Raw genomic sequence first — 115,343 nt, 5'->3', positions numbered from 1 at the left:
ATCGCCATGAAACTCGCGCTGGGCCGTTCACATGTCCTGTCGAACTGGGACCCCGAAGACACGGCGGCCTGGGAGGCCGGCAACGACAAGATCGCCCGCCGCAACCTGATCTGGTCGGTGGCCGCGGAGCACATCGGCTTCTCGGTGTGGTCGCTGTGGTCGGTGATGGTGCTGTTCATGCCGGCATCGGTATACGGCTTTTCCGCCGGCGACAAATTCCTGCTCGGCGCCACCGCCACCCTGGTCGGGGCGTGCCTGCGTTTCCCGTACACGTTCGCCACCGCGAAGTTCGGCGGGCGCAACTGGACGGTGTTCTCCGCGCTGGTCCTGTTGATCCCGACCGTCGGCACGATGGTGCTGCTGGCCCACCCCGGTCTGCCGCTGTGGCCGTATCTGATGTGTGCCGCGCTGGCCGGCCTGGGCGGCGGGAACTTCGCATCGTCGATGACGAACATCAACGCGTTCTATCCGCAACGCCTGAAGGGCTGGGCGTTGGCAATCAACGCCGGTGGCGGCAACCTCGGCGTGCCGATGGTTCAGCTGGTCGGCCTGCTGGTGATCGCGGCCGCCGGAAACCGCCAGCCGTACTGGGTGTGCGCCATTTACCTTGTGCTGCTTGCGATTGCCGGCATCGGCGCCGCGCTGTACATGGACAATCTGCAGCACTACCGCATCGATACTTCCACCATGCGGGCGGTGCTGTCCGAGCCACACACCTGGGTGATCGCACTGCTCTACATCGGCACGTTCGGCTCGTTCATCGGTTTCTCGTTCGCGTTTGGCCAGGTACTGCAGATGAACTTCGCCGCCAGCGGCGAGAACGCCGCGCAGGCTTCCCTGCATGCCGCCCAAATCGCATTCCTGGGGCCGCTATTGGGATCGATCACGCGGGTGTACGGCGGCAAGCTCGCCGACCGGATCGGGGGCGGCAAGGTCACGCTGGCCGTCTTCTGCTCGATGATCCTGGCCGGCGGAATACTGATCGGTGCAAGCACTTTCGGTAGCCACGGCGCGGGCCGGACCTCGGATTCCACGATGGTCGGATTCGTGATCGGCTTCGTGGCGCTGTTCATTCTGTCCGGCATCGGCAATGGCTCGGTGTACAAGATGATCCCGTCGATCTTCGAGGCCCGTAGTCACTCGCTGCAGATGGGCGAGACCGAGCGCCGGCAGTGGTCCCGCTCGATGTCTGGAGCACTGATCGGGCTCGCCGGTGCGATCGGCGCGCTCGGCGGCGTCGGCGTCAATCTCGCACTGCGGCAGTCGTATCTGCACAGCGGAACCGCGACATCGGCGTTCTGGGCCTTCACGCTGTGCTATGTGGCGGCCTCGGCACTGACTTGGGCGGTGTACGTCCGTCGTCCGCTCGAGGTGATGGCGCCGGAGGCGGACGCGGGGGCATCGGGGGCTCGGCTGGCGACCGTGTAGGCGCGGTATGCGCGCCATACCGATTCGGTGGGGCCCCCGTCGCGCACGAAATGTTTTACACCTCACCCCTAGTTCCACGGGCGCGCCGGCACGATCGGGTATTGCGAATCTTCGCGTGTGATTGTTGCCGGCCCTCAGCGATTTACCAGATAACTGGGACTCAACTTACAGCCGATATCGGTCCGAATGAGTTGACTCAGTTCGGTTCCGAATGTGAGCATCGGAACCAAGGCAGGGCATGCCTCGTCAATTCGGGGCGCCCACACGGGCATTGATGCCAGACTCACCACAGCTCTTCCCAGTTATGGGTTGAACTGGTTGACGTCCAGACGATTTCGACCACTCATTCACGAAAGGTGCAGATCGCATGGGCCGCAACCACCACATCACCGACTGGAATCCGGAAGACGCCGAGGCCTGGGCGGCCGGCAACGACAAGGTCGCTCGCCGCAATCTGCTGTGCACGATGGCGGGTGACCATGTCGCCTTCTCGATCTGGACCCTGTGGTCGGTGCTGGTGCTGTTCATGCCGATGTCGGTCTACGGCTTCCACGCCAGCGACAAGTTGCTCCTCGGTGCCGTTGCCACGCTGGTCGGCGGGTGCGTGCGCATCCCCTACACGTTGGGCATCGCCAGGTTCGGCGGCCGCAACTGGACCGTGTTCTCCGCGTTCGTGCTGCTGATCCCGACCGCCGGCACCATCGTCCTGCTGGCCAATCCCGGGCTGCCGCTGTGGCCGTATGTGGTGTGCGCGGCGCTGACCGGTCTGGGCGGCGGCAACTACGCGGCATCGCTGGCCAACGTCAACGCGTTCTACCCGCAGCGGCTCAAAGGCACCGCGCTGGCGATCAACGCCGGCGTCGGCAATCTCGGTGTCGCGGTGATCCAACTGATCGGCCTGCTGGTGCTGGCCACCGCCGGCCACCAGGCGCCCTACTGGGTGTGCGCGGTCTACCTGGTGTTGCTGACCGCGGTCGGAATCGCCGCGGCGCTGTTCATGGACAACCTCGACCACGGCGTCGAGCCCGACCACATGCGCTCGATCCTGTTCGATCGCGACACCTGGGCGATCTCGCTGCTCTACATCTGCACGTTCGGCTCCTGGATCGGGTTTTCCTTCGCCTTCGGTCAGGTGCTGCAGGTCAACTTCGGGGCCAACGGCGAAAGCGCCGCGCACGCGTCGCTGCACGCGGCCCAAATCGCCTTCGTCGGGCCACTATTGGGCTCGCTGGCGCGGATCTTCGGCGGTCGGCTGGCCGACCGGCGCGGCGGGAGCCGCGTCACTTTAGGCGTATTGGTGGGCATGATCGCCGGCGCCGGCCTGCTGGTGGGCATCAGCACCGTCGAGGACCACAGCGGCGGCACGTCGTCGGACGCGGTGGTCGGCTACGTCATTGGGTTCATCGTGCTGTTCGTGCTGTCGGGAATGGGCAATGGCTCGGTGTTCAAACTGATTCCGTCGGTGTTCGAGGCCCGCAGTCGCTCGCTGGATGGCAGCGAGGCGCAGCGCCGGCAGTGGTCGCGGGCAAAGTCCGGATCGCTGATCGGCATCTGCTCCGCGGTCGGCGCGCTCGGCGGCGTCGGAATCAACTTGGCGCTGCGCGAGTCTTACCTGCGCAGCGGCACCGAGACGTCGGCGTATTGGGTGTTTCTGACTTCTTACATCGCGGCGGCGATCCTGACTTGGATGCGGTACGTGCGCCGCCCCATATCTGCGCAGGATACGCCGAATTCGGTGCTCACAGCGGAGCCGGCGCAGGTGTGACGATCACCGCAACGTGGGCAATGCGTCAGCAATCGTCAGGTAACGCCGCGGAAATGTCGCAGGCATACACAGGTCGTATGGATCAGCCCGACTCGCCACCGCTAACCGGTTACCGGATAGCGGTCACGTCGGCGCGCCGTTCCGAGGAGCTGTGCGCGTTGCTGAGCCGCCAGGGCGCCGAGGTCTCCAGCGCGGCCGCGATCAACATGATCGCGCTGCCCGAAGATGAAGAACTACAGAGCAATACCGAAGGCGTGATCGCCAATCCACCCGACATTCTGGTAGCCCACACCGGCATCGGGTTTCGCGGCTGGGTGGCCGCGGCCGAGGGCTGGGGACTGTCCAATCAGCTCATCGAGTCGTTGTCCAGGGCGCGAGTGCTGGCGCGCGGGCCGAAGGCGACGGGGGCGCTGCGCGCCGCCGGTCTGCACGAAGAATGGTCGCCGAAATCCGAATCCTCCCAAGAGCTCCTCAAGTACCTACTCGAGTCGGGGGTGGCCGGCGCGCGGATCGCGGTCCAACTGCACGGAGCCGCCGACGCCTGGGACCCGTTCCCCGAATTCATCGGGGGATTACGCGCCGCGGGTGCCGACGTGGTGCCCATCCGGGTGTATCGGTGGAAGTCCACCGCGATCGGCGGCAACTTCGATCAACTGGTCACCGGGATCGCGCGACGCCAGTTCGATGCGGTCAGCTTCACCTCGGCGCCCGCCGCGGCGGCGGTTCTCGAGCGCAGCCGCGACTTGAATATCGAGGATCAGGTGATCGAGGCGATGCGCACCGATGTGCACGCGATGTGTGTCGGCCCGGTGACGGCCCAGCCGTTGCACCGCAAGGGCATTCCGACGTCGGCGCCCGAGCGGATGCGGCTGGGAGCCTTGGCCCGTCACATCGCCGAGAAACTGCCGCTGCTCGGATCGTGCAATGTGAAGGCTGCCGGCCACGTCATCGAGATCCGCGGAAACTGCGTACTGGTCGACGGTCTGGTCCAGTCGCTGTCCGGATCCGGGATGGCGGTGCTGCGCGCGCTGGCGCAACGCCCGGGCGACGTCGTGGCCCGCAGCGAACTGCTGCGAGTCCTGCCCGGCAACAGCAACGACCCGCATGCGGTTGACACCGCCGTGCTGCGACTGCGAACAGCGTTGGGCGACAAAAACATTATCGCGACAGTCGTCAAGCGTGGTTACCGGCTCGCGATCGACGAACCGGTGGCGGCGCCATGAGCCTGATCCTTGCCGCACACGGCACCCGCCGACCGGGCGGTGTCGCGATGATCGGCGACCTGGCGGCACAGGTGAGCAGGCAGCTCGGCCGCACCGTGCGGCTCGCCTTCGTCGACGTCTTGGGCCCCACGCCCAGCGAGGTGCTTTCCGACGTCGGGGGCAGGCGGGCGGTCGTGGTGCCCGCGTTCTTGTCGCGCGGTTATCACGTCCGCGCCGATGTCCCCGCCCATGTCGCGGCCAGCGGGCATCCCAACGTCATCGTCACGCCGGCGCTGGGCCCGGACGGTGAGATCGCCCGGATCGTGGCCGACCAATTGATGAAATCTGGTTGGCAGCCCGGTGATTCGGTGATCCTCGGGGCGGCGGGAACATCGGATCCGATTGCCCGCGCAGATCTGCACACCACCGCGACGCTGTTGTCGGCGCTGACCGGGTCGCGAGTCACCCTGGGATTTGCGGCCATTGGCGATCCTCAGATCACCGAGGCCGTCGAGATGGCGCGGGCCGACGGTGCGCGCCGCGTCGCGATCGCGTCCTATCTACTCGCCGACGGACTGTTTCAGGAGAAACTCCGCAATTGCGGCGCCGATGTGGTCAGCCGGCCGCTGGGCACTCATCCGCGACTGGCCCGCCTGATCGCGAACCGATTCCGCAGGGCGGTGCCGGTGGCGACCCGGCATCGGGTGCGCAATTACCGGCTGGGCGCGCCGACGCGCGCGATGCTTGATCTTTGATCAACCGCAGGTGATCCTGGCACCATGCCCAGTCGCGAAGAGCCATCGCGTGGGCTCCTCGACCCGGTCGCGAAGATGCTGCGGTTGCCGTTCGGCACACCGGAATTCATCGACCGGATCATCACCGGAGGGGTCAACCAGGTCGGCCGCCGAACGCTTTACCTGCTGATCACGACGTGGGATGCCGCCGGCGGCGGCCCGTTCGCGGCCAGCGCGGTCGCGTCCACCGGGATGGCCAAGACCGCCGAGGTTGTGCAAAGCATGTTCATCGGACCGGTTTTCGGCCCACTGTTGAAAATGCTGGGCGCCGACAAGGCCGCGGTGCGCGCGTCGTTGTGCGCCTCGCAGCTGGTCGGCCTCGGCATCATGCGCTACGGGGTGCGCTCCGAGCCGCTGCACTCGATGCCGGTCGACGCGCTCGTCGACGCGATCGGCCCGACGATGCAGCGCTACCTGGTCGGCGACATCGGCTAACCGGCCAATCGCGCGATCTGGATCTCTCCGTCATCGGTGATGCGCACCTGGTACACCGGCACCGAAACCCGCGGGTCGTCCAGGCACAGACCGTCTTCCAGCGCGAAAGCCTGCTTGAGGATGGGTGATTGGACCGTCGCACGACCGCCACGGTCACCGACGATCCCGCGCGAAATCACGGCCGCGCCGGAGAACGGGTCGAGATTGCCGACCGCGTGCACCGACCCGTCGTCGAGGCGGAACAGCGCCGCCTGCGAACCATCGTCGAGCAGCACGCCGACCCCGCGACCCGGGATGAGGTGGTCGTAGCTGCACGCGGTGGTCCAGACCTGAATGTCGTTGAGAATTGTCACGCTGCCTCCTGAACTCACGAACGGACTCGCGGCATGCCAATGGACACAGGGATTTTGCGCCCGGCATGCTCGGTGAATTGGACTGTCGAATCGATTTCGTCGGGTGCGTTGACGAAGGAGACAAACCGCGAGAGCTTGTCCGGATCTTCGAGCACACCCTTCCACTCGCACTGGTAGTTCTGCACGTGCCGCTGCATCGCGGCCTCGAATTCCTCGGCCAGCCCGAGGGAGTCCTCGCACACAACCTCACGCACGTGATCGAGACCGCCGTCCAGGGATTCGACCCACGGCGCGGTGCGCTGCAGCCGGTCGGCGGTCCGGATGTAGTACATCAGGAACCGGTCGACGTAGCGGACCAGCGTCTCGGTGTCGAGATCGCTGGCCAGCAGCTGGGCGTGCTTGGGAGTCATGCCGCCGTTGCCGCCGACATAGAGGTTCCAGCCCTTTTCGGTGGCAATGACGCCGACGTCCTTGCCGCGCGCCTCGGCGCACTCCCGGGCGCAGCCCGAGACGCCCATCTTGATCTTGTGTGGGGCCCGCAGGCCGCGGTAGCGCAGCTCCAGGTCGATGGCCAGCTGCACCGAATCCTGCTGGCCGTAGCGGCACCAGTCGGTGCCAACGCAGCTCTTCACCGTGCGCAAGGCCTTGCCGTAGGCGTGGCCGGATTCCATGCCGCCGTCCACCAGCCGCTTCCAGATCTGTGGCAACTGGTCCACCCGGGCGCCGAACAGGTCGATCCGCTGACCGCCGGTGATCTTCGTGTAAAGCCCGAAGTCCTGGGCGATCTGACCGATCAGGATCAGGTGCTCGGGCCTGATGTCGCCGCCGGGCACCCGCGGCACCACGGAGTAGCTGCCGTTCTTCTGGATGTTGGCCAGGAAGTGGTCGTTGGAATCCTGCAGCGAGGCCTGCTCGCCTTCGAGGATGTGGTCCGAGCCGGTCGAGGCGAGGATGGACGCGACCACGGGTTTGCAGATGTCGCAACCCTTTCCGCGACCAAACTTCTCCAGCAGGCCGGAGAAGGTGCGGATCTCGGTGGCCGAGATGATCTCGAAGAGCTCCGCGCGCGACTGGCTGAAGTGCTCGCACAACGCCTTGGACTGCGCGACGCCCTCTGCTTCCAGCAGCTGCTTGAGCAGCGGCACACACGAACCACACGACGTGCCGGCCGTGGTGCACGACTTCAGCGACGGGACGTCACTGCAACCGTCGGCGATCGCGCACTTCAGATCGGCCTTGCTGACGTTGTTGCAGGAGCAGATCTGCGCCGAATCCGGAAGCGCGCCGATACCCAAAGCCGAAGCGCCGCCGGAGCCCTCCGGGGTGATCAGTGCGAGCGGGTCGCCCGGCAGCTCGCTGCCGACCATCGGCCGCAGCACACCATAGCTGGACGCGTCGCCCACCAGCACCCCGCCGAGCAGGGTCTTGGCATCGTCGGAGAGCACCAGCTTGGCGTAGGTGCGGTTCACCGCGTCGTTGATGGCGACCTCGAGGCAGTTCTGGGTAGCGCCCATCGCGTCGCCGAAGCTGGCGACGTCGACGCCCAGCAGCTTGAGCTTGGTGGACAGATCGGCTTCGGGGAACTCCGCGGCACCACCGAGCAGCCGGTCCACCACGACCTCCGCGGAGGTGTACCCCGGTCCGACCAGGCCGTAGCATCGCCCGTCGATCGCGGCGACCTCGCCGATCGCGTAGATGTCGGGATCGCTTGTCCGGCAAGACAAGTCGGTAAGCACTCCGCCGCGCTCGGCAAGCGTCAACCCGGCCGCCGCGGCCAGCTCGTCGCGCGGCCGCACGCCGGCCGCAAAGATCACCGGACCGGCCTCGATTACTTCGCCGTCGGTCAACCGCACCCGTGTCGCCACCGAACCGTCCGCACGCGGAACGGATTCGATCGATTCGGTGCCCGTGCCGACGTGCACCGAAATCCCGAGCTCGGTGATCATCCGGGCCAGCAGCCCGCCGCCGGCCTCGTCAATCTGCTGGGCCATCAGGCGCGGCATCATCTCAATGACGTGTGTTTGCAACCCGAACTGGCGCAAAGCATTGGCGGCTTCCAGTCCGAGCAGGCCGCCGCCGATCACCACACCGGCGGCATTGTGACCGCCGTCACGGGCGAGCTCGGCGGCGGCACGGATCGCGTCGAGGTCGTCCAGGGTGCGGTAGACGTGGCAGGCGGGCAGGTCGTGTCCGGGCACCGGGGGAACGAAGGCATAGGACCCGGTGGCCAGGACCAGGACGTCGTAGCCGTGCCGGTCGCCGTCCGCGGTCACCACTGACTTTGTCGCGCGGTCGATTTCGGTGACCCGCGCGTTCAGCAACAGCCGCACCCGCTCGTCACCGGGGTAGTCGTTGCCGGGCAGTGCCAGCAGCCTGCGGTCCCAGTTCTCGGTGTACGAGGTCAATCCGACGCGGTCGTAGGCGGCGTCGGCCTCTTCGGCCAAAACGGTGATGCGCCAAGACCCGTCGGTGTCACGGGCGCGCAGCGCCTCGACCAAACGGTGGCCCACCATGCCGTGCCCGACCACAACCAAGTGACGGGCAGCACACTGCGTGCGCGGGTCTGGGGCTGAGGTCATGCCATGAGATTAGGGGCCGGAAATTACGGAAAATTCGCCGAATGTATCGCTCGTATGACGTGGGTCTCACACCTCACAACTTCCTGTGTGATGTGTGTTCGCTCCAAGCGAACACACAGGTGGAACTTTAGCGGGGTCAACTCAAGTTTGTCTGTGTAGCCGGCCGGCAAGGCGCCGGTCACAGCAAACTCACAATCAAACTCAAGGAAGCAAAGAGGAGACGACATGAGTAATCTCGCAGTGTGGTCGCGACCGGCCTGGGACACCGACCGGTGGTTGCGCGACTTCTTCGGCCCCGCCGCGATCGCGGACTGGTACAAGCCCGCAACCAGCGGTTTCAACCCCGCGGCCGAGATCGTCAAGGACGGCGACGACGCGGTGGTGCGTCTGGAACTGCCCGGTGTCGATGTCGAGAAGGACGTCAACGTCGAGGTCGATAAGGGTCGCCTGGTAATCCACGGCGAACACCGCGACGAGCACGCGGAGGAGTCCGACGGCCGTACCTTGCGGGAAATCCGCTATGGATCGTTCCGTCGGTCGTTCCAGCTGCCCGCGCACGTCACCGGCGAGGCCATCAAGGCTTCCTACGACGCCGGTGTGTTAACCGTGCGGGTCACCGGCGCGTACGCCGGAACCCAGGCGCAGCGCATCGCGATCACGAAGTAGTTTCGCGGCGGATCCAACGTCGAGTTGTTGGGCAAAATCGCACGGAAAGCGCTCAACAACTCGACGTTCGGGTTTTACCGGGCGAACGCCGGCTCGGCCTCAATCCCGATGACTCGCAACAGGTTTACCACCTTGCGATCCAGGCTCTGGCCCACCTCGGCCACCTCGGTGATGCCAAGGCTGCCGAACGCGGGGCCGGGCTGGTCCATCGAAAACACCGCTTTGCCTTCGGCGTCGGCGTGGATCAGAAGCCGTAATGGCGCGTACAGCAGAGCCTTCGGGTCGTGACGGAACATCGTCTCGGCGATCGTGTGGTTGCCGAGCAGATACTCCACCGCCTTGGTGGTGTGGCCGGCCACGCTGAAGAACGGCAGCGCGTCGATCTTCGTGTAGACCATCAGCCCGTGCGGTGCGTTGGTCTCCGCGACGGCCAGGACTTCGTCCCAGCTGCCGCCGCGCTCGACGATCTCCTGCACCGCCGCCCGGTCAACCGGCGGAGCCGCCTTCTCGAAAGCCGCGATGAAATCGTCGAACTCCACGCCGGTAGCAATGTCGATGCGGTTCATGGTGTGCGCCACCACGTTGAATTCAGCGCTACTTGTCATGGTATTCCTCAGAATTCGCTAATGGTTCGGTGAACGAACTTACGAATTTCGAGTATACGGTTCGGTGAATGAACCAGCAAGGGGTAGCATGGACCACGTGGCCCTTCCCCGCGAATACCCCGACGAGAACTGCCCGATCGCTCGGTCCCTGGAGATCGTCGGCGAACGCTGGACATTGCTGATCGTGCGTGACGCCTTCTATGGCGTGCGGCGGTTCAGCGACTTTCACAACCACCTCGGCATACCCAAAGCTGTGCTGTCCGAACGGCTTACCTTCTTGGTCAGCGAAGGTGTGCTGACCAAGACCGCCGCGGAATACGAGCTGACCGCCAAGGGCAAGCAGCTGTGGCCGATGGTCTGGTCGATGATCGCCTGGGGCACCGAACACCTGCTGGACAGGCCCACCCGGACCTATCGACACGCGGAGTGCGGCGGCGCAATCGGGGCGGATCGCCGCTGCGCCGGCTGCGATCGGGTTCCCGACGTCGCCGAACTGATCGCGCATCCGCCGCGCCGGCCCCACGATCCGAACCGCGACGACCCGGTCAGCCGGGCACTGCGCCGGCCGCACCGAATGCTGGAACCGATCTAGCCGATCAGCCCCAGCGGTCCAGCAGGTCCCTGGCCCGGCCGGCCAGCGCGGATTGCAGGAACGGGCCGAAGCTGATCCGGGCGACACCCAGCGGGCCGAATGACGAGGGGTCGTCCCGGTCCGGCAGCGCGATCGCATTGATCGGCAGCGGTAGCTCAGTTGCCAAGCGCCGCAACGTCTCCGGATCGTGGCGACCCACCGGATAGAGCACATCGGCGCCGGCGTCGGCCGCCTCGGTCAGGCGTGCGATGGCCCGCTCGACGCGGTCCGAATCGTCCCCGTCGTTGCGTAGAAAGAGATCGGTACGGGCGTTGATCACGACGCGCACCCCGGCCGCATCGGCGGCCGACCGCAGCGCGCCCACCAATTCGGCGTGCTCGCGGGCGGACCGCAGTCGCTTGTTCTCGGCGTGCACGGTGTCCTCGATGTTGAGCCCGACGGCGCCGACGCTCAGCAGGCCGTCGACCAGGCGCTGGGCCGGCTGGCCGTACCCGGACTCGACGTCCACCGACACCGGAACGTCGACCGCCGCGGTGATCTGGGCGACCCGGGTGAGCACATCGTCGAACGACATGCCCTCGCCGTCGGGTTTGCCAATCGAGTCGGCCAGCGGATGACTGCCCACGGTCAAGGCGGCGAATCCCGCCGCGGTGGCAAGGCGTGCCGACCAGGCGTCCCATACGGTCGGGAGCACCACCGGGTTACCCGGCTGGTGCAATTCCAGCAGCGTGGCCGCGCGCTGCGCGGCGGTGGTCTGAGGGGGCATGGGTGTTTGCTCCGCAATCTCGGCGAGTCATCTGTCCGACGTCGGTCGTGCGCGGTGGATAGTATCGAAAGTCATACTGTGATCCTTGACACCCTCAGCCCTAGGAGATCTGTTGTCCACCACGACTGAACTCGCCGAACTGCACGATCTGATCGGCGGTTTGCGGCGGTGCGTGAGCTCCTTGAAGTCGCGCTACGGCGACAGCCCGGCGATGCGCCGCATCGTGATCGACGCCGACCGGATCATCAGCGATGTCGATTTACTCGACACCGATGTTTCGGAATTGGACTTGGCGCGAGCCACCGTCCAGCATTCCGGCGAGAAGATCACCATTCCCGACACCCAGTACGACACCGATTTCTGGCGCGATGTCGACGACGAGGGTGTCGGGGGTCACAATCGCTCCTGATATTCCAAGCCCCCGTTAAACCGGGGGGCATGGTCTTGTACCCTTCGACCAACAGCCCTGTTCGAAGAGGAACATTTGCATGAGCGCACCAACGGCGAACCGTCCTGCGTCCGGCATCTTTTCACCGACGCGCGCCCAAATTCCGCAGCGCACACTACGTACCGACCGGTGGTGGATGTCGCCGTTGCGCATCGACCTCGGCTTCGCCGCATTCGTCATCTACGCGACGTTTCGGGCGTTCCAGCAGGATTACTTCTATGTCCCGAAGTACCACTACCTGACGCCGTTCTACTCGCCGTGCGTCAGCACGGCGTGCGGGCAGTCCAGCGAGTTCTGGCCGCAGATCCTGCCGAACGTGTGGTGGTTGCCGTACGCGGCGCTGACGCTGCCATTCCTGCTGCTGTTCCGTCTGACCTGCTATTACTACCGCGGCGCCTACTACCGCACGGTGTGGCAGTCGCCCACTTCCTGCGCGGTGGCCGAGCCTCGCGTCCATTACAGCGGCGAAACCAAGTTCCCGCTGATCGTCCAGAACACCCACCGGTATTTCTTCTATATCGCCGGCATCATCTCGGTGATCAACACCTACGACGCGATCGTCGCCTTCCATTCGGACGAGGGACCCGGCGGATTCGGTTTCGGCTTGGGCAATCTGATCCTGCTGGGCAACGTAATCATGCTGTGGATCTACACGCTGTCCTGCCACTCGTGCCGGCACGTGACCGGCGGACGGCTCAAACACTTCTCCAAAAACCCTGTGCGGTACTGGATCTGGACGCAGGTGAGCGTCATCAACACCCGGCACAAGCTGTTCGCGTGGATCACCCTGGGCACGCTGATGGTTACCGACTTCTACATCGCACTGGTAGCCAGCGGCACCATTTCAGACCTGAGATTTGTTGGCCACTAAGCCCTTTCGCGGAAATTCAGAAAGTTGAGTGAGGTTCCATGACTGAGGTCGAACGGCACTCCTACGACGTGGTCGTGATCGGTGCCGGCGGCGCGGGTTTGCGCGCGGTGATCGAAGCGCGGGAACGCGGCCTCAAGGTCGCGGTGGTGACCAAGTCGCTGTTCGGCAAGGCCCACACGGTGATGGCCGAGGGCGGCTGCGCCGCGTCGATGGGTAATGCCAACCCGAAGGACAACTGGAAGACCCACTTCGGCGACACCATGCGCGGGGGCAAGTTCCTGAACAACTGGCGGATGGCCGAACTGCACGCCAAGGAGGCACCGGACCGGGTCTGGGAGCTGGAAAGCTACGGCGCGCTGTTCGACCGCCTCAAGGACGGCAAGATCAGCCAGCGCAACTTCGGCGGGCACACCTACCCGCGGCTGGCGCACGTCGGTGACCGCACCGGCCTGGAGCTGATCCGCACCATGCAGCAGAAGGTCGTCTCGCTGCAGCAGGAGGACTACGCCGAATTCGGCGACTACGAGGCGCGGATCAAGGTGTTCGCCGAGTGCGCGATCACCGAACTGCTCAAAGACGGCGACCGGATCGCCGGCGCGTTCGGCTACTGGCGGCAAAGCGGCAAGTTCGTCGTCTTCGACGCGCCCGCTGTGGTGCTGGCCACCGGCGGAATCGGCAAGTCCTTCAAGGTCACGTCGAACTCCTGGGAGTACACCGGCGATGGCCACGCGCTGGCGCTGCGGGCCGGCGCGACGCTGATCAACATGGAGTTCATCCAGTTCCACCCGACGGGCATGGTGTGGCCGCCGAGTGTGAAGGGGATCCTGGTCACCGAGGGTGTGCGCGGCGACGGCGGAGTCCTGAAAAACTCCGACAGCAAGCGCTTCATGTTCGACTACATCCCGCCGGTGTTCAAGGGCCAGTACGCCGAGACCGAGCAAGAAGCCGACCAATGGCTCAAGGACAACGACTCGGCCCGCCGCACCCCGGACCTGCTGCCCCGCGATGAGGTCGCCCGCGCGATCAACTCGGAGGTCAAGGCCGGTCGCGGCACCCCGCACGGCGGTGTCTACCTGGACATCGCCTCCCGGCTGACGCCCGACGAGATCAAGCGCCGCCTGCCGTCGATGTACCACCAGTTCATGGAGCTGGCCGGCGTCGACATCACCAAGGAGCCAATGGAAGTCGGACCCACCTGTCACTACGTGATGGGCGGTGTCGAGGTCGACCCCGACACCGGTGCGGCCACCGTCGCCGGCCTGTTCGCCGCGGGTGAATGCTCGGGCGGCATGCACGGCTCCAACCGTCTGGGCGGGAACTCGCTGAGCGACCTGTTGGTCTTCGGCCGGCGTGCCGGGTTGGGCGCCGCCGACTACGCGCGCGCCCTGTCGAGTCGCCCCACCGTCAGCGACGAAGCGATCGAGGCCGCGGCGAAGCGGGCGCTGAGCCCGTTCGAGGCGCCGACCAACGGTGCCGCCGCCGAGAACCCGTACACGCTGCAGCTCGAACTGCAGCAGTCGATGAACGACCTGGTCGGCATCATCCGCAAGTCGGAGGAGATCTCCGAGGCGCTGGAGCGGCTCGGCACGTTCCGGGAGCGGTTCAAGCACATCCACGTCGAGGGGCACCGCGAGTACAACCCCGGCTGGAACCTGGCCATCGATCTGCGCAACATGCTGCTGGTCAGCGAGTGCGTGGCCAAGGCCGCACTGATGCGCACCGAGAGCCGCGGCGGCCACACCCGCGACGACCACCCGGGCATGGACTCGTCCTGGCGCAAGGTGTTGCTGGTGTGCCGGGCGGCCGGGGGCGACGACGCGATTCCCGAGGTCACCGTCACCCGTGAAGACCAGGTGCCGATGCGGCCCGACCTCTTGGAGCTCTTCGAGATCTCCGAGCTGGAGAAGTACTTCACCGATGAAGAGCTGGCCGACCACCCAGGACGGAGAGGCTAATGAGCTACAACGCGACGATGCGGGTGTGGCGCGGCGACGATGTCGGCGGCGCCCTGCAGGACTTCACGGTCGAGGTCAACGAGGGCGAGGTGGTGCTCGACATCATCCATCGCCTGCAGCAGACCCAGACACCCGACCTCGCGGTGCGGTGGAACTGCAAGGCGGGCAAGTGCGGATCCTGCTCGGCCGAGATCAACGGTATGCCGAAGTTGATGTGCATGACCCGGATGTCCACGTTCGCCGAGGACGAGGTCGTGACGGTGACGCCGCTGCGGACCTTCCCGGTGATTCGCGATCTGGTCACCGACGTCTCGTTCAACTACGAAAAGGCCCGGGAGATCCCGTCTTTCGCGCCGCCCAAGGACCTGCAGCCCGGCGAGTACCGGATGGCGCAGGTCGACGTGCAGCGCTCGCAGGAGTTCCGCAAGTGCATCGAGTGCTTCCTGTGCAACAACGTCTGCCACGTGATCCGCGACCACGAGGACAACAAGAAGGCCTTCGCCGGCCCTCGCTTCCTGATGCGGGCCGCCGAACTCGAGATGCATCCGCTGGACACGCTGGACCGGCGCGACATGGCCCAGGAGGACTTCGGCCTGGGCTACTGCAACATCACCAAGTGCTGCACCGAGGTCTGCCCCGAGCACATCAAGATCACCGACAACGCGCTGATCCCGATGAAAGAGCGGGTCGCCGACCGTAAGTACGACCCGGTCGTCTGGCTGGGCAACAAGCTGTTCAGGCGCTGATTTTCCGCGAGACTGTAACTGCGACACCAGTTGTCGGGTGCACGTCGCCAGTTACAGTTTCGGCCAGTGCTGCTCCGGGTCAGTGCGGAGTTAGGCGACGAAATGCGCTGCGGTGGAAGACAATCGGTGCCACGTCGGCGTCCACCGTCACCTCATTGACCCGTAGCACGACGATCACGTGGTCCCCGGCCGGGATCACCTGCTCGATCGCGCTCTCCAGCCACAGGCCGGTGCCCTTGATGAAGACCGCGCCGGAGTCGTAGGACACCGTTTCCAGGCCGGCGAACCTGTCGCCGGTCTTGGCGGCCAGGGTCTTGGCCGCCTCGTCGTGCGCCTCGCCGAGCACGCTGATGCCCAGCATCGGCAAGTCCTTGAGCTTGGGCCAGGTAGTCGACGTGTTCTGCACGCAGAACGACACCAAGGGCGGCTCCAACGAGACGGGGACAAAGGTACTGGCCGCCAGCCCCACCCGAACGCCAGCAACCTCGGCGGCGATCGCCACCACGCCGGACGGAAAGTGGCCGAAAGCCTCACGCAGTGAGGTCGGAGTCAGCTTGTTCGATGCATTCACTGGACTTCATTCGCCCCTTGAGCCGACGACGGATTCGCGCATTCGACCCTACCCGGCGAGTATCCGTGTGCGACGGCCACATCCGGGTGCGCACGCAGCCTGCTCTTCCAGGCGTTGCGACCGTAAACAGCGAAGATCGGATCCGACGGATTCTCGGTCGGCGTCCAGGTCTTATCGGTGCGCGCCGCGAGTTCGGCGGGTAGCGACAGCACCGGTATCTGGGCGTCGAGGCGGGGATTGAAGAAGAACGGCACCGAAATCCGCTCGGCGACCCCGCCGTGCAGGTTCACCCGGTGTTCGGTGGCACGCAAATAGCCGCCGGTGGCGACCTCGAGCAGCTCGCCGATGTTGACGATGAACGCCCCGTCCAGCGGCGCGACGTCGATCCAGCCTTGCGAGTCGTCACAGCCGGCGTCGCCACCCCGGCGCACCTGCAGGCCGCGACTGCCCGGCTCGGCCAGCAGCAGCGTCAGCACCCCGGAGTCCCGGTGCGCACCCACGCCCTGTGGGCTGGCCGCGCGGGCGGGATAGCGGATGACCTTGATCAGGGTGGCCGGCGTCTCGGCGAAGGCGTCGTCGAACACGTCCGGCGGGCTGCCCAGCGACGCCGCCCAGTGCCGCAGCAGCGTGCGGGCCACCCGAGACAGGGCGGCATCCCACTCGGCGATGATCGCCGGCAACTCGGGCAGCCCCGCCGGCCACTGGTTGGGGCCCTGCAGCCAGAGGTAGTCGGGCTTGTCCGGCCCGCCCACCGGCGGACGTTCGGGTCCGATATCGATCTGCTCGCGCCAATCCACCTCGCCCAGCGTCAGCTCGCCACCCAGCCGGGTATAGCCGCGGAAATGCGGGCTGTGCACCATCGCCACCGCGTCCTTGTCGGCCTGCGGCAGCGCGAACAACGCGCGGGCCACCTCGAGCACCCGCACCACCAGCTCGCGCGGTACGCCGTGGCCGGTCAGATGGAAGAAACCCACCTCGTGGGCGGCCTCGCGAAGGCCTTCGCGCAACACGTCAATATCGGCTGTCAGGTCCACCACGGGCAGCGCCGTGACGCTCTTCACACCGGTCACGGTTCCATTATCGCCGCAGGTAGAGCGCCTGTCGAAAGCGCCAACCAGGCCTTCCCAACCGGTTGGTTAATTAGGCAATGAAATCTAGCTCACAATAACTTGCGTTCGCGTAACGGCCCGATATAGTTGGCGGTGTTACTGGTGGGTAACTTAGCCCGAGTACCCAACCACAACGTGGCATTCTCAACGAGGAGGAGAATAGTGAGCCACTACAAGAGCAACGTCCGTGACCAGGTATTCAACCTGTTCGAGGTGTTGGGCGTCGACCAGGCGTTAGGCCAGGGCGCATTCAGCGACCTTGACGCCGACACCGCCCACGAAATGCTTACCGAAATGAGCCGGCTGGCCGAGGGGCCGGTCGCCGAGTCGTTCGTCGACGGCGACCGCAATCCGCCGGTATTCGACCCGCAGACCCACTCGGTGACCCTGCCCGAGTCCTTCAAGAAGTCGGTCCGCGCGGTGCAAGAGGCCGGCTGGGACAAGGCCGGCATCGACGAGGTGTTGGGCGGCATGCCGATGCCCAAGGCGCTGGTGTGGGCACTGCACGAGCACATCCTCGGCGCCAACCCGGCGGTGTGGATGTACGCCGGCGGTGCCGGATTCGCCAACATCATCTACCACCTCGGCACCGAGGAGCAGAAGAAGTGGGCCGTGCTCTGCGCGGAGCGCGGGTGGGGCGCGACCATGGTGCTGACCGAGCCGGACGCCGGCTCCGATGTCGGCGCCGGCCGCACCAAGGCCGTCCAGCAGGACGACGGCTCCTGGCACATCGAGGGTGTCAAGCGGTTCATCACCTCCGCCGACTCCGACGACCTGTTCGAGAACATCGTGCACCTGGTGCTGGCCCGCCCCGAGGGCGCCGGCCCCGGCACCAAGGGCCTGTCGCTGTTCATCGTGCCGAAGTTCCTGTTCGACCACGAGACCGGCGAGCCGGGTGAGCGCAACGGCGTGTTCGTCACCAACGTCGAGCACAAGATGGGTCTGAAGGTCTCGGCGACGTGTGAGTTGTCGTTCGGTCAGCACGACGTGCCCGCCAAGGGCTGGCTGGTCGGCGAGGTGCACAACGGGATCGCCCAGATGTTCGAGGTCATCGAGATGGCCCGGATGATGGTCGGCACCAAGGCGATAGCCACGCTGTCGACCGGTTACCTGAACGCGCTGGAGTACGCCAAGTCCCGCGTGCAGGGCGCCGACATGACGCAGATGACCGACAAGACCGCACCGCGGGTGAGCATCACGCACCACCCGGACGTGCGCCGGTCGCTGATGACCCAGAAGGCCTACGCCGAGGGTCTGCGCGCGCTGTACCTGTTCACCGCGACCTATCAGGACGCGGCCGTCGCCGAGGCGCTACACGGTGTGGACGCCGACCTGGCGGTCAAGGTCAACGACCTGATGCTGCCGGTGGTCAAGGGGGTGGGCTCCGAGCAGGCCTACGCCAAGCTGACCGAGAGCCTGCAGACCTTCGGTGGGTCCGGATTCTTGCAGGACTACCCGATCGAGCAGTACATCCGCGACGCCAAGATCGACTCGCTGTACGAAGGCACCACGGCCATCCAGGCGCAGGACTTCTTCTTCCGCAAGATCGTCCGCGACAAGGGTGTGGCGCTGGCACACGTGTCGGAGCAGATCCAGAAGTTCGTCGACGCCGAGACCGGCAACGGCCGGTTGAAGAGCGAGCGCGAGCTGCTGGCCAAGGCCTCCGAAGACGTCCAGGCGATGGCGGCCACCATGACCGGCTACCTGATGGCCGCCCAGGAGGACGTCTCCAGCCTGTACAAGGTGGGCCTGGGTTCGGTGCGTTTCCTGATGAGCGTCGGCGACCTGGTCATCGGCTGGCTGCTGCAGCGCCAGGCGGCGGTGGCCGTGCAGGCACTCGATGCCGGCGCCAGCGGCGCTGAGCGGTCCTTCTACGAGGGCAAGATCGCGGTGGCGTCGTTCTTCGCCAAGAACTTCCTGCCGCTGTTGGCCGGCACTCGCGAGGTAATCGAGACGCTGGACAACGACATCATGGAACTCGACGAGGCCGCCTTCTAAGCGGCTCGGCTGTACCCGCAAAATCCCCCGCTTCCACGCTGAAGCGGGGGATTCTGGGTCTTGGCGCCGGCGTACGAAAAGGACCGCCGCTGGATCCCCTCAAACCAGCGGCGGCCCTTTCCGTACGCCCGCTTTTTCCTACCGGCGCTCGTCTCGGGGATGACCCGTGTTGCCGTCGGGGTCGGGGGGTCAGACCACAACACGGGACCATCCGGAGACGGATTACCCATCCCCCGCCGCTATTAACCGGCTGTGACGAACCTCATTGTCGACCGGCCGCGAGCGGGGTGTAGCAGCCGCAGCGCAGGTCAGGCCTCCAAGATCGCGGCTACGCCCTGCCCGCCGGCGGCGCAGATCGAGATCAGCGCGCGCACCGGACCCCCACCTTTGCGCTCCGCCTTCTTCTCGGCCAGCTGTTTGGCGGCCTGGGCGAGAATCCGTCCGCCGGTGGCCGCAAACGGGTGGCCGGCGGCCAGTGAGGACCCGTTGACGTTGAGTTTCGCCCGGTCGATCGACCCGAGAGCGGCGTGCAGGCCCAGCCGCTCCTTGCAGTACTCGTCGGACTCCCACGCCTGCAGATGCGCCAGCACCACCGACGCGAAGGCCTCGTGGATTTCGTAGAAGTCGAAGTCCTGCAGCGTCAGCCCGTTGCGGGCCAGTAGCCGGGGCACCGCATACGTCGGCGCCATCAGCAGCCCGTCCCGTCCGTTGACGTAGTCGACCGCGGCGGTCTCGGCGTCCACCAGGTAAGCCAGCGCCGGCAACGAATGCTCGGCGGCCCACTCGTCGGTGGCCAACAGGGCGACCGAGGCACCGTCGGTCAACGGCGTCGAGTTGCCCGCCGTCATCGTCGCGTCGCCGGCCTTCACCCCGAACACCGGGCGCAGCGTGGCGAGCTTCTCGGTGCTGGCTTCGGCCCGCAGATTGTCGTCGCGGTACAGCCCCAGGAAGGGTGTGACGAGGTCGTCGAAGAAACCCCGGTCGTAGGCCGCGGCCATGTTGCGGTGGCTGGCGACCGCCAGCTCGTCCTGGTCTACCCGCTTGATCCCCATCTGCTTGGCGGTGATGGCGGCATGCTCGCCCATCGACAGCCCGGTGCGCGGCTCGCTGTTGGCCGGGATTTCGACACCCAGGGTGGCGGGCAGCATGCCCACCAGTTTCAGCCGTTGCAGGTTGGATTTGGATCGGCGCAATTTCAGCAACTGGCGGCGCAGGTTGTCGCCCAGGCCGATCGGCGGGTCGGACGTGGTGTCCACCCCGCCGGCGGCGGCGACGTCGTAGCGCCCCGACGCGATGCCGTCGGCTGCGGCGATCGCCGCCTGCAGGCCGGTGCCGCAGGCCTGCTGAATATCGAATGCCGGTGTGTACGAAGATAATTCGGAGCCCAGTACACACTCGCGCATCAGGTTGAAGTCGCGACTGTGCTTGAGCACGGCGCCGCCGACGACCACCCCGAGTCGCTGCCCGCCCAGCCCGAACCGGTCCACCAGCCCACCCAGGGCCGCGGTGAACATGTCTTGGTTGGACGCCTCGGCGTAGGCACCGTCCGACCGCGCGAACGGGATGCGATTGCCGCCCAGCACGGCGACACGTCGCCGGGAGGTCACACTGGTCGCAGAACTTGCAGGGGCCACGTTCATCTCCAATTTTCAGTTTGGGGGATTGGCCGTTGGGGCCCATACTACCCACGGTTCTTACTCTGCAGTAAGTTCGTCCCCGATACGGTTGGCTTGTACGGCACTCATGAAACGGAAGGCAGCTCAGTGGCTCCCAATCGTTCGTCCGATCTCTTCTCCCAAGTTGTCAACAGCGGCCCCGGATCCTTTCTCGCAAAGCAACTTGGTGTTCCGCAACCCGAGAACCTGCGCCGCTACTCCGCCGGCGACCCACCGCTGTCCGGATCCTTGCTGATCGGGGGTGACGGCAGGATCGTCGAGCCGATGCGGGCGGCGCTGGACAACGACTACGACCTCGTCGGCAACAATCTGGGCGGCCGCTGGGCCGACCGATTCGGCGGCCTGGTTTTCGACGCCACCGGCATCACGGCGCCGAGCGGCCTGCGGGCGCTGCACGATTTCTTCACCCCGCTGCTGCGCAACCTGGGCCACTGCGCGCGCGTCGTCGTGGTCGGCACCACACCCGACGCCGCGGGCAGCACCGACGAGCGGATCGCGCAGCGCGCGCTGGAGGGCTTCACCCGCTCGCTGGGCAAGGAGCTGCGCCAGGGCTCGACGGTGGCGCTGGTCTACCTGTCGCCGGAGGCCAAACCGGCCGCCACCGGCTTGGAATCGACTCTGCGGTTTATCCTTTCGGCCAAATCGGCCTACGTCGACGGCCAGGTGTTCTACCTGGGAGCCGACGACTCCACCCCGCCTGCGGACTGGGACCGCCCGCTGGATGGCAAGGTCGCGATCGTGACCGGCGCCGCCCGCGGCATCGGCGCGACGATCGCCGAAGTGTTCGCCCGCGACGGTGCGCGCGTTATCGCGATCGACGTGGAGTCGGCCGCCGAGACGCTGGCCGAAACCGCGAGCCGGGTGGGCGGCACGGCGCTGTGGCTCGACGTCACCGCCGAGGACGCCGTCGACAAGATCACCGAGCACCTGCGCGACCATTACGCCGGACACGCCGACGTGCTGGTCAACAACGCCGGCATCACCCGCGACAAGCTGCTGGCCAACATGGACGATGCCCGCTGGGACGCTGTGCTGGCCGTCAATCTTCTTGCCCCGCAACGGCTTACCGAAGGACTGATCGGAAACGGCAGCATCGGCGAAGGTGGCCGGGTGATCGGTCTGTCGTCGATGGCCGGTATCGCCGGCAACCGCGGGCAGACCAACTACGCCACCACGAAGGCCGGGATGATCGGCCTCACCCAGGCGCTGGCGCCGAAGCTGTACGAGAAGGGCATCACGATCAACGCCGTGGCGCCGGGATTCATCGAAACCCAGATGACGGCCGCGATCCCGCTGGCCACCCGCGAGGTGGGCCGCCGGATGAACTCGCTGCTGCAGGGCGGGCAACCGGTCGACGTCGCCGAGACGATCGCCTATTTCGCCAGCCCGGCGTCAAACGCGGTGACCGGCAACGTCATTCGTGTCTGCGGCCAGGCCATGCTGGGCGCCTAGGTGCTGCACAGAAGGAGAACTCGATGAATCAACCAAGCGGTCTGCGCAATATGTTGCGGGCGGCGGCCGGGGCGCTGCCCGTGGTGTCGCGGACGGATCAGTTGCCCAGCCGCACGGTGACCGTCGAGGAACTGCCGATCGACCAGACGAACGTGGCCGAGTACGCCGCGATCACCGGCCTGCGCTACGGCAACACAGTGCCGCTCACCTACCCGTTCGCGCTGACCTTCCCGGCACTGATGTCGTTGGTGACCGGGTTCGATTTCCCTTTCGCCGCAATGGGTTCGGTGCACACCGAGAACCACATCACCCAATACCGCCCGATCGCGGTCACCGACACCGTCGGGGTGCGGGTGCACGCCGAGAACCTGCGCGAGCACCGCAAGGGCCTGCTGGTCGACCTGGTGACCGATGTCAGCGTCGGCAACGACGTCGCGTGGCACCAGGTGACGACCTTCCTGCATCAGCAGCGCACCAGTTTGTCCGACGAACCCAAAGCACCGCCGCAGAAGCAGCCCAAGCTGCCACCGCCGCCCGCGGTGCTGCGCATCACCCCCGGCCAGATCCGCCGCTATGCCGTCATCGGCGGCGATCACAACCCGATCCATACCAACCCGGTCGCCGCCAAGCTGTTCGGCTTCCCGACCGTGATTGCTCATGGAATGTTCAGTGCCGCAGCGGTATTGGCTAACATCGAAGCCCGGATCCCCGAGGCGGCGCGATACTCGGTGCGGTTCGGCAAGCCGGTGCTCCTGCCCGCGGCCGCGGGCCTGTACATCGACGAAAGCGACCAGGGCGGCTGGGAGCTTACGCTGCGCAATATCGCCAAGGGCTATCCGCATCTGACCGGCAGCGTCGAGCCGCTGTAACTCAGCCGGCGCGTTCGTCGTGCTTCTGCACACGCACGCTCGACAACTTTCTCAGCCCGTGCGCACCGGTGGCGGTGAGCAGGAAAACCCCGAACAACCACAGCGGCGGCCGGGCGAGCTCCCAGACGAAGATCGCGGCCCAGATCGGCGAACCCTGGGTGACCGCGAGCACCCCGGCGGCGCCGGTCAGTGAGACCGCCGGCACGTGCAGGTGAATCCCGGCGATCCAATTGATCGTCAGCACCAGTACGGCTCCGGCCGCCGCCCCGGTGGCCAGCGACGGCGTGAGCATGCCGCCGGCACCACCGGCGCGCAGGAACAGGGCGGTCAGCAGCGGCTTCAGCAGCAGGATCGCGGTGGCCGCGGTCAGCGTCAGCCCGCTGGCCAGGCTGACCGTCAGGATGCTGCGGCCGTTGCCGGGCAGCTCGGGCCACCAATGCGAGCAGATGCCCATCACCAGCCCGGCGCCGGCGAGCGCGGGAATCAGCACCCAACTGCGGATCTGACGGGCGGGGCGCGCCGCCGCCATCAGCCGGTTGAACGCCAGGCCCGCCGCCAGCGCGACCGGGGCCATCACCAGACCGTGCGCGGTCAGCAGGTAGGTGGATTCCCCGATCGGCCACTGCAGGTTGGGCTGATCGCGGGTGATGGCCGAGCCGATCGCGACGGCCAGGCTGGAGGTGAGCAACGCCGCGCCCAGCGCCCGGGGATGCCAGGTGTTGAGCATGATCCGCGCAGAGAACAGCGCGCCGGCCAGCGGCACGGCGTACACCGCGCCCAGCCCGGCCCCGGCCGCGCAGGCCAGCAGGATCTCGCGGTCGCGAGTCGACAGCCGCCGTAGCCAGCCGGTCGCGAAATCGCTGAGCGCCGCGGCGAATTGGCGTGGAGCGCCCTCCCGCCCCAGGGATGCCCCCGAGCCGACCAGCAGCACCTGCAGCATGGCGTCGATGCTCCAGGACAGCCGCGGTATCCGTTCGTGGCGGGCGATGGTTCCGGCCAGCGGCGGCACCTCGGCACGTCGCCGCAGCATCCACCAGCCCAGCGCGGCCAGCGCCGCGCCGACCATCGGCCCCAACACCCGGCGCACCGGGCTGCTGCCGGTGACCCCGGCCAGCAGCGGGCCGAAACTGTAGTTGTAGGTCAGGTGCTGAATGAAACGCAGCACGAACGTCGTCGACAACCCGGCGACCCCGGCCAGCAGCCCCACAATGACGACGGCACAGAAGAAGTCGACATTGCGGCCCGATGTGGAGGCGGGCACGCGGCGCACTGCACGAATCTAGCCCGCGCTGCGCGTGGAAGCGCTGGCGTCCTGATCCACCGGCACGCCCCGCAGGCCGTGCCAGAACAGGTCGATCATCAGCTCGGCGGCCTCGTCGACGTCGATGTCGCCGGTGGACAGCCGGTTGGCCATCGCCTCGCCGGCACCCACCAGCGCGACCGCCATCATCTGATGCTCGGCGTCGGTCCGCGGCGTCCGGCTGTTTTCCCGCACCAGGCCGGCCACCAGCTCGATGATCTGCTCGCGACCCTCGCGCACGGTGTGGGCGAACGCCTGCGAGCTGATGGCCTGGGTGTACATCACGATCCAGGACGCCCGGTTGGCGTCGATGTAGCGCAGAAACGACCCGATGGTGTTGCGCAGCAAGTCCCTAGGGCTCTGGGTGAAATCGATGTCGGCGCGCACCGCGTCGATGAACCGGGTCATCTCACGGTTCAGGCAGGCGCCGAACAGGTCCTCTTTGGAGCCGTAGTACAGGTACAGCATCGGCTTGGAGATCTCCGCGGCGGCGGCGATGGTGTCCATCGACGTCTCGTGGTAGCCGTTGACCGAGAACATCTGCACGGCGGCGTCGAGCATCTGCTGTTCCCGGACAGCGCGCGGCAGCCGCTTGGTACCACCTGCCATCGCTGCGCCCTTTCAGGCCCGTCGGGCCCTGTCAATCTGACTCCAGGGTAACGATCGAGCGGCCGATCAGTGTCCACACGCCCGGGCGGGTCCCTTCATCGCCGCCACCCGCAGCAGCGATTGGTCCACCGCCGGCAATGCCAATTCGCCTGCGGATACCGCCTTTTCGAGGCGGTCGAGCACCGCCGGGACCTCGTCGGTGGTGACCCACAGCGCGACGTCGACGCCCGCCTGCAAACTCTTGAGCGCCGCCTCGGCAACACCGAATCGATCCGAGATCGCGGCCATGCTGGACAGGTCGTCGCTGAACACCGGGCCGTTGAATGGCGGGGCCCCGTAGCCGATGCCGTCGCGCAGCAACTGCACCGCGGGCCGGCTCAGGCTGGCCGGGTCGTCGCCGGTCAGATCGGGAACCTGCAGGTGGCCCACCATGACGGCGACCGGTGTGGACTTGATCAGCGTCCGGTACGGCACCAGGTCGCTGCTCTGCAGGTCGCCCAGCGGCGGCGTGACGACCCCGCCCTTGTGCGAATCACCGGAACCGTGCCCGTGGCCGGGGAAATGTTTGAGCACCGGCAGCACTCCGGCGTCGCGCAAACCCTGCGCGTAGGCCCCGGCGTAGGCGGTGACGGTCGCGGGATCGTTGCTGAACGAGCGGTTGCCGATCACGGCGTCGTCCGGTTCGTCGGAGACGTCGACCACCGGCGCGAAGTCGACGGTGATGCCCAGGTCGTGCATCTTCTTGCCGCGCTGGGCCGCCAGCTCGTGGACCTGGTCGGGAGTTTGGCTCTGGGCCAGCTCGCGGGCCGACGGGGCGGTGCCGATCAGCGATTTCAGCCGGGACACCCGGCCGCCTTCTTCGTCGACACTGACCGCCAGCGGCAGCGGCCCCGCGGCACCCGCTATCTCGGCCAGCGGTCCGCCGAAGATGCCCAGGTCCGTCCAGCTGCCGATGAAGATCCCGCCGACGTGGTAGCCGTTGACCACGGCGCGGGCGTCGTCGGCGTTCTTCACGCCCACCATCAGCAGCTGGGCCAGCTTGTCGCGGGTCGACAGCTTGGTGGTGGGGTCGCCGCAGACCGATGGCGCCGGAGGTGCGGCGACCACCTTGCTCGTCGTGGTCGGGGGCCGGGCGGCGTCGTGGCCACATGCGACCAGCAACACCGAGGCGGCCAACACGGCCAGAATGCGCGGAAAAGGCATCGGGACATGGTGTCACGACGGGTATGCGCGGCGGTGCGGGCCCACCGGGCGTATTCCGCGCGCGCCGGGCGCGGACCGGGGATAAGTTAGCCGCAAGCCCATCGGGATCGGCAAGGCAGGGGCAGCGATGACTGCCTTCACACTGCAGCCGCTGCGGGCATCGCCGCGGGTCTGGCAATCGGCGCCGCCGCGACCGCCGGCGTCACACTCGCCGCCGAAGACCACGCCGCGGTGCCCGCCCGAGCGCCGTCCAACCCGTCCCCGCATTACCTGGCGCAGTACGGCGACCGGTGCCTCGGCGGGTACTGCCTGCCGTGCGACAGCCCGGACGACTGCTTGAACCAGATCCCGCCGGTGCCGGGACTGCCGCCGGAACTGCAGCCCTGACGCGCCTCACGGTCAGCGGACCGTGACGGCCGTTCTGCTAGGTTGACTTTTGGGTAGTCCCCCGTGACGACCGCGAAACCCGAGGAGACCGATGAACCGCATCATTGCGCCCGCCGCCGCGAGCGTGGTGGTCGGTCTGTTGCTGGGCGCGGCCGCGATCTTCGGAGTCACCCTGATGGTGCAACAGGACACGAAGCCGCCACTACCCGGGGGCGATCCGCAGTCGTCAGTGCTCAACCGGGTCGAATACGGCAACCGTAGCTAGCGGCGATCGCAAGCGCGGCCCTGGCGATCGCGAGCGCGGCGTAGCCGGGCGCAGCGGGTCGTCACTACAGGAAGAAGCCGCGCGCAGCGGGTCACCGCCATCGGGCTCGGCAGCGGCCAAGACTGCCGCTGTGGCGGAGTACGCCGAGGGCCTTTCCGTCACTCCACTGTCGCGACGCTGGCTTGTGCTGGTTGGCGCGATCTCACTGGCGCTGACGTTCGCGCAGTCCCCCGGGCAGGTGTCCCCCGACACCAAGCTGGACCTGACCGCCAACCCGCTGCGCTTCCTGGCCCGCGCGACCAACCTGTGGAACAGCGAGCTGCCGTTCGGCCAGACGCAGAATCAGGCCTATGGGTACCTGTTTCCGCACGGCACCTTCTTCGCGATCGGCCACCTGCTCGGGGTGCCCGGCTGGATGACCCAGCGGCTGTGGTGGGCGTTGCTGCTGACGGTCGGCTTCTGGGGCTTGCTGCGCGTCGCCGAGACGCTGGGGATCGGCAGCCCGACGTCACGGCTGATCGGTGCGGCGGCGTTCGCGTTGAGTCCGCGGGTGCTGACCACGCTCGGATCCATCTCGTCGGAAACCTTGCCGATCATGCTGGCGCCGTGGGTGTTGCTGCCGACGATCCTGGCGTTACGCGGGACGTCGGGGCGGTCGGTGCGGGCGCTGGCCGGCCAGGCCGGGCTGGCGGTCGCCCTGATGGGCGCGGTCAACGCCATCGCCACGCTGGCCGGTTGCCTGCCGGCGGTGATCTGGTGGGCCTGTCATCGGCCGAACCGGTTGTGGTGGCGCTACACCGCGTGGTGGTCGCTGAGCCTGGCGCTGGCGATGGCGTGGTGGGTCGTGGCGCTGCTGCTGCTGCGCAGTGTCAGTCCGCCGTTTCTGGACTTCATCGAATCCTCGGGGGTGACGACGCAGTGGTCGTCGCTGGTCGAGATGCTGCGCGGCACCGACAGCTGGACCCCGTTCGTGGCGCCCACCGCGACCGCGGGCGCGCCGCTGGTGACCGGTTCGGCGGCCGTCCTGGCCACCTGCCTGGTCGCCGCGGCCGGGCTGGCCGGGCTGGCCGGCCCGGCGATGCCGGCCCGCGGACGGCTGGTGACGATGCTGCTGGTCGGGGTGGTGTTGATGGCCGTCGGCTACAGCGGGGGGCTCGGCTCGCCGCTGGCACACCAGGTGCAGCTGTTCCTGGACGCGGCGGGCGCACCGCTGCGCAACGTGCACAAGCTGGAGTCGGTCATCCGGATTCCGATCGTGCTGGGCGTCGCGGCGCTGCTGGGCCGGGTGCCGCTGCCGGGCAGCGCGCCGAGGGCAAGGTGGCTGGGTGCGTTCGCCCACCCCGAGCGCGACAAGCGGGTCGCCGCGGCGGTGGTGGTGCTGACCGCGCTGATGGTCAGCACCTCGCTGGCGTGGACCGCGCGGCTCACTCCGCCGGGCACGTTCCGCGCGATCCCCCGCTACTGGCACGACGCCGCCGACTGGCTGACCGCGCATAACACCGGCACGCCGAGCCCCGGACGGGTGCTGGTGGTCCCCGGGGCACCGTTCGCCACGCAGATGTGGGGCACCACCCACGACGAACCGCTGCAGGTGCTCGGCAGTAGCCCGTGGGGCGTGCGCGACTCCATCCCGTTGACCCCGCCGCAGACCATTCGGGCGCTGGATTCCGTGCAGCGCTTGCTCGCCGCGGGCCTGCCCTCGGCCGGGCTGGCCGATACCCTTGCCCGCCAAGGCATTTCGTACGTGGTGGTGCGAAACGACCTGGATCCCGACTCGTCGCGTTCGGCGCGCCCGATCCTGGTGCACCGCGCCATCGAGGGATCGCCGCGCTTGGAGAAGGCGGCGCAGTTCGGCGAGCCGGTGGGGCCCGGTACGCTGCCCGGGTTCGTCGCCGACAGTGGGCTGCGCCCGCGCTACCCGGCCGTCGAGATTTACCGAGTGATGGCTCCCGGCAATCCCGGTGCGCCCTACTTCGCCGACCTGGACGGGTTGGCCCGCGTCGACGGTGGGCCCGAGGTGCTGCTGCGTCTCGACGAGCGGCGCCGGTTGCTGGGCCAGCCGCCGCCGGGCCCGGTGCTGCTGACCGCCGACGCTCGACGTGCCGGGCTGCCGGTGCCCGTCGTGACCATGACGGACACCCCGACCGCGCGGGAGACCGACTACGGCCGCGTCGACGAGCACTCGTCGGCGATCCGAGCCGACGGCGACACCCGGCACACCTTCAACCGGGTCCCCGACTACCCGGTCCCCGGCGCCGACCCGGTGTACGGCGGCTGGAACGGCGGGCGGATCACCGTGTCGAGTTCGTCGTCGGATTCGACCGCGATGCCCGATGTCGCCCCGGCGACATCGGCCGCCGCGGCGATCGACGGTGATCCGGCGACGGCGTGGGTGACCAACGCGCTGCAAGCCGCCGTCGGGCAGTGGCTGCAGGTCACGTTCGACCACCCGGTGACCAACGCGGCGATCACCCTGACACCCAGCGCGACGGCCGTCGGCTCCCAGGTCCGCCGCATCGTGATCGATACCGCCACCGGAAGCACCACGCTGCGCTTCGACCAGCCGGGCAAGGCGCTCACCGCGGCGCTGCCCTACGGCGAAACCCCGTGGGTGCGCATCACCGCCGCCGGCACCGACGACGGATCCAGCGGCGTGCAGTTCGGCATCACCGACCTGTCGATCACCCAGTACGACGCCTCCGGTTTCGCGCACCCGGTCGACCTGCGACACACCGTGCGGGTGCCCGGGCCGCCGCCGGGCTCGGCGATCGCGGGCTGGGATTTGGGCTCGGAACTGCTCGGCCGGCCCGGCTGCGCCGCGGCAGCCGACAGCGTGCGCTGCGCGCCGTCGATGGCGTTGGCCCCGGAGGAGCCGGTCAATTTCAGCCGCACCCTGACCGTTCCGGCGCCGGTGTCGGTCGTCCCCCGGCTGTGGGTGCGGCCCCGGCAGGGCCCCAACCTGGCCGACTTGATCGCCGAGCCGAATACCACTCGGGCCCAAGGTGATTCGGACAACGTCGACATCCTCGGCTCGGCATATGCGGCCACCGACGGCGACCCCGCCACCGCCTGGACCGCGCCGCAGCGGGTGGTGCAACACAGGAGCGCGCCGACGCTGACGCTGGTGCTGCCGCGACCCACCGAGGTCGCCGGGCTGCGGCTGCTGCCCAGCCGCACAACCTTGCCCGTGCAGCCGACGGTGGTGGCGGTCAACCTCGGCGACGGCCCGCAGGTCCGCAGATTCACGCCGAGCGGCGAGGGGGCCGCGCAGCGGCTTGCGCTGCGGCCCCGGGTGACCGACACCATCACCGTCAGCCTGCTGGACTGGCAGGATGTCATCGACCGCAACGCGCTTGGCTTCGACCAGCTCAAGCCGCCGGGGCTGGCCGAGGTCGCGGCGCTGGGCACCGACGGCAACCCGATCGCCGCGGCCGACGCGGCGCGCAACCGGCCGCGCGAGATCGTCGTCGACTGCGACCACGGCCCGGTCATCGCGGTCGCCGGCCGGTTCGTGCACACCTCGATCCGGACCACGGCGGGCGCGCTGCTGAGCGGCGCGCCGGTACCGGTGAGCGCCTGCGATCGCAATCCGATCGCGTTACCGACCGGGCAACAGGAATTGTTGATCAGCCCCGGCGCCCAGTTCGTCGTGGACGGTGCGCAGCTATCGACCCCGAGCGCCACCGAATTGCCAAGCACCACAGTGCTTTCGACCGCACCCGCCGCGACGGGGGCGTGGGGACCCGACCGTCGCGAAGTCCGCGCCACGGCGTCGTCCACGTCCCGGGTGCTGGTCATTCCGGAAAGCATCAACCCCGGCTGGGTGGCACGCACCAGCACCGGGGCCCGACTGACGCCGGTGGCCGTCAACGGATGGCAGCAGGGCTGGGTGGTGCCCGCCGGAGATCCCGGCACGATCACGCTGAGCTTCGGGTCCAATTCGCTGTACCGCGCCGGCCTGGCCGCGGGCTTGGCGTTGCTGCCGCTGTTGGCCATGCTGGCGTTGTGGCGGCGGCGCGGGCGGTCCGACGCCCCACCCGCGCAGGCATGGTCGCCCGGGCCCTGGGCGGTGGTGCCGCTGCTGGCGGCCGGGGCCGCGATCGCCGGCGTGGCCGGGGTCGTGGTGATCGGCGGTGCCCTCGGCCTGCGCTACGCGCTGCGTGATCGCGAGCGGTTGCGCGACCGGATCACCGTCGCCGCCGGTGCGGGCGGCCTGATTCTGGCCGGGGCGGCGCTGTCGCGGCATCCCTGGCGATCGGTCGACGGGTACGCCGGCCATTCCGCGACTGTGCAACTGCTGGCGTTGATTTCGCTGGCCGCGGTCGCCGCCTCGGTGATCGCCCTGCCGGATCGCGGGCGCGCGGCACACGACGAATAGCGTTTCGGGCGTTGGCGTGCCGTTCATTGGCTGGTTCACTGGATACGTCCAAGGAGTTGTGCCGATGGGATGGTTTGCTGCCCCCGACTACTGGTTGGGCAGGTTCGTGCTGGAGCGCGGCGTGGCGGCCATCTACCTGATCGCGTTCGTCGCCGCCGCGCTACAGTTCCGCGCACTCATCGGCGAGCACGGAATGCTGCCGGTGCCGCGGTTCTTGGCGCGGCAGTCGTTTTGGCGAACACCGAGCATTTTTGCGCTGCACTACTCGGACCGACTCTTCGCGGCGGTGGCCTGGCTCGGCACCGCACTGGCGGCGGCCCTCCTCGTCGGCGCGGCCGACCTGCTACCGCTGTGGGCCGCGATGTCGGTCTGGCTGATGTTGTGGGTGCTCTACCTCTCGATCGTCAACGTCGGGCAGGCGTGGTATTCGTTCGGCTGGGAATCGCTGTTGCTGGAAAGCGGATTCCTGATGATCTTCCTGGGCAATGATCGCGTCGCCCCGCCGGTGCTGACAGTGTGGATGGCGCGGCTGCTGCTGTTCCGGGTCGAGTTCGGCGCCGGGCTGATCAAGATGCGCGGTGATCCGTGCTGGCGCGACCTGACCTGCCTGTACTACCACCACGAGACCCAGCCGATGCCCGGGCCGGCGAGCTGGTTCTTCCATCACCTGCCCAAGCCGCTGCATCGAATTGAGGTGGCGGGCAACCACTTCGCGCAGCTGGTGGTCCCGTTCGGGTTGTTCGCCCCCCAGCCCGTGGCCAGCGTGGCCGCGGCGATCGTGGTGGTCACGCAGCTGTGGCTGGTGGCCTCGGGGAACTTCGCCTGGCTCAATTGGCTGACGATTGTCTTGGCGTTCAGCGCCATCGACGATTCTGCGGCCGGGCTGCTGGTGCCGGTTCCGGGCCATCGGCCGCTGCCGGAGTCACCACTGTGGTTCGTCGTCCTGGTGGTGGCGTTCGCCGGCGGGGTGCTCGTCCTGACCTACTGGCCGGTGCGCAACATGCTGTCGCCGAGTCAGCGAATGAACATGTCGTTCAACCCATTTCATTTGGTGAACACATACGGCGCTTTCGGCAGCATCGGCCGTATCCGCCGGGAGGTGGTGATCGAAGGCACCGACGAGCCGCGGCTCACCGCGCAGACCGTGTGGAAGGAATACGAGTTCAAGGGCAAGCCCGGCACGGTCAGACGGTTGCCCCGCCAATGGGCGCCCTACCATCTGCGGCTGGACTGGCTGATGTGGTTCGCGGCGATCTCGCCCGGCTATGCCCAGCCCTGGCTTAAACCGCTCCTGCACCGGCTGCTGGCCGGCGACCGGCCCACGCTGCGGCTGTTGCGGCACAACCCTTTTCCCGACTCACCGCCGCGCTATGTGCGCGCTCAGCTCTATCGGTACCGGTTCACCACACCGGCGGAATTGCGGCGCGACCGGGTGTGGTGGCATCGCGTGCTGGTCGGCCAATACCTTCCGCCGACCACGCTCAAGGCGCCGACACCCCCGCCCGCCAGCCCTTAGCCCAGCCTGCCGATGTCCGTAATGAGCTGGGAAACCACCGTGATCGTGGCGATTTGACGCCCGTTGTCGTCGTCGAGGTCGGCGCCCAGCACGGCATTCGTCTTCGTCAGCTTCAGCACCCGGCCGGTCGCCACATACGATTTCGCCGTTCCGGCGCGCAGGATGGTCACCGTCATGCTCAGTGTCGGGCAAGGACAACCCGTCACCAGCGAACCGCAGTGGGTGGCCGTCTGGTCCAGCATCTCGGCCATGGATCCACCGCTGAGTTGAGCGAAATTGAAAGCGCCGGGACCGGGTTCGTATGACATACGCAGCCATCGCTCGGCGCAACTGCCCTCGAGGAACCTTGCGTTCAGCAGCGCCAAGTTGGGGGTCAGATGCTTGTTGGCGTGTGCAACCCATTCCGCATCCGACAGGCCGGTCCCGGGTTCTCCGAAAAGCCCCAGATATCCAGTGACATCCACGCCTGTCAGGGTAGGACGAATCGGCCTTCGGCTGCGGCTCGTGCGTTTGTCGTATCAACCCGTGCGCGTTGTGTCCGTGCATTTGGCCATGTTCCCGAGCTAGCGTCACCATCGAATCAATGCACTCGATTCAGGGGGTCGTTCGAATGACGCGCACAAAAACCGGTTCGCTGGCGGCGGGCGGATTCAACTGGGATAGCTTGCCGCTGCGGCTGTTCGCCGGAGGCAATGCGAAGTTCTGGAATCCCGCCGACATCGACTTCTCCCGCGACCGCGCGGATTGGGAACAGCTGACCGATGAGGAGCGCCTCCTCGCGATCCAACTGTGCGCTCAGTTCGTCGCCGGCGAGGAAGCGGTCACCGAAGACATTCAGCCGTTCATGGCGGCCATGCGGGCCGAAGGTCGCCTGGGTGACGAGATGTACCTGACGCAGTTCGCTTTCGAAGAGGCCAAACACACCCAGGCGTTCCGGATGTGGCTCGACGCCGTGGGCGAGACCGGCGACCTGCACCGCTACCTCGAACCCCTGTCGGCGTACCGGCAGATCTTCTACGAGGAGCTGCCAAACTGTCTGGGCGCGTTGACAACCGACCCTTCCCCGGCCGCGCAGATCCGGGCATCGGTCACCTACAACCACATGGTCGAGGGCATGATGGCGCTGACCGGCTACCACTCCTGGCACAAGATCTGCACCAGCCGCGACATCCTTCCGGGCATGCAAGAGCTGGTCCGGCGCATCGGCGACGACGAGCGACGTCACATGGCCTGGGGGACCTTCACCTGCCGACGCCATGTCGCCTCCGACGACGCCAACTGGGCCGTATTCGAGTCCCGGATGAGCGAGCTGATCCCGCTGGCGCTGCAAGCCACCGAGCAGTCCTATGCGATTTTCAGCGACCCCATCCCGTTCGGCCTGGACATGGAGGAGTCCCGACAGTACGCCTCCGACAAGGGAATGCGACGCTTCGGCACCATTTCCAGCGCCCGCGGGCGCCCGGTCGGCGAGATCGACCTCGACTACTCGCCGCTGCAGCTCGAGGACTCCTTCGCCGCCGAGGACGAAAAGGCCCTGGCGGCGTCCGCCTAGCCGCCTTACTTTTGATAGGACAGGGCTCCCGTGCCGGCGAGTTGTCCGCCCTCGACGATCAGGTACTCCTGACGAATGGGCTTGGCGGCGAACCAGCTTTCCAGGATTTCCCGCGTGCCGGCCGCGTAACGGGCCTGGGCGGACAGGGTGGTTCCCGAAACATGGGGGGTCATAGCGCTATTCGGCATGGTCCGCCACGGGTGGTCCGCCGGTGGCGGCTGCGGGTACCAGACGTCGCCGGCGTAGCCCGCGAGCTGGCCGCTACGCAACGCGGCCGCGATCGCCTCGGGCACGGTCTCTTCGCCGCGCGCCGTGTTGACGATGTAGGAGCCCCGGCGCATCGTGCCCAGCAAACGCTCGTTGAACATCCGGCGGGTCGCTTCGTACAGCGGCGAGTGGATGGACACGATGTCGACCGAGCGCACCAGCGACTCGACTCCTGCGTGGAAAGTGACGTTGAGCTCCTTCTCGACCTCCGGCGACAGCCGGCGGGTGTCGGTGTAGTGCAGGTTGACGTCGAACGGAGCCAGGCGGCGCAACACGGCCCGCCCGATCCGGCCCGCCGCGATCAGCCCGACGTCCATGCCCTCCAGGTCGTAGGCGCGCTCCGCGCAATCGGCGATGTTCCATCCGCCTTCGGTGGCCCACCGGTGCGAGGGGACGAAATTGCGCACCAGGGTCAGGATCTGCATCACCGTGTGCTCGGCGACGCTGATGCTGTTGCTGTAGGTCACCTCGGCGACGGTGATGCCGTGCTCCTTGGCCGCTTCGAGGTCGACGTGGTCCGAGCCGATGCCCGCGGTCAGCGCCAGCCGGAGGTTAGGCGCCTTGGCGATCCGCTCCTTGGTCAGGTATGCGGGCCAAAATGGTTGGGAAATAACGATATCGGCGTCGGGGAGCTCACGCTCGAACTCCGAATCCGGACCGTCCTTGTCCGACGTCACCACCAACTCGTGGCCTGCGTCTTCGAAAAACTTGCGCAACCCGAGCGCACCCGAAACACAGCCGAGTAGGTCGCCGGGAGTGAAGTCGATGTGCGACGGCGTCGGTACGGTGCTGCCGTCGGGGTAGCGCTGAATCGCCGGGATGCTGTCCCGAGCGTATTTCGGCGGGTATCCGTCGACCGGATCCGGGTAGAGCACCATCACACACTTGGCCATCGGTTTCTCCTCTTACGGGTAGCTGCACCCCAGCTTTCGCCGATGGCGTCGAAGGTGTCCAAGACGCGCTTCCGACTGGCCGATAGGCCGCGCCGATCAGCGCTGGTCAAGTCCGCCCGGCGCCCGGCCGAACACCTCACCGATACCGGTGTCGCGCGCGACCTGGATCAGCGCACGCGTCACTACCGAGCCGGGTTCTGCCGCGTTCGTGACGAGCACCATCGGGGCGGTAACCGACGGATCGTGCAGCCGCAGCACCGAAGCTCCGGCCGGTACACCCAGGGCGCGAATCCAAGTATGCGGCACGATACTCGCCCAGCGGCCAGTGCCGACATGCGCGAAGAGCGTTGCGACCGAATCAGTTTCGAGTTGCGGACTCACCGCAAGACCTTGAGTTGCCAGTGCGTCGTCGATGACGCGGCGGCCGCGCATCCCTTGGGTCAGCAGGCACAGCGGTAATGCCAGGGCGTCCGCCCAACTGATGGTGTCGGTTTTCCCGGGAAGCAAGTCGCTGCCCACGATCAGCACCTGGTGCTCCTGGTACAGCGGGGTGACCAGGAGTTCGTCGGTATCGTGGCGGTCCGGGTATAGAACCCCCGCATCCAGCTCGAACCGGCGGATTCGTTCGACGATCCCGGCCGAGCGCAGGTTGGTCTCCACCTGCACCCGCACCAACGGGTGTGCGGCACAAAACGGATCCGTCAGCAGCGCAACGGTGGTCACGGCGTTGGGGACCACCCCCAACCGCAACTCGCCGACGAGCCCGGTCTGCAATGCCGTGACTTCGAGCCTGAGAGCGTCGCAATCAGCCAGTACGCGCCGTGCCCAATGCACGAGACGCTCGCCTTCAGGTGTCAGGCCTTCGAACTTCTGGCCGCGCTGCACCAACGGCACCTTCAGCTCGCGTTCGAGCTTGCGGATGGCTTCCGACAGCGCCGGCTGGGACACGTGGCAGGCGCTCGCGGCACGGGCGAAATGACGCTCCCGGGCAAGCGCTACGAAGTACTCGAGCTGACGAAACAGCATCGCACCTACAGGGTTTCGTCCAGCTCGCCGAGCCGGTCGGTCAGCCGCAGGTTCTCCGAGTAGTCGACCGGGCAGCAGATCAGCGAAACCCCGTCGTCGGCGAGCGCGGCCCGCAGCGTCGGCAACAGCTCGTCGGCGTGAGAGATCCGATACCCTTTGGCGCCAAAGCTTTCGGCGTATTTGACGACGTCAGGATTGTCGAACTTCACGTAGTAGTGGGCCCCGAGCTCGAGATCCATCTTCCACTCGATCAGGCCGTAACCGTTGTCCTCCCAGATCAGCACCACCAGGGGAATCTTTTCCCGCACGGCGGTCTCGATTTCCTGCGAGTTCATCATGAAGGCGCCGTCGCCCACCACTGCGAGCACCTTCGCCTCGGGTCGCGCCAGCTTGACGCCGAGGGCTCCGGGCAGTGCAAAACCCATGGTGGACAAGCCATTCGAGATCAGACACGTGTTGTGCTCGAACGTCGGATACAGCCGGGCCATCCACATCTTGGTGGCCCCGGTGTCGACCAGCACCACGTCGCCGCGGCCCAGCGCCGCCCTGGTATCGGCAACGACCCGCTGCGGCGCCAGCGGGTACCGCGAATCCTGTTGTCCCCGAGCGAATTCCTCGGCCAACAACCCAGACCCGGGAACGTCGGCATCGTCGAATCGGTGACCGGACAGCGCGTCGGCGAGCTGGCCCAGCGAATCGCTGATGTCGCCGATGATGCCGACGTCAACCGAATAGTGGGCGTCGACCTCGGCCGGGAAACGATGGATGTGAATGATGTGCTTGTCGGCCTGCGGGTTGATCCGCACCGGGTCGAATTCCTGCAACTCGTAGCCGACCGCGATCACGACATCGGCATGGTCGAAGCCGAAGTTGACGTAGTCGTGCCGCATGAACCCCAGCGTTCCGATGCTGTTGGGGTGATCGTCGGGCATGACGCCCTTGCCGTGAAACGTGTTGGCCACCCGAATCCCGAGTTCCTCGGCGAAACGCACCAGGGCGGCCGTCGCGTCGCCGCGGGCGGCCCCGTGTCCGGCCAACACCACCGGACACCTGGCGTTGCGCAGCATGTCGACCGCGCGGGCAACCTGGCGGGCGGCCGGCGCATCGGCCCGGACCACGTTGCGCGGCAACGGCGTCAGCTCGTAGTCGGCTTCGTCTTCGTCGATGTGCTCGGGCACGGCCAGGTAGACCGCGGCCGGGCGTTCGGTCTCGGCGGTCTTGAACGCCTTGCGCACCATCTCCGGGATGGCGTGCGGGGTGGGCACCGAGGCCGACCACCGGGTGATCGGCGCGTACATCGACACCAGGTCGACGTACTGGTGGGACTCCTTGTATTCGCGGTCCTGCCCGACCTGCGCCGAGATCGCGACCACCGGGGTGCTGTTGGTGGTGGCGTCGGCGACGCCGAGCTGCATATTGATCGCGCCCGGGCCCAGGGTCGCCGAGACCACCCCCGCGCGGCCGGTGACCCGGCCGTACATCTCGGCCATGAAGGCGGCGGCTTGTTCGTGCCGGGTCAGCACGTAGCGGATGTCGGAGGCCGCCAGCGCTTGGATGAACCGGATGTTCTCCTCCCCCGGTATCCCGAATACGACGGAAACTCCCTCGTTTTCCAGGCACTTGACGATCAGCTGAGCCGCTGTGCTCATCCGCCACCTCCCTCCTGGGAACGATAGTGGCAGGCTAGGAGTTGGACGTTCTACTTACCTTGGGAAAAGACTGCGAAGGGAAGGATGTCAGCGTGTCAATCGCGACGATCAACCCGGCCACTGGCGAAACCGTAAAGAGCTTCACCCCGGCGACAGACGACGAAGTCGACGCCGCGATCGCGAGGGCGCACGCGCGTTTCCTCGACTACCGGCACAGCACCACGTTCGCCCAGCGCGCGCAGTGGGCCAACGCCACCGCCGACCTGCTCGAGGCCGAAGCCGACGACGTCGCGGCGATGATGACCCAGGAGATGGGCAAGACCCTGAAGTCGGCCAAGGCCGAAGCGCTCAAGTGCGCCAAGGGTTTTCGCTACTACGCCGAGAACGCGGAACGACTGCTGGCCGACGAGCCGGCCGAGGCCGCCAAGGTCGGCGCGAAGAAGGCCTACACCCGATGGCAGCCGCTCGGGGTGGTCCTGGCGGTGATGCCATGGAACTTCCCGCTGTGGCAGGCCGTGCGGTTCGCCGCGCCGGCGTTGATGGCCGGCAACGTCGGTTTGCTCAAGCACGCCTCGAACGTGCCGCAGTCGGCGCTGTATCTGTCCGACGTGATCGCCCGCGGCGGGTTCCCCGCGGATTGCTTCCAGACGCTGCTGGTCTCGTCGAGTGCCGTCGAGCGCATCCTGCGCGACCCGCGTGTCGCGGCGGCCACCCTCACCGGTAGTGAGCCGGCCGGTCAATCGGTTGCCGCGATCTGCGGCGACGAGATCAAGCCCACCGTGCTCGAGCTCGGCGGCAGCGACCCGTTCATCGTGATGCCGTCGGTGGACCTCGACGAGGCCGTCAAGACCGCCGTCACCGGCCGGGTGCAGAACAACGGGCAGTCCTGCATCGCCGCCAAGCGGTTCATCGTCCACACCGACATCTACGACGCCTTCGTTGACAAGTTCGTCGAGCGCATGGGCGCGCTCAAGGTCGGCGACCCGACCGACCCCGACACCGACGTGGGCCCGCTGGCCACCGAATCGGGCCGCGACGAGATCGCCAAGCAGGTCGACGACGCCGTCGCCGCCGGTGCCAAGGTCCGTCTCGGCGGCAAGACTCCCGACGGCCCGGGGTGGTTCTACCCGCCGACGGTGGTCACCGACATCACCAAGGACATGGCGCTCTACACCGAAGAGGTGTTCGGCCCGGTCGCCTCGATGTACCGCGTTTCGGGCATCGACGAAGCCATCGAGATCGCCAACGCCACCACGTTCGGGCTGGGCTCCAACGCCTGGACCAATGACGAGGCCGAGCAGCAGCGCTTCATCGACGACATCGAGGCCGGCCAGGTCTTCATCAACGGCATGACGGTGTCCTACCCGGAGCTGGGGTTCGGCGGCATCAAGCGGTCCGGCTACGGCCGCGAGTTGGCGGGCCTGGGCATCCGGGCGTTCTGCAACGCCAAGACCGTGTGGGTCGGCTAGAGGCTACCGTGCCGAGCGTGGGGCCTACGGAAGTATTCGGGGCAATTCCCGTGCGTAAGACCCACACTCGGCGATCCGGGCGCCGCTAAACGCTGGCCAGGGCCCGCTCGTCCTCCTCGGCGAAGGTGTCCTCGAGTTGCAGCGGTGAGTAGTCGAGGTCGATCTCGCCGAGCGGGCGCCCGCGGGCACTCGAGATGGTGCCGAAGCGCCGCATGCCCTTGTCGGAGGCGTATTGCATGAACTCGTCCACCGACAGGCCGAAGGGCATCGGGTCGTACAGCGCGAAGCCCTCTTCGATCAGGCGCAGCCCCAACGGCATCAGCTCGCTCATCCGCGTCTCGAAGACACCCCAGTTGGCGTCGTCGGCGGCGACATGGCGCCGGCAGGTGAAGGTGCCCCACGCCATGTGGCGTCGCTCGTCGTCGCCGATGCGCCGGACCAGCTCCTGCATCCCGGGCAGGATGCCGCGGTCCACGCAGATCTTGTGCCAGCCGAAGTATCCGGTGAGCGCCAGCATGCCTTCGACCATGTGGTTGTAGGTGACCGACGCCCGAACCTGGGCGGCCGGTGACGGGTCGGTCGAAAGCGCGTCGAGGCAGGCCGGCAGCTCTTCGTAGAAGATTGTCCGGTAGGTCGGGACGTCATCGAGGAAGCTGTGCAGGTCCTCGGTGATGCCGACGGCGTCGAGCCACATCCGGAACACCTGGACATGCTTGGCCTCCTCGAAGGCGAACTGCGTCAGATACATCTCGTCGCCGAGCCGGCCCTCGGCGCGCATCGCGGCCATGAACGGCTGGATGTCCTGGGTCACCGATTCCTCGCCGGCGATGAACTCGGCGCACAGCCGGGTCGCGTAGCTGCGCTCGTCGTCGGTCAGGCGTTCCCAGTCCGCCCTGTCGCCGGAGAAGTCGATGTCGGCCGGATTCCAGAACTTTGCATTGCCTCCCGCAAATAGCTTGAGCGGCAAGCTATCCCAGTTGAGACCGCCCTGTGCCATTGAAGCACTTCGGGTGCGTTTCATGTGACCTCCTCAGATCGCATCGGGGCTGGGGTAACGGAGGCATCGGGCGTCGCGAACGCGGCGATCAGCACCGCGATCAGCCGGCGCACGGCCAGCGCCGGCTGATCGGGGCTGGGCTCGTCGAGCCCGAGGATGGGGTCCAGGCCGCGCATGTAGGGGGCCAGCGCCAGGTGCGGAAAGATCAGCAGCAGCAGCGACAGCAGTGCGTCGGTGTCGGCGTCGGCGCGCAGATCGCCGCGGGTCTGGGCGCCGTGCACCAGCGGCCGCAGCACCTCCAGGTAGTGACGGTGGATGACGCTGCGCACGCTGATGCGGGCGTCGGTGTCGACCTCGAGGGTCGCCGCGGCGTGCAGCGAGCGTTCCCGCGGATGCTCGGCGAAGTAGGCGACCCAGCCGTCGAGCAGGTCGGTGAGAAAGTCGAAGAACGGCCGGTCCGGGTCGAGTTCGCGGATCAGGTCTTCCATGTAGGCGCGCACCCGCTGGCTGCCGATGTCGGCGATGAACGCGAACAGGTCGCGCTTGTCCGCGAAGTACTGAAACAGGCTGCCCTTGGCGACGCCGGCGCGGCGCGCGATGACGTTCAGGCTGCCCGCGGAGAATCCGTGTGCCCCAAACTCGGCCTCGGCGGCCTCGATGATGGCCGTGCGACGAGCCGGGTCGACGCGCGCCCAGGTGACCGTCGGCATCTCGCCTCCTTGCGTCGATGACCACTGGTCATTCTACTGTGAGCCACGCCACAGTCAAGGGGTACGGATGTTCTTGCGCCTGCCGAGCGTGAAGCTAACTTCACGCTCGATGGCGAGGCGACTTCCCGAAGCTACGGCCGCATTTGGTAGGCGCCGTTGATCGGCAGGACGTGTTCCTTCCAGACCTGGTCGTAGCGCGCCTCGTCGAACACCGGCCGGCGGATCATCCGCTTCGCGAAGCCGGCCTGCGCATCGGTCGTGGCGCGTTTGTCCCCCAATTCGACGGCATAGCTGTTGAAGTCGCGCACCAGCACGGCGAAGATCTCGTCGATCAGCGCGTCGTCCACCCCGGACAACGGTGCTTCCTCCAGGATCAGCTGCGCGTAGGGCACCGTGGCGAACAGCTGGCCCACCCCGAAGGCGAAGTCGATGTCCTTCTGCTGCACCGTATCTGGGGTTGCACTGGCCAGCATTTCGGCCAGCACGTCGATCTGCTCACGCAGCAGGGCGACGTTGGGCAGGTGCGCGAAGCTGTCGAACGGCGCCCGCCAGTCGTGGAAGCGCACCCTGCCCAATCCCCCAATCGGGCCCTGGTTGAACAGGAACGAGTCGTCGACGGCCTCGTCGCGGCGTTCGATCAGCGGCAGCTCGCTGTCCGGCGCGAACAGATAGTTAGGCATGAACTTGGCCAGCAAGCCGATGTTGATGTGGACCGTGCCCTCCAGCCTGGGCAGCAGCCCGATCTCGCGGACCATGGCCTCGAAGATGGTGTCCTTCTCCACACCCTTGGCGGCGATCACATCCCACAGCGCGGTGATCACCCGCTCACCCTCGCTGGTGATCACCGCCTTGGTCAGCGGGCTGTAGAGCAGGTAGCGACGGTCCTCGGCCGAGGCGCTGCGCATGTAATCGCAGGCGCGGGTGGCGACCAGCTTCATGGCGACCAGCCGCGCGTAGGCATCGGTGAGCAGGCGCCGCACGTGGCTGAAGTCGGTGACGACGGTGCCATACAGGTAGCGGTTGGCCGCGTGGGTGACCGCCTCGTACATGGCGTGGGTACACATGCCGACCGCGCCCCAGCCGAGGTTGTACTTGCAGACGTTGACGGTGTTGAGCGCGGCGTGGAAGGCCTCGGGCCCGCGGTGCAGCAGATCGGCCTCGGTGACGGGGTAGTCGCGCAGCGCGTAGTTGGCGACGTAGTTCTGCGAGTTGACGACGTTCTTGATCAGCTCGTAGCGGTCGTGCTGGGAGTCGGCGACGAAGAACACGTACTCGTCTGTGTCGGCGATCTTGCCGAACGTCGAGACCATTCGCGCGACGTTGGCATTGCCGATGTAGTACTTCTCGCCGCTGGCCGTCCAGCCGCCCTCGCTCGGCGTCAGGATCATGTCGGTCTGGTAGACGTCGGCGCCATGGCTCTGCTCGGATAATCCGAAGCCGAACACCTCACCGGCTTCCAGCTGGGCGGCGGCCTTGCGCTTGGCGTCGTCGTTGTCGCTCATCCAGATCGGGCCCAGGCCAAGGGCGGTGACCTGGAAGGGATACCAGTAGTTGAGCCCGTAGAAGCCGACGATCTCGGCGAATTCGCTGATCCGGTAGGTGTCCCAGCGACAGTCGTCGGCGCCGTACCGCGACGGCGTCAGCAGCGAGGCGAAGATGCGCTCCCGCCCGACGTGCTCCAGGAAGTCCGAGTACCAGACCCGCGCGTGATCGTCGGCCTTCAACCGGGCCTTGCCGCGGGACTCGAAGAAGTCGACGGTGGCGGCCATGATCTCTCCCGAGCGAGCGTCGGGGTAGCGGCGTTGCAGATGATTGGGATTGAGCAACATGCGCCAGACGGTACGCCGATGTGTGGGGTCGCGGTATCAGCCGACGGTCGGCCGGGAAATTCGCATTGTCGTGGCGATTGCCTCTGTTGGATCACCACCGGCCGGGCCTAGCATCAGCGACGTGTCCGAACTAAATACCGCACGCGGATCCATCGATACGGCTGATCTCGGCGTGACGCTCATGCACGAGCACGTCTTCATCATGACCACCGAGATCGCCCAGAACTATCCGGAAGCCTGGGGCGACGAGGACAAACGGGTGGCCGACGCGATCGACCGCCTCGACGAGCTCAAGGCCCGCGGCGTGGACACCATTGTCGACCTCACCGTGATCGGGCTGGGCCGCTACATCCCGCGAATCGCGCGAGTCGCGGCGGCCACCGAACTGAATATCGTTGTGGCGACCGGGTTTTACACCTATAACGATCTGCCGCTGCGATTCCACTATGAGGGCCCGGGCGGCATGCTCGGCGGGCCGGAGATCATGGTCGACATGTTCGTCCGCGACATCGAGGAAGGCATCGCCGACACCGGCGTCAAGGCCGGAATCCTCAAGTGCGCCACCGACGAACCCGGCATCACCCCCGGCGTCGAGCGGGTGCTGCGGGCCGTCGCCCAGACGCACAAGCGCACCGGCGTACCGATCTCCACGCACACCCACGCCGGGCTGCGGCGCGGGCTCGAGCAGCAGAAGATCTTCGAAGAAGAGGGCGTCGACCTGAGTCGGGTGATCATCGGGCATTCGGGCGACAGCACCGACGTCGGCTACCTCGAGGAACTGATCGCGCCCGGCTCGTACATCGGGATGGACCGGTTCGGCATCGACGCGATCTCGTCGTTCGAGGACCGAGTGAACATCGTCGCGCAGATGTGCGAGCGCGGGCACGCCGACAAGATGGTGCTCTCGCACGACGCCAACTGCTACTTCGACGCGCTGCCCGAGGAACTCACGGCGCAGATGATGCCGAACTGGCACTACCTGCACATCCACAACGACGTGATCCCCGCCCTGAAAGAGCGCGGGGTCACCGACGAGCAACTGCACACGATGCTGGTGGACAACCCGCGGCGCATCTTCGAGACGACGGGCGCTTACTAAATGACCCAGAGTGAGCCCATCCCGCCGATCGGTACCCAGATTTCGGCGCTGGCCGAACGGGCACCCGACCAGCCGGCGGCCACCTGCGACGGTGAAACCCTTACCCGCGCCGAACTCGACTCCTCGACGAACCGGCTGGCCCGCGCCTATGCCGAACGCGGGGTCGGCGTCGGCGACTACGTGACGATCTTGCTGCCCAACTCCGTGGAATTCGTGCAGGCCGCGGTGGCGTGCTGGAAGTTGGGCGCGGTGCCGCAACCGCTGTCGCCGCGGCTGCCGGCCGCGGAGCTGAAGGGCCTGCTGGACCTGCGGCCGCGGGCGTTGTTGGTCGGCGGCGAGGATCCCCTGGGCCAAATACCCAGTGTGCCAAAGGGTTTCACGCCCGATCCGACATTGTCGGACGCGCCGCTGCCCGAGGCGGTGTCGCCGAGTTGGAAGGCGATGGGATCCGGCGGCAGCACCGGGCGGCCCAAGCTGATCGAAGCCGGTGGCGACAGCCGGGTTTCGACGCTGACCGGCTATGCGATGGGCGCACAAGACGGCGACGTCACCTTTGTCCCAGTGCCGCTGAGCCACAACACCGGGATCACGATGGCGGCGCTCGCGCTGATCATGGGCCACCACTTGGTGTTGATGAACCGGTTCGACCCGGATCGATTCCTGCGGATCATCACCGACCAGCGCGTCACTTTCATGGTCGCGGTGCCGACGATCATGCAGCGGGTGCTGCCGGTCTACCACGCCAACCCGCAGGCTTACGACCTGTCGTCGATCCGGCGGTTCTGGCACGTGGCGGCGGTGTGCCCGCCGACCGTCAAGCAGGCCTGGATCGATCTGCTGGGACCCGAGAAAGTCTGGGAACTCTACGGCGGCACCGAATTACAAGCGCTCACGTTCATTTCCGGCGACCAGTGGCTGGCCCATCGCGGCTCGGTCGGCATCGTGGTCAGCGGTGAGATGAAAGTGCTCGACGACGACGGCAATCCCTGTCCGCCAGGCGTCATCGGCGAAATCTACATGCGCCCGGCACCGGGCAGCGCACCGACGTACCGCTACCTCGGCTCAACCGCGAAAACCCGCGACGGCTGGGACTCGCTGGGCGATCTCGGCTACTTCGACGCCGACGGCTTCCTGTATCTGTCCGACCGGCGGGTCGACATGTTCACCGTGGGCGGGCGCAACGTCTATCCCGCCGAGATCGAGAGCGCGCTGTCAGCGCACCCGGAAGTGTTGTCCTGCTTGGTCGTTGGCGTCCCCGACCCGAACGCCGGTGATCTGGGCCAGGTGCCCTACGCGCTGGTGCAGACGACCGACGACTCGACGCTGGACGCCATGGGGGTGCGGGAGTTCCTGCGCGCCAACATCGCCGGGTACAAGGTGCCGCCCACCCCCGACTTCATCGAATTCGTCGACACTCCCCTGCGCGACGACGCCGGTAAGGCCCGCCGCTCGGCGGTCCGGGCCGAGATCATGGCGCGGCTACCGGCCGCCGAGGCGAGCTGACCCTGGGGCATTAAGAATCCTTCAAGGCCCCGCCACCACGATCAGGGTTATGCAGATCGAGCCATTGAGTACGGAGCTGATCGAACGGTATCTGCGGTCGCGCCAGTTGCGATTCTTCCGCAGCGACGACGGCGAGGAATTCATGCTGGTGCTGTCCAACTATCAGCGGGGCAAGCTGCTGGTGAACCTGCGGATCAACGGCTTGCGGCGCGACATTTTGGAGATCTCGGTCAGCCCGGCCGGCTACTACCTCGCCAGCGATCGCCCGCGCCTGATGGAACTGGTGAACGACTGGAATCGCGACACGCATTGGCCCAAGGCGTTTGTCCGCGAGACCGCCCAGCCGAGCCACGTCAGCGTGGCCGGCGAGAGCGCATACCTGCTGAGCGACGGCATCCACCTGGACGGGCTGGGGAATTTCATCAAGTCCACCGTCGAGTACGGGGCCGACCTGATCGAGAAGATCGAGCAGGCCATCAGCCTGCCGTCCGCGGATGCGTTGGAAGAGTGGATGGATCGCACCGGCTAAGGCGCGATCGCGTCCGCCTCGGCATCTGCCGCCTGAGCGTCCGGCATCTCGCGTTTCTCCCAGCGGCGCAACGCTTCCCGGCACGGCGACTCGACCAGGGCGTAGCTCACCGCCGCGATCGCGAACCCGAAGATCAGCGTCAGCACCAACACCGTTGGCATGTCGCCGGTGAACGGAAACGTCCCCACCACCGGGAACACCATGGCCAGCGCGGCCAGGTGCCAGATGAACAGGCCGTAGGACCAGCGGCCCAGGGTCACCATGCCGGTGCTGCCCAACAGTCGGTGCGGGGTGTCGATCCGGTCCAGCACCAACGGCGCGACCAAGGCGAACGCGACCACCGAACCCATCGAGGTCTTCAGCGCGAACTGCGCCGCGGTCCCGGGAGTCAGACCCTCCGGACCCGCCAGCGGGGAAGCCGCCACCAGGAACGCGACCAGCGCGACGACGGCCATCAGCACCCGCCGGCGCGCCAACCGGTGGGGCAGCCCGATCGGGCTGTGCACCCACTCGGCCAGCAGCATGCCCGCGGCGAACCAGGAGATAAACGCCGGCGGCCAGTTCAGCGGATTGCCGGAACCCGGCTCTCCGCTGAATTGGGGCAGCCACGCCCAGGCCCAGCTGAGCACCCCGAGCCCGACGATCGTCGGTACCCGGGCGCCCACCGGAATGCGGCGGGCCAGCAGCGCGAGAATCGGCAACGCCAGATAAAAACTGACCTCGACCGACAGGCTCCACATCTGGGTCAGGCCGCCGGTCAGGGTGAGCGGTACATAGATCTGGGTCAGGGTCAGGTTTGCCAGCCACACCGTCGGGCTGGCGTGATCGGCGTCGGGCAGCAGCGTGAGGATGACGACGACGGCCACCAGATAGGCCGGCATGATCCGGACCACCCGCGATCGCAGGTAGTGGCCGGTGAGCGGACGCGGTGCCAGTTCCCTGGCCGCCGCCGCATGGCCACGCCACAACAGGAATCCCGACAACGCGAAGAACACCGCGACAGCAAGGTCGAAGCGGCCGAACAACCGGCCGTCGACCCCGCTGGAGTGGCCGGTCTGGAAGGCCACGTGCGTGATGACCACACCGATAGCCGCGCAGGCACGCATACCCTCGACGGCGGGGAGGAAGCTGCGGACTCCGCCCACCTGCTGGCTGTCGGTCACGATCCCAGTCTGCCTGCGCTGTGTTGCCTGGCGGATTGGGTACTGCTGTTAGGGTCAAACGGATTTGCCTAGAGCGTCAGGGAGGGCACGGCCACGTGAACCGAGCGGTCATGTTGCGGTTCGCCGCATGCGGAATCATCGGACTCGGGGCTGCCCTGCTGATCGCCGCGCTGTTGCTGTCGACCTACACGACCAGCCGGATCACCAAGATCCCGCTCAACATCGACGCGACGCTGGTCAGCGACGGCACCGGAACCGCACTGGACTCGGCGTCGCTGTCGAGTGACCACGTCGTCGTCAACCAGAACGTGCCCCTGGTTTCCCAGCAGCAGATCAGCGTCGAGTCGCCGGCCAACGCGGACGTGGTCACGCTGCAGGTCGGCACCTCGCTGCGGCGCACCGACAAACAGAAGGACACCGGGCTGCTGCTGGCGATCATCGACACCGTCACGCTCAACCGCAAGACGGCGATGGCCGTCTCCGACGACACCCACACCGGCGGCGCCGTGCAGAAGCCGCGCACCTTCAACGACGAGAACCCGCCCACCTCGATCCCGCTGCGCCACGACGGCCTGTCCTACCGCTTCCCGTTCCACACCGAGAAGAAGACCTATCCGTACTTCGACCCGGTCGCGCAGAAGACCTACGACGTCAACTACGACACCCAAGAGGACGTCAACGGCCTGACCACCTACAAGTTCACCCAGAACATCGGTTACAGCGCCGACGGCAAGCTGGTGGCGCCGGTGAAATACCCGTCGCTGTACGCCGGCGACGAAGACGGCAAGGTCACGACAACCGCGGCGATGTGGGGCCTGAAGGACGTCGACCCGGCCGAGCAGATCACGATGACCCGCTACTACGCGGCGCAGCGGACCTTCTGGGTGGACCCCGTCTCGGGCACCATCGTCAAGCAGACCGAGCACGCCAACCACTTCTTCGCCCGTGACCCGCTGAAGCCCGAGCTGACACTGGCCGACTACAAGGTCACCTCCAACGAAGACACCGTCGAATCCCAGGTGAACGCGGCCCGCGACGAGCGCGACCGGCTCGCCCTCTGGTCGCGGGTGCTGCCGATCACGTTCACCGCGATCGGCCTGATCGCGCTGGTCGGCGGCGGGTTGTTCGCGTCGTTCAGCCTGCGGACCGAAAGCGCGCTGACCGACCCCGGGCTGGACCGCGGCGACGAGGAGTTCTTCGGCCGCAGCGGGCTCGGGGAACGCGTGCCCGGCGCCGAGGCCGAGACCGAGAAGTTGCCCGCGCAGCACTCCGAATCGCATGACGACCCCGATCCCCCGCCCGGTTCGGACCCGCCGCACGGCGCCGCGTCCGAACCGAATCCGCCCGGCCCGCCCGACCGGGACTAGCCCGCGGTCACGCCGACGGTGATCGCGCCATGGCGCCGGGCGGTGCGGTGGTCTCTTCCCGGATATGCGCTGCTCCTGGCGCTGCTGGTGGTCGCGCCGTTGCTGCGGCCGGGGTACCTGCTGCTGCGCGACGCCGTCTCCACGCCGCGCTCGTATCTGTCGGATACCGCCCTGGGTTTGACCGCACCACCGCGGGCCACGCCGCAGGATTTCGCGGTCGCGCTGGCCTCGCATCTGGTCGACGGCGGCGTCGTGGTCAAGGTGCTGCTGGTGCTCGGGTTGTGGCTGGCGGGCTGGGGTGCGGCGCGACTGGTCGCGGCCGCGCTGCCGTGCGCCGGGACGCCGGGCCAGTTTGTCGCGGTCACGCTGGCGATCTGGAATCCCTATGTCGCCGAACGACTCCTGCAGGGCCACTGGAGCCTGCTGGTCGGCTACGGCTGCCTGCCTTGGGTGGCGTCGACGACGCTGCGGCTGCGCGCGGGTGAGGCCGGGTATTTCGCGCTGGCGTTCTGGATCGCGGTGGCCGGGCTGACGCCGACCGGGCTGATGCTTGCCGCGACCGTGGCGCTGGTGTGCGTACTGTCCCCGGGTGCGGGCCGGCCGCGCTGGCTGTGCGCCGCGGCGGCGTTGGGCGTCGCGCTGGTCGCGGCGCTGCCATGGCTGGTGGCCGCGGCGACGGGCTCGTCGTTGTCCACGCCGCGGGCGGCGAGCACGGTCGGTGTGCTCGCCTTCGCGCCGCGCGCCGAGCCCGGCCTGGGGACGCTGGGCAGTTTGGCCAGCCTCGGCGGTATCTGGAACAGCGAGGCCGTACCCAGTTCGCGGACAACGCTTTTCGCGGTCGTGGCCGCGGTCGCGCTGCTGACCGTGGTAGCGGCCGGGTTACCCACGGTGCTCCGCCGCCCGGCGGCGGTGCCGCTGCTGGTGCTCGCGACCGCGTCGGTGGTGGTTCCGACCGCGTTGGCTACCGGTCCCGGCCTGCACCTGCTGGCCGCCGTGGTCGACGCCGCACCCGGCCTGGGAGTGCTGCGGGACGGGCAGAAATGGGTAGCGCTGGCGGTGCCGGGTTACGCACTCGCGGGCGCCGGCGCGGTGGTGACGCTGCGCCGGTGGCTGCCCCCGCCGGCCGACTTTGCCACGGCGCTGATCGGCTGTCTCGCGCTGATCGCGGTGTTGCCCGACCTGGCCTGGGGTGTGGGCGGCAAAGTCGCACCGGTGCACTACCCGCCGGGGTGGGCTGCCGTCGCGGCGGCGATCAACCGGATGCCCGCCCCTGTTGCGGTGCTGCCCGAGGGCTCGATGCGACGCTTCGCGTGGTCGGGCCCGGCGCCGGTGCTGGATCCGCTGCCCCGCTGGCTGCGCGCCGACGTGCTGAGCAGCGGCGACCTCGCGATTTCCGGGCGGGTGGTTCCCGGGGAGGGAGATCGCGCCCGGGCGGTGCAGGAGTTGCTGCTGTCCGGGCCTGCTCCGTCGGCGCTGGCCCCGGCCGGCGTCGGGTGGCTGGTCGTCGAATCGGACAGCGCCGGTGACATGGGCTCGGCCGCTCGCACCCTGGACGCGCTCACGCCCGTGTTCTCCGACCAGGAGTTGACGTTGTACCGGATCGGCGGCGACGCCCCCGGGGTCTCGTCGGGCCGGCGGCAAGTCACGCTGATCGCGCACCTGGCGTGGCTGGGGTTTTTGATCCTGGGCGGCGGCGGGGCGCTGGCCTCCGCTTGGCGGCGCGAGTCGCCGCTTGGCGGCGCGGGTCGCCGCTTGGCGCGTCGCGACACTTAACCCTTGGCGACGACACGCCGACAGACGTCGCAAAGGATTAAGTCTCGCGGAGCGGCGGAGCCAACGGAGGCAACGGGGCCAGCGGAGCGGCGGCGGTCGAGCGGCGGCGGCGGCGGGTTAGACGACGCCGCTGACGAACTCACCGGCTTGCACGGTTTCCAGCACGGCGCGCATCGCGTCGGCGCTCTGCGTCCACGAGAACTCGCCGCTGCGTGCCTGCGCCTTGGCGCCGAGCTGATCGCGCAGCACCGGATCGCACAGCAGCTCCTCGAGACGATCCACCAGCTCGGGGCGGCTGTCCACCAATATCCCGGTCACGCCGTCGACGATCGAGTCGGACAGGCCGCCCGAGGAGCGGTAGCCGATGGTTGGCACCCGATGCTGGGCGGCCTCGACGACCGCCAGGCCCCAGCCCTCCTTGCGCGACGGCAGCACATGCACCCAAGCGCCTTGCAGCACATGGTGTTTGGTCACGTCGTCGACGTGGCCGTGGAAGGTGACCGCATCGCTGATGCCGAGGTTGCGGACATGGTCGACGAGGCGGCGGCGCCACCAGCCGTCGCCGACGATGTCCAGATGCAGTTCCGGCAGCCGGGCCCGCAGCTCGGCGACCGTTTCCAGGGCGTCCTCGATCTGCTTGTGCGGCACCAGCCGGGAGAGCACCACCACCCGCGGCACCGCCGAACGCGGGCCTTCCAACGACTGCGCCGGCGCCTCGTCCAGGCCGTTGCGCACCACCGCGATTCGCTCGTGGTCCGCGCCCAGGGCAACCAGGTCGCGCGCCGACGGCAGCGACACCGTCAGGTACTGATTGCGGCGGTGCAGCCGCGGCGACAGCCACGACTCGACAAACCAGCCCAGCCGGCCGAACACCGGGCCGGCCACCGGCCACTGCTCGCGGTGGCAGTGATGTACCAGCACCACCACCCGGCGGCCGTAGAGCAGCCGGGCGCAGAACGGCAAGCCGTTCTGCGAATCGACGACCACGTCGGGGTGGACTCGCCGCAGCGGTCCGAGGCCCACCCGGGCCGCGGCCATCGCCAGCAGCGCCCACACATAGACCGAGTAGCGCCCGCCCGAGCGGCTGATCCGAACCCCGTCGACGATCTCGCGGCGCGGTGCGCCCGGATAGCCGGCGGTGCGCAGGGTGACCGTGACACCCGATGCGGCCAGCTGCGCGCCGATGCGCTGCAAGTAGGTTTCGCTGCCACCGCCCTGCGGGTGGCCGGTGTCGCGCCAGCACAGCAGCAGGACGGATCGCAGGTCAGACATCAGTCGCCAGCCTAGCCGTTGCCCGACGTAGGGTCTTTGCGGTGGCGGTGACTGACCTCTTTGCGCGACGGGCCACGCTGGCGCGCTCGGTGCGGCTGCTGTCCGAATTTCGCTACGAGCAGCCGGACCCGGCGCGGTTCTACGGCGCACTCGCCACCGATACCGCCGCGATGGTCGCCGACCTCTGGCTGGCCGCCCGCGGCGAACCGCCGGCCGGCCGCACGCTCCTCGATGTCGGCGGCGGGCCGGGATATTTCGCGCAGGCGTTTGCCGATGCCGGTGTGCACTACCTGGGCGTCGAGCCCGATCCGAGCGAAATGCACGCCGCCGGACCCGGCGTGGCCCGGGCTACGCACGTCCGGGCGTCGGGCATGGCGCTGCCGTTCGCCGACGACTCGGTGGACATCTGCCTGTCGTCCAACGTCGCCGAACACGTGCCCCGGCCGTGGCAGCTCGGCGCCGAGATGCTGCGGGTGACCAAGCCGGGCGGGCTGGCCGTGCTGTCCTACACCGTCTGGCTGGGCCCCTTCGGCGGGCACGAGATGGGTCTGAGCCACTATCTGGGCGGCGAGCGCGCGGCTGCCCGTTACGCGCACAAACACGGCCACCGCGCGAAGAACGACTACGGGTCGTCGTTATTCGCGGTGTCGGCGGCAGACGGGCTGAGCTGGGCCGAGAACACCGGGGCGCTGCTGGCCGCATTCCCGCGCTACCACCCGCGATGGGCCTGGTGGCTGACGTCGGTCCCGGTGCTGCGCGAGTTCGGAGTGAGCAATCTGGTTCTGGTGCTCTCGCCCCAAGAATGAAACATGTTCTCGTTTTGCTTCGGCTTCGGTAGGGTGGCGGAATGGGCGACATCAAGACCGAATACGACAAGCTTTTCATCGGCGGCAAGTGGACGGAGCCGTCGACCTCTGAGGTGATCGAGGTGCACTGCCCGGCCACCGGCGAGTACTTCGGCAAGGCACCACTGGCGGCGGCGGCCGACGTCGACGCCGCGGTCGCCGCGGCGCGCGCCGCCTTCGACAACGGCCCCTGGCCCTCGACGCCGCCGAAGGAACGCGCGGCCGTCATCGCCAACGTGGTCAAGCTGATGGAGGAGCGCAAGGAGCTGCTGAGCGCACTGCTGGCCGGGGAGACCGGCCAGCCGCCGACCACCATCGAGACGATGCACTGGATGGGCTCGATGGGCGCGATGAACTTCTTCGCCGGCCCGGCCGTCGACCAGGTCAAGTGGCGCGAGATCCGTAACGGCTCGTACGGGCAGACCATCGTGCACCGCGAACCGATCGGCGTCGTCGGCGCGATCGTCGCCTGGAACGTGCCGCTGTTCCTGGCCGTCAACAAGCTGGGCCCGGCACTGCTGGCCGGCTGCACCGTGGTGCTCAAGCCGGCCGCCGAAACCCCGCTCACCACAAACGCTTTGGCGGAGATCTTCGCCGAGGCCGGCCTGCCCGAGGGTGTGCTGTCGGTGGTGCCCGGCGGTATCGAGACCGGTCAGGCCCTGACGTCGAATCCCGACGTCGACCTGTTCACTTTCACCGGCAGCTCCGCCGTCGGCAAGGAGATCGGCCGGCGCGCCGCCGAGATGCTCAAGCCGTGCACGCTGGAGCTCGGCGGTAAATCCGCGGCCATCCTGCTCGAGGACGTCGACCTGGCCTCGGCGATCCCGATGCTGGTCTTCTCCGGGATCATGAACACCGGGCAGGCCTGCGTCGGCCAGACCCGCATCCTGGCGCCGCGCTCGCGCTACGACGAAATCGTGGAAGCGGTAAGCCAATTCGTGCAGGCGCTGCCGGTCGGACCGCCATCGGACCCGGCCGCCCAGATCGGATCGCTGATCTCGGAGAAGCAGCGCGCCCGCGTCGAGGGCTACATCGCCAAGGGTATCGAGGAGGGCGCCCGGCTGGTGTGCGGCGGTGGCCGTCCCGAGGGCTTGGACAACGGCTTCTTCGTCCAGCCCACGGTGTTCGCCGACGTCGACAACAAGATGACGATCGCCCAGGAGGAGATCTTCGGGCCGGTGCTGGCGATCATTCCTTATGACACCGAAGAGGACGCGGTCAAGATCGCCAACGACTCGGCCTATGGCCTGGCCGGCAGCGTGTGGACGTCCGACGTCCCCAAGGGCATCGCGATCTCGGAGAAGATCCGCACCGGGACCTACGCGATCAACTGGTACGCCTTCGACCCGTGCTGCCCGTTCGGCGGCTACAAGAATTCCGGCATCGGCCGCGAGAACGGGCCCGAAGGTGTCGAGCACTTCACGCAGCAGAAGAGCGTGCTGATGCCGATGGGCTACACCGTCGAGGGCTGACGGTGCGCCTGCCAGCGTGAAGTTAGTTTCACGTTCGGCGCTCAGCGGCCCTGGAAGCGGGCGTCGCGCCGCTCGAGGAACGACTGCACGCCCTCGGCGGCGTCCTCGCTGGCGAAGAGTTCGGTGACAACGGGCCGCAGCCGCTCGACGGCGGTGGCTTCCCCCTGAGTGCGCGCCAAATGCGCCGACGCCAGCGTCGCCCGCACCCCTAATGGCGCGGCCCGGTCGGCGATCGTGTGCGCGATCTCGCGAGCACGGTCCAGCGCCTGGGCCGCATCGTCGGCGACCTCCTGGACCAACCCGATCCGGTGCGCCTCGGCGGCGTCGAACTCGTCGCCGGTGAGCAGCCAGCGCATGGCGTTACCCCAGCTGGCCTCTCGCGGCAGCCGGATCGTCGCGCCGCCGAACGGGTAGATCCCGCGCCGCACCTCGAGCTGAGTGAAGCGGGCGTCGGCGGCGGCGATGCGGATATCGGCGGCCAGCAGCAGCTCGATGCCCAGCGTGATGCACCAGCCGTGCGCGACGGCGATCAGCGGAGTGGTCCAGCTGCCCTCCAGCCGGAAGGGGTCGCGGCCGTCGTCGGGGAAGGGATTCGCCCCGGCGGCGATGCCCGGGCCGACGTCGGCGAGGTCCAGGCCGGCGGTCAGGTGGTCGCCGTGCGCGAACAGCACCCCGGCCCGCACCGAGGGATCGGACTCCAGCAGCGCGTAGGCGCGGGACAGGTCGGCGAGCATGGTGCGGTCGAACGAGTTGCGTTTGTGCGGTCGATTCAGGCCGATCAGCAAAACGTGGCCATCGCGCTCGAGGGTCACGGTGTCGAGCGCGGGAAGGATATGACCGTCGGAGCTGTTGGACGTGTGTGCCATCGCACAAGTGAATATCAGGACCCAAAATTATGCAATACAGCATAATCCTTACGGTCTGCTCAGCTTTTACTCACCCCGAGTAAATGACCTACGTCACATATTTACCGTGGTCTGCGAGTTTAGTTGCACTAACAATTTGCTTAGTAGACCAAAGTCTTATATGATTCTCAGCATAATCGTGCGCCGCCGGCCCCGGCGCACGAGAGCACCACTAGGCCGGGAGAAAAACCATGTGGATCATCGAACTCAACGTCGCCGGCTATCAATTCACCCGCGAGGTGCCCGACCTGAAACGCCGGTCTTTCCGGTTCAGCCCGCGTAACATGCACTGGCCGGTATCGCGGCATTCGCACGCTGCATGACGTCAGCCCCAGGAGGTACGAGAGTGCCGACCACGAGCGATGTCCAGCCGGAGCCCGCGTCGACGAAGCGCGGCGGCACCCGTACCAAGATGCTTGTCAGCGCCGCCGAGGTGATGCGTGAACGCGGGGCCGCCGGCGTCACCATCGACGCCGTGCTGGCGCGCAGCGGCGCCCCGCGCGGCTCGGTCTACTACCACTTCCCCGAAGGCCGCAATCAGATCCTGAGCGAGGCACTGCGGTATTCGGGGGATTCCATCACCGCCACCATCGACGCCGCCGCCGACCATGGCGCCCGCACCCTGCTGCGCGAGTTCATCGAACTCTGGGAGCGCCTGCTGACCGCCGGCGACTTCCTCGCCGGCTGCCCGGTGGTCGCGGCCGCGATCAGCTCGGACGAAAGCGATCAGGACCTGACCAGCGAAGCCGGCATGATCCTGGGCCGGTGGTGTACGGCATTGACCCGGGCGTTCGCGAAGGACGGCTTCGACGACGACGATGCCGCCTCGCTGGCGGTGATGTCGATTTCGGCGCTGGAGGGCGCGATCGTGCTGGCACGCTCGACGCGCTCGGTCCGCCCGCTCAGCCAGGTCGGCGAGCAGCTCGAATTCCTAATCAAGGCAAGGGAATTCGTTACCCGGAACGGAATTCCCGGCAAACAGGACGGCTAGTCGCTGGCCGGAAGCGGCTTGACCTCTTTGAGCGCGAGCGCGGTCTGGCCGATGCTCAGGCTCCCCGCGCCCGGCTTGGTCACCAGCACCTCGGCGCCGGACTCGTCGACGTAGCGCTTGCCCATCACGGTGCCCTCGGAGAAGGCCGGGTCGAGTTCGCCGGAGCGCTCGCCGCCGATCGGCACCATCGGCACACCGCCGCAGCGCAGGTCGTCGAGGCTGTCGGAGCTCCTGACGACGATCACCTGGGTGTCACACACCTGGCTGGTGAGACGGGTTCCGTTCTTGATCATGATTTTTCGTCCTCTACTTACTCCTCGGCCGGTGCGGCCGGTAATCCTGCTAGGTCTTCGATGATTTCGCGCCGCAGCACCTTGCCCGTGGGGGTGGTCGGCAGTTCGTCGCGAAACACTACGCGGTCGGGGGTACGCGAACCGCGCAACGCCTTGCGGACGTGTTCCCGCAATTCCTCGGGATCGGGGTCGGCGCCGGGCCGCGGCACCACCACCGCAACGATGGCCTGGCCCCACTGGGGGTCTTCGACGCCGACCACGGCGACGTCGCGCACGTGCGGATGCTCGACCAGCACCTCCTCCAGCTCGGCGGGCGCGATGTTCTCCCCGCCGCGGATGATGGTGTCGTCGCTGCGTCCGCCGATGAACAGATAGCCCTCGTCATCGAGCATCGCGATGTCTTTGGTGGGAAACCAACCGTTTTCGTCGAGCACCGAGCCGATCCCGGTGTAGCGGCCGGAGACCTGCTCGCCGCGCACGAACAGCTCGCCGGTCTCACCGGCCGCCAGCACCTTGCCCTCGTCGTCGCGGATCTCGATCTCGATGCCGGGCACCGGACGCCCCACCGAACCCAGCCGCTTGACCCAGGCCACGTCGGACGTGGAAAAAGCTGCTAGCGCCGCACGGTGGTCGTCGGGTGTCAGCACCGCGATCGTCGAGCTCGTCTCGGTGAGCCCATAGGCGTTGACGAAGCCCACATTCGGCAGCAACTCGAGCGCCCGGCGGACCAACGGCAGGCCGACCTTGGAGCCGCCGTAGGCCAGGTTGCGCAGCGACGTCAGATCGTGACCGCCCGCCTCGAGCACGGTGACCACGCGGTCCAGCATGGTGGGCACCAGCGTCGCGGTCGTCACGTGCTCGGCGCCGATCAGCCGCACCCATTCGTTCGCGTCGAAGTTGGGCAGGTAAACCATCTTGCGGCCGGCGTACAGGTTCGACAGCGCCGCACCGACCCCGGCGATGTGATACGGCGGCACGCAGATCAGCGCCGCGTCAAGTTCTGCCGCCGAATCGAATTCGACGGTTCCGGTCACGTAGCTGGTCAGGTTGTTGTGCGAGAGCTCGACGGCCTTGGGCTGCGACGTGGTGCCGGAGGTGAACAGCACGATCGCGACCGACTCCGGGTCGGGAAATTCCGTCGCGGGCTCGGCGTCGCGGGCGGCGGTCAGGAAGTCGCCGGAATCCATCACCCTCTTGGACGAATCGCCGAGCATCTCCGCATAGCGGCTGTCGACGATGACCAGGGGTTCCGGCAGCCGCCCGATCAGCGTCTGGATCCCCTCGGCGGACAGCCGGTAGTTGAGCGGGGTGAAGGGCACACCGGCGCGGGCCGCCGCGAAGATCAGCACCGGCAGCATCGCGCCGCCGACGCCGACGTAGGCGACGTGCGCCGCCCCCGATTCGGCGATGACTCCCGCGCCGCCGTCGGCCAGATCGCTGAGCTCCTGCGTCGTCAGCCGGGTGTCCCCCGAAACGACGGCGGTGCGATCGGGGTTGCTCGACGCAGCCATCTCGAGAAGCAACGAAATGCTCATACTCGATCCCTAAGAATCCCAACCCTTTTGCGTCCCGACACGGACTCTACGAACATAGTGTATCGAATCTCAGGTGCCGGTCCACTGGGGAGCGCGCTTCTCGGCGAACGCGATGGCGCCCTCCTTGGCGTCGTTGGACGAGAACACCGGCGCCAGCAGTTTGTTCTGCTCGGCGAACATCTCCTCGGGGCTCCAGCCGCGGGATTCGACGATGATCCGCTTGGTGGCGGCCACCGCCAGCGGGCCGTTGGCGGCGATCCGTTCGGCCAGATCGATCGCGGCGTCCAGCGCCTTGCCGGGCTCGGCCAGCACGTTCACCATGCCCAGCGCGGCCGCGCGCTCCGCGGAGAGGTTCTCGCCGGTCAACGCCAGCTCCATCGCGATCGCCGGCGGGATACGCTGCGGCAGCCGCAGCAGCCCGCCACCACCGGCGACCAGGCCGCGCTTGACCTCCGGGATGCCGAAGGCCGAATCCTTTGACGCCACGATCAGGTCGGTGGCCAGCGCCAGCTCGGTGCCGCCGGCCAGCGCGTAGCCCTCGACGGCCGCGATCAGCGGCTTGACCGGCGGACGCTCGGTGAATCCCATGCCGCGGCCCTCGACGATCGGCAGCTCGCCCCGGGCGAACGCCTTGAGGTCCATGCCCGCGCAGAACGAGCCGCCGGCTCCCGTGAGGATGCCCACCGACAGGCCGGGCTCGGCGTCGAGCCGGTCCACGGCCGCGGCCAGGCCGTTGGCCACCGCGGAGTTGACGGCGTTTTTGGCCTTGGGCCGGTTAATCGTGATGATCAGGATCCGGCCGCGTTGTTCGACCAGGACCTCGGGCTCGTTGGCTTCGTCGGTGCTCACGGTAGCTGCCCATCTCCTTTAGAATCGGTGGCAAACCAGCGGCTGCTACCGACTGATGGTAGCCGCCGACGGAAATGGCATTGGCACCAGGAGAGAGTCTCGTTACCAGATCTGCGGGTTGTTGCCGGCCGCGGACCGGTCAGGCCGGCGCCATCGCGGCCTGGACTTGTGTCAGCTCTTCGGAAAGCCCTGCAGCCCTTCGTAATTCGATGAAGTCGGCGACCATGGCCTCGGTCACCTCGTGCGGGTCCTTGACGGTCGCGCCGTCGGACAACACCGAGATGTTGAGCTGGTCGACGTAGCTCCACACGGTGATGTTGAGGCCGCTGCCCGCCGTCAACGGCCCCACCGAGTAGATCTCGGTGACCCGCGCGCCGCCGACCCGGCCGTGCTCGCGCGGTCCGGGCACGTTCGAGATCGGCAGGTTGAGCACCTTGTTCTGGCCGTCGCGGCTGGAGGCCCAGCGGAAGAACGACTCGGTGGCCAACGGCGGCAGGTAGTTCGACCACCGGCTGATCAATTCGGGGCCGACGAGGTGGTGCGCCTCCTTGGCGGATGCGGCATTGTCGTGGCAGGCCTGCAGCCGCTCCAGCGGATCGTCGAGATCGGCCGGCAGCGCGACCATCAACCCGGTGAAGTAGTTGCCCGAAATCCGTTCGGGCGAAAAGTCGAAACTCGCGGGGACCGACGCCAGCAGCGGTTCGGCGGTGCCGTCGTAACGCAGCAGCAAGGTGCGCAACGCCCCGGTGGACATCGCCAGCACCACGTCGTTGATGGTCCCGCCGCACTTCTTGCCGGTTTCTTTGATGTCGGCGAGCGCCAGCGTGGCCGAAGCGAAACGGCGTTCCGGGGTGATCCGGTGGTTGAGGAAGGTCGGCGGCGGGGTGAACGGCATGGTCAGTTCGGGTGAGAGCTTGCGCGAGCTGCGCCGAACGCGATTGATGCCCTGTGCGGTGTAACGGACCGTCCCCGGCAGCTTCGCGGCCTGGCGCAGGTGATCGGTGAACGCCGAGCGCACCAATTGCGCCTTGGATGGCGCGGGGTCGGTGATCTGCGGGCCGCTTTCCGGCGTGGGCAGCAGGTCCATCCCCCGGGCCATCAGGTTGGCCGACGCGACGCCGTCGGCGAGCGCGTGGTGGATCTTGCCGACCACCGCGACCCGATTGTTGGCCAGCCCCTCGATGAAGTACATCTCCCACAGCGGACGGTCGCGGTCCAGCGGATTGCTGGCAATGCGTCCGATCGCGTCGTCGAGCTCGCGGCGACCGCCCGGCTCGGGCAACCGTATCGGGCGGATGTGGTAGTCGAGGTCGACCTCACAGTGCTCTCGCCACATCGGATGGTGGAACTTCCACGGGATGTCGACGAGCTGGTAGGTGAAGGGCTCGAGCTTGTTCAGCCGCGCGCCGATGACCCGGCGAAACGAGTGGACGTCGAAGTCTCGGCGATCCGGGTCGATCTCGACGACGGCGACCTTGATCGTGTGCATGTGCACGTTCGGGGTCTCGCAATACAGTAGTACCGAGTCCCAGCCACTCAGCCGTTTCATCGCTGCCCCTTCCCCTTAGCAGGGACCTTACTCAGCGACCGAGCTAGATGACCTCTTTTGACCTGATCTGCACTTTGCTGCGGTAGATCTGGTTGAGGAACAGCGAAGTCGCGTGGGCCGCCACCCCGGCGCGCTCGCCGTCGATCATGTCGAAGCCGTGTCCGGCCCCGGGCAACTCGAGGTATCCGACCATCGAATGCGAGACCGCCCGCAGTCGCTCGACGAAGCTGCGCGCCTGCGCTACGGGGATGACGCTGTCCTTGCTGCCGTGAATCACCAAGAACGGCGGGGCATTCCGGTGCACACGCGCGATCGGGGAGGCGTCGCGGTAGACCTCGGGGTGACGGGCAATGGACTTCTTGACCACCACCCGCTCCAGGAATTCGACGAACCGGTCACGCTCGGGGGTGGAGCGGTCCTCCCAGTCGTAGCGACCGTAGATGCCGACGACCGCGTCCACCGAGCTGTCCGCCCCTTCCGGCAGCCTGCGCTCGAAGTCGGGGTCGTCGGGGGTGAGTCCGGCCAGCGCGGACAGGTGCCCGCCGGCCGAACATCCCGCCACCGCAACGAAATCGCGGTCACCGCCGAACTTGTCGACGTTGGCGCGCGCCCACGCGATCGCGGTCTTGACGTCGGTGATGTGACGGGGCCAGCGGTGATACGGCGCGACGCGGTAGTCGATCGCCAGGCACACCCAGCCCTGCTCGGCCAGTCGCGACAGCAGGGCGGTGCCCTGCATCATGGCGCGCCCGTGTACCCAGGCGCCGCCCGGGACGAAGATCAGTACCGGGGCGGGCTGGGCCGGCAGCCCCTTGCGCCGCCACACATCCAGCACCTGCGCCGGGTGGTCGCCGTAGTGCACCGCCCGGCGGTACAGATAGCGACGCTGCCGCAACGCCTCCCAGATCGGCGGCGTCTTGTCCGGCGCCGGCCATTCGGCGTCGAGGTCCGCGGCGGAGACGACTCCGCGCAGCGCCGCGACGGATACCTCGTGCGTGCTTTCCCGGTCCCGGCGGCGCACGTCGTTGATGCCCGGTGTCAGCCAGTCCTTCTTCAGGGCGGCGAACGCCTCCGGCGCATGTCGCGCGCCCCAGACGCCCATCGCGGTCACACCGCCCAGCGGTTCCAGGTGCTTACCGACCACCGGCAGCGAAGCGCCGGCAACGCTTAGCGCCAGCGCATAGTCGGCGGGACGGGCCCGCAGCAACCACTTGAGGCACGGTGTCATGCCCGGGACCCTCGCCGTCATGTACGGGACTGTACCCCCACCTCGTCGGCGGAAACTGACGTTTGTGTAGAAGTCCTGAACGTGGCGCTTTGAATGTTTGCTGAGTTGCCGGATTTGCCGTTCTAGACAGGGGTTGGCCCTTCGCTGCGCGGGCCACGCCGACGCGCCGCGACCAGCCGGATCAGGTAGCAGATGGCGCTCAGCCCGAACATCGCCGCGGTGAGCAGTAGCCACCTGCCCAGGAAGGGCTGCTGGGTCTGGCCGGTTGCCGCTTGATACGTGGGCCCGCCCTGCTCGATGATGCCGGGCAGAAAGATCAGCAACGTCAGCCCGGCCCCCAGCGCCGGCACTCGAATGTAGTTGTGGGCGGACACTTTTGGACGAGCACCGGCGGGGTGTCGGCGCCCCGGCAGCGCCCGGTCGGCCAGCGCGTAGAGCGGGTAGAGCAACAGGTCGTGACCGACCACGGCGGCGGCGAACCAGACGGCGATCGACTGCCACCAGCTGTCGGGATTCCACAGCGTCGCCGGCTTGAAGGTGGCCAGGATGTAGCCCATCAGCGCGAAACCGGACAGCATGGTCAGCAGATGCAGCGGATGCGATCCGTAGATCGCAGCGAAACGTGTTGAAAGTCTTGACATCTCAACCGCCCTCGAACTCGATGGCGGCCACCCATTTGGTGTTGTGCACACCCGGCAGCGCGGGCACGATGATCCGGGCCGGATAGCCGTGGTCCAGGGACAGGTCGGTGCCGTTGACCCGCAGCGCCAGCAGCGCCTCGGGATCGCGAATCTGGTTGGCTTGCAACGTTGCCCGCCCGAAGGCGCCGCCGCGCTGCAGGGAGGTCACCCGGGCCGAGCGCGGCGCGGGTACGCCCGCGATGCGGGCCAGCTCGGCCAGCCGGACCCCGCTCCAGGTCTGCACGGTCGACCATCCTTCGACGCAGGCGATCGGCAGGCGCGCGGTGGTCTGCGGCATGCCGGTCAGCGTGGCGCGGTCCAGTGTGACCTCCGCGGGACCACCGCGCAGGGCCAATAGCCAAGTCTCGCAGACACTTTCGCGGCTGATGCCAGCGGCGGCCGCGGTCTTGTTGACCGGGAAGTCACCGCGACCGCGGCCGCGTGGTACCAGTAGGGCCGCCCCGCGGGCGGCCCCGCCGACGGTCTGGCCGACGGTGAGCGCCGCGATCAGCACCACGCCGCTGCCGACCAGCGCCAAGGCGCCGCGCCTGCTGATCGTCGGTTCCGCCGGATCGACGGCCACCAGCCCGTCGGGATCGGGCGGTTGGGAACGGGTGTCGGCGCGGCCGGTGCGCAGCACGTCGCGTGGCGGCAGGGACCGCAACCCGGTGACCATGCGCGGCAGCTTGACCGCGATGTGCATCAGAAATCCGGTGATGAAGACCCACGCGCCGAAGTAGTGCGCGTCGTAGAAGCTGAACCCGAAGATGTAGTCGTACTGGATGTTCAGCACGCCGGTGACGATCTCGAACAGGATCCCGCCGACGAGCATCACCAACGACGCCCGCTCCAGCAGCTGGGCGACCGACCGGGCCGGCGGCCAGACGAACAGCCGCGGGATCACCGACCACAGCTTGGCCAGCACCACCGGGATGATCACCAGCCCAAGGCCGACGTGGATGCCCTGCGTCAGCCGGTACAGCCAGGACGGGCGGGTGGGCCAGACGAACAACGGCAGCCGCAGCCAGCCGACGTCCGCCGGGATGGCCTGCCCGAACTGCGGCGCGTAAGCGATGTAGGACAGCAGCCCGGTCAGCGTGATGACCGGCAGTGTCACCAGCAGCACCAGCCCGAACACCGATGTCAGCCACGGGCCGCGCAGCGGGCTCCGAAATCGGGCCAGCAAGCCGCTCACGGCGCGGCCAGGCTCGCAATCACCCGCCCGCCGATCAGCCGAACACCGGTCAGCGTCAGTCCGACTTGCGCCGCGAGCGTGGCGGCGCTGTCTACCCCGACCGACGCCCAGCGGAACCATGGCCCCACATCGCAGGCCGACTCCAGTCGCACCCAGCGCGCGCGCACCCCGATCGCGTCGGCCTCGAACTCGGCCACGCAGCGGCCGCCGCGGCGCAGCAGCTCGGCGGCGCGCGCCAGAATCCGTCCCGGGTCACCGCCCAGACCGACATTGCCGTCGACCAGCAGCACCGTTTGCCACCGCCCCATGCCGGGCAGCGGCTCGAACACGTCGCCCAGCAGGGCGGGTGCGCCGCCGCGACCGGCCAGCCGGATCGCGGTCGCGGACCGGTCGATGCCGAGTGCGGGTATCCCCCGCTCGAAAAGGCGTGCGACCAACCGCCCCGGCCCGCAACCGAGCTCGATCGTCGGCCCGCTGCACATCTCGGTGACGGCTTCGTCGAAGTCCTCGTCGAGGGCATCGACCAATCCGCCGTTCGAGGAGCACCGGGCGCCCAGCCACCGATGCGCGGGCAGCACTCGGATTTCGCCATCCTCATGGCGAATCCAACATCGCTCGCCGCCAAGTGCCCGCTCATAGAGATGTCCCAGCATGTCACGTCCCCCGCGTCGCGGCCGACCGAGCGGGCGGCCTCCCGACCGATACCCCGATCTCGCGCGGGTTAACCACTCCGATCAACGCTGTTCACTCGGCGGGGCGAAATGCGGCACGGGGGTGATTCGGAGCCGGGGCGCGTCCGGATGGCTCCCGGTCAGGTGGGAAATTCCGCGATGTCAGGCGGCGCCGTCGAACAAGAACCGTTCCAGCAACTCGTTGACGCGGCCCGGATCTTCCAGCGCCGCAAGGTGGGCGACGCCGTCGAGAACCTTGAAGGAGGAACCGGGGATGGAGTCGGCCATGGCCCGCGTTTCGGCCACCGGAAAGGTGGCGTCCTCGACGCCGGCGACCACCAGCACCGGGGCGGTGATGCGCCGCAGCAGAGCGTGCTGATCGGGCCGGGCCGGCACCACGCTGCGCACCGCCCAGCTGCTCGAGTTCAGTTCGGCGGCTTCGACCGTCGCACGCACCGCCTCCACCACGCCCGGACGGTTGCGCAGTGTCGTCGGACCGACGAAGCCCCGGATCACCGACCGGGTCAGCGGCGGCCGCACGCCGCCGAGCATCCTCGACAACCGGAGCATGGCCGCGTATTTGACCTGCTGCGCGAAGCCGGCTTTCGACGCCGTGCAATTCATCAACACGGCGCGGTCCAGGCGGTCCGGATGCAAAGCGGCGAAAGTCGCTCCGATCATCCCACCCCAGGAATTGCCGACGAAGTGCGCCTTGTCGATGCCGAGCCCGTCCATCAGGTCGACGACGCAGCGCGCGCATTCGGTAAAGCTGAACATCGCGCTCAGTGGCTCGCTGCCACCATGGCCCGGGGGATCGATGAGCACCAGGCGGTTGCGGGCCCCGAAACGGGCCGCTTGCCCGGCCCACAGATCGCCGGTCATCAGCAGGCTGGGCCACATCAGCACCGCGGGCCCGGTGCCCGGGCTGACCTGAACGCGAATCTTGCCAAGGACGGTGTCGACAAACCGCGGAACCAATGTCGTCACTGCGCCTCCATATTCGTCGCCAAGCCTACGCATCGGCACGGCATCCGCCGGGCGGTACCGGCCCGTGACAACACCCGACGCCAGGCGGGCGCCCGGTTTCGCGTCGGTAATACTGAGCCGGTGCCGAACAGCGACGTTCACCCAGATCTCCGCCGGATCGCGCGCATCGCGCCGCGACAACTCGTCAGCCCCCGCAGCCTGTCCACCATTCGGGTGTTGACCAAGCTGCGGGAGCGCCGCAGTCCCGGCGCTTCCCGTCATGCCGAAGTGATCACCCTCGGTTCGGGGGCCGGTATCCGGCTGTTCCGCCCGCCGGGTGTCACGAGGCCCGCACCGGCGCTGCTGTGGATCCACGGCGGCGGATACGTGATCGGCAGCCCGCAACAAGACGACCGGGTCTGCCACGGGTTCGCCACCAGGCTGGGCATCACCGTCGCGGCGGTGAAATACCGGCTGGCGCCCGAACATCCGTATCCGGCACCGCTCGAGGACTGCTACGCGGCGCTGACCTGGCTGGCCGGGCTGCCGGCGGTGGACCGGACGCAGGTGGCGATCGGCGGCGCCAGTGCCGGCGGCGGTCTCGCGGCGGCGCTGGCGTTGCTGGCCCGCGACCGCGGGGAGGTCACGCCGCTGTTCCAGCTGCTGGCCTACCCGATGCTCGACGATCGCAGTTCCCTGACGGCCGAGAAGCCGACCTATCGCCTGTGGAACACCCACAGCAACCGGTTCGGCTGGACGGCATATCTGGGCGATGCGGATCCACGGGTCGCCGTGCCGGCCCGCCGCGACGACCTCAGCGGGTTGGCCCCGGCCTGGATCGGCGTGGGGACCCACGACCTGTTCCACGATGAAGATCTGGCCTACGCCGAACGGTTGCGGGCCGCCGGCGTGCCGTGCGAGGTGGAGATCATCCCCGGCGCCTTTCACGGCTTCGACCTGGTGGCGCCGAAAGTGCAAGTGTCGCAGCGGTTTTTCGACAGTCAGTGCGAGACTCTGCGGGCCGCACTGCCCGGGGCGCGCTAGTCCGCGGGATAGGCGAGCTGGCCGTTGATAATTGTCGCGGCCACCAGTCCGGCATCCAGCTCGGCCAGCACCGTCGCGGGCGGTGCGGCCAGCATGCACAGGTCCCCCGGCTGTCCGACGTCGACGGTCCGGGGCCGTCCCGGCTGATCGGCATGGCCCAGAAACATCGTCAAAGCTTCTGTCGCCGCGACACATTCGTCGGCGCCCAGCACCACCCCGCTGGGTGTGGTGCGGTGCACCGCGGCCCGCATCGCCGCCCACGGGTCACCGCGCCCGAATGGCATATCGGTCGACAGCGCCACGCGCACCTTGGCTTTTCGCAGCGACGCGACCCGCCACAGCGCGGCGTGCTCGGCAGCGGGAATGTCGGACAGGTACTGATCGCCGCGCTCGGCGACGAAGTTCGGCTGGGTCACCACGGTGAGCCCGAGCTCGGCCAGGTCGGCAAGGTCGTCATCGCCGACGACCGCGGCGTGTTCGATGCGATCCTGCGGATGGCCGCCGGCGGCGCGCAGGGCCGCGATGGCGACCACCAATTGCGCTGCGGTCACACAGTGCACGGCAACCGGCTGCCCGTCGGCGTGGTGATCGGCGATCCATCCGGTCAACGCGTCCAGGTCGAGGCGGTCGTCGTGCAGGATCATCTTTCCCGGGGCCAGGAAAGAAAGCCGCGGCCGGAACTCGCCGTGCCGATGCGCCACCAACAGCGACACCATGTCGTCCGCGTCGAGATCCGGTGTGGCGTCGGTGACTCCGCTGACGCCGAGCGCGGTGAGGCGACGGCTGAGTTCGGGGAGGTCGGTGTGGTGACGCTGCAGCGCCTCGGACCATCGGTCGCTGGCACGCAGCCGCCCGTCGGGATGCCCGGCCATCCCGAGCAGATGCAGCGCCGCGGAATTGAGGATCCACAGGGCGCCGCTGCGGTGCTGGACGCGCACCGGAGTGCCAGGGAGGATGGCGTCGAGCGCGGCGCGATCCAGCTCACCGGCGACGGATTCGTGGTAGCCGATCGCCCGGATCCATCCGTCGGCGTTCGGCGTCGCGTTCGAAAGGTATTCTGCCAGTTGCTCTTTGGTGTGCACGCGCGGCGGTCCGAGCGTCAGCGAATCCATCGCCGAGGCGGCCGAACGCAGGTGCACATGGTGGTCGTGCAGGCCGGGTAGCACAGTCGCGTCGTGCGCATCCAGCACGGTCTCCCCGGGTTGGGACTGCAGGCCGACGCCGATCTCCTCGATCTGCGCACCCACCCGGATGTCGGCCACCGTGCCGTCCAGTAGGGTCGCCCGCTGAATCAGCATGACAGCGGCCGTCTTTCGGCGACCAACCGGCGTACGGCGTCGCTGTCGGCGCCCAGGTCGGCGGCGCGTCGGGGCGCGGGTGGCGGCTGGGGTGGTGGCGCCGGGCATTCGGAGGCCGATGCCGCGGCGGGCACGGCCGCGTAACCAGCGGCAGTCCCCGCCATCGACACCCGGATGAACTCGCCGCCGCCGCGGGCCAGCGATTCGGCCACGGCCAGTGCCGCTTCCAGGCCGGTGAGCGGATCGGCGATGGCGTCCCCGCAGAACACCGGCCCCGTACCGACCAGCCCACCGGCCACCGCGGCGTCGTCCCCGAACGCGGGCCGGCCGTCGTCGTGGTCATACCCGCTGATACGCAACCAGATTCGGCCCGGGCGCGGGGCAATGTGTTCCGGGCCCAGCCGGCGCCGGGCCAGCGCCGCAGGCCGAGAGCCCTCGATCACGATGTCGGCGACCGCGAGCAGCTCGCGCAGCTCGTCGACCTGGCTTTCGAAATCCAGGCAGTAGGACAGCTTTTCACCGTTCATCCAGTCGAAGAATGCACGATTGCCCGCCCGGGTGCCGTCCGGGCGCCGGGGGCTTTCCACTTTGACGACGGTGGCCCCGGCCCGGGCCAGCACGTGCCCGCACAGCGGGCCGGCCCACATCGACGACAGGTCGGCCACCAGCAGGCCGGTGACGCCGCGGGTAGCAACCCCGGTACCCATTCGCTCGATCCGCGGCGGCGCTTGGGCCACTTCGCCCAGGGCGGCCGCCGGAATGTCCAGCAGGCTCGCCCGCTCGGTGATTGCGGAGACGAGACGTGTTGCGGCCCAATGCTGCAGCATCGGCCAGGGCTCGGCGGGCGCCTCGTCGAGCTCCAGCAGCGCGGGGATGGCAGCGATATCGTCGGGGCGTGACAGCGTGAACGCGCACCAGCCGTCGCGGGCCTGGAACAGCCGGGTGCCCCCGCCGGCCGAAATCCTGCCGCCACGAGTCAATCCGAGCAATCCGGCCCGCCCGGCCAGCAGCGTGGCCGCGTCGACGGCGATACCGAAATGACCGCCCACCGCCGCGGCGACCCGATCGGCGCGGGCCAGCACCCCGGCGCGGGAGAAGTCGGGCGGCCCGTCGGGCGGGCCGGTCAGGCAGGCCAGCCCGCTGCTGCCCCACCGGGACGCCGCGTCGCTCACCTGGACCATTGTCCTCCGGGTTAGAAGTGCAGCGCGCGCAGTCGCCAGTCCAGCACGGCCCGATCGGGCTCGTCGGCCCCGTCACCGACCGCGTAGACCAGCGACCGAAGCCCCAGCACGCCCCCGTGATCGCTGGGCTCGGCCGACTCCACGTGCAGCTCGCTGTAGAGCGTGTCGCCCTCATACACCGGCCCGGTGTGATCACACGACTCCCAGCCCAGCACCGTCGCAAGGTTCGGCAACAGCCGGTTGGCCTGCGCGAACGCCAGCCCGATGGTGTGTCCGCCATACACCAGCCGGCGTCCACCGGACCGCGAATCATGATGCGCGGCAGCGATGTTCAGGGTCAGCCGGGCCAGCTCGGGCGCATTGCTGACGACGTCGCCGGTGCTGCGCAATACCGCACCCGCCAGGGTGGTGTCGAAATGTGGTCCGGGCACTCGCTTTCGGAAGGCCTCGCCGTTCCACTGGGACGCCGGCGGCACGGCGGGCGGCGCCGCATCGGCTCCGATCGTGGAGAGATCGTCGGCGGGCGCGCCATCGGGATCGAAGTCCGGGCTGGCGGGCAGCATCGCGCAGCGATAGAAATCGAGCACCAATTGGTCGGCCTGGTCGATCGTGGTCATCCGCAGCGCGGCCATTCCGGTCGGCGGGCGGCCGGGCTTGACCGAGTTGGCGCGCAGCCCAACGACTTCGGTGCGGGTGTAGAGCGAATCGCCGATGACCGGGAATCGATGGAACGTCAACCCGCGATAAAACAGGTTGGCTTTGACCCGCTGGGTCACCAGCGTGCTCTGCCCGATCGCGACATCGCAGACCAACCCCGGATGCGCCAGCGGCCCCGGCCCGCCGATCACCGCGGCACACAGGTCGGCGTCCAGCGCCAGGCGTAACCGGTCCCCGACGATCGCCTGATGGGCCGCGGCCATACCCGCCGAGAGCGTCGCCACCGGTGCCCAGTCGAAGACCTGGCCCCTCGATAGATCGTCGAAGTACGGCCCGCCGTCGCGGATCCCCACATACCTGTTTCCCGTCACAACGCCACATGCTGGCAGGCTGTCGAATCGGGGGTCAACTCGTGGCGGTCGAAGCGGGTCGCCACCATCAGCCCAGGAGGGTGATCAGAGGTGGACGACGAAGAAGACATACTGGTCGCCACGGTCCGAGCGTTCATCGACCGTGAGGTCAAACCGACGGTCCGCGAGGTCGAGCACGCCAACGCCTACCCCGAGGCGTGGATCGAGCAGATGAAGCGGATCGGCATCTACGGCCTGGCGATTCCGGAGGAATACGGCGGGTCGCCGGTCTCGATGCCGGGATATGTTCGGGTCACCCAGGAGCTGGCCCGCGGCTGGATGAGCCTGGCCGGCGCGATGGGCGGGCACACGGTGGTCGCCAAGCTGCTGACGCTGTCCGGCACCGAGGAGCAGAAGCGGACCTACCTGCCACCGATGGCGACCGGCCAAGTGCGGGCCACAATGGCGCTGACCGAGCCCGGCGGCGGCTCCGACCTGCAGAACATGTCAACCACCGCGCTGCCCGACGGTTCGGGTGGCTTGCGGATCAACGGCGCCAAGACCTGGATCAGCAACGCGCGCCATTCCGGGCTGATCGCGCTGCTGTGCAAGACCGACCCGAATGCCGAACCGCGCCATCAGGGCATCTCGATCGTGCTCGTCGAACAGGGCCCGGGTCTGACGATCTCCAGAGATCTGCCAAAGCTGGGTTACAAGGGCGTCGAATCCTGCGAGTTGTCCTTCGACGACTTCGCCGTCCCCGTGTCGGCCGTGCTGGGAGACCGTATGGGCGAAGGCTTTTCGCAAATGATGAAGGGCCTGGAAACCGGCCGCATCCAGGTGGCCGCCCGCGCGCTGGGCGTGGCGACCGCAGCGCTCGAGGATGCGTTGGCCTATGCCCGGCAGCGCGAGAGTTTCGGTAAGCCGATCTGGCAACATCAGGCCGTCGGCAACTATCTGGCGGACATGGCCACCAAGCTCACCGCCGCCCGCCAGCTCACCCTCTACGCCGCGCAGCGTTACGACGGCGGCGAACGCTGCGACATGGAAGCCGGGATGGCCAAACTGTTCGCCTCCGAGATCGCAATGGAGATCGCACTCAACGCGGTACGCATCCACGGCGGCTACGGCTATTCCACCGAGTACGACGTCGAGCGCTACTTTCGTGACGCGCCCCTGATGATTGTCGGCGAGGGCACGAATGAGATCCAGCGCAATGTGATTGCCGGGCAGCTGGTGGCCCGGGGCGGGATCTGAGCGCGGCTGAATTCGGCGCTTGACCTCCATTGGTGCGCTATATTTGCCTGACTTGCGACCAGCAAAGCGGCTGGACGGGAGGAACCCGAAGGAAGGCAGCTGCCATGAGTTATCCGCCAGGGCCGTACGAAGGTTCCCCCGAGTGGCAGGGCCAGCCGCCGCAACCGGAGTGGCAGGGCCAGCCGCCGCAACCGGAGTGGCAGGGCCAGCCGCCGCAGCCAAGCTGGCAGCAGCCGCAGCAGCCGCAGCCGCCGGGCTGGCCGGGCCAGCAGCCGGGTGCCTGGCCGGGACAGCCGGAACCGGACAACTACCTGGTATGGGCGATCCTGTGCACAGTGCTGTGCTGCCTCCCGTTCGGGATCATCTCGCTTGTCTACTCCAACAAGGTCTCCGGATTGTGGGCCCAGGGCCGCGCCGCCGAGGCACAGGACGCGTCGAACAACGCCAAGAAGTGGGCGATCATCGGCGCCATCGCGGGCGGTGTCACGTATGCGATCATCGCGATCCTGTACATCGTCATCGCCGTGGTCGCCGTGTCGAGCATCCCGTCGACGACAAGCACCACCTTCGGTGGCTACTGAGTAATCGGTTGCGCGCCAACGTAAGTCGCGTCCACTAGGCCCCAGCTCAGCGCGGTATCGACGCCGACCGTCCGGCCGGACAGCACCAGGTAGGCCGTACGCCAACGGCCGATACGGCGCGTGATGCTGACGGTGCCGCCGGCCCCCGGGATCAATCCCAGACCAAGCTCCGGCAGCCCGAAGAGCGAATCCTGTTGCGCCTCAACCCATCCACAGAAGGCGGCCATCTCCAAGCCACTGCCCAGCACCCGGCCATGTACCTGGGCGCGGCAACACCGGCCGAGTCTGGCGGTCAGCGCATCCAGCGCCAGGGCCGGGCTGTGACGGGTGCGGGCCAGATGCGCGCTCGCGGGATCGGCGAAGGTGCCGAATTCGGCGAGATCTCCGCCGCTGCAAAACGACGGGCCGTTGCCGCTCAACACGATCTCGGTCACCGACGGGTCCAGCTGCGCGACCGTCAGCGCCTCCAGCAGTGCGGCGCGCGCGTCGGTGGAAAACGCGTTGTGGCGTTGCGGGCGGTTGAACCTGATCCGCAGGGTGTCACCGTCGCGCTCGGCGAGCACCGGGTCGGGGATCTCGGGCATCCGGGCCGGCCCGCGTTCGGCGAGCCAGCGCGCGAACTCCGGGCCCGCCTGCAAGGTGGAGTAGGCCAGCGACTCGGTCACCACACCGGCCAGCGCCGGGCCGGCCGGAGCGACCGAGCGCAGCACGTCGTCGCAGACGCTGCTGGCCCGGGGCCAGTGCTCACATCGCTTACGCAGCTCGGCCAGCGTTTCGGGGACCGAATCGACGGTGATGACCCGACGGTCGGCGCACGGCTCCTCGGTCAGCGTGAAAGTCGCTGCGTCCAGCCAGTACTGGTGCTCTTTGAGCTCGGCGGCCGAGCCGACACCGACAATCACGCCGGGCGGCGACGGCAGGCCCGCCTCCGGCGGGCTCGACAGATCGGCCACCCGGAACATCGGTCAGACCGAGTACTTCTCGATCAGCCCGTTCTTGTAGAGCTTGCCGGTGTCGGTGCGCGGCAGCTGCGCCTCGAACGCGATCGATCGCGGGCATTTGAAGTGCGCCAAGCGGTCTCGCAGCCAGGACAGCAGCTCGTCGGCGAACTGATCGGTGGCGTCGGCCTGCTCGACGGTCTGTACGGCCGCCACGACCCGCTGGCCCATCTCGTCGTCGGGCACCCCGAACACCGCGGCATCCAGCACCTTCGGGTGGGTGACCAGTAGATTCTCGGCCTCTTGCGGGTAGATGTTCACCCCGCCGGAGATGATCATGTGGTGGCGCCGGTCGGTCAGGTACAGGTAGCCCTCGTCATCGAGGTAGCCGATGTCCCCGACGGTGGTCCACCCGTGCTTGTCGCGGGATGACGCGGTTTTCGCTGGGTCGTTGAGGTACTCGAACGCATACCCGCCTTCGAAGTAGATCTCGCCGGCCTCGCCGGGCGGCAACTCGTCGCCGTTCTCGTCGAGAATGTGCACGGCGCCGATCAAGGGCTTGCCGACCGAACCCGGATGCGCCAGCCAGTCCTCGGCGCCGATCAGCGTCGAGCCGTGTGCTTCCGAGGAGGCGTAGTACTCGTCGATGATCGGCCCCCACCAGTCGATCATCTGCTTCTTGATCTGTACCGGGCACGGCGCCGCGGCATGCATCACCCGCTTGAGACTGGACAGGTCATACGAATCGCGGACATCCTGCGGCAGTTTCAACATCCGGACGAACATGGCCGGCACGAACTGGCTATGCGTCACGCGGTGGCGCTGGATGGCATCCAGCGTCCCTTCGGGATCGAAGCGCTCCATGACGACCGTGGTCAGGCCCGCGCCCTGCACCGTCATCGACCACACCGACGGCGCGGTGTGATACAGCGGGGCCGGACTCAGATACACCGTGTCGGTGTCCATCCAGAATCCAACCAGTTCCGACATCATGCCCGGAGCGTCTTCCGGTGGGACGTGCGGTAATTCGCGTTTGATGCCCTTGGGCCGGCCGGTGGTGCCCGAGGAGTACTGCAGCAGGTCGCCCTCGATCTCGTCGGCGATCGGGGTATCCGGTTGATTGGCAACGCATTCCGGGTAGCGATCCCAGCCCGGCAGATCGCCGTCGGCGATCAGCAGCAGCTCGGGCAGGCCGTTCGGCAAATGCTCGGCCAGGCCGGCGAGGGTGTCGCGCAGCGCCGCCGAGCCGACGATCGCCTTGGCGCTGCTGTTGTCGATGATGTAGGCCGCCTCGGCCGCGGTCAGGTGGGTGTTGATCGGCACGTAGTACAAGCCGCTGCGCCGAGCCGCCCACATGACGGCGTGCATGTGCTGGTTGTTTCTCCATCAGGATCGCGACGCTGTCGCCCTCGCGCAGCCCCGCCTGACGGAATCGGTGCGCCAGCCGGTTGGCCCGCGCCTCCAGGTCATCGAAGGTGACGACCGTTCCGGATGGGTACAGGATGATCGCCGGTTTGTCGGCGCCGACGTAGGGGCGGATCTGCATGCGACGACTGTACCGCCGCCGAATTTTGACGGGTGTCAAGCGGCCCGTCGCGGTCGTTCAGGGCAGGAATTGCTGCACGGCCGAGCAGAACGCGGCCGGTGATTCCAGATGCGGGACATGGCCGGTGCCGGGCACCCCGACGAATCGGGCCGCGGGCATCCGGGCCGCGAAACCCCGGGCCAGTGCGGCGATATTCCCTTTGGCGGCTTGCTCGTCGGGCGCGGTGTACTTCGCGCCCGCATAGGTGCGGTCGGACAAACCGCAGACGAATAGCGTGCGGGCGGGCAACGACGCGACGAACTCCACCGCCGGTTGGTTGAGCAGCATGTCGGTGGCCGCCGCCGAGCTTTGCACCCAGCGCTCGAACTCGGGCGAGGCCGCGACGGCCGTGCGCACCGCGACGAACGGCTCGATCAGCCGGGGTTCCTTGGTCACGAAGTAGTGCGCCATGTACTGGCGGATCTGATCGGCGGTCGAAGACCGTTCGTCGGCAGCCCAGTCCTGATGCCCCACCTGCCGGGTCAGCCCGTGCCGATAGTCCTCGAGCCCCATCGGGTTCTCCAGCACCAGCGCGGCCACCCGCTCGGGTGACAGCCGGGCCATGTGCATGGCCACCAGGCCGCCGGTCGAATGCCCCACGACGGCAACAGAATTCACCGTGAGGGCATCGAGTAGCGAGCGCAGATGTGCCACCAGCGCTTCCGCGGTCAACGTCGAGGGCTTGGTGGATTTACCCCAGCCGACCAGGTCGGGAACGATGACCCGGTAACCGCGGTGACGCAGCGTCGCGATGACGTCCTTCCAGTACGCGCCGAAGAAGTTCTTGCCGTGCACCAGCAAGGCGGTGCCCCGCGGCTGGCCGCTCTCGGGCGCGATATCCATGTACGCCAGCCGGGCGCGGCGTTCCCACTCCGGGGCGACCCGATCGATCCACGGTGCCTGCGCGACGTGCGTGACGTCGAGATAGCGGACGGGATAGGGGTAGGGGTACCCCTCCAGGCCGATTCCGAGGCCGTCACCGGTGGGCCACGGCACCGGCGACTCGGCCTCCGGCGACCCGGTGTGGCAGCCGGAAGCAAGCAGTCCCACCGCGGCCACACCCAGCGCGCGACGCCGATCAACGATCACGACTCGATGATCTGCAGCGGCGCCGCCAGCGTGCAAATTGCGCTGGTAGGCGAGCGTCAGCCGTGCGGCGCCTCGGAGATCTTGCTGTCCGGCTTGCCCACGGTCTGGCAGTAGGTCTGCGCGGACAGCCGCGTCGCGGAAATCTCCAGATTGGTCGGGTCTTGGCCGCTCTTGTCCTTCAGCATTTTGCTGATCTCGTCGTTCTGCTTCTTCTCGTCCTGGGTGGTGAAGTCCTTGCACTTGGTGTCGCCGCCAGTGTTGATCACTTGCGACGCCGAGCATCCGCTGAACAGAATTCCCGCTGCCGCAACCACAATCGTGAGCGCGGAGGTTGTCGTTGACTTCATCATCAGCCTTCCAGGTTTCCGGTGTTAGCTGTTAATAGACCGAAGCATGGCGTTCCAAACAACTGCTTGTCGCCTTTTGCCGACAAAAAATCGGGCCGGCGCGACTTGCGCGCCAGCCCGATTCGAAGTTCCCGCCCGCCTCAGTCGGACTCGGCCAGCCGCTGCTTGAGCGACTCGAACTCGTCCTTGACGCCGGTGGGCAGCTTGTCGCCGACGAACTCAAACCACTCCTCGATCAGGGGCAGCTCCTCGCGCCACTCGGCCGCGTTGACCGCCAGCGCCTTGGCCACGTCCCCACCCTGGATGTCGAGACCGTCGAGGTCCAGGTCGTCGGCCGTCGGCACGATGCCGATCGGGGTGTCCTGGCCGCCGGCCTGGTGCTCGATGCGGTCGACGATCCACTTGAGCACCCGGCTGTTCTCGCCGAAGCCCGGCCACAGGAAGCCACCGTCGGAGTCGCGGCGGAACCAGTTGACGAAGAAAACCTTGGGCAGCTTGGACTCGTCGGAGTTCTTCCCCAGGTCGATCCAGTGCTGGAAGTAGTCACCGACGTGGTAGCCCAGGAACGGCAGCATGGCCATCGGGTCGCGGCGCACGGTGCCGACCTTGCCCTCGGCGGCGGCGGTCTGCTCGCTGCCCATGGTGGCGCCCATGAAGACGCCGTGCTGCCAGTCGCGGGCCTGGGTCACCAGCGGCACCGTCGTCTTGCGGCGCGCGCCGAACAGGATGCCGGAAATCGGCACCCCCTGCGGGTCGTCCCACTCGGGCGCCAGGATCGGGCACTGCGACATCGGGGTGCAGTAGCGGGAGTTCGGGTGCGCGGCCTTCTCGTCGGACTCGGGTGTCCAGTCGCGGCCCTTCCAGTCGATCAGGTGCTGCGGGTCGCCCTCGAGGCCTTCCCACCACACGTCGCCGTCGTCGGTCAGCGCGACGTTGGTGAAGACGGTGTTGCCGGCCTCCATCGTGCGCATCGCGTTCGGGTTGGACTTCCAGTTGGTGCCCGGCGCGACGCCGAAGAAGCCGAACTCGGGGTTGACCGCGTAGAGCCGGCCGTCCTTGCCGAAGCGCATCCAGGCGATGTCGTCACCGAGGGTCTCGGCACGCCAGCCCGGGATGGTCGGCTGCAGCATCGCGAGGTTGGTCTTGCCGCACGCCGACGGGAACGCCGCGGCGAAGTAGTAGGCCTTGTTCTCCGGGGAGATCAACTTGAGGATCAGCATGTGCTCGGCGAGCCAGCCCTCGTCGTGCGCCATCGCCGAGGCGATGCGCAGCGAGTAGCACTTCTTGCCCAGCAGCGCGTTGCCGCCGTAGCCCGAGCCGTAGCTCATGATCTCGCGGGTCTCCGGGAAGTGGGTGATGTATTTGGTGTCGCTGCACGGCCAGGGCACGTCTTTGGCGCCCGACTCCAGCGGGGCGCCCACCGAGTGCAGCGCCTTGACGAAGAATCCGTCGTCGCCGATCTTTTCCAGCGCCGCCTTGCCCATCCGGGTCATCACCTTCATCGAGATGACGACGTACTCGGAGTCGGTGATCTCCACGCCCAGCTTCGGGTCCTCGGCACCGAGCGGTCCCATGCAGAACGGCACCACCCACATGGTCCGACCGCGCATGCAGCCGCGGTACAGGTCGTTCAGGGTGGACCGCATCTCGCTCGGGTCCATCCAATTGTTGGTCGGGCCGGCGTCGGCCTCGCGCTCGGAGCAGATGAAGGTCCGGGATTCCACGCGCGCCACGTCGGACGGGTCGGACAGCGCCAGGTAGGAGTTGGGGCGCTTGTCCTCGTTCAGCTTCGTCAGGGTGCCGGCCTCGACCAGCTGCTCGGCCAGCCGGTTGAACTCCTCGTCGGATCCGTCAGCGAACACAACCCGGTCGGGCTGGGTCAGCTCGGCGACCTCCTCTACCCACGCCAACAGCCCACGATGATTGGTGGGTGCGTTGTCCAGACCGGGAATGGTCGCTGAGGTCATCGAACTCTCCTGAATTCATCTCCGTACGCGTGGGCGCAAATTGGTGGTCGCGTATGCGGTCGCCCACACAGATATTGACATGGTGGCGTTAGCTACAGGTTATCGTGATCCCCTTGCTGGGGAAGGCCCGGGCGGGTATAAGCCTTCTCACAACAACGATTCAGAAGCGCTCAAACGGTCACGAATTGTCCTCATCCGCGCTCCTCGGGCCCGATTTAGTGCTTTCTGGCCCGCCGGTGTCGTCGGGGTGGCCATCGGGTTGGGGGATACCCGGTTCGCCGAGTTCTGCACGTACCGCTTCCAGCGCCGCCCGAACCGTGGGCATTTCCCGGTCCCGGGCGGCCGCGGCGCGGGCCGCGGCGATGGCGTGTTCGCGCAGTTCGGTGTCGATCTCACTGACCTGCTCCGACACCTGCGTGTTCGCGGCCTCGTCCTGTGCAACCAGCCCGGTGCTCAGCGCCGACTCGGCGGCCAGCACGCGGGTCGCCACCAGCTCCTCGACGACCGAGCGCAGCGACGACGTCAGGTCGCCGGTCCAGCGGTCCAGCAACGACCGGTCATGCAGCAGGGCGCGCAGTTTGACCACCAGCACGGTGACCGCCAGACCGACCGCCACGCACAGCACGGCGCCGGCGATCTGCAGCGCCGGATTCAGCCGCTGGGCCACGCCGGCCAGCAACCGGGACAGCGTCAGCGCGACGCCGACCCCGAACCCGATGCCCAACAGCAGCATCAGCCAGGTCTCCTGCCGCCGGGATTTCAGCGGCGGGGGCGCGACGTCGACGGTGGGCAGCTGCTCGACGGGCGGTAACTCCAGCGGCACCTCCAGCTCGCGTGCGACGTCGTCGAGCTGGGTGGTGGTGCCCACGTCGACCTCGCTGACCACCTCGGCGGCGCGGCCCCGCGCGTGTGCCTCGAATCCGGCCATCTCCCGCCGGGGCAGCCGCGCGACGTCGGACTGCAGCTCGCTGCGCACCGACGAGCACCGGTTGAGCGCGAAGTGCGACAGCTGCACCCGTGCCTGCTGGGTCTGGCTGCGCATCCGGATGGTGCGCTCGGATTTCGCTTGCCGGCGCTCACGCAGGGCGGTGATGCGCTCCTCACGCAGCGCGTCGACCCGGGCCCGCCGCCCGGCGCCGTCCGCGTCGCGGTCGAACCGCTGCGCGACCGTTTGCAGCCGGGATTCCCAGGCCCGCAACCGGTTTCGTCGCGCGATGTCCGGGGCGGCGAGTTGCGCCGAGACGGTTTCGACCAGGTCGTCCAGCTGCGGCTCACCCAGCTCGGGCGCGGCGGCCACACCTATCCACGGCACCCGGGCGTAGCGCGGCGCATGGGCGGCCAGTGCGTCGCGGTTGGCGCCGCGCACGTCGCGCCAGGCCCGGTGCACGTCGATCTTGGACACCACCGCGACCACCACGTCGGTGTGCTCGCAGGCCGCATCAAGCAGCGCGCAGTCCGATGCGGTGAGTTCGGCGGCCGCGGAGACGACGAACACCACCGCCGTCGGCGCCTCGCCGGGCTGCAGATCGGTCGACTCGACGAACTTGTGCTCGGGCAGCCGCTCGCCGAGTGCGGTGGCCACCCCGGTCACACCCGCCATCCACGGGCCGGTCACCAACACCACCTCGCGGCGGGTGATGGCCGGCGGATCCAGCCGCGGCCCGATCGCCGCCACCAGTTCGTCGACCTCGGCCGCGCCGGACGCGTTTTCGCTCATGCCGACTCCCGCGACCACAGCCGCAGCGATCCCCGGGCGATGTCCGCACCGCAGGCCCGGTGCAATTCGCTCGCCGATTCGCGCCCGTAACGCTGCCACCGCGCCGCCCGGGCCAGGTGCCCGGCCGGGTCGCCCCCGCCGCCGGCGTCCAACCCCGCCGCCTCGGCTACCTCGATCGCGGCGGCCATCCGCGCGACCACGGTGTCGTCGCGGGACAGGAATTCGCTGATCCGTTCCCCGATCAAGCGGCCGACGGCCAGGGCCTCCAGCTCCACGGTGGCCTCGAGCACCCGCCGGTAGCGCGCCTCGGCGCCCAGCGCCGACAACCGGGCGATCACCGCGTCGATGCCGCTGACCCGGCGCAGCAGGGCACGGACCTGTGGTTCCGTGCCGCCCCGGCGGACCGCGGCGATGCCCAGCGCGGTGCCGAACAGGTCCAGGCTGTCCAGGAGCCGCAGCCGCGCCCGCGTCGGCACGGGGTTGTCGGCCGCGACGAAGTCCTCGAACGAGCCGTCCAGGCAACCGGGGTGGTCGGCCAGCGTCCGCAGCGCCGCCCACGACGCGGCGTCGAATCCCTCGAACGCGGCGACGGCCAGCAAAGCGCTCATCGGTTCGACCGGGACGCCGGCGACCTCGGCCAGCCGCGCGCACCGGGTGCGCGCGGCCTGTAGCGGCCCGTTCCCGGTGCGACCCGACAGCGAGCCGACCAGGTCGGCCTTGTTGAGCACCGCCAGCACCGGGCACCCGGCGGCCGCGATCGCGTCGGCGTCCTCGGGTTTGACCACTTCGGCGATGACCTGGACGACGACATCGGCGTCGCTGCCGGCCGGCATGACCGCGATTCCGGCCGGGGTTTCCGCGTATGCCAGGGCGCGGGCCACGGTGCCGCGACCGGCCCCGGCCCGTCCGCGCACCGCCACCCGCAGCGGCGCGGCAGCCTGCTCGGCGATCGCGCTCACCCGCGCGTCGTCACATTCGGCAGCAAACCGCTCCAGCTCGTCGACGAAAACTTGGCTCCCCCGCACCTTCATTTCTTGCCTGCTCGATCCGATCGGCCGGCACCCCACCGCCGGCGTTGCTCCCGTCGCATGCGGGGTCGTCGCCGACGCCGGGCCTGTTTGCCTTGCCGACGATCCAGCCCCACCGCATAGTGGCACTTGCGTCTTCGAGTTGCGAGCCACCGTCTATCTGTTACCAGTTGAAGGCAACTGTTGGGTATCAATCTGGACCAGGGGCGGCTACATCGGGGATTCATAAGCCACCATGGACAAATGCATGCGCAACCCGGGGTCGGGACGTGTCCCGACGCACCGGTGGAGGTGGGAGCCGGCCTGGATACCGAAGAAGGCGTGACGCCCGGGTCGGAGCCGGACGGTTCGGGCGCCCCCGAACGGGGCTATCTGCCCGCCACCGGCTTCCGTTCCCGGCGTTCCACCCTGTCCGGCGGCCAGCGCGAGACCTGGGAGCGGCTGTGGCCGACGGTGGGCCGCTCCGACATCCCGCACCGTTTCGAACCGCTGGACACGTCGGCCTGGTTCGGCCGGCGGGCACCGCTGGTGCTCGAGATCGGCTGCGGCAGCGGCACGTCGACGCTGGCGATGGCCCGCGAAGAACCCGAAATCGACGTGATCGCGGTGGAGGTCTACAAGCGCGGCCTGGCGCAGCTGCTGTGCGCGATCGAGCGCGAGCGGGTCGACAACATCCGGCTGATCCGCGGCAACGGGATCGACGTGCTGCGGTATCTGATCGCACCGGCTTCGCTGACCGGGCTTCGTCTCTACTTCCCCGACCCGTGGCCGAAGGCCCGCCACCACAAGCGCCGCTTCCTGCAGCCGGCCACGGTTGGCCTGATCGCTGACCGGCTACTCCCCGGTGGTGTCCTGCACGCCGCAACGGACCACCCCGGCTACGCCGAGCAGATGGCCGAAGTAGGCGACGCCGAACCGCGGCTCTGTCGCGTCGATCCCGGCAGCGACCTGCCGATCTCGACCGTGCGCCCGACGACCAAATACGAGCTGAAGGCCCACGCAGTGGGCAGCTCCGTATCCGAGTTCATCTGGAAAAGACGATGAGTATGAGCCTCGCTGAAGAAACGGCCGCGCCCGCCGGAGAAACCTCGCCGGCGGCGCCGTCGGGGGACCTGGACAGCTTCGATGCGGCGCCGCGGCGCGTGCTGCTGGTGTGGGACGCCCCCAACCTCGACATGGGCCTCGGCTCGATCCTGGGCCGTCGACCCACCGCTTTGGAACGCCCGCGGTTCGATGCGCTGGGCCGGTGGCTGCTGACCCGCACCGCGGAGGTCAGCGCGGCCCGTCCGGGCGTCGTCGTCGAACCCGAGGCCACGGTGTTCACCAACATCGCCCCGGGCAGCGCCGACGTCGTTCGACCCTGGGTGGATGCTTTGCGTAACGTGGGGTTTGCGGTCTTCGCCAAGCCGAAAATAGATGAAGACAGTGATGTCGACCGGGACATGCTGGCCCACATCGAACTGCGGCGGCAAGAAGGGCTCGCGGCGCTGGTCGTGGCGTCCGCCGACGGTCAGGCGTTCCGTCAGCCGCTCGAGGAGATCGCACGCACCGGGGTCGGTGACACGACCCCCGTCCAAGTGATCGGATTTCGCGAACATGCGAGTTGGGCACTAGCGTCGGATACCTTGGACTTCGTTGATCTGGAAGACATCGAAGGTGTTTTCCGGGAACCGCTGCCGCGAATCGGCCTAGATTCGCTGCCCGACCGGGGAGCGTGGCTGCAGCCGTTCCGGCCGCTGTCCGCGCTCTTGACCACGCGTGTGTGACACTGGAAAACCGATGCGCGGGTCGCTGTTAGTGATCCAGTAAGGAGCTTACGTGTTCGCCTGGTGGGGTCGAACCGTGTACCGCTACCGGTACATCGTGATCGGGGTCATGGTGGCTCTGTGCCTTGGCGGCGGTGTCTTCGGGATGAGCCTGGGCAAGCACGTCACGCAGAGCGGTTTCTACGACGACGGCAGCCAGTCCGTGACGGCCTCGATTCTGGGCGACAAGACCTATGGCCGGGACCGCACCGCACAGGTCGTGGCGACCTTCACCGCTCCGGACGGCAAGACCGTCGACGACCCGGCGTGGCATCAGCAGACCGTCGACGAGCTGAACAAGTTCGTCAAGGACCATCCCGACCAGGTGCTCGGCTGGGCCGGTTGGCTGGCGTTGACTCCCGGCGCCGAGCCCCCGAATGCCCAGGTCAAGGGGATGGCAACCGACGACCGCAAGCACACCTTCGTCACGATCCCGCTCAAGGGCGACGACGACGACACCATTCTCAACAACTACAAGGCCGTCGAGCCGGCCCTGCAGAAGCTGGGCGGCGGCAAGGTCGAACTCGCCGGCCTGGAGCCCGTCGCCAACGCCCTGACCGGCACCATTGCCAGCGACCAGAAACTCCTGGAATACCTGGGGCTCCCGCTGGTGACGGTGGTGCTGTTCTTAGTGTTTGGCGGCGCGGTAGCCGCCGGGCTGCCGGTCATCGTGGGCGGGCTCAGCATTGCCGGATCACTGGGCATCCTGCGGTTCGCCGCCATCTTCGGCCCGGTGCACTTCTTCGCCCAACCGGTGGTCTCGCTGATCGGCTTCGGTATTGCGATCGACTACGGCCTGTTCGTGGTGAGCCGGTTCCGCGAAGAGATCGCCGAGGGCTACGACACCGAGGCCGCCGTGCGACGCACGGTGATGACGGCCGGTCGTACGGTGGTGTTCTCGGCGTTGCTGATCATCGCTTCGAGCGCCAGCCTGCTCGTGCTGCCACAGGGCTTCGTGCATTCGCTGACTTACGCCATCTTTGCGGCGGTGGGGCTTGCCGCGCTGCTGTCGATCACGTTGCTACCGGCCTGCCTGGGCATTCTCGGGGCCAACGTCGACGCGCTCGGCGTGCGGACCGCGTTCCGGGTGCCCTTCCTGCGTAACTGGAAGTATTCGCGGGCCTCGCTTAACTGGCTCGCCGACCGGCTGCAGAAGACCAAGACCCGCGAAGAGGTCGAGGCCGGTTTCTGGGGCAAGCTGGTCAACTGGGTGATGAAGCGGCCGCTGGCCTTCGCCATCCCGATCGCCGTCGGCATGATCCTGCTGGTCATCCCCCTGGGCAACCTGTCGCTCGGCGGCATGAGCGAGAAGTACCTGCCGCCGGACAACCCCGTTCGCATGGCCCAGGAGCACTTCGACAAGCAGTTCCCCGGGTACCGGACCGAGCAGCTGACCGTGGTGATCAAGAGCAACAACCACAGCAAGGTCACCGACCAGCAGGTCGCCGACATCCGCAACAGGATCTCGGGGATCACCGGATTTACCGACAAGACGTGGGAGGAGCGTCCCTGCCCCGTCATCGCGGGCAACCCCTGCGTCAACGGGCCGAACGGGACCACCGTGCCCAAGGACGACTCGGTACGGGTGATCCAGAACGGCCTGGTCAACAAGAACGACGCCGAGAAGAAGATCAACGAGCTGCGGGCTATCAGCCCACCGAAGGGGCTGACCCTGCTGGTCGGCGGCACGCCGGCGCTGGAACAGGACAGCATCCACAGCCTGTTCGCCAAGGCGCCGCTGATGCTGGTGCTGCTGCTGTCCGCCACCCTACTGCTGATGTTCCTGGCGTTCGGATCGGTGGTGTTGCCGATCAAGGCCGCGCTGATGAGCGCGCTGACGCTCGGCTCCACGCTGGGCATCCTGACCTGGATCTTCGTCGACGGGCACTTCTCGACGTGGCTGAACTTCACGCCGACGCCGCTGATGGTGGTGCTGATCGCGCTGGTCGTCGCGGTGGGCTTCGGTCTGGCCACCGACTACGAAGTGTTCCTGGTCTCCCGCATGGTCGAGGCCCGCGAACGCGGCATGTCGACCGCGGAGGCGATCCGGATCGGTACCGCGACCACCGGGCGGTTGATCACCGCCGCCGCGCTGGTGCTCGCCGTGGTCGCCGGCTCGTTCATGTTCTCCGATTTGGTGATGATGAAGTACCTGGCGTTCGGCTTGGCGGCGGCGCTGCTGCTGGACGCGACCGTGGTCCGGATGTTCCTGGTGCCCTCGGTGATGAAGCTGCTCGGCGACGACTGCTGGTGGGCCCCGCGCTGGGCCCGGCGGCTGCAGAACAAGATCGGCCTGGGCGAGATCGACCTGCCCGACGAGCGCAAGCGCAGCTCCGTCAACGGTCGGGCCGTCCGGCCGCCGGTCGCGGCCAGCCTGGTGGCCGCGACACCGCGGGCGCCGCACGACCCCACGCACCCCGGTTCGCCGCCCGAGCCGTCGCGACCGCAGCCTGCTGAGCCGCGACCTGCCGCGGAGCTGCCTCCCGGCCCGACCGCCGCCCGTCCCCAGCCCCGGCCCAGCCAGCCGACGGAAGCCAAGACGACGCGCTTCTCGGCGCAGGGCAACCCCGAGGTCGCACGGCAAGCGGGGCCGGCCACGCCGGCACCACCGCCGTCGGCCGGGCAGACCCGGGCCATCCCGGTGCCGGGCAACCGCGAGGGCACCGCCGACCCGGCCGAGCCCACCACCGCGCGTCCCGTGATGCGGCCGGAGGACAACGACTCCGACGCCGCCACCGAGAAGATGAACGCCCGCGGTGATAACGGCGACAATTCGCGTCCGCGGCGTCGCGCCGGCGGCGGGCTGTCCGCGCAGGATCTGCTGCGCCGCGAGGGGCGGTTGTAACCCGCTCGAGTCCTAGTCGGACACCTGCTCGGGGTGGTCCGCTTTGGCGTGCAGCACGGCCGGGTCGTCGGCATCGTCGAGCTGCTCGGCTTCGGCGGCCGGATCCGGGGCGAGTAGCACCTGAATCGCGTTGTTGAGGAACGCCACCGTCGGGACCGCCAGCAGGGCCCCGACGATGCCGGCCAGCACACCGCCGGTGGAGATCGCCAGCACCACCCCGAGCGGGTGAATCGACACCGCGCGCCCCATCACCAGCGGCTGCAGCAGATGCGACTCGATCTGGTTGATCACGACCAGCAGGCCGAGCGTGATCAGCGCATAGACGATTCCCTTGGTCAGCAGTGCGACCACCACGGCCACCAATCCCGAGATCAGGGCACCGATCAGCGGGATGAACGCACCGAGAAACACCAGCGACGCCAGCGGCAACGCGAGCGGCACGCCCATGATGGCCAGCCCGGCGCCCACCCCGGCCGCGTCGGTGAAGGCCACCAGGAAGGTGGCCCGCACGTAGGCGATCAGCGAGCCGTATCCGGCGCGGCCCGCTTCCATCACCCGGTCGCGAACGCCGACCGGGACGATTTTGGCCACGTAGGCGAAGATGTTGCGGCCGCCGTAGAGGAAGAAAATCAGGGTGAACAGCACCAGCACCGCGGCGGTCAGCAGTTCGGTGAGGGTGGCCGCGGTGGACAGCGCGCCGCTGGTCAACTTCGACTGATTGTTGTGCAGCGCCTGGATCGCGGCATTGCCCGCGTTGGTGATCTGTTCGCTGCGCAGATGCGCGGGCCCTTCGATCAGCCACCGCCGGGTGCTGTCGATGCTGCGGGTGACCTGCTCGGTCAAATCCGGCAAACCGACGATGAACTGGGTGATGACGAAGGTGAGGATGCCGCCCAGCAGCGCGAAACCGCCCAGCAACACCAGCGCGACGGCGCTGCCGCGGGGCAGCCCGCGCCCGTCCAGCCAGTCCACGACGGGCACCAGCAGCGCGCTGATCATCAACGCCAGCAACACCGGCACGACGATGACCTCGAGTTTGGCCACCACCCAGAGGCAGGCGAGCGCCGCGGCGAAGATGACCAGCAAACGCCACGCCCAGGCGGCGGTGTGGCGGACCAGGGGTGTGACCGAGGCGTCGTCGGGGTTTGCCGGCATCCGGCCAGCCTATCGGGCGTCCGCTGTCGGGTGATGACGTCGGCACGATCCGGTTACGACGGCGACACGCGCGGAGTTTCGCCTCGATTGCGGCGCCACCTGCGCGGTTACCCTAAATCACGTGCCGCACGACGCGCCCATCCGCAACCTCCGCTTCCCGGGCGGCGGCGCATTCGCGCACCAGGATGAACCGCTGGCTCCCGGGCGCGCCGGCGAGACGCCGCGGGGCAAGTACTGGTGGGTGCGCTGGGCGGTGCTGGCCGTGGTCGCGGTCGTGCTCGGGATCGAGGTCGCGCTGGGCTGGGATCAGCTGGCCAAGGCCTGGACGAGCCTGTTCCAGGCCAATTGGTGGTGGCTACTCGCGGCGGTGGCCGCGGCGGCCGCGTCGATGCACAGTTTCGCCCAGATCCAGCGCACGTTGCTGAAGTCCGCCGGGGTGCACGTCAGGCAGCTGCGCTCCGAGGCCGCCTTCTACGCCGCCAACTCGCTGAGCACAACACTGCCCGGCGGCCCGGTGCTGTCGGCGACATTTTTGCTTCGGCAGCAACGTATTTGGGGCGCCTCGACCGTGGTGGCGTCCTGGCAGCTGGTGATGTCGGGGGTGCTGCAGGCGGTCGGTCTGGCGCTACTCGGGTTGGGCGGCGCCTTCTTCCTGGGCGCGAAGAACAACCCGTTCTCGTTGCTGTTCACCCTGGGCGGATTCATCGCACTGCTGCTGCTTTCCCAGGCGGTGGCATCGCGCCCGGAGCTGATCGAAGGCATCGGCACCCGCATCTTGGCGTGGTTCAACTCGCTGCGCGGCAAGCCGACCGATACCCACCTGGCCAAGTGGCGCGAGATCCTGATGCAGCTCGAATCGGTCAGCCTGGGCCGGCGCGACCTCGGGGTGGCGTTCAGCTGGTCGATGTTCAACTGGATCGCCGACGTCGCCTGCCTCGCCTTCGCGGCGTACGCGGCCGGGGACCACGCGTCGATCGCCGGGCTGACGGTGGCCTACGCGGCCGCACGCGCCGTCGGCACGATTCCGCTGATGCCGGGCGGGCTGCTGGTGGTCGAGGCGGTGCTGGTGCCCGGTCTGGTGTCCAGCGGTATGTCGCTGCCGAACGCGATCTCGGCGATGCTGCTCTACCGGCTGATCAGCTGGTTGCTGATCTCCGCTGTCGGCTGGGTGGTCTTCTTCTTCGTGTTCCGCACCGAGAACCCCGGCGGCTCCGACGACGACCCACCGACCGGTCCGCTACCACTGATCGAGCCGCAGCTGCGGCACTGGAACGACCCCGACGACGCCGCCTTGCAGGGGCCGCTACCGCCGCCGGAGAAAGGTGCCGGCTAGCCGACGTTGTTCTGCCGCGACGGGCCGGGCAGCGTACCGCCGGCCGCGGGCGGGGCCGGCACGGTCGCCGCGGGCGGGCCGCCGAGGCCGGCCGCCGGCGAGACGGGCAGGCCGCCGGCGCCCTGCGCCTGCTGCATCATGCCCATGGCCTGGGGGATGCTGATCGGCAGCTTGCACTGCATCGACAGGTTGGTGAGCGGCTGCGCGATCCCGGCCATATCGGCGGCCACCTTCGGGTTGCCCGCGAAGTAGGACTTCAGCCCGGTGACCGACTCCGGGCCGGCCTGCTGCTGCAGCATCGTGGACATCGCGTGGTTGGTCTCCGGATGCGAGTCCAGGTAGTCGCCCATCGACTTGGAGACCGAACCGATCGTCCGGGCGACCTCACTGGCCGCGCACGGGTCGGTGGCCCCGGTCGCCGGCGGCCCGGCCATCAGCGCGACGGCCGCGGCGGGCACTGCGGCGGCGAACAAACCTGCGGCGAGCATCTTCATGCCTGAACTCCTCACGGTTTGCCACGGCTGCCGGGTCTGGGCGCGGTGCAAACTGCTGCGGTGGACGGCCGCAATGACTGCGGAGTTCCCCATCCCCCGCGCGGCCCAGCGACATCCTGCCATCCCGGTTCATGCCCTGCCACCGGGTGTGACCGAGATCCCGCTTGGTCACCGGTTGACAACGACTCGGTCGCGACTTGGCTACGACTTGTCCGAGGACCCGTCTGCGCAGCTCACGAATTCGTGAAGCCGAACTAATGCATAGGCGGCTGCGGTATCGTCGCCCTCACGCGTAAGCGAGATACTCGGGGAGCCTGAAATCCAGCAGTTTATGATGCGCCTCAGCCGCAGCCTGCGCAGGTACCGCTGGTTGGTCTTCACAGGCTGGTTGCTGGCATTGGTCCCGGCGATCTACTTGGCCATGACGGCGTCCGGGAATCTCACCGGCGGTGGTTTCGAAGTGGCCGGCTCGCAGTCGTTGAAGGTCCACGATCAGCTGGAGGGCCAGTACCACGACCTGGGCGCCTCGTCGTTGGCGCTGGTGGCCGCACCCCGTCCCGACGCCAGCTACGAGGACATGAACAATGCCGTGACGCAGCTGCGGCAGATCGCCGGCGAATTCCCCGGTGTCACCGAGAAGACCAACCCCACCCAACGGCCGCCGCAGCCCGACCGGCCGTACGTGCTCACGCTGCGGCTCGACGCCCGCAACGCCGGCACCAGCGACATCGCCAAACAGCTACGGCAGCGGGTGGGCGTCAAGGGCGACCAGTCCGGGCAGACCGCCGACGGCCGGGTGCGGCTCTACGTGATCGGTCAGGGGGCGCTGTCGGCGGCCGCGGCGGCGAACACCAAACACGACATCGCCAAAGCCGAGCAGTGGAACCTGCCGATCATCCTGATCGTCTTGCTCGCCGTGTTCGGCTCGCTGGCCGCCGCGGCGATCCCGCTGGCCCTCGGCGTCTGCACGGTCGTGGTGACGATGGGACTGGTCTATTTCCTGTCGGCCTACACCACCATGTCGGTGTTCGTGACCTCGACGGTGTCGATGTTCGGCATCGCTCTGGCGGTGGACTATTCGCTGTTCATCCTGATGCGGTTCCGCGAGGAATTGCGGTCCGGACGCCAGCACCGCGAAGCCGTCGACGCCGCGATGGCCACCTCCGGGCTAGCGGTGGTGCTGTCCGGGTTGACCGTCGTCGCCTCGCTGACCGGTATCTACCTGATCAACACCCCGGCCCTGAAATCGATGGCCACCGGGGCGATCATGGCCGTCGCGGTCGCCATGCTGACCTCCACGACCTTGACACCCGCGGCGCTGGCGACGTTCGGCCGGGCGGCCGCCAAGCGCTCGATGCTGCTGCACTGGTCGCGTCGACCGGAAAGCACGCAGTCCCGATTCTGGAACCGCTGGGTTTCGGCCGTGATGCGCCGGCCGTGGATCTCATCCATCGCGGCGGCGGCGATCCTGCTCGTCATGGCGGCACCCGCGACGTCGATGGTGCTGGGCAACAGCCTGCTGCGCCAATTCGACTCCGCGCACGAGATCCGCGCCGGCGTCGCCGGGGCATCCCAGGCCCTCGGACCGGGCGCGCTGGGTCCGATCCAGGTGCTGGTGAGCTTCCCCGACGGAGCGGCGTCGGCACCCGAACACAGCCAGACGCTGGCCGCCATCCGCCAGCGGATGACGCAGGCGCCGCACATCGTCTCGGTGACCCCGCCCCAATTCGCTGACGACAACAGCAGTGCTTTGCTGTCCGCGGTGTTGTCGGTCGATCCCGAGGACATGGGCGCCCGGCAATCCGTCGACTGGATGCGCGCCCAGCTACCCAAGGTTCCCGGTGAGGGCACGGCACACGTCGATGTCGGCGGGCCGACGGCGTTGATCAAGGATTTTGACGACCGGGTCTCGGCGACCGAGCCGCTGGTGCTGTTGTTCGTCGCGGCAATCGCGTTCGTGATGCTGTTGCTGTCGATCCACTCGGTGTTCCTGGCCTTCAAGGGCGTGCTGATGACGCTGCTCTCGGTCGCCGCCGCCTACGGAAGCCTGGTCATGGTGTTCCAGTGGGGCTGGTTGCGGGATCTCGGGTTCGCCCACATCACCTCGATCGACAGCACCGTTCCCCCGCTGGTCCTGGCGATGACGTTCGGGTTGTCGATGGACTACGAGATCTTCCTGCTCACCCGCATCCGGGAACGCTTCCTGCGGACCGGAAACACCCGCGACGCGGTCGCCTACGGCGTGAGCACCAGCGCCCGCACCATCACCAGCGCGGCCCTGATCATGATCGCGGTGTTCATCGGTTTCGCGTTCGCCGGCATGCCGCTGGTCGCCGAGATCGGGGTGGCATGCGCCGTCGCGATCGCGGTCGACGCCACGGTGGTGCGGCTGATCCTGGTCCCGGCGCTGATGGCGATGTTCGCCCAGTGGAACTGGTGGCTGCCGGGGTGGCTGCGCCGCCTCCTGCCGTCGGTCGACTTCGACCGGCCGCTGCCCGACGTCGACCTCAGCGACATCGTCGTCATTCCCGACGACATCTCGGCGCTCACCGCGCCCAGCGCGGACCTGCGGATGGTGCTCAAGTCGGCGGCCAAGCTCAAGCACTTGGCGCCCGACGCCGTCACCGTCGCCGATCCGCTGGCCTTCACCGGCTGCGGGCGCAACAACTGCAAGGAGACCGAGGAACCCCGCGGCCAGGGGCCCGGACAGATTCCGCACCAGGTCAACATCGGCGACGACGACGCCGTCGCGGTCACCCTCGGCGCCGAGAAGAACGGCAGCAATGGTTCGACCCGGGCCGCGTCCGGGGCCAAGAAGCTGGTCGACGGGTTGGCGCCACGCAACGGTATTTCCCGGGCCATGCCGTGGGGCGATCGGCCGGTGCATCCGGTGACCCTGTGGCGGGGCCGGTTGTCGGTTGCCATCGACGCGCTCGAGGCCGGCAAGCGCGGCCACGACCGGCGATACGCCCGCAGCAGCCCGGTGGAAACCACCCATGTGCAATTGCCCACCGGCGACCGGCTGCAGGTCCCGACCGGCGCCGAGACGCTGCGCCTCAAGGGCTACCTGATCATGTGCCGTAACAGCAGCCGCGATTATGCCGAATTTGCTGACATGGTCGACACATTGGAACCGGAAACGGCCGCGGTGGTGCTCGCCGGAATGGACAGGTATTACTGTTGTCAACCGCCCAAGCAGCAATGGATCACCTCGCAGTTGGTCCGACAACTCGCGGATCCGAATCCTTCCGATCTGCCTGACGCGGTCTCGGAGCCGGGCGCCAAGGCAGACTGGGATCAGGTCAGGCAGCGCTGCCTTTCGGTGGCCGTCGCGATGCTGGAGGAGGCGAGGTGACGTTGGCAGCCGACCGACGACGCGAGCCGCCGCCTCAGCAGCCCGGCGCCGAACGTCGTCCCGATCTCGATCAGCCGGTCGAGTTCTGGCCGACCGCCGCGATTCGCTCCGCGATGCAGGGCGGCGACATCGACACCTGGAAGCGGATCGCCGCCGCGCTCAAGCGCGACCCGTTCGGCCGCACCGCCCGTCAGGTGGAGGAGGTCCTCGAGGGCACCCGCCCGTATGGCATCTCCAAAGCGTTGTGGGAGGTGCTGGAGCGCGCCCGCACCCACCTGGAGGCCAACGAACGCGCCGAGGTGGCCCGCCATGTGGGGCTGCTGATCGAGCGGTCCGGCCTGGCCCAGCAGGAATTCGCCGCCCGCATCGGGGTGGCGGCCGATGAGCTGGCCTCCTACCTCGACGGCAGCGTCAGCCCGTCGGCCTCGCTGATGATCCGGATGCGCCGGCTCTCGGACCGGTTCGTGAAGGTGAAGTCGCCGCCCGCCGACACCGACTGACCGGTCAGCGCGCGTTGATCGGCAGCACGTCGGTCACCAGCCAGTCGCCGCCCCGCTTGACCAGTGCCACCCGCAACGCCGGCGCCGCCCGACTGGGCGGCTGACCGGGGGTGGTCTGGGTGACCCGCAGGATGACCGCCACACTCGCCGCCGTGGGCCCCAGCGCCTCGACCCCGGCCGCCAGCGTCGAGGCCTGCGCCGTGACGTGGCGTTGGGCGAGATCGGCGCTGGACTTCTGGTATTCCTGCTTGAACGCGTCCGCGCGCTCGGGCACCATCATCGCCGCCGCCCGGTCGATCGAGCTGGTCGGGGCGCTCGGCGTGAACGACGCCATCGCCTCGGCCATGCCGCTGGCCACCTGGGCCGCGTCGCGGGTGTCCTTATTGAAGGCGCGGTCGGTGCTCGTCCAGTGGGTGTAGCCCGTCACCACCGCGGCCGCCACGGCGGCCGTGCACAGGACGACGACGGCCAGCCGCAGCCCCGGCGCTTCGTCGTCGGTGCCCACGCTGACCGAATCCCGGCGCAGCAGCCAGAAATTGACCCCGACCCCCTCGGCGATCAGCACCAGCAGCACCGAGCAGACCGACACCCACCACAACGGCCAGCCAAGGATCAGCCCGATCATCAGCAGCGCGCCGATCGTGGCCAGCGGCGCCAGGATGTCGAAGGCCAGTAGCCGCCACAGGTTTCTCATCGGATCGACTCCAGGTGAGAGATCATCAGCTTGCCGTCGACGTCTGAGACGTCCAGACGCAGATTCCAGTGCACCGTCTGCGGCTTGGCGCCGACGTTCTCGCTGACCGACGTCGCGACCAACATCACCGAATCCGTCCGGCTGGCGAACGGCGGCAGCTTGGTGGTCACGATTTCTCTTGGAGGCCTTGCACCCTCGGGCTGGCTGTCCAGGTCGTGGTGCACCGTCTCGATCGCCACCGACTCGATGCGCCCGCTGCTCTGCGACTGCAGTTTTTCGACCACCTGCCGGTAGGGCTGCACGGTCGCGTCGAAGTCGGTGTTGAGCTGGCCGACCGTCCCGTCGTGCAGGCGCTGCAGGCTGGCGTCGATGTTGGTGCTGTTCATGTTGATCAGCACGCCGGTCCAGTCGGCGGCGGTCTGCATCACCCGGCCGAGGTAGGTGCGTTCGGCCGAGTCGGCGCGGTGGTCGGACCAGATGATCCCGACGAGCACGACCGCGGCGACCGACAGCACGCCCAGCACCGCCGAGGCGATGCCGTACGGCGAAAACATGGCGCCGTCGATGTATTCGTCGGCTTCCGCCGCGCCGGCCTCGGCGTCGTGCTCGTCTGCCGGATCTTTGGTGGTCGCCGGCTCTTTCTGTGCGCCCTCGGGCATGGGCGCGAGGTTACCCCGCCGCCGGTCGCGATCGGCGCAGCAGGCGCCCGGCGCGGGCGAAGATGGAAGGATGGTCCGGTGACGTTTGCTGCCACCCGCTCGGGCCTGGACCTGAGCCACATCGACGAAAACACCCGCCCGCAGGACGACCTGTTCGGTTACGTGAACGGTCGCTGGCTGACCGACTACGAGATTCCCCCGGACCGCGCCACCGACGGGGCCTTTCGCACCCTGTTCGACCGGGCCGAGGAGCAGGTCCGCGACCTGATCGTCGAAGCGAGTGAGCGCGGTGCGGCGCCGGGCAGTGACGAGCAGCGCATCGGCGACCTGTACGCCAGCTTCCTCGACGAGGACGCCGTCGAACGCCGCGGGCTGCAACCACTGCACGACGAGCTGGCCACCATCGACGGCGCGGCCGATGCGGCGGCGCTGGCCGGCGTCGTCGGCGCCCTGCAGCGCACCCGGGTCGGCGGCGGCGTCGGCGTCTATATCGACACCGACGCCAAGGACTCGACCCGCTACCTGGTGCACGTCAACCAGTCCGGAATCGGGTTGCCCGACGAGTCCTACTACCGCGACGAGCGGCACGCCCAGGTGCTCGCGGCCTACCCGGGACATGTCGCCCGGATGTTCGCCCTGGTGTACGGCGGGGAGGACAACGACCACGCCGACACCGCGGCCCGCATCGTGGCGCTGGAGACCAAACTCGCTGCCGCGCACTGGGATGTGGTCAAGCGCCGCGACGCCGATCTGACCTACAACCTGCGCACCTTCGCGCAGTTGCAGACCGAGAGCGCGGGCTTCGACTGGACCGGCTGGGTCACCGCCCTGGGCAGCACGCCGGATGCCGTCGCGGAAGTCGTTGTGCGCCAGCCTGATTACCTCACCGCGTTCGCGGCGCTCTGGGGCAGCGAGGACCTCGACGACTGGAAGCGTTGGGCGCGTTGGCGGTTGATCCGCGCCCGCGCCTCGTGGTTGACCGACGCGCTGGTCGCGGCGGACTTCGACTTCTACGGCCGCCTGCTGACCGGGACCGAGCAGATCCGGGACCGCTGGAAGCGCGGGGTTGCACTGGTCGAGAACCTGATGGGCGACGCCGTCGGAAAGCTGTACGTGCAACGGCATTTCCCGCCGGACGCCAAGGCCCGCATCGACGCGCTGGTGGACAACCTGCAAAAGGCCTACCGGGTCAGCATCAGCGACCTGGACTGGATGACGCCGCAGACCCGGGAACGCGCGCTGACCAAGCTGGGTAAGTTCACCGCCAAGGTCGGCTACCCGACAAAGTGGCGCGACTACTCCGCCCTGGTGATCGACCGTGACGACCTGTACGGCAACTACCTGCGCGGGTACGCGGTCAATCACGACCGCGAGCTGGCCAAGCTGGGCGGGCCGGTGGACCGTGACGAGTGGTTCATGACACCGCAGACCGTCAACGCGTACTACAACCCCGGGATGAACGAGATCGTCTTTCCCGCAGCAATTTTGCAGCCGCCGTTCTTCGACGCCCAGGCCGACGACGCCGCCAACTACGGCGGCATCGGGGCGGTGATCGGCCACGAGATCGGGCACGGCTTCGACGATCAGGGCGCCAAGTACGACGGCGACGGCAACCTGGTCGACTGGTGGACCGACGACGACCGCCGCGAGTTCGGTGCCCGTACCAAGGCGCTGATCGAGCAGTACGAGGCCTACATTCCGCGCGAGCTGGACGGCGCTCACCATGTCAACGGCGCCTTCACCGTCGGTGAGAACATCGGCGACCTGGGCGGGCTGTCCATCGCGCTGCTGGCCTACCAGCTGTCGCTGAACGGCGACCAGGCTCCGGTGATCGACGGCCTGACCGGCGTGCAGCGGGTGTTCTACGGCTGGGCTCAGGTGTGGCGCACCAAATCCCGTGTGGCAGAAGCGATCCGCCGCCTGGCGGTGGACCCGCACTCGCCGCCGGAGTTCCGCTGCAACGGTGTCATCCGCAACCTCGATGCCTTCTACGAGGCCTTCGACGTGGCCGAGGACGACGCCCTGTTCCTCGCGCCGGAGCGCCGGGTCAGGATCTGGAACTGATCCCGACGAGGGCTTCGATGCGGGCCGGCACGTGCTTGTGCCACGGCGTTCCGGCGTACGAGTCGCGCCACCCGGTCGACGTCAGCGCGTTGGGTGCCACACCGGGAACCACGGTTGTCCCGTCGGCGTCGACGTAGTCGAGCCCAAAGCCGTTGGGCAGGGCCGCATGTCCGGGCAGCATCGTCTCGGTGATCTCGACGGTGGCCTCGGCGCTGCCGGCCGCGGTGGTGATGCGCGCCCGACAGCCGTCGACGAGTCCGAGGTCCTGGGCATCCTCCACGCTGACGCGCAGTGCTCCGTCGGCGTCGCGCTTACGCCAGGACGGGTCGCGGAAAATGTCGTTGGCGGTGTAGGCGCGCCGCTCGCCCACCGACAGCACGATGGGCAGCTCCGCCGTGGTCAGTTGCGGCGGCGGGGTGGAAAGCGCCCGCAAATCGCGCAGCATTTCCGGGATTTCGAGGGCGATCTTGTGGTCGGAGTGGCTGATCAGCGCGAAGTCGTCCTCGTAGTTGTGCGCGGTGAACACCACGCCCGACGGGCTGTTCAGGATCGCCTCGAACAGCGCGTTGCCGTCGGCGTGGCCGGCTCGCCGCACGGCCTCGGGATAGGTCATCGCGGTCTTCTGGGCCAGCCCCCACACCGCGGCCGCCCCGGCCATGCCGTCCGGCAACGTCGGCCCCAGCGTTTCGTAGAGCACGTACGGGACCAGCCGCGCCATACTCGGATTACCCGCGACGGCGCCCAGGAACGCTTCGCCGTACGCTTCCAGGCCCTGTTCGGCGGCCTCGCGCAGCGGCCGTAGCTCCGCGTCGTCGATGACGCCGAGCGCGCGCACCAGCCGGGCCCAGATCTCCGGCTCGGGCAGCGTTCCCTCAAGCGGTTTCAGCAGCGGGCGGCGCAGGTGAAAACCGTTGTGCGGGAACTCGAAATTGAAGAACGTCGCCTCGGTCTTCTCATACTGGGACGCTGCGGGCAACACGTAGTGCGCCAGTCGCGCGGTCTCGGTCATCGCGACGTCGACGACCACCATCAGCTCCAACGACGCAAACGCCTCCCGGCACGCAGTCGAGTCGGCGAGCGAGTGCGCGGGATTGCCGCTTTCGACGATCATCGCCCGGAAGCGGTCCGGGTGGTCGGTCAGGATCTCCTCGGGCACGGCATTGGACGGGATCAGCCCGGCGATGATGGGTGCGCCGGTGACGGGGGTACGGCCCGAGACCGTGCTGAACAGTGACGCCAGCGACGAATGCAGGTGCTGGCCACCCTTTTTCGCGAAGTTTCCGGTGAGAATCCAGAGCAGCTTGTTCAGGTACGAACTCAGGGTGCTGTTGGGCGCCTGCTGAATTCCGAGGTCTTCGAACACCGAGACGCTCTCGGCGGTACCGATGCGCCGCGCCGCCGCCCGCACCAGCTCCTCGTCCACCCCGCAGCGCTCCGCATAGTCGGCCACCGAGACGTCGCGCAGCGCCTCGCGGACGGTGTCCGCGCCGTGCACGTACTCGGCGAGAAATGCTTCGTTGCATAGGTTTTCCTGGACCAGCACCGCCGCCAGGGCGGCCAGGCACCAGGCGTCGGTGCCCGGTCGCACCCGCAGGTGGAAGTCGGACATCTTCGCGGTGTCGGTGACGACGGGGTCGATCACGATCAGCGACCGGTTCGGGTCCTTGGCGATCTCGTTGAGCACCACCCGGGCCCGGGGGAAGCTCTGCGACATCCACGGGTTCTTGCCGACGAACACCGATACTTCCGCGTGCTCGAACTCGCCCCGAGTGTGGCCGCCGTACAGATGCGCGTCGACCCACGCTTCGCCGGTCTTCTCCTGCGCCAACGCATTCGACCGGTACTTCGACCCCAGCGCCTTCAGGAACGCGCCGCTGTATGCCCCGCCCAGGTGGTTGCCCTGCCCGCCACCGCCGTAGTAGAAGATCTTGTCCCCGCCGTAGGTGTCACGGATGTGCTTGAATCCCTCGGCGATCTCGACAATCGCGGTGTCCCAATCGATCTCCTCGAAGCTGCCGTCGGCACGACGGCGCATCGGGCTCCTCAGGCGGGCGCGGTTGTTTTGATAGTGGTCCAGCCGCAGCGCCTTGTTGCAGGTGTAGCCCTGCGACGCCGGGTGGTTCTTGTCGCCGCGGATGCGTGACAACGTGCGATCTTCGACTTGTACGACGATGCCGCAATTGCATTCGCAGAGGATGCATGCGGTGGACTGCCAGTCAGCGGGCTTGGCGTCGGTCACTGCGGGACTTCCTTTCGGGCCACTTCGGCAAGGCGGCGAGCAGCGAATTGCGCAGCTGGCGGTGGATGAGATCCATTGGCGCCAGGTCACGCCGCACCCGAGCCAGGACGATGGCGCCCTCGAGCGCCGAGGTCGTCAGCACGGCCAGTTCACTGGCCTGGACGGCGGGTATGCCGTCGGCGATCAAGCGCTGCGCGACCTGGCCGTTCCATCGGTCGAACACCGCGGCCGCCCGCTCGATGACGGGGGCCATCCGCTCCCGGTCCTGCTCGTCGCCGGACTCGACGGAGACCGCCACGATCGGGCAACCGGCGCGGAAATCGCTGTCGATCAACTGGCGGCGGTACTTGTCGATCAGGGTGTCCAGCAGGTCGAGGCTGCTGTAGGCCTTGTCGATGATGGCGCCGACGTGCTCGCCGGCGTAGTCGACTGCCTCGCAGAGCAATTGGGTCCGACCACCCGGGAAGTAGTGATAGGCCGACCCGCGCGGCGCGCCGCTGTGCTCGAGCACGTCCGAAATCGCGGTGGCGTGGGCGCCGCGTTCCCGGATCAACAGCGCAGCGGAAATGACCATCCGCTCGCGTGGACTTCGCATCGCCACCCCTTTCGGCTTATGTATGATGCTATACATAATCGGCGGGCAGACGGAAGTTCTCAACGCCAATTCGGTGGAGATGACCTGTCGTCGCTTCAGTCGACTTGAGCCGGCCGGCGATTCTGCGCCCGAATCACCCTGCGGGCGAACCGAATCGGGCGGAAGTACCCACCGACGACCGCCCCGTCGTCACGAAACCGGCTAGTTGGTGATCCAGTCGCTGGAGCCGTCGTTCTTCTTGTACGAGCCACCGCTGGAGTTCTTCACGATGATCGGATCACCGGCGCCGAAGTTGTCGAAGAACCACCTGGCGTTGCTGGGGCTGATGTTGATGCAGCCGTGGCTGACGTCGCGCTTACCTTGGTCGTCCACCGACCACGGGGCACTGTGCACGAAGTCGCCGACGTTGTCGAAACGCACGGCCAGCTCGACGGTCACCTTGTAGCCGTAGGTCGAGTTGACCGGCACCCCGTAGGTCGAGGAGTCCATCACCACCGAGGGCATCTTCTCTTGCACGTAGTAGGTGCCGTTGGGGGTTTGGTGATTACCGGCCGACATGCCCATCGACATCGGGATGGTCTTCTCCAGGGTGCCGTTGCGAGTGACGGTCAGCTGGTGGGTGGCGTCGTCGGCCGTGGCGATCAGCTGGTCGCCGGTGCGGAAGCTGGACTTGGTGCCGCCGGCGTCGATGTTCACCGCGGTGTTGGCGGGCCAGAAGTTGATCGGGCGCCAGCGCAGCTGGGTCGGCGTCATCCAGTAGAACTTCCCGGGGACCGGGGGGATCGACGACACGTGCACGGCGGCTTGCGCGGCGCCGGCGTCGTCAACCCGGCCGGGGAAGTTGATGATGATCGGCTGCGCGACACCCACCATCGAACCGGTCTTCGGGACGAATGTGGGCGTTCCGAACGGCGCGGTGCCGGTGAACGGCGTCGGGTCCTGCCCGTCGGCGGCACCCGCGGCGGCGGGCACGACACCGGGGGGCGCCCACGGAGCCGGGGGCGGCGGCGCGTCACCCGGCGGCGCAGGGGGCAACCCCGGCAGCGGCGGCAGCTCGAATGGCGGCGGAGGAGGCGGAGCAGGGGGCGCGGCAACCACGTTCGGATCGCCCGGAACGGGGTCCGGATCCGCCACGGCGGGGGCGGCGCCCAGCACCAATCCCAAGGCGACACCGGCTGCGTTCAGAGCCGCGAAGAGGCTTGCCCTCGTCCAGCCCGACATATGCATCCCTCCAGTCAGTTGCTGGACCCAGTGTGGCATAGCGGCGCCCCCAGCTACCTAATTTGCGCTGGGTGCGGGCCCGGTCAGGCCCGCGGTTAGGTGCTGTGAGCTGCCGGATTATGAATCGGGTGAGGTTGGCGGAGCAACGTCGAGCATCCGCTTGTTGGCCGCGATGCCGGCCAGCGCGATTCCCATCAAACCGGCCGATGCGGCGAGCATCGTGGCCACGCTGTGCTCGTAGAGCAAACCCCCGGACAGCGAGCCGGCCATGATGCCCACCTGAAACGCCGTCACGTACAGCCCGGATGCGCCGTCGGGGTCGTCGGCGCCGTTGCGCATCGCGGCGGATTGCATCATCGGCGACACCGCGGTGGCCATCGCACCCCACAGCACGATCGCCGCGGTCCCCAGCAGCGCGGTCGCCGCCGTGGTGGTGCGGTCGCCGAACGCCATCGCGGTCAGCACCACGAACGCGACGGTCAACCCGGCCATGCACAGGATGACCGCGCCCCGGGGCCGGCGGTCCAGCGGGCGGGCCACCAGGGGCACCGACAGCAGGCCCGCGATGCCGTAGGCGGCCAACACCCAGGCCTGATTCGGCCCGCGCACGCCGACGACGTCACGGATGATCACCGAGATGTAGGTGTAGGAGACGAAATGCCCGGTGACGGCCACCATCGCGAGCAGGCTCACCGTGATCAGCCGCGGGTTGCGGTGGTGGCGCGACCGCGGGCCGACGCAGGCCAGCTGGTCCTCGGTGAGCACGAGCTCCGGCAGCATCACCCGGGCGGCAACGGTGACGACGGCCGCCGCGGCCATCACACACACGACCGCCAGCCGCCAGCCGAACACCAGGCTCATCGCCGCCGTCAGTGGGCTACCGATCACCAGCGCCAGGCTGGTCCCGACGTAGATCGACATGGTCGCGCGGCCCGCGTGGCTGGGCGGCACCAGCCTGGTGGCGATCGGGGCGATCACCGCCCACAACAGGCCGTGGGTGAATGCGCACAGCACGCGTCCCGCGGCCAGCACCGCGAAATTGGGGGCCAGCGCCGAGATGACCTGCGAGGCGGTCAGACAGGTCAGGCTGAGCATCAGCGCGCGCCGGCGCGGCCAATGCGCGGTCCAGCGCACCAGCGGAACCGTCGTCAGGGCTGCGACCAGCGCATACCAGGTCAGCAGGGTTCCGACGTAGACGACGCTGACGTGCAGGTCCCGAGAGATCGCGGACAGCGCGCCCACCGGCAGGATCTCGGCCGTGACATAGATGAAGGCCGCCGCGGCCAGCACCGCCAGCTGCGCGGCGATCCGTGGCGTCCACGTTCGCGCGGCGGCTGTTCCGGTTTCGGCAGTCATGGCGTGGGATACGGTATCGGCCGGGCTCCCCAGTTCCTGGGTTGTCGTGCCTAATGCGATCACACTGCCTTACCGTACGCACCACAACAACGGGTTCGGCCGACATAGGACCGCAACACCGGTCTCAACTACATCACCGATCAGGAACGAACCAGACGCGCAATCGCCGCGGATGCCTCGGCCAGCTTCTCGTCGGCGTCGCTGCCGCCCTCGGCGACGGCGCGGGTCACGCAATGCCCGAGGTGCTCGTCAAGCAGGTTCAACGCCACCGACCGCATCGCGCTGTTCACGGCGCTGATCTGGGTAAGGACGTCGATGCAGTACTTGTCTTCCTCGATCATCTTGGCGATGCCGCGCACCTGACCCTCGATGCGCCGCAGCCGCTTGGCGTAGTTGTCCTTCTGCTGCGAGTATCCGTGCGGAGTCGTCATCTCGGCCTCTCTGCGGCGTGTCAAACCTCCACGATACCCTATACCCCAGCGGGGTATTACCGGTGAAAATGGCTTGTCCGCCCCGCGCATACTTGATCAATGGCCCTGCATACCGAGGCGGCAACCGCCGACATCAAACCCCGTAGTCGTGACGTCACCGACGGCCTGGAGAAGACCGCCGCCCGGGGCATGCTGCGCGCCGTAGGCATGGACGACGACGACTTCGCCAAGCCGCAGATCGGCGTCGCCTCGTCGTGGAACGAGATCACGCCGTGCAACCTCTCGCTGGACCGGCTGGCCAAGGCCGTCAAAGAGGGCGTCTTTGCCGCCGGCGGCTACCCGCTGGAGTTCGGGACGATCTCGGTCTCCGACGGCATCTCGATGGGCCACGAGGGGATGCACTTCTCGCTGGTGTCCCGCGAGGTGATCGCCGACAGCGTCGAAACCGTCATGCAGGCCGAGCGGCTCGACGGTTCGGTGCTGCTGGCCGGCTGTGACAAGTCGCTGCCCGGCATGCTGATGGCCGCCGCTCGGCTGGACCTCGCGTCGGTGTTCCTCTATGCGGGCTCGATCCTGCCGGGGGTGGCCAAGCTCTCCGACGGCAGCGAGCGCGAGGTGACGATCATCGACGCGTTCGAGGCCGTGGGCGCCTGCTCGCGCGGGTTGATGTCGCGCCAGGACGTCGACGCCATCGAACGCGCGATCTGCCCCGGCGAGGGCGCCTGCGGCGGCATGTACACCGCCAACACGATGGCCAGCGCCGCCGAGGCGCTGGGCATGTCGCTGCCGGGCAGCGCGGCGCCCCCGGCCACCGACCGCCGCCGCGACGGGTTCGCCCGGCGCAGCGGGGTGGCCGTCATCGAACTGCTGCGCCGCGGGATCACCGCCCGCGACATCCTCACCAAGGAGGCCTTCGAGAACGCGATCGCGGTGGTGATGGCGTTCGGCGGCTCGACCAACGCGGTGCTGCACCTGCTGGCCATCGCCCACGAGGCAGAGGTGAACCTGTCCCTGGACGACTTCAGCCGGATCGGTTCCAAGGTGCCGCACCTGGCCGACGTCAAACCGTTTGGCCGGCATGTGATGTCGCACGTCGACCACATCGGCGGCGTCCCCGTGATGATGAAGGCGCTGCTGGATGCGGGCCTGCTGCACGGCGACTGCCTGACGGTGACCGGACACACCCTGGCCGAGAACCTGGCCGTCATCGAGCCGCCCGACCCGGACGGCAAGGTGCTGCGCGCGCTGAGCGACCCGATCCACCCGACCGGCGGGATCACCATCCTGCGCGGGAGCCTGGCGCCCGAGGGCGCCGTGGTGAAGTCGGCCGGTTTCGACTCCGACGTGTTCGAAGGCACCGCAAGGGTTTTCGACGGCGAGCGGGCCGCCCTGGACGCGCTCGAAGACGGCACCATCACCAAGGGCGACGCGGTGGTGATCCGCTACGAGGGCCCCAAGGGCGGCCCCGGCATGCGCGAAATGCTGGCCATCACCGGAGCGATCAAGGGTGCCGGGCTGGGCAAGGACGTGCTACTGCTGACCGACGGCCGGTTCTCCGGCGGCACGACGGGCCTGTGCGTGGGCCACATCGCACCCGAGGCGGTGGACGCCGGACCGATCGCCTTCCTGCGCGACGGCGACCGAATCCGGCTCGACGTCGCCGCCGGCACCCTGGACGTGTTGACCGACCCGGACGAATTCGCCTCCCGGCAAGAAGGTTTCACGCCTCCCCCGGCCCGCTACAAGACCGGCGTGCTGGCCAAGTACGTCAAGCTGGTCAGCTCGGCGGCGATCGGCGCGGTCTGCGGCTAGGCAGCGCAGTACCCACTCGCCGAGTGTGGGGCTGATGCACGTTTCACACCCAGAAACGATGCGTAGCACCCACACTCGGTGTTCGGCTCCCGCCGCTACGCGTGGTCAGCCGCGGCGCGGGTGCGCATGCCGAAGTAGGCCGCGTTGAGACCCAGGAACGTCAGCAACGCTCCCGCGACAACATGCGACCAGGCCATGCCGGTCGTCACCGCGACGCCCGACACAACCCACGGCGAGATCAGGACCCACACGCCGAGCACCGGCAGTGTCCAGGTCATCCCGTGCGCGCGGTCCAGCGTCGTCGCGAACCCATACGCCATGAACGCCACCGCGATCCCGGCGATGAAGTCGGACGTGGCAAGCGATGTCGTCCCGCTGAATCCGACGATCCACGGTGACGCGGCGACGTAGAGGCCGGTCAGCAGGGCCAGGCCGAAGGTGAAATGCGCACTGATCGACTCGGCGACGCGCTCGTAACGTGCACGCAGGGCCAACAGATCCGGGTGGTGATCGATTGATGAATGGACCGTACTCATTTTGCTACCTCTCTGTAAGGCAGCAAGCCCGTTACGCAACAAGCACTCTGGGCTCGCTGCAACCATCCATCTTTCCCCAGGTTACGCTCGATTACGCCCCGCCAGCAACGAAACTCGAAGCCACCGGACGTGGGGTTTAGAGATCCTTCACCAAGGCGATGGCAAAGCCGTCCCAGTGCTTGGCTCCGACCGTCTGAATCACCGCGGTGTCCAGCTGCGCGTGTTGGCCCATCACCTGCAACGTCTCACGCGTCGCGGCGACCTTGGCGTCATCGGACTCCGGCGACAAGATGGCGCCTTCACGAATTACGTTGTCCACCACGATGACTGCGCCGGGACGGGCCAGCTTGACCGCGAACTGCAGGTATTCGACATAGTGTTCCTTGTCCGCATCGATGAACACCAGGTCGAAGGGATCACCCTTGATGGTCGGCAAGGTTTCCAGCGCCGCGCCGACCACCACCTGCACCCGATCGGCGACACCGGCCCGCTGCAGGTTGGCCCGTGCGACGTCGGCGTGGTTGGGCTCGTACTCCAATGTCAGCACTTGCCCGTGCGGACCCACCCCACGCGCCAGCCAAATGGTGCTGAACCCACCGAGGGTGCCGATCTCGAGAACGCGGCGCGCCTGAATGGCACCGGCCAGCAGGAACAAGAACTTGCCCTGCTGCCATGACACGGCGATTTGCGGCAGCCCGGCCGCATTGCTGGCCTTTAGCGCGGCGGCCAAGTCCGGATCGTCACCGATAACCGTGCTGTCCAAAAAGGCGTCGACGGCTTGCGGGGTGGGTTTTTCGGTCATGCATCAACGCTAGCCGCGCGCGCCGTCCCGCGGCGTCGCGCCTGGTCATGCATCCGATCGATAACAGACACCCGGCAGGGCTTTACCAGATACCCGTATGGGGTATACATTGAGCGTGGGCCGCCCGCGCGGCGGGCAACCACGGAAGGTAACCACTGGATTGCGGTGAACCAGCCGGAATCCCGCACTAGACAAGGGTGATTCAGATGGCGCATTACGACGAGGGGACGCAACTGACCTGCGGTCACGAGGGATGCGGCTGTCGCGTCCGCATCGAGGTCCCATGCCACTGTTCGGGCGCAGACGAGGACTACCGCTGCTCTTGCGGCGAAGCATTGGTGCCCGTCAAGTAGATTTCGCCGGCCGGTCGTTGCGTTCGTGCCGATCAACGCGCGAACGCTCGGCCGGCCAGCTCGACCTCGGCCGTAAGCGGTAATACGACGGCAGAGGCACCGACCGCCACCGTGTAGCGGCCCGGATCGATGCGCCAGCTCCCGCGCTCGAAACGGGCGAGCAGGCGCGGGTCGGCCGCGATCGTCACCCGGCGCATCTCGCCCGGGTCGAGCTCGATCCGCTCGAATCCCAGTAGCCGCTGGCGTTGTTCACCGGTCAGATACAACTGCGGGACGTCGGCCCCGCTGCGATCGCCGATGTTGACGACGGTGAAGCTCGCCGTGACCGTGTCGCCGCCGCTGACCTTTAGGTCTCGGTACGCAAAGCTGGTGTAGGACAAGCCATGACCGAACGCGAACAACGGCGTGAGGCCCCGGCCGGCGAACCACCGGTAGCCGACCTCGGCCCCCTCGAAGTAGTCGATCGTGGTCGGTGTCCCGAACGCGGCGCCGAGGTCGGGCAGCGTCGGGCGTGGTGTCTGGTCAAGTCCGACCGGGAAGGTGATCGGCAGCCGTCCCGACGGATTCACTTGGCCGGCAAGGATCTCCGCGATCGCTTGACCGCCGGCCTGGCCCGGATACCACGCCTGCAGGATCGCGTTCACCGAGTCTCGCCACGGCATCACCACCGGGTTGCCGGTCTCGAGCACCACGACGGTGTTCGGGTTGGCGGCCGCGACCGCCGCGATCACGGCGTCCTGTCCCCAGGGCAGCGACAGGTCGGCGCTGTCGAAACCCTCGCCTTCGATCCGAATCCCGAACACGATCGCGACATCGGCCCGCCGCGCGGCCAGCACCGCCTCCGCCGGACTGAGGCCGGGATCGAACTCGACCTGCGCGCCGGGCAATTGCTTCCTGAGCTCGTCGACCGGGCTGGACGGCAACAGGTACAGATTGCGGATGCCGCCGGTCAGTCCCGGCCCACCGATCGGGACCACCTGCGCATAACCACCCGGGGGAACGACGGCGCTCGAGCCGCAGCCCGTCGGCACCCCGAGCTGCGCGTAGCCGCCGATCACCGCAATGCGGGCATCCGGTGCCAGCGGCAGCGCCCCGCGGTTCTGCAGCAGCACGATCCCCTGGCGCGCGATCTGCAGCGCAATGTCGTTGTGAGCGGCCATATCCGGCTCTGGTGCCTCGACGCCGCGGTCGACCCCGACCGCGAACATCGAACGCAGGATCCGCCGAACCATGTCGGACAGCCGGTCTTTGGGCAACCTGCCGTCGGCGTAGGCCGTCCGCAAGGGTTCGGTGAATGCCTCCGCGCCCCAGAACACGGTGTCGATCTGGGCGCCGCATTCCTGGTCCAGGCCGTGCAGCGCGCACTCCCAGCTCGGTGTGGCGCCCCAGTCGGACATGACCCAACCGCGGTATCCCCACGCGCCTTTCAGGATGTCGTCGAGCAACACCCGATTCGCCGAGGCGTAGTCACCGTTGACCTTGTTGTAGGCCGTCATCACCGCACCGGGCGCAGATCGCTCGATGGCGATCTCGAACGCCAGCAGGTCGGATTCGCGATGAGCGTCGGGATCGATGATCGCGTTCAACCAGTGCCGGTTGGTCTCGTTGCAATTCAGCGAATAGTGCTTGACCGTCGAGATGACGCCCTGTTGCTGGATCCCGATGACGGATTCGGCAGCGATCGTGCCGGTCAAAAGTGGGTCTTCCGAGACGTATTCGAAGTTGCGGCCGTTGCGTGGGTCGCGCGCCAGGTTCATCGCGCCCGCCAACTGCACGTTGAATCCGCGGCTGCACGCCTCGCGGCCGATCAGCCGGCCCGCGGCGCGCGCGAGCGCGGGATCGAAACCGGCGGCCAGCGCCAAGCCGGCCGGCAGCGCCGTCGCGGTGTCGCCTTGCCGGTAGCCGGGATTGGTGACGCCGAGGCCGGCATCGCTCATCCGCAGCGCCGGGATACCGAGCCGGGGAATCCCCGGTACATAGCCGGCACTCATCGAGGTTCCGGGCGGAATGCGCTCGTCCGGCAGCGGCCACAGCTCCGAGCGCCCCATCACCGCGACCAGCAGCGTAAATCGCTCGTCGTCGGTCATCTGGCTTTCGACGTCGTGCGCCCTTGTGTCCGGATCGTCTAGTTCGCCCGAGCTCAATTGTCCGGCTCCTCAACGGCCCGTCCAGCGGCCCGCATCGTCGCCGTCCATTTCACACCCTCTTTGGCGTAGACCACCCGCAGCACGTGCCCGAGTTCCGGTCCCATCACCAGCTCCGCCAGGGTGCAGATGGTGTCGACGAATTCCGGCCCGTGCGCGGGTTTGGCCTGGCACAGATGGTGTGCCACCTCGTGCAGCACCACCAGCTCGCGCAACGCCCAGTCGGCGGCGTCGCGGTCGGGAACCGCGATAACGCCTGTGCCCTCGTAGTTTTCGTAGTGCGCCGCGGTGGCGGCCCGCCGCGACCGCACCCTCAGCGGCGACGGCGCGGGCCAGCGATCCCGTACCGCCGGTAGCGCAAGCACCTCGTCAACATAGCGTTGCACCGACGCCACGGAGCCGAATCGCCCCTCGGGCGGCAGCGTCAACTGGGTTCCGAAGAACTCCACGGTCGAAGAGCCGTGCTCGGCGGCACGGTCGAACATCGTGCGGACGAACTCCTCGGCCGCATACACCTTGGAGCGCTGGGAATCCCGCGTCGGCGCACCCCCGGCGCTCACGTGCCCAGCGCGCTCCGCGCCCCGGGCAGCTCGGGGCTGTTGCCCAGGCGCGCCCGCCTACCGGCCCGATCGCCCGCCCGCCGTGCCGCCGACGAATACCCCGCCGTCGCCCGGCTGACTTGATAGGTACCGCGCGCCTTGGACGCCCTGCGGTAGTGGTCGGTCAGCTCAATATCCTTGTCCCGCAACGCGATAGCGGTACCAGGCCGACGGCTGCTGTCCCTGGTGGCCTCCCGCCGGGCCTCTTCGCGCGCCTCGCTCAGCCGGTGACCGATGCGCGCCCCGAAGGCGAGCTGGAAGTTGATCCGGGCGGTGATCGTCGGGGTGGGCCGGTGCGCGCCCGAGGCGAGGTAGGCATCCGAGGCCCGCACCATCTGAACGACCAGGCTGGCGTACAGGGCGTGGCTGGCGTCGATGTCCTCGGCGAACCCGTAGGCGTAGACGAACGTCGAATTCGACGCCACGTCGCAGCGCACGTCGTTGGCCGCGGCGATCACCACGAAGAGCTGCACGTACGTCCGCAATCCCTTGGTACCGGCCGTCCCGATCGTGATGGTCCGCTGGGTCGGCGCCTGCGCGGCCGAGCGGTCGGCGGAATGCGACCGTGCGACCGCCAAGTCGATCGACGCCGCCGTCGCCAACCGCTGCGCGGCGGTCATGAAGGCGTCGGCCTCGTGCGAGTTGTCGGTGCCCTCGGCCTGACGCAGCAGCGCGGCGATGCGCGCCAACATCTTGTCGTCGGTCATAGGCGCCAAACTACAAGAGCCTTCCGACAGTTCGCTCGAGGCTTACAGCCGGTCGGTGATCCACAAGACGACATCGCCCAGCACCTGGTCTTGCTCGGGCTCGTTGAAAACCTCGTGGTACAGCCCCGGATAGACCTTCAGCGTGACATCGGTAGATCCCACACATTCGACCAGGCGACGACTTCCGGCCACGGGCACCAGCCGGTCGCATTCACCGTGTACCACCAGCAGCGGCGCGGTAAGTGCCGGCGCCCGCTGCGGCATGGTCTCGCTGACCTCCAGCATCGCCCGGCCGACACCGAACGGGATCTTGCCGTGGTAGACCAACGGGTCGGCCTTGTAGGCCGCGACCACCGCGGGGTCACGCGAGATGGCGTCGACGTCGAGGTCCTGCACCGGCACGCCGGGCAGCACCGCGCCGAGGAATTTCGCGGCGAACGCCACCAGCCCCGGCACCGCATCCTGAGCCGCCACCACCGGTCCCGACAGCACCATCAGGTCGTAGTTGTCCGGACGCTCGACGCCGTAGGCGAAGACGATGCCGCCGCCCATGCTGTGCCCGAGCACGACGCACTTGAGGCCGGGGTGTTCCCGCGTGGCGATACCGACCAGCGTGTCGAAGTCGGCGGTGTACTCCGCGACATCGCGAACCAGCATCCGCTTGCCTCCGGAGCGGCCGTGTCCGCGGTGGTCCAGCGCGTAGGTGACCAATCCGGCCGCTTCGAAGCGCTGGGCGACGTGGTCATAGCGGCGGGCGTACTCGCCGAGACCGTGCGACAGCACCACCACGGCCCGCGGCGGTGCATCCGGCGTCCAGACGTCGTACACGATGCGCACGCCGCCCAGGCCATCGAAGTTCCGTTCAGTGCGGGTCATGGGACGTCCTAGTCATTAGGGGCAGCGTAATGGCTCCTGGGCCCCGTTGTCCGAGGCGCTGCGTAGGCTCATTCGAGTGAGCGTGCTCGCGGAGAACTCCGGCGACGCAGAGCTGCCCGCCGCGGGCGGGGGGCACGGCGACTTCTCGGCGCGTGCCGAGCCGTATCGTCGCGAACTGCTGGCGCACTGCTACCGGATGACCGGGTCCCTGCACGACGCGGAAGACCTGGTGCAGGAGACGCTGCTGCGGGCCTGGAAGGCCTATGACCGCTTCGAAGGCAAGTCCTCGATACGCACCTGGCTGCACCGCATCGCCACCAACACCTGCCTGACCGCGCTGGAGGGCCGGACCCGCCGGCCGTTGCCCACCGGGCTCGGCGGGCCCAGCTCGGATCCGACCGCCGAGCTGGTGGAACGCCGCGAAGTGCCCTGGCTGGAGCCGCTGCCCGACCTGACGGAGGACCCGGCCGATCCGTCCGTCATCGTCGGGTCCCGCGAGTCGGTGCGGTTGGCATTTGTCGCTGCGCTGCAGCATCTCTCGCCCCGGCAGCGGGCGGTGTTACTGCTGCGCGACGTGCTGCAGTGGAAGGCCGCCGAAGTGGCCGATGCGATCGGTACCACCGCGACCGCGGTCAACAGCCTGCTGCAGCGGGCCCGGGCCCAGCTGGAGACCGTTCAGCCCAGCTCGAGTGACCGACTGGCGGCGCCGGATTCGTCCGAGGCGCGTGACCTGCTGGCCCGCTACATCGCGGCGTTCGAGTCCTATGACATCGACCGGCTGGTCGAGCTGTTCACCGCCGAGGCGGTCTGGGAGATGCCGCCGTACACCGGTTGGTACCAGGGCGCGCAGGCCATCATCACCCTGATTCACCAGCAGTGCCCCGCCGAACATCCCGGCGATATGCGGATGATCCCGCTGACCGCCAACGGCCAACCCGCCGCCGCGATGTACATGCGAGCCGGCGATCGGCACGTGCCGTTTCAGCTGCATGTGCTGGATGTCCGCGCCGACGGGGTATCGCATGTGGTTGCATTCACCGACGACGCGTTGTTCACGAAATTCGGGCTGCCCCGTTCCCTGTGACGGGGTAGCTGCCGATCGGTGAGAAGGGTGTAACCAATGACGGAGGCCCCCCGCATCACGGCGGTGCCCGGCAAGCCGCTACTGCTGTTGGGCGGCTTCGATATCGGCGATCTGGGCTATGTCGCCGAGGAGTTCTTCGTCTCCGGGACGGCCTCGTCGTACAGCCCGGACTCCGAGTTGAGCCCGGACGGCCGATGGGCCGTAACGCCTTCCGGCACCGCCGATTACACGACCCGGATCGTGGTGCTCACGCCGTCCGATCCGGCGAAGTTCAACGGCGCGGTGCTGGTCGAGTGGCTCAATGTCAGCGGCGGTATCGACGCTCCGGCGGTGTGGATGATGGCGCACCGCGAAATAGTCCGGGCGGGTTACGCCTATGTCGCGGTGTCGGCGCAGAAGGTCGGAGTGGACGGCGGTGCCAGCCTGCTCGGTTTCGACATGTCCCTCAAGAGTCAGGATCCGACGCGATATGCGGCGCTGAGCCACCCCGGCGATGCGTTCTGCTACGACATCTTCTCGCAAACCGGTGAGCTGGCCCGCAGTGCCGACATCCTGCATGGGTTACGCGCGGAACACGTTGTTGCCCTTGGTGAATCGCAGTCCGCGATGTTCCTCACCACGTACGTCAACGCCGTCGACCCGATTGCCGGAGTCTACGACGGTTTCCTGGTGCATTCCCGATTCGCTTCTGCCGCACCGCTGGACGGCGGCTCCGTCCTCGACGAGCTGCAGGTCAACGTACCGCAGGCGGTCAACTTCCGTAGCGACCTGCGCGTCCCCCTCCTCACGATCATCACCGAGACCGACCTGTTCGGCGCAGTACGGCATGGCTACTACTTCGCCCGCCAACCCGACGACCAGTGGCTGCGGGTCTGGGAGATCCCCGGCGCCGCGCATGCCGACAACTACACGATCCAGGTGGCGGCGATCGACACCGGTTCGACGCCGCTGCGCGACATCGTGGCCGCTTATGCGCCCACCAACATGCTGATGGGCCAGCAGCTCGATCACTTCATCAACTTCGCGCCGCAACACCACTACGTTGTGCAGGCCGCGATCGCCGCCCTGATCAGATGGGTCCGCACCGGCGAGGCGGCACCGGCCGCGCCGCCCATCGAGATGACGGAAGCCGAACTGCCTCAGCCGATCCTGGACCCGAACGGGCTGGCGAAGGGCGGCCTGCGGACACCGTGGGTGGATGTGCCGCTGGCCCGGACTTCGGGTGACGGCGCCTGGGACAACACGCCGGAGAACGTGATGTCGGCGATCTTCGGCTCCGGCGAGCCCTTCGACGACGCCACGGTGCGCCGGCTCTACCCGGGTGGGGCCGCGGAGTACCTGCGCCGTTTCACCGCGGCGCTGGACACGGCCATCGGGTCCGGCTTCATCCTGCCCGAAGACCGTGCCGAAATCGTCGAGCTGGCCCGCGCCACCTACCCCGCTGGGGATTCGTGAAGTCCGCGTTCACTTTTCGCCGGCCAGCACGTCGCGCACCGCGGTGTCGACGGTGACCAGCACATCCGGGTCGATGCCGAAGCGGCCGCGAACCAGTATCGACGCACTATTGGGTGCGGGCAACCCCTCGGCGGGACACACACCGTCGGGAAGCCTTCCGATCTTGGGCAGCAGCGCCAGCCCCAGACCCGAGCGCACCGCGGCGTAAAGCCCGGCCAGATCACCGCATTCGGCGACGACCTCGTATTCGACGCCGTGCTTCTCGAGCAGCGCGAAGGCCGGCTCACGCAACGTGCACGGTTCGGCATAGATCACCAGTGGCAGCGGGTCTGCCCGCTGGACGCTGAATGCTCGCCCTGAAACCCATTGCAGCTGAACAACTCCCGATGCGTTGGCACGATCCAGCCCCGACCCGTCCAGCATGATCGCCAGGTCCACCAGCCCGCGGTCGATCGCGTCGGCCAGGGAAACGTTGCGGTCCAGCCGGAATCGTGGTCGACGGTCGGGAAGACGCTGACGCAGCACGCTGGTCAGTGCGGGCAGCATCACGTCCGCGCCGTGCTCGGTGGCGCCGACCGTCAGCACCTTGTGTTCGGTCGCGCCGAGGTCGTCGAGCGCCGCATCGTGGGCGGCCAGAATCGTGCGTGCGTGCCGCAGCACCCGCTGCCCCATTTCGGTGAACGAGACGCCGCGCCCCGAGCGTTGCACCACGGGCTCGCCGACCACGCTTTCGACCTTGCGCAGATGCTGGCTGACCGCGGACTGGCTGACGTGCAGCGCGGCGGCCGCGCGGTGAAATCCGCCACAATCGGCGACCGCGACGAGGCTGCGCAGCGGCGCGATATCGAGCACCTGGGCCATGTCGCCACCCTAGTTCGATCAGCAAGGATGATCAATGTTCCCGCCAATGAGCCGAAAATTCTCGCAGGCCGACTCGATCGATAAGATCTTGCAATCGGTTGTGATCGTCAAAAATCGTTGGACGGAATAGGTGGCACTTCGCGACCATGGGGGCCATGCACCTTCCCCGCATGCCGTTGAGCACCGCTTCCGCGGTGACGCTGACCTATGCGATCGGGTATCCGATCGGGGCGCTGGCGGTGGCCGAGATGAGCCCGATGGCCGTGCTGGTGCTGCGCTTCGGCTTCGCCGCGGTCATCCTCGCGTCGTGGGCCCTGCTGGCCCGGGCGTCGTGGCCACGCGGTGCACAGTTCGGTCACGTCATCGTCGCGGGCCTGCTGATCCAGGCCGTCCAGTTCTGCTGCCTGTACGAGGCGCTGCTACTGGGAGCGTCCGCCGTGCTCTGCGCGGTCGTGATCGCGATGAACCCGGTCATGACGGCCATCCTGGCCACGCTGTTCCTGCGCGAGCCGCTGGGCCGGCTGCGGGTCGTTGCCCTGGTCCTCGGCGTCATCGCGGTACTCGCCGCCTGCGCCAGACGGCTGATGGGCATGCACGGCGTCGACCCGGTCATGTTGCTGCTTGTGGTTGGGCTGCTTGGCCTTTCGGCCGGCGGCGTCTATCAGCAGCGGTTCTGCGCAGGGGTGGACTTCCGCACGATGAGCGCGGTGCAAAACTGCGTGGCGTTCGTTCCCGCGGCGGGGCTCGCGATGCTGACGCCGTTCGCCGTGCACGACGCGGCCAAAGCCGCCGCCGCGGTCGCTGGCATGGTGCTGCTCAACGCCACGCTGGCGGTCAGCATCTACCTGCGCGCCATCAGCATTCACGGCGCGGCCGCGGTGGCGATGCTGTTCGCGATCATCCCCGCGGCCGCCGCGGTGCTGTCCTGGCTGATGCTCGGTCAGCGCCCGGACGTCGGCGTCGGGATCGGCCTGCTCGTCGGCGGCCTGGCCTGCTGGCTGAACAGCCGCGCAGCCAACCGGCGGCGCGCCGCGAAGCCGAGCCCCCAACCGGAATTCGCGCCCGCGGCACCTGACATGGTGAGCTGTTCAGCGACCAACTAGACGGCTGTCCGGTGACGGGCCTGGGACCGAACGGACCAGGCCGGCGCCGGTGATCAGCGGCAGGTCGAGTGCGGACAGCAGTCCCGGCGCGGCCGCGCATACCGCCGGGATGGCGTTGACCATCCGCGAGGAACCGGCGATACGCGCACCCAGATCGTGGTCGTGGTCCTCGGCCATCTCGAATTCGCATCGCATGCTCGGCGAGCCGTCGATCTCGACGCGATAGACGCCGCGGCCCGAAGCCAGTCCGAAGCCGAGGTCCTTCGGCGCGAGGCTGATGTGCGGTTGGGGCCAGTCCGGTGCGAGGTCGTCGCGCATCCGGGTCACGTGGTCGACGACGAAAGTTGGCTTGCCCCCGACATATCCGGTCAGCGTCGAGCGCATCGCCGCGATCGTCCCCGCCTCGATGCGCCCGGTGGGGGTGTCGAACGACTCGGTGGCGGGGACGCGTTCGTTGCTCTCCTCGATGTTGTCGATCTCGACGCCCAGCCCCGCGGCGAGCTGGTGTAGCACCGGACCCCAGCCGAAGGTGAATATTCCCGGCTGGGCGGCGAACGCCTGGTACTCCGGCGGCTTGCCGAAGCCGAGGATCTCGTACACCGCGGACTGGTCCGGGTAGGTGGCGTAGTTGAACATTTCCGTCACCCGCACCGACTCGATGACCCGCGACACTCCGGTAAGCACCAGCGGCAGAACATCATTGGCGAACCCGGAGTCGATGCCGGTGGTGAAGAACGACACCCCGCCCTCGAGAGCCGCCTGGCGCAGCGGATCGGTGAACGCCGCGTCGACGGCGTCGGGAAAGACCAGCGGCACCACCGAACACGACACCACGTTCTTGCCGGCCCGCAGAATCGACACCATGTCCGCCACGGCCTCCAGCGGCCGCAGGTTCGCGCCGGCGGCATACACCACCGCGTCCGCATCGCCGGCGAGCATCGGCCCCGGATCCCGGGTGGCCACCACACCAACCGGAGCGATGCCGCACAGCTCTCCGGCGTCGCGACCCGCTTTGGCGTCGCTGTGCACGACGAGATCGGTCAGTTCCAGCTCGGGGTGGTCGATCACGCCTCGCAGGGCGATGACGCCCATCGAACCCGGCCCCCAGACTCCCACCTTCAGCACGGCTATTCTCCTAATATTAGGACAGTAAGTCTTACATTTTGGACGGATGCTAGGGAGCCGCGCATGGGTACGTCAACCGCCAAGTCGCCGCCCACCGCTCGGGTGATGGATGTGCTTGCCACGCTGGCGGGTTCGCCGGATGGGCGAACCTCAGCGGAGCTGGCGAAGACGTGCGGGATCAGCACCTCGACCTGCGCGCTGGTGCTGGCCGAGCTGGAGCGCCGGTCCTGGGTCACCCGGCGCGGGGATCGCCGCTATTGCCTGGGCAGCGGATTGTTCGGGCTGGTGCACGGGCTGCGAAAACAGTTCCCGTTGCTGGACCGCGGCCGCGAAGCCCTCACGTTTTTGCACCACACCCTCGGCGCGGGCTGTTCGATGTCGCGGATCGGCGCCCGGCACCTGACCACCGTCGACGCGGTGGGGCATGGCACCGACGGCGGGCATGCCGTCGGCCAGCGCTTCCCGATCGATCCGCCGTTCGGGCTGGTAGCGATGGCATGGCGCGACGACGATTTCGTGCAGGCCTGGCTGCAACGGGTGATGCCGCGGCTGACCCGCGCCGAAATCGCACAGCAGCAACGGGTTCTAGCCGACATCCGCGCCCGTGGCTACGGCGCGTGGCGGTTCGACGACACGCATCAGTCCCTGCACCACCGGCTGGCCGGGGTGCTGGCGTCGCTGGAGCCCACCGCGCAGATCACCCGGCAGCTCACCACGCTGATGACAATGGTGACCCTGCAATCGATCACCGATACGCTCGAAAAAGATTTGACGTCAACGGAATTCGTCGTGCTGCCGATTTTCGGCCGGCACGCGCAGCCGGAATACCAAATCGAGATCCATCTGGGCGGCTCGGCCGGATTGACGCTGGCAGCACTCGACGACGCGCTGCAGCACGTGCAGGGCCTGCTCGGCGTCGCGGTGTGATTACCCTGATGTCATGCCTGCCATCTCCGAGATTCGGCGCGCGACGGATCGGGCCGTCACCACAACGCCGTGGCTGACATCCAGACATTCGTTCTCGTTCGGCGACCACTACGAGCCGGACAACACCCACCACGGGTTGCTGGTGGTGAACAACGACGACGTCGTGGCGCCCCACAGCGGATTCGACACGCACCCGCACCGCGATATGGAGATCGTCACGTGGGTGCTGGAAGGCGTATTGACACACCAGGATTCGGCCGGCAACCACGGTGTGATCTATCCGGGCCTGGCGCAACGCATGTCGGCGGGCAGCGGGATCCTGCATTCGGAGAAAAACGATTCCGCCACGCAGCCAGTGC

99 protein-coding genes and 3 pseudogenes (1 of these 102 running past the window's edge) are annotated in these 115,343 nt (G+C 67.9%); 46 read left to right on the top strand and 56 right to left on the bottom strand.

The window, feature by feature from the left end; all coding sequences use genetic code 11:
- Positions 1 to 18: 18 nt before the first annotated feature.
- The 5 genes from BN973_RS04350 (at position 19) to BN973_RS04330 (ending at position 5,624) form a co-directional block, all read left to right on the top strand.
- On the top strand, positions 19 to 1,428 hold the full coding sequence (locus tag BN973_RS04350; RefSeq protein ID WP_139830065.1) for a nitrate/nitrite transporter: 1,410 nt from the start codon (positions 19 to 21) through the stop codon (positions 1,426 to 1,428).
- A gap of 367 nt (positions 1,429 to 1,795) precedes the next feature.
- Positions 1,796 to 3,193, top strand: a complete 1,398-nt coding sequence (locus BN973_RS04345; protein ID WP_036466191.1) for a nitrate/nitrite transporter — start codon at positions 1,796 to 1,798, stop codon at positions 3,191 to 3,193.
- A 77-nt stretch (positions 3,194 to 3,270) separates the two neighbouring features.
- Complete coding sequence (locus BN973_RS04340; RefSeq protein ID WP_036466189.1) at positions 3,271 to 4,416, top strand: uroporphyrinogen-III synthase; 1,146 nt, start codon at positions 3,271 to 3,273, stop codon at positions 4,414 to 4,416.
- Positions 4,413 to 5,150, top strand: a complete 738-nt coding sequence (locus tag BN973_RS04335; protein ID WP_036466187.1) for a sirohydrochlorin chelatase — start codon at positions 4,413 to 4,415, stop codon at positions 5,148 to 5,150. Before BN973_RS04340 ends, BN973_RS04335 begins: the two co-directional genes overlap by 4 nt.
- Before the next feature lie 24 nt (positions 5,151 to 5,174).
- Positions 5,175 to 5,624 carry a TetR/AcrR family transcriptional regulator gene (locus BN973_RS04330; protein ID WP_036466185.1) on the top strand — a complete coding sequence of 150 codons (450 nt, stop codon included), beginning with the start codon at positions 5,175 to 5,177 and terminating at the stop codon, positions 5,622 to 5,624.
- Here the strand turns inward: BN973_RS04330 and nirD are convergent.
- Positions 5,621 to 5,977 (bottom strand): nitrite reductase small subunit NirD, encoded by a 357-nt coding sequence (gene nirD, locus BN973_RS04325; RefSeq protein ID WP_036466183.1) that lies wholly within the window; start codon positions 5,975 to 5,977, stop codon positions 5,621 to 5,623. The two genes, BN973_RS04330 and nirD, sit on opposite strands and share 4 nt — an antisense overlap.
- Before the next feature lie 14 nt (positions 5,978 to 5,991).
- Positions 5,992 to 8,556 (bottom strand): nitrite reductase large subunit NirB, encoded by a 2,565-nt coding sequence (gene nirB / locus BN973_RS04320; protein WP_084163292.1) that lies wholly within the window; start codon positions 8,554 to 8,556, stop codon positions 5,992 to 5,994.
- A 225-nt stretch (positions 8,557 to 8,781) separates the two neighbouring features.
- Between nirB and BN973_RS04315 the strand changes: the two genes are divergently transcribed.
- A complete protein-coding gene (locus BN973_RS04315) occupies positions 8,782 to 9,222 on the top strand; it encodes an Hsp20/alpha crystallin family protein (RefSeq protein WP_036466181.1) in 441 nt (146 codons plus the stop codon).
- 74 nt (positions 9,223 to 9,296) lie between these two features.
- On the opposite strand, the gene BN973_RS04310 is transcribed toward BN973_RS04315, so the two are convergent.
- Entirely contained in the window at positions 9,297 to 9,827 is a 531-nt protein-coding gene (locus tag BN973_RS04310) for a DUF302 domain-containing protein (protein WP_051641113.1), read from the bottom strand.
- A 97-nt stretch (positions 9,828 to 9,924) separates the two neighbouring features.
- On the opposite strand from BN973_RS04310, the gene BN973_RS04305 reads away from it, so the two are divergent.
- Positions 9,925 to 10,419, top strand: a complete 495-nt coding sequence (locus tag BN973_RS04305; protein WP_198048890.1) for a winged helix-turn-helix transcriptional regulator — start codon at positions 9,925 to 9,927, stop codon at positions 10,417 to 10,419.
- A 4-nt stretch (positions 10,420 to 10,423) separates the two neighbouring features.
- Here the strand turns inward: BN973_RS04305 and BN973_RS04300 are convergent, their stop codons facing one another.
- Positions 10,424 to 11,185 carry an isocitrate lyase/PEP mutase family protein gene (locus BN973_RS04300; RefSeq protein ID WP_036466177.1) on the bottom strand — a complete coding sequence of 254 codons (762 nt, stop codon included), beginning with the start codon at positions 11,183 to 11,185 and terminating at the stop codon, positions 10,424 to 10,426.
- Between the two features lie 112 nt (positions 11,186 to 11,297).
- On the opposite strand from BN973_RS04300, the gene BN973_RS04295 reads away from it, so the two are divergent.
- The 4 genes from BN973_RS04295 (at position 11,298) to BN973_RS04280 (ending at position 15,205) form a co-directional block, all read left to right on the top strand.
- Positions 11,298 to 11,594, top strand: coding sequence for a hypothetical protein (locus BN973_RS04295; protein WP_036466175.1), 297 nt, complete (start codon positions 11,298 to 11,300; stop codon positions 11,592 to 11,594).
- 79 nt (positions 11,595 to 11,673) lie between these two features.
- Positions 11,674 to 12,504: a hypothetical protein gene (locus BN973_RS04290; RefSeq protein WP_036466173.1), complete on the top strand. Its 831-nt coding sequence runs from the start codon at positions 11,674 to 11,676 to the stop codon at positions 12,502 to 12,504.
- Positions 12,505 to 12,542: 38 nt separating this feature from the next.
- Positions 12,543 to 14,459, top strand: a complete 1,917-nt coding sequence (locus tag BN973_RS04285) for a fumarate reductase/succinate dehydrogenase flavoprotein subunit (RefSeq protein WP_036466172.1) — start codon at positions 12,543 to 12,545, stop codon at positions 14,457 to 14,459.
- Entirely contained in the window at positions 14,459 to 15,205 is a 747-nt protein-coding gene (locus BN973_RS04280; RefSeq protein WP_036466171.1) for a succinate dehydrogenase/fumarate reductase iron-sulfur subunit, read from the top strand. Before BN973_RS04285 ends, BN973_RS04280 begins: the two co-directional genes overlap by 1 nt.
- A 79-nt stretch (positions 15,206 to 15,284) precedes the next feature.
- On the opposite strand, the gene BN973_RS04275 is transcribed toward BN973_RS04280, so the two are convergent.
- Together BN973_RS04275 and BN973_RS04270 are read right to left on the bottom strand one after the other, a co-directional pair.
- Complete coding sequence (locus BN973_RS04275) at positions 15,285 to 15,776, bottom strand: flavin reductase family protein (protein WP_036466170.1); 492 nt, start codon at positions 15,774 to 15,776, stop codon at positions 15,285 to 15,287.
- Entirely contained in the window at positions 15,773 to 16,846 is a 1,074-nt protein-coding gene (locus BN973_RS04270; protein WP_407067548.1) for an isopenicillin N synthase family dioxygenase, read from the bottom strand. The genes BN973_RS04275 and BN973_RS04270 overlap by 4 nt, the downstream gene beginning before the upstream one ends.
- A gap of 201 nt (positions 16,847 to 17,047) precedes the next feature.
- Between BN973_RS04270 and BN973_RS04265 the strand changes: the two genes are divergently transcribed.
- Positions 17,048 to 18,883: an acyl-CoA dehydrogenase gene (locus tag BN973_RS04265; RefSeq protein WP_036466169.1), complete on the top strand. Its 1,836-nt coding sequence runs from the start codon at positions 17,048 to 17,050 to the stop codon at positions 18,881 to 18,883.
- A gap of 308 nt (positions 18,884 to 19,191) precedes the next feature.
- On the opposite strand, the gene BN973_RS04260 is transcribed toward BN973_RS04265, so the two are convergent.
- Positions 19,192 to 20,517 (bottom strand): acetyl-CoA C-acetyltransferase, encoded by a 1,326-nt coding sequence (locus BN973_RS04260; RefSeq protein WP_036472022.1) that lies wholly within the window; start codon positions 20,515 to 20,517, stop codon positions 19,192 to 19,194.
- Positions 20,518 to 20,646: 129 nt separating this feature from the next.
- Here BN973_RS04260 and BN973_RS04255 point away from each other — a divergent pair, with 129 nt between their 5' ends.
- Together BN973_RS04255 and BN973_RS04250 are read left to right on the top strand one after the other, a co-directional pair.
- The gene (locus BN973_RS04255; RefSeq protein ID WP_036466167.1) at positions 20,647 to 22,011 is read left to right on the top strand and encodes a 3-oxoacyl-ACP reductase; all 1,365 of its coding nucleotides are present in this window, start codon (positions 20,647 to 20,649) and stop codon (positions 22,009 to 22,011) included.
- Positions 22,012 to 22,034: 23 nt separating this feature from the next.
- The gene (locus BN973_RS04250) at positions 22,035 to 22,880 is read left to right on the top strand and encodes a MaoC/PaaZ C-terminal domain-containing protein (protein WP_036466164.1); all 846 of its coding nucleotides are present in this window, start codon (positions 22,035 to 22,037) and stop codon (positions 22,878 to 22,880) included.
- A gap of 1 nt (position 22,881) precedes the next feature.
- Here BN973_RS04250 and BN973_RS04245 read toward each other — a convergent pair whose 3' ends face one another.
- The 3 genes from BN973_RS04245 to BN973_RS04235 form a co-directional block, all read right to left on the bottom strand.
- Positions 22,882 to 24,141 (bottom strand): chloride channel protein, encoded by a 1,260-nt coding sequence (locus tag BN973_RS04245; RefSeq protein ID WP_036472021.1) that lies wholly within the window; start codon positions 24,139 to 24,141, stop codon positions 22,882 to 22,884.
- 18 nt (positions 24,142 to 24,159) lie between these two features.
- Entirely contained in the window at positions 24,160 to 24,789 is a 630-nt protein-coding gene (locus BN973_RS04240) for a TetR/AcrR family transcriptional regulator (protein WP_036466162.1), read from the bottom strand.
- A gap of 66 nt (positions 24,790 to 24,855) precedes the next feature.
- On the bottom strand, positions 24,856 to 25,992 hold the full coding sequence (locus tag BN973_RS04235) for a glycoside hydrolase family 3 N-terminal domain-containing protein (protein WP_036466160.1): 1,137 nt from the start codon (positions 25,990 to 25,992) through the stop codon (positions 24,856 to 24,858).
- Positions 25,993 to 26,148: 156 nt separating this feature from the next.
- Here BN973_RS04235 and BN973_RS30940 point away from each other — a divergent pair.
- The 4 genes and pseudogenes from BN973_RS30940 to BN973_RS04225 all read left to right on the top strand — a co-directional run.
- Positions 26,149 to 26,379 (top strand): annotated as a pseudogene (locus tag BN973_RS30940) (DUF2613 family protein); the annotation flags it as partial.
- Between the two features lie 91 nt (positions 26,380 to 26,470).
- The gene (locus BN973_RS30285) at positions 26,471 to 26,644 is read left to right on the top strand and encodes a DUF2613 domain-containing protein (RefSeq protein WP_066947240.1); all 174 of its coding nucleotides are present in this window, start codon (positions 26,471 to 26,473) and stop codon (positions 26,642 to 26,644) included.
- Positions 26,645 to 26,774: 130 nt separating this feature from the next.
- Positions 26,775 to 31,022: a DUF3367 domain-containing protein gene (locus BN973_RS04230; RefSeq protein WP_198048889.1), complete on the top strand. Its 4,248-nt coding sequence runs from the start codon at positions 26,775 to 26,777 to the stop codon at positions 31,020 to 31,022.
- Between the two features lie 64 nt (positions 31,023 to 31,086).
- Positions 31,087 to 32,538, top strand: coding sequence for a lipase maturation factor family protein (locus BN973_RS04225; protein ID WP_036466159.1), 1,452 nt, complete (start codon positions 31,087 to 31,089; stop codon positions 32,536 to 32,538).
- On the opposite strand, the gene BN973_RS04220 is transcribed toward BN973_RS04225, so the two are convergent.
- Positions 32,535 to 33,002: a PaaI family thioesterase gene (locus BN973_RS04220; protein WP_036466158.1), complete on the bottom strand. Its 468-nt coding sequence runs from the start codon at positions 33,000 to 33,002 to the stop codon at positions 32,535 to 32,537. The two genes, BN973_RS04225 and BN973_RS04220, sit on opposite strands and share 4 nt — an antisense overlap.
- Before the next feature lie 146 nt (positions 33,003 to 33,148).
- Here BN973_RS04220 and BN973_RS04215 point away from each other — a divergent pair, with 146 nt between their 5' ends.
- Positions 33,149 to 34,090: a R2-like ligand-binding oxidase gene (locus BN973_RS04215; RefSeq protein WP_036466157.1), complete on the top strand. Its 942-nt coding sequence runs from the start codon at positions 33,149 to 33,151 to the stop codon at positions 34,088 to 34,090.
- A 5-nt stretch (positions 34,091 to 34,095) separates the two neighbouring features.
- On the opposite strand, the gene BN973_RS04210 is transcribed toward BN973_RS04215, so the two are convergent.
- The 3 genes from BN973_RS04210 to BN973_RS04200 all read right to left on the bottom strand — a co-directional run bounded on the left by BN973_RS04210 (position 34,096) and on the right by BN973_RS04200 (position 37,925).
- Positions 34,096 to 35,250, bottom strand: a complete 1,155-nt coding sequence (locus tag BN973_RS04210) for an NAD-dependent formate dehydrogenase (RefSeq protein WP_036466155.1) — start codon at positions 35,248 to 35,250, stop codon at positions 34,096 to 34,098.
- 96 nt (positions 35,251 to 35,346) lie between these two features.
- Positions 35,347 to 36,276 (bottom strand): LysR family transcriptional regulator, encoded by a 930-nt coding sequence (locus tag BN973_RS04205; protein ID WP_036466153.1) that lies wholly within the window; start codon positions 36,274 to 36,276, stop codon positions 35,347 to 35,349.
- A gap of 5 nt (positions 36,277 to 36,281) precedes the next feature.
- A complete protein-coding gene (locus tag BN973_RS04200; protein WP_036466152.1) occupies positions 36,282 to 37,925 on the bottom strand; it encodes an acetolactate synthase large subunit in 1,644 nt (547 codons plus the stop codon).
- Between the two features lie 92 nt (positions 37,926 to 38,017).
- On the opposite strand from BN973_RS04200, the gene BN973_RS04195 reads away from it, so the two are divergent.
- Positions 38,018 to 39,394: an NADP-dependent succinic semialdehyde dehydrogenase gene (locus tag BN973_RS04195; RefSeq protein WP_036472019.1), complete on the top strand. Its 1,377-nt coding sequence runs from the start codon at positions 38,018 to 38,020 to the stop codon at positions 39,392 to 39,394.
- 85 nt (positions 39,395 to 39,479) lie between these two features.
- Here BN973_RS04195 and BN973_RS04190 read toward each other — a convergent pair whose 3' ends face one another.
- The 3 genes from BN973_RS04190 to BN973_RS04180 all read right to left on the bottom strand — a co-directional run bounded on the left by BN973_RS04190 (position 39,480) and on the right by BN973_RS04180 (position 42,930).
- Positions 39,480 to 40,415: a R2-like ligand-binding oxidase gene (locus BN973_RS04190; protein WP_036466150.1), complete on the bottom strand. Its 936-nt coding sequence runs from the start codon at positions 40,413 to 40,415 to the stop codon at positions 39,480 to 39,482.
- Positions 40,412 to 41,101 (bottom strand): TetR/AcrR family transcriptional regulator, encoded by a 690-nt coding sequence (locus BN973_RS04185; RefSeq protein ID WP_036466148.1) that lies wholly within the window; start codon positions 41,099 to 41,101, stop codon positions 40,412 to 40,414. The genes BN973_RS04190 and BN973_RS04185 overlap by 4 nt, the downstream gene beginning before the upstream one ends.
- 131 nt (positions 41,102 to 41,232) lie before the next feature.
- Positions 41,233 to 42,930 carry an acyl-CoA dehydrogenase gene (locus BN973_RS04180; protein ID WP_036466146.1) on the bottom strand — a complete coding sequence of 566 codons (1,698 nt, stop codon included), beginning with the start codon at positions 42,928 to 42,930 and terminating at the stop codon, positions 41,233 to 41,235.
- Positions 42,931 to 43,051: 121 nt separating this feature from the next.
- On the opposite strand from BN973_RS04180, the gene BN973_RS04175 reads away from it, so the two are divergent.
- The 3 genes from BN973_RS04175 to BN973_RS29835 are packed head-to-tail and all read left to right on the top strand — an operon-like array spanning position 43,052 to position 46,061.
- Complete coding sequence (locus BN973_RS04175; RefSeq protein WP_036466145.1) at positions 43,052 to 44,029, top strand: phosphotriesterase family protein; 978 nt, start codon at positions 43,052 to 43,054, stop codon at positions 44,027 to 44,029.
- Positions 44,030 to 45,532 (top strand): AMP-binding protein, encoded by a 1,503-nt coding sequence (locus BN973_RS04170; protein WP_036466144.1) that lies wholly within the window; start codon positions 44,030 to 44,032, stop codon positions 45,530 to 45,532.
- A 49-nt stretch (positions 45,533 to 45,581) separates the two neighbouring features.
- Positions 45,582 to 46,061 (top strand): type III secretion system chaperone family protein, encoded by a 480-nt coding sequence (locus tag BN973_RS29835; protein WP_051641111.1) that lies wholly within the window; start codon positions 45,582 to 45,584, stop codon positions 46,059 to 46,061.
- Here the strand turns inward: BN973_RS29835 and BN973_RS04160 are convergent.
- A complete protein-coding gene (locus BN973_RS04160) occupies positions 46,058 to 47,167 on the bottom strand; it encodes an acyltransferase family protein (RefSeq protein ID WP_084163575.1) in 1,110 nt (369 codons plus the stop codon). The genes BN973_RS29835 and BN973_RS04160 overlap by 4 nt on opposite strands.
- A 152-nt stretch (positions 47,168 to 47,319) precedes the next feature.
- On the opposite strand from BN973_RS04160, the gene BN973_RS04155 reads away from it, so the two are divergent.
- On the top strand, positions 47,320 to 48,591 hold the full coding sequence (locus BN973_RS04155; protein ID WP_036466141.1) for a PorA family protein: 1,272 nt from the start codon (positions 47,320 to 47,322) through the stop codon (positions 48,589 to 48,591).
- 42 nt (positions 48,592 to 48,633) lie between these two features.
- Positions 48,634 to 50,364 (top strand): hypothetical protein, encoded by a 1,731-nt coding sequence (locus tag BN973_RS04150; RefSeq protein WP_036472017.1) that lies wholly within the window; start codon positions 48,634 to 48,636, stop codon positions 50,362 to 50,364.
- Between the two features lie 117 nt (positions 50,365 to 50,481).
- Here the strand turns inward: BN973_RS04150 and BN973_RS04145 are convergent, their stop codons facing one another.
- Positions 50,482 to 51,636 (bottom strand): glycosyltransferase family 4 protein, encoded by a 1,155-nt coding sequence (locus BN973_RS04145; RefSeq protein ID WP_036466139.1) that lies wholly within the window; start codon positions 51,634 to 51,636, stop codon positions 50,482 to 50,484.
- 41 nt (positions 51,637 to 51,677) lie between these two features.
- Here BN973_RS04145 and BN973_RS04140 point away from each other — a divergent pair, with 41 nt between their 5' ends.
- A complete protein-coding gene (locus tag BN973_RS04140) occupies positions 51,678 to 52,442 on the top strand; it encodes a class I SAM-dependent methyltransferase (protein ID WP_036466137.1) in 765 nt (254 codons plus the stop codon).
- 41 nt (positions 52,443 to 52,483) lie between these two features.
- Complete coding sequence (locus BN973_RS04135; RefSeq protein ID WP_036466134.1) at positions 52,484 to 53,953, top strand: aldehyde dehydrogenase; 1,470 nt, start codon at positions 52,484 to 52,486, stop codon at positions 53,951 to 53,953.
- Between the two features lie 41 nt (positions 53,954 to 53,994).
- On the opposite strand, the gene BN973_RS04130 is transcribed toward BN973_RS04135, so the two are convergent.
- Positions 53,995 to 54,819 (bottom strand): crotonase/enoyl-CoA hydratase family protein, encoded by an 825-nt coding sequence (locus tag BN973_RS04130; protein ID WP_036466131.1) that lies wholly within the window; start codon positions 54,817 to 54,819, stop codon positions 53,995 to 53,997.
- A gap of 230 nt (positions 54,820 to 55,049) precedes the next feature.
- Here BN973_RS04130 and BN973_RS31970 point away from each other — a divergent pair, with 230 nt between their 5' ends.
- Positions 55,050 to 55,181: a hypothetical protein gene (locus BN973_RS31970; protein WP_269147634.1), complete on the top strand. Its 132-nt coding sequence runs from the start codon at positions 55,050 to 55,052 to the stop codon at positions 55,179 to 55,181.
- An 89-nt stretch (positions 55,182 to 55,270) separates the two neighbouring features.
- Positions 55,271 to 55,849 carry a TetR/AcrR family transcriptional regulator gene (locus tag BN973_RS04125; protein WP_036472016.1) on the top strand — a complete coding sequence of 193 codons (579 nt, stop codon included), beginning with the start codon at positions 55,271 to 55,273 and terminating at the stop codon, positions 55,847 to 55,849.
- Here BN973_RS04125 and BN973_RS04120 read toward each other — a convergent pair.
- The 9 genes from BN973_RS04120 to BN973_RS04080 all read right to left on the bottom strand — a co-directional run bounded on the left by BN973_RS04120 (position 55,846) and on the right by BN973_RS04080 (position 64,749).
- Positions 55,846 to 56,142: a hypothetical protein gene (locus BN973_RS04120; RefSeq protein WP_036466129.1), complete on the bottom strand. Its 297-nt coding sequence runs from the start codon at positions 56,140 to 56,142 to the stop codon at positions 55,846 to 55,848. The two genes, BN973_RS04125 and BN973_RS04120, sit on opposite strands and share 4 nt — an antisense overlap.
- A gap of 17 nt (positions 56,143 to 56,159) precedes the next feature.
- Complete coding sequence (locus tag BN973_RS04115) at positions 56,160 to 57,677, bottom strand: class I adenylate-forming enzyme family protein (protein ID WP_036466127.1); 1,518 nt, start codon at positions 57,675 to 57,677, stop codon at positions 56,160 to 56,162.
- Positions 57,678 to 57,746: 69 nt separating this feature from the next.
- Positions 57,747 to 58,526: a crotonase/enoyl-CoA hydratase family protein gene (locus tag BN973_RS04110; RefSeq protein ID WP_036466124.1), complete on the bottom strand. Its 780-nt coding sequence runs from the start codon at positions 58,524 to 58,526 to the stop codon at positions 57,747 to 57,749.
- Positions 58,527 to 58,665: 139 nt separating this feature from the next.
- Entirely contained in the window at positions 58,666 to 60,075 is a 1,410-nt protein-coding gene (locus tag BN973_RS04105) for a WS/DGAT/MGAT family O-acyltransferase (protein WP_036466123.1), read from the bottom strand.
- Positions 60,076 to 60,118: 43 nt separating this feature from the next.
- The gene (locus BN973_RS04100; protein ID WP_036466122.1) at positions 60,119 to 61,324 is read right to left on the bottom strand and encodes an alpha/beta hydrolase; all 1,206 of its coding nucleotides are present in this window, start codon (positions 61,322 to 61,324) and stop codon (positions 60,119 to 60,121) included.
- 101 nt (positions 61,325 to 61,425) lie between these two features.
- The gene (locus BN973_RS04095; RefSeq protein WP_036466121.1) at positions 61,426 to 61,944 is read right to left on the bottom strand and encodes a hypothetical protein; all 519 of its coding nucleotides are present in this window, start codon (positions 61,942 to 61,944) and stop codon (positions 61,426 to 61,428) included.
- A gap of 1 nt (position 61,945) precedes the next feature.
- Positions 61,946 to 63,178 (bottom strand): molybdopterin-dependent oxidoreductase, encoded by a 1,233-nt coding sequence (locus tag BN973_RS04090; RefSeq protein WP_036466120.1) that lies wholly within the window; start codon positions 63,176 to 63,178, stop codon positions 61,946 to 61,948.
- Positions 63,175 to 63,831 carry a methyltransferase domain-containing protein gene (locus BN973_RS04085; protein ID WP_036466119.1) on the bottom strand — a complete coding sequence of 219 codons (657 nt, stop codon included), beginning with the start codon at positions 63,829 to 63,831 and terminating at the stop codon, positions 63,175 to 63,177. Before BN973_RS04085 ends, BN973_RS04090 begins: the two co-directional genes overlap by 4 nt.
- Positions 63,832 to 64,011: 180 nt before the next feature.
- Positions 64,012 to 64,749, bottom strand: a complete 738-nt coding sequence (locus BN973_RS04080; protein WP_036472015.1) for an alpha/beta fold hydrolase — start codon at positions 64,747 to 64,749, stop codon at positions 64,012 to 64,014.
- Between the two features lie 207 nt (positions 64,750 to 64,956).
- Between BN973_RS04080 and BN973_RS04075 the strand changes: the two genes are divergently transcribed.
- On the top strand, positions 64,957 to 65,859 hold the full coding sequence (locus BN973_RS04075; protein WP_036466118.1) for an alpha/beta hydrolase: 903 nt from the start codon (positions 64,957 to 64,959) through the stop codon (positions 65,857 to 65,859).
- Here the strand turns inward: BN973_RS04075 and BN973_RS04070 are convergent.
- Genes BN973_RS04070 through BN973_RS04060 form a run of 3 tightly spaced genes read right to left on the bottom strand, consistent with a single transcriptional unit; the run spans position 65,856 to position 69,366 of the window.
- Positions 65,856 to 67,157 carry an amidohydrolase family protein gene (locus BN973_RS04070; protein ID WP_036466116.1) on the bottom strand — a complete coding sequence of 434 codons (1,302 nt, stop codon included), beginning with the start codon at positions 67,155 to 67,157 and terminating at the stop codon, positions 65,856 to 65,858. The genes BN973_RS04075 and BN973_RS04070 overlap by 4 nt on opposite strands.
- On the bottom strand, positions 67,151 to 68,338 hold the full coding sequence (locus BN973_RS04065) for a CoA transferase (RefSeq protein WP_036466114.1): 1,188 nt from the start codon (positions 68,336 to 68,338) through the stop codon (positions 67,151 to 67,153). The genes BN973_RS04070 and BN973_RS04065 overlap by 7 nt, the downstream gene beginning before the upstream one ends.
- A gap of 11 nt (positions 68,339 to 68,349) precedes the next feature.
- Complete coding sequence (locus BN973_RS04060; RefSeq protein WP_036466112.1) at positions 68,350 to 69,366, bottom strand: MaoC family dehydratase; 1,017 nt, start codon at positions 69,364 to 69,366, stop codon at positions 68,350 to 68,352.
- A 90-nt stretch (positions 69,367 to 69,456) separates the two neighbouring features.
- Between BN973_RS04060 and BN973_RS04055 the strand changes: the two genes are divergently transcribed.
- On the top strand, positions 69,457 to 70,602 hold the full coding sequence (locus BN973_RS04055) for an acyl-CoA dehydrogenase family protein (protein ID WP_036466110.1): 1,146 nt from the start codon (positions 69,457 to 69,459) through the stop codon (positions 70,600 to 70,602).
- Positions 70,603 to 70,706: 104 nt separating this feature from the next.
- Complete coding sequence (locus tag BN973_RS04050; RefSeq protein ID WP_036466109.1) at positions 70,707 to 71,183, top strand: CD225/dispanin family protein; 477 nt, start codon at positions 70,707 to 70,709, stop codon at positions 71,181 to 71,183.
- Here BN973_RS04050 and BN973_RS04045 read toward each other — a convergent pair.
- The 7 genes and pseudogenes from BN973_RS04045 to BN973_RS04015 all read right to left on the bottom strand — a co-directional run bounded on the left by BN973_RS04045 (position 71,177) and on the right by BN973_RS04015 (position 79,857).
- Positions 71,177 to 72,145 (bottom strand): enoyl-CoA hydratase/isomerase family protein, encoded by a 969-nt coding sequence (locus tag BN973_RS04045; RefSeq protein WP_036466107.1) that lies wholly within the window; start codon positions 72,143 to 72,145, stop codon positions 71,177 to 71,179. The two genes, BN973_RS04050 and BN973_RS04045, sit on opposite strands and share 7 nt — an antisense overlap.
- Positions 72,146 to 72,148: 3 nt before the next feature.
- Positions 72,149 to 73,667 (bottom strand): annotated as a pseudogene (gene fadD4 / locus BN973_RS04040) (fatty-acid--CoA ligase FadD4).
- Between the two features lie 57 nt (positions 73,668 to 73,724).
- Entirely contained in the window at positions 73,725 to 74,795 is a 1,071-nt protein-coding gene (locus BN973_RS04035) for an alpha/beta fold hydrolase (RefSeq protein WP_051641110.1), read from the bottom strand.
- Between the two features lie 56 nt (positions 74,796 to 74,851).
- On the bottom strand, positions 74,852 to 75,142 hold the full coding sequence (locus BN973_RS04030; RefSeq protein ID WP_139830054.1) for a hypothetical protein: 291 nt from the start codon (positions 75,140 to 75,142) through the stop codon (positions 74,852 to 74,854).
- A gap of 140 nt (positions 75,143 to 75,282) precedes the next feature.
- Positions 75,283 to 77,109 carry a phosphoenolpyruvate carboxykinase (GTP) gene (locus BN973_RS04025; RefSeq protein WP_036466101.1) on the bottom strand — a complete coding sequence of 609 codons (1,827 nt, stop codon included), beginning with the start codon at positions 77,107 to 77,109 and terminating at the stop codon, positions 75,283 to 75,285.
- 178 nt (positions 77,110 to 77,287) lie between these two features.
- Positions 77,288 to 78,826 (bottom strand): hypothetical protein, encoded by a 1,539-nt coding sequence (locus tag BN973_RS04020; protein ID WP_036472013.1) that lies wholly within the window; start codon positions 78,824 to 78,826, stop codon positions 77,288 to 77,290.
- Positions 78,823 to 79,857 carry a hypothetical protein gene (locus tag BN973_RS04015; protein ID WP_036466095.1) on the bottom strand — a complete coding sequence of 345 codons (1,035 nt, stop codon included), beginning with the start codon at positions 79,855 to 79,857 and terminating at the stop codon, positions 78,823 to 78,825. Before BN973_RS04015 ends, BN973_RS04020 begins: the two co-directional genes overlap by 4 nt.
- A gap of 222 nt (positions 79,858 to 80,079) precedes the next feature.
- Here BN973_RS04015 and trmB point away from each other — a divergent pair, with 222 nt between their 5' ends.
- The 3 genes from trmB to mmpL3 are packed head-to-tail and all read left to right on the top strand — an operon-like array spanning position 80,080 to position 84,504.
- A complete protein-coding gene (trmB, locus tag BN973_RS04010) occupies positions 80,080 to 80,898 on the top strand; it encodes a tRNA (guanosine(46)-N7)-methyltransferase TrmB (protein WP_036472012.1) in 819 nt (272 codons plus the stop codon).
- Positions 80,899 to 80,900: 2 nt separating this feature from the next.
- On the top strand, positions 80,901 to 81,620 hold the full coding sequence (locus tag BN973_RS04005; RefSeq protein WP_036466094.1) for a PIN domain-containing protein: 720 nt from the start codon (positions 80,901 to 80,903) through the stop codon (positions 81,618 to 81,620).
- 52 nt (positions 81,621 to 81,672) lie between these two features.
- Complete coding sequence (gene mmpL3, locus BN973_RS04000) at positions 81,673 to 84,504, top strand: trehalose monomycolate exporter MmpL3 (RefSeq protein WP_036466091.1); 2,832 nt, start codon at positions 81,673 to 81,675, stop codon at positions 84,502 to 84,504.
- 12 nt (positions 84,505 to 84,516) lie between these two features.
- On the opposite strand, the gene BN973_RS03995 is transcribed toward mmpL3, so the two are convergent.
- Positions 84,517 to 85,659: an AI-2E family transporter gene (locus tag BN973_RS03995; protein ID WP_036466087.1), complete on the bottom strand. Its 1,143-nt coding sequence runs from the start codon at positions 85,657 to 85,659 to the stop codon at positions 84,517 to 84,519.
- A gap of 121 nt (positions 85,660 to 85,780) precedes the next feature.
- Between BN973_RS03995 and BN973_RS03990 the strand changes: the two genes are divergently transcribed.
- Positions 85,781 to 86,992 (top strand): lysylphosphatidylglycerol synthase transmembrane domain-containing protein, encoded by a 1,212-nt coding sequence (locus BN973_RS03990; protein WP_407067547.1) that lies wholly within the window; start codon positions 85,781 to 85,783, stop codon positions 86,990 to 86,992.
- Here BN973_RS03990 and BN973_RS03985 read toward each other — a convergent pair.
- Entirely contained in the window at positions 86,989 to 87,486 is a 498-nt protein-coding gene (locus BN973_RS03985; protein WP_036466086.1) for a hemophore, read from the bottom strand. The genes BN973_RS03990 and BN973_RS03985 overlap by 4 nt on opposite strands.
- A 331-nt stretch (positions 87,487 to 87,817) precedes the next feature.
- On the opposite strand from BN973_RS03985, the gene BN973_RS03980 reads away from it, so the two are divergent.
- Both BN973_RS03980 and BN973_RS03975 read left to right on the top strand, forming a co-directional pair.
- Positions 87,818 to 90,841 (top strand): MMPL family transporter, encoded by a 3,024-nt coding sequence (locus BN973_RS03980; protein WP_036466085.1) that lies wholly within the window; start codon positions 87,818 to 87,820, stop codon positions 90,839 to 90,841.
- The gene (locus tag BN973_RS03975; RefSeq protein ID WP_036466082.1) at positions 90,838 to 91,341 is read left to right on the top strand and encodes a transcriptional regulator; all 504 of its coding nucleotides are present in this window, start codon (positions 90,838 to 90,840) and stop codon (positions 91,339 to 91,341) included. Before BN973_RS03980 ends, BN973_RS03975 begins: the two co-directional genes overlap by 4 nt.
- Before the next feature lie 4 nt (positions 91,342 to 91,345).
- On the opposite strand, the gene BN973_RS03970 is transcribed toward BN973_RS03975, so the two are convergent.
- Complete coding sequence (locus BN973_RS03970) at positions 91,346 to 92,035, bottom strand: hypothetical protein (RefSeq protein ID WP_036466076.1); 690 nt, start codon at positions 92,033 to 92,035, stop codon at positions 91,346 to 91,348.
- The gene (locus BN973_RS03965) at positions 92,032 to 92,694 is read right to left on the bottom strand and encodes a hypothetical protein (RefSeq protein WP_036466074.1); all 663 of its coding nucleotides are present in this window, start codon (positions 92,692 to 92,694) and stop codon (positions 92,032 to 92,034) included. Before BN973_RS03965 ends, BN973_RS03970 begins: the two co-directional genes overlap by 4 nt.
- 78 nt (positions 92,695 to 92,772) lie before the next feature.
- Between BN973_RS03965 and BN973_RS03960 the strand changes: the two genes are divergently transcribed.
- On the top strand, positions 92,773 to 94,758 hold the full coding sequence (locus BN973_RS03960) for a M13 family metallopeptidase (protein WP_036466073.1): 1,986 nt from the start codon (positions 92,773 to 92,775) through the stop codon (positions 94,756 to 94,758).
- Here the strand turns inward: BN973_RS03960 and BN973_RS03955 are convergent.
- From BN973_RS03955 to ricR, 5 genes are all read right to left on the bottom strand, one after another.
- Positions 94,742 to 96,997, bottom strand: a complete 2,256-nt coding sequence (locus BN973_RS03955) for a molybdopterin-dependent oxidoreductase (RefSeq protein ID WP_036466071.1) — start codon at positions 96,995 to 96,997, stop codon at positions 94,742 to 94,744. The genes BN973_RS03960 and BN973_RS03955 overlap by 17 nt on opposite strands.
- Complete coding sequence (locus BN973_RS03950) at positions 96,975 to 97,592, bottom strand: TetR/AcrR family transcriptional regulator (RefSeq protein WP_036472010.1); 618 nt, start codon at positions 97,590 to 97,592, stop codon at positions 96,975 to 96,977. The genes BN973_RS03955 and BN973_RS03950 overlap by 23 nt, the downstream gene beginning before the upstream one ends.
- A 201-nt stretch (positions 97,593 to 97,793) precedes the next feature.
- The gene (locus BN973_RS03945; RefSeq protein WP_036466069.1) at positions 97,794 to 98,813 is read right to left on the bottom strand and encodes a L,D-transpeptidase; all 1,020 of its coding nucleotides are present in this window, start codon (positions 98,811 to 98,813) and stop codon (positions 97,794 to 97,796) included.
- Between the two features lie 117 nt (positions 98,814 to 98,930).
- Positions 98,931 to 100,169: an MFS transporter gene (locus BN973_RS03940; protein ID WP_036466068.1), complete on the bottom strand. Its 1,239-nt coding sequence runs from the start codon at positions 100,167 to 100,169 to the stop codon at positions 98,931 to 98,933.
- 140 nt (positions 100,170 to 100,309) lie between these two features.
- Complete coding sequence (gene ricR / locus BN973_RS03935) at positions 100,310 to 100,600, bottom strand: copper-sensing transcriptional repressor RicR (RefSeq protein WP_036466067.1); 291 nt, start codon at positions 100,598 to 100,600, stop codon at positions 100,310 to 100,312.
- Positions 100,601 to 100,699: 99 nt separating this feature from the next.
- Here ricR and ilvD point away from each other — a divergent pair, with 99 nt between their 5' ends.
- Positions 100,700 to 102,412, top strand: a complete 1,713-nt coding sequence (gene ilvD, locus BN973_RS03930) for a dihydroxy-acid dehydratase (RefSeq protein ID WP_036466066.1) — start codon at positions 100,700 to 100,702, stop codon at positions 102,410 to 102,412.
- A 95-nt stretch (positions 102,413 to 102,507) separates the two neighbouring features.
- On the opposite strand, the gene BN973_RS03925 is transcribed toward ilvD, so the two are convergent.
- Together BN973_RS03925 and BN973_RS03920 are read right to left on the bottom strand one after the other, a co-directional pair.
- Positions 102,508 to 102,948, bottom strand: a complete 441-nt coding sequence (locus tag BN973_RS03925; RefSeq protein WP_036466065.1) for an SPW repeat protein — start codon at positions 102,946 to 102,948, stop codon at positions 102,508 to 102,510.
- 136 nt (positions 102,949 to 103,084) lie between these two features.
- Positions 103,085 to 103,750 carry an O-methyltransferase gene (locus BN973_RS03920; RefSeq protein WP_036466063.1) on the bottom strand — a complete coding sequence of 222 codons (666 nt, stop codon included), beginning with the start codon at positions 103,748 to 103,750 and terminating at the stop codon, positions 103,085 to 103,087.
- Positions 103,751 to 103,947: 197 nt separating this feature from the next.
- Here BN973_RS03920 and mymT point away from each other — a divergent pair, with 197 nt between their 5' ends.
- Complete coding sequence (mymT, locus tag BN973_RS31550; protein ID WP_269147633.1) at positions 103,948 to 104,103, top strand: copper-binding metallothionein MymT; 156 nt, start codon at positions 103,948 to 103,950, stop codon at positions 104,101 to 104,103.
- Between the two features lie 32 nt (positions 104,104 to 104,135).
- On the opposite strand, the gene BN973_RS03915 is transcribed toward mymT, so the two are convergent.
- The 4 genes from BN973_RS03915 to BN973_RS03900 are packed head-to-tail and all read right to left on the bottom strand — an operon-like array spanning position 104,136 to position 108,381.
- Positions 104,136 to 106,190, bottom strand: coding sequence for a beta-glucosidase (locus BN973_RS03915; protein WP_036466061.1), 2,055 nt, complete (start codon positions 106,188 to 106,190; stop codon positions 104,136 to 104,138).
- Between the two features lie 53 nt (positions 106,191 to 106,243).
- Positions 106,244 to 106,807, bottom strand: a complete 564-nt coding sequence (locus tag BN973_RS03910; protein ID WP_051641109.1) for a TIGR04338 family metallohydrolase — start codon at positions 106,805 to 106,807, stop codon at positions 106,244 to 106,246.
- Entirely contained in the window at positions 106,804 to 107,553 is a 750-nt protein-coding gene (locus BN973_RS03905; protein WP_036466058.1) for a DUF2786 domain-containing protein, read from the bottom strand. Before BN973_RS03905 ends, BN973_RS03910 begins: the two co-directional genes overlap by 4 nt.
- Positions 107,554 to 107,595: 42 nt before the next feature.
- A complete protein-coding gene (locus BN973_RS03900) occupies positions 107,596 to 108,381 on the bottom strand; it encodes an alpha/beta hydrolase (RefSeq protein WP_407067549.1) in 786 nt (261 codons plus the stop codon).
- 1 nt (position 108,382) lies between these two features.
- Here BN973_RS03900 and BN973_RS03895 point away from each other — a divergent pair.
- Both BN973_RS03895 and BN973_RS03890 read left to right on the top strand, forming a co-directional pair.
- Positions 108,383 to 109,513, top strand: a pseudogene (locus tag BN973_RS03895) (sigma-70 family RNA polymerase sigma factor).
- 36 nt (positions 109,514 to 109,549) lie between these two features.
- Positions 109,550 to 110,968, top strand: coding sequence for an alpha/beta hydrolase domain-containing protein (locus BN973_RS03890; protein WP_036466053.1), 1,419 nt, complete (start codon positions 109,550 to 109,552; stop codon positions 110,966 to 110,968).
- Positions 110,969 to 110,977: 9 nt separating this feature from the next.
- Here the strand turns inward: BN973_RS03890 and BN973_RS03885 are convergent, their stop codons facing one another.
- Positions 110,978 to 111,829 (bottom strand): LysR family transcriptional regulator, encoded by an 852-nt coding sequence (locus tag BN973_RS03885; protein WP_036466050.1) that lies wholly within the window; start codon positions 111,827 to 111,829, stop codon positions 110,978 to 110,980.
- A gap of 170 nt (positions 111,830 to 111,999) precedes the next feature.
- Between BN973_RS03885 and BN973_RS03880 the strand changes: the two genes are divergently transcribed.
- Positions 112,000 to 112,932: a DMT family transporter gene (locus BN973_RS03880; protein ID WP_036472007.1), complete on the top strand. Its 933-nt coding sequence runs from the start codon at positions 112,000 to 112,002 to the stop codon at positions 112,930 to 112,932.
- Here the strand turns inward: BN973_RS03880 and BN973_RS03875 are convergent.
- Positions 112,918 to 114,057, bottom strand: a complete 1,140-nt coding sequence (locus BN973_RS03875) for an NAD(P)H-dependent amine dehydrogenase family protein (RefSeq protein WP_139830052.1) — start codon at positions 114,055 to 114,057, stop codon at positions 112,918 to 112,920. The two genes, BN973_RS03880 and BN973_RS03875, sit on opposite strands and share 15 nt — an antisense overlap.
- A gap of 63 nt (positions 114,058 to 114,120) precedes the next feature.
- On the opposite strand from BN973_RS03875, the gene BN973_RS03870 reads away from it, so the two are divergent.
- On the top strand, positions 114,121 to 114,984 hold the full coding sequence (locus BN973_RS03870) for a MarR family transcriptional regulator (RefSeq protein WP_036466043.1): 864 nt from the start codon (positions 114,121 to 114,123) through the stop codon (positions 114,982 to 114,984).
- 13 nt (positions 114,985 to 114,997) lie between these two features.
- A protein-coding gene (locus BN973_RS03865; RefSeq protein ID WP_036466042.1) for a pirin family protein crosses the window boundary here: on the top strand, positions 114,998 to 115,343 show its start. 383 nt of this gene lie beyond the right edge of the window; 346 of the gene's 729 nt are visible here — the first part of the coding sequence; the start codon lies at positions 114,998 to 115,000; the stop codon falls past the right edge of the window.

The organism is Mycobacterium triplex (assembly GCF_000689255.1).
GTDB lineage: Bacteria > Actinomycetota > Actinomycetes > Mycobacteriales > Mycobacteriaceae > Mycobacterium > Mycobacterium triplex.
The sequence above is the reverse complement of the archived record's forward strand: the minus strand, read 5'-3'. Positions and strand labels throughout refer to the sequence as shown.

Bases quoted from the DNA above. Each gene is read 5' to 3' on its own strand.
- BN973_RS04310 (WP_051641113.1), bottom strand. From the start codon at position 9,827: ATGACAAGTAGCGCTGAATTCAACGTGGTGGCGCACACCATGAACCGC.
- nirB (WP_084163292.1), bottom strand. From the start codon at position 8,556: ATGACCTCAGCCCCAGACCCGCGCACGCAGTGTGCTGCCCGTCACTTG.
- BN973_RS04070 (WP_036466116.1), bottom strand. From the start codon at position 67,157: ATGCTGATTCAGCGGGCGACCCTACTGGACGGCACGGTGGCCGACATC.
- BN973_RS03925 (WP_036466065.1), bottom strand. From the start codon at position 102,948: ATGAGTACGGTCCATTCATCAATCGATCACCACCCGGATCTGTTGGCC.
- BN973_RS04315 (WP_036466181.1), top strand. From the start codon at position 8,782: ATGAGTAATCTCGCAGTGTGGTCGCGACCGGCCTGGGACACCGACCGG.
- BN973_RS04285 (WP_036466172.1), top strand. From the start codon at position 12,543: ATGACTGAGGTCGAACGGCACTCCTACGACGTGGTCGTGATCGGTGCC.
- BN973_RS04330 (WP_036466185.1), top strand. From the start codon at position 5,175: ATGCCCAGTCGCGAAGAGCCATCGCGTGGGCTCCTCGACCCGGTCGCG.
- BN973_RS04135 (WP_036466134.1), top strand. From the start codon at position 52,484: ATGGGCGACATCAAGACCGAATACGACAAGCTTTTCATCGGCGGCAAG.
- BN973_RS03970 (WP_036466076.1), bottom strand. From the start codon at position 92,035: ATGAGAAACCTGTGGCGGCTACTGGCCTTCGACATCCTGGCGCCGCTG.
- BN973_RS04100 (WP_036466122.1), bottom strand. From the start codon at position 61,324: ATGACGGCGAGGGTCCCGGGCATGACACCGTGCCTCAAGTGGTTGCTG.
- BN973_RS04345 (WP_036466191.1), top strand. From the start codon at position 1,796: ATGGGCCGCAACCACCACATCACCGACTGGAATCCGGAAGACGCCGAG.
- BN973_RS04340 (WP_036466189.1), top strand. From the start codon at position 3,271: ATGGATCAGCCCGACTCGCCACCGCTAACCGGTTACCGGATAGCGGTC.
- BN973_RS04235 (WP_036466160.1), bottom strand. From the start codon at position 25,992: ATGCCTTTTCCGCGCATTCTGGCCGTGTTGGCCGCCTCGGTGTTGCTG.
- BN973_RS04185 (WP_036466148.1), bottom strand. From the start codon at position 41,101: ATGCCGACGGTCACCTGGGCGCGCGTCGACCCGGCTCGTCGCACGGCC.
- BN973_RS04280 (WP_036466171.1), top strand. From the start codon at position 14,459: ATGAGCTACAACGCGACGATGCGGGTGTGGCGCGGCGACGATGTCGGC.
- BN973_RS03890 (WP_036466053.1), top strand. From the start codon at position 109,550: ATGACGGAGGCCCCCCGCATCACGGCGGTGCCCGGCAAGCCGCTACTG.
- BN973_RS03880 (WP_036472007.1), top strand. From the start codon at position 112,000: ATGCCGTTGAGCACCGCTTCCGCGGTGACGCTGACCTATGCGATCGGG.
- BN973_RS04085 (WP_036466119.1), bottom strand. From the start codon at position 63,831: ATGCTGGGACATCTCTATGAGCGGGCACTTGGCGGCGAGCGATGTTGG.
- BN973_RS30285 (WP_066947240.1), top strand. From the start codon at position 26,471: ATGAACCGCATCATTGCGCCCGCCGCCGCGAGCGTGGTGGTCGGTCTG.
- BN973_RS04215 (WP_036466157.1), top strand. From the start codon at position 33,149: ATGACGCGCACAAAAACCGGTTCGCTGGCGGCGGGCGGATTCAACTGG.
- BN973_RS04225 (WP_036466159.1), top strand. From the start codon at position 31,087: ATGGGATGGTTTGCTGCCCCCGACTACTGGTTGGGCAGGTTCGTGCTG.
- BN973_RS04145 (WP_036466139.1), bottom strand. From the start codon at position 51,636: ATGTCTGACCTGCGATCCGTCCTGCTGCTGTGCTGGCGCGACACCGGC.
- BN973_RS04005 (WP_036466094.1), top strand. From the start codon at position 80,901: ATGAGCCTCGCTGAAGAAACGGCCGCGCCCGCCGGAGAAACCTCGCCG.
- BN973_RS03920 (WP_036466063.1), bottom strand. From the start codon at position 103,750: ATGACCGAAAAACCCACCCCGCAAGCCGTCGACGCCTTTTTGGACAGC.
- BN973_RS03950 (WP_036472010.1), bottom strand. From the start codon at position 97,592: ATGCGAAGTCCACGCGAGCGGATGGTCATTTCCGCTGCGCTGTTGATC.
- BN973_RS04210 (WP_036466155.1), bottom strand. From the start codon at position 35,250: ATGGCCAAGTGTGTGATGGTGCTCTACCCGGATCCGGTCGACGGATAC.
- BN973_RS04240 (WP_036466162.1), bottom strand. From the start codon at position 24,789: ATGGCAGGTGGTACCAAGCGGCTGCCGCGCGCTGTCCGGGAACAGCAG.
- BN973_RS04095 (WP_036466121.1), bottom strand. From the start codon at position 61,944: ATGTCAAGACTTTCAACACGTTTCGCTGCGATCTACGGATCGCATCCG.
- BN973_RS04300 (WP_036466177.1), bottom strand. From the start codon at position 11,185: ATGCCCCCTCAGACCACCGCCGCGCAGCGCGCGGCCACGCTGCTGGAA.
- BN973_RS04335 (WP_036466187.1), top strand. From the start codon at position 4,413: ATGAGCCTGATCCTTGCCGCACACGGCACCCGCCGACCGGGCGGTGTC.
- BN973_RS04015 (WP_036466095.1), bottom strand. From the start codon at position 79,857: ATGAAGGTGCGGGGGAGCCAAGTTTTCGTCGACGAGCTGGAGCGGTTT.
- BN973_RS04180 (WP_036466146.1), bottom strand. From the start codon at position 42,930: ATGTTGCTCAATCCCAATCATCTGCAACGCCGCTACCCCGACGCTCGC.
- BN973_RS04200 (WP_036466152.1), bottom strand. From the start codon at position 37,925: ATGAGCACAGCGGCTCAGCTGATCGTCAAGTGCCTGGAAAACGAGGGA.
- BN973_RS03940 (WP_036466068.1), bottom strand. From the start codon at position 100,169: ATGACTGCCGAAACCGGAACAGCCGCCGCGCGAACGTGGACGCCACGG.
- BN973_RS04030 (WP_139830054.1), bottom strand. From the start codon at position 75,142: ATGAAGTCAACGACAACCTCCGCGCTCACGATTGTGGTTGCGGCAGCG.
- BN973_RS04045 (WP_036466107.1), bottom strand. From the start codon at position 72,145: ATGTTCCGGGTGGCCGATCTGTCGAGCCCGCCGGAGGCGGGCCTGCCG.
- BN973_RS04125 (WP_036472016.1), top strand. From the start codon at position 55,271: ATGCTTGTCAGCGCCGCCGAGGTGATGCGTGAACGCGGGGCCGCCGGC.
- BN973_RS03945 (WP_036466069.1), bottom strand. From the start codon at position 98,813: ATGTCGGGCTGGACGAGGGCAAGCCTCTTCGCGGCTCTGAACGCAGCC.
- ricR (WP_036466067.1), bottom strand. From the start codon at position 100,600: ATGACGACTCCGCACGGATACTCGCAGCAGAAGGACAACTACGCCAAG.
- BN973_RS03915 (WP_036466061.1), bottom strand. From the start codon at position 106,190: ATGACCGACGACGAGCGATTTACGCTGCTGGTCGCGGTGATGGGGCGC.
- BN973_RS03995 (WP_036466087.1), bottom strand. From the start codon at position 85,659: ATGCCGGCAAACCCCGACGACGCCTCGGTCACACCCCTGGTCCGCCAC.
- BN973_RS04250 (WP_036466164.1), top strand. From the start codon at position 22,035: ATGAATCAACCAAGCGGTCTGCGCAATATGTTGCGGGCGGCGGCCGGG.
- BN973_RS04120 (WP_036466129.1), bottom strand. From the start codon at position 56,142: ATGATCAAGAACGGAACCCGTCTCACCAGCCAGGTGTGTGACACCCAG.
- BN973_RS04025 (WP_036466101.1), bottom strand. From the start codon at position 77,109: ATGACCTCAGCGACCATTCCCGGTCTGGACAACGCACCCACCAATCAT.
- BN973_RS04290 (WP_036466173.1), top strand. From the start codon at position 11,674: ATGAGCGCACCAACGGCGAACCGTCCTGCGTCCGGCATCTTTTCACCG.
- BN973_RS04105 (WP_036466123.1), bottom strand. From the start codon at position 60,075: ATGAAACGGCTGAGTGGCTGGGACTCGGTACTACTGTATTGCGAGACC.
- BN973_RS04020 (WP_036472013.1), bottom strand. From the start codon at position 78,826: ATGAGCGAAAACGCGTCCGGCGCGGCCGAGGTCGACGAACTGGTGGCG.
- ilvD (WP_036466066.1), top strand. From the start codon at position 100,700: ATGGCCCTGCATACCGAGGCGGCAACCGCCGACATCAAACCCCGTAGT.
- BN973_RS04050 (WP_036466109.1), top strand. From the start codon at position 70,707: ATGAGTTATCCGCCAGGGCCGTACGAAGGTTCCCCCGAGTGGCAGGGC.
- BN973_RS03985 (WP_036466086.1), bottom strand. From the start codon at position 87,486: ATGAAGATGCTCGCCGCAGGTTTGTTCGCCGCCGCAGTGCCCGCCGCG.
- BN973_RS04115 (WP_036466127.1), bottom strand. From the start codon at position 57,677: ATGAGCATTTCGTTGCTTCTCGAGATGGCTGCGTCGAGCAACCCCGAT.
- BN973_RS29835 (WP_051641111.1), top strand. From the start codon at position 45,582: ATGCAGATCGAGCCATTGAGTACGGAGCTGATCGAACGGTATCTGCGG.
- BN973_RS04170 (WP_036466144.1), top strand. From the start codon at position 44,030: ATGACCCAGAGTGAGCCCATCCCGCCGATCGGTACCCAGATTTCGGCG.
- BN973_RS04065 (WP_036466114.1), bottom strand. From the start codon at position 68,338: ATGGTCCAGGTGAGCGACGCGGCGTCCCGGTGGGGCAGCAGCGGGCTG.
- BN973_RS04080 (WP_036472015.1), bottom strand. From the start codon at position 64,749: ATGTGGCCCAGCCTGCTGATGACCGGCGATCTGTGGGCCGGGCAAGCG.
- BN973_RS04130 (WP_036466131.1), bottom strand. From the start codon at position 54,819: ATGGCACACACGTCCAACAGCTCCGACGGTCATATCCTTCCCGCGCTC.
- BN973_RS04160 (WP_084163575.1), bottom strand. From the start codon at position 47,167: ATGCGTGCCTGCGCGGCTATCGGTGTGGTCATCACGCACGTGGCCTTC.
- BN973_RS31970 (WP_269147634.1), top strand. From the start codon at position 55,050: ATGTGGATCATCGAACTCAACGTCGCCGGCTATCAATTCACCCGCGAG.
- BN973_RS03870 (WP_036466043.1), top strand. From the start codon at position 114,121: ATGGGTACGTCAACCGCCAAGTCGCCGCCCACCGCTCGGGTGATGGAT.
- BN973_RS03885 (WP_036466050.1), bottom strand. From the start codon at position 111,829: ATGGCCCAGGTGCTCGATATCGCGCCGCTGCGCAGCCTCGTCGCGGTC.
- BN973_RS03965 (WP_036466074.1), bottom strand. From the start codon at position 92,694: ATGCCCGAGGGCGCACAGAAAGAGCCGGCGACCACCAAAGATCCGGCA.
- BN973_RS03980 (WP_036466085.1), top strand. From the start codon at position 87,818: ATGATGCGCCTCAGCCGCAGCCTGCGCAGGTACCGCTGGTTGGTCTTC.
- BN973_RS03905 (WP_036466058.1), bottom strand. From the start codon at position 107,553: ATGACCGACGACAAGATGTTGGCGCGCATCGCCGCGCTGCTGCGTCAG.
- BN973_RS04205 (WP_036466153.1), bottom strand. From the start codon at position 36,276: ATGCTGTTTCGTCAGCTCGAGTACTTCGTAGCGCTTGCCCGGGAGCGT.
- BN973_RS04190 (WP_036466150.1), bottom strand. From the start codon at position 40,415: ATGAAACGCACCCGAAGTGCTTCAATGGCACAGGGCGGTCTCAACTGG.